Origin of the sequence: Meridianimaribacter sp. CL38, from assembly GCF_004328055.1 — a bacterium.
GTDB classification, from domain to species: Bacteria; Bacteroidota; Bacteroidia; order Flavobacteriales; family Flavobacteriaceae; genus Gaetbulibacter_B; species Gaetbulibacter_B jejuensis.
Genome location: NZ_QKWS01000002.1, coordinates 288,357 through 403,699, shown reverse-complemented (window position 1 = coordinate 403,699; position 115,343 = coordinate 288,357). Strand labels below are relative to the sequence as shown.

Genomic DNA, 115,343 nt, shown 5'->3' with positions numbered 1-115,343 from the left:
GTGTAGCCTTATGTCGTTTATTACTACAAGAACCAGACGTATTACTTCTTGATGAGCCTACCAACCACTTGGATGCAGAATCGGTACATTGGTTGGAGCATCATTTAGCACAGTACAAAGGAACAGTTATCGCTGTAACGCACGATAGATATTTCTTGGATAACGTTGCAGGTTGGATTTTAGAGCTGGATAGAGGTGAAGGTATTCCTTGGAAAGGGAATTACTCTTCATGGTTAGACCAAAAGTCTAAACGTATGGCTCAAGAAGGAAAAGCAGCTTCAAAACGTCAAAAGACATTAGAACGCGAGTTAGAATGGGTACGTCAAGGAGCAAAAGGACGTCAAACCAAGCAAAAAGCGCGTTTAAAGAACTACGATAAATTAATGAGTCAAGACCAAAAGCAACTTGACGAAAAGCTTGAAATTTACATACCAAATGGACCGCGTTTAGGAACCAATGTTATTGAAGCAAAAGGTGTAAGTAAAGGTTATGGCGATAAGTTATTGTATGAAGACTTAAACTTCAACCTACCTCAAGCTGGAATTGTTGGTGTTATTGGACCAAATGGTGCAGGTAAAACCACAATTTTCAGAATGATAATGGGCGAAGAAACACCTGACAAAGGAGAGTTTGTAGTAGGTGATACTTCAAAAATTGCTTATGTAGACCAAAGTCATTCTAATATAGATCCAGAAAAAACCATTTGGCAAAACTTTAGTGATGAGCAAGAATTGGTAATGATGGGAGGAAAGCAAGTCAATTCTCGTGCGTATTTAAGTCGTTTTAATTTCTCTGGAAGTGAACAAAACAAAAAAGTAAAATTACTATCAGGAGGAGAGCGTAACCGTTTGCATTTAGCAATGACACTAAAAGAAGAAGGAAACGTACTACTTTTAGATGAGCCTACAAACGACCTTGATGTAAATACGTTACGTGCGCTAGAAGAAGGTTTAGAAAACTTTGCTGGTTGTGCTGTGGTTATTTCTCACGACCGTTGGTTTTTAGATCGTATTTGTACGCACATATTAGCTTTTGAAGGCGATAGCCAAGTCTATTTCTTTGAAGGTAGTTTTAGTGATTATGAAGAGAACAAGAAAAAACGTTTGGGTGGTGACTTAATGCCGAAACGAATTAAGTATAAAAAATTAGTTAGATAGATAAAAAAAGCCTGCAAAATGCAGGCTTTTTTATTTAAGTGATTTTAATTTATTCATACAAATGGCCATTTGTAAAATCTTTATAGCTCTCCTCAACGTCATTTTTTAAAGATTCCATTTCAGTAAGCTTCTTATTTTCAGCCTTTAACTTTCTCATTTTTATTACTGCAACCACAATAAAAAACATAAATACTGCTGCTGTAATAATGAGTACAACCGTAAGCTGAGTAGTGCTTACAAGTAACTTTGAAATTGAATATAAAGCATTCATAATTAGGTTGATAGTTGGGGTTAATCAAGCCAAATATACAATTTTAATTAAAACCGTAACTATTTCATTATAAATTTGTTAATAAAAAATGGAGTAATCACTATTTGTACCAATCTAATTGAACGACTTCAATAGCATCATTTTTATCATTCACAATGGCTTTAAATTTTTCTACATCGCTAAGTCCACCTTGTCCTCTGTAATGGTATGGATATACTTGCTTTGGTTTAAAATCCAGAACAGCACTTGCAGCACTTTCAACAGTCATGGTGTATGGTAAGTTCATGCATACAAATGCCATATCTATATCTTTTAAGTTGCGCATTTCAGGAATGTCTTCAGTATCACCTGAAATATAAATTCGTTTTCCTCCCATAGTTAAAATGTAACCATTACCACGTCCCTTTTCATGGAATTTTAAAGCCTCTTCTCTTAAGTTGTACATTGGTACAGCTTCAATATTAATTTCAACACCATCAAAAGTGTAGTCTCTATTTTGCGAATTATTAAGAACCAATGTACGATCTCTTAGCGGTTTTGGTAGCAATTCAGCTACAGCACTAGGAGCTATAATCTTAACAGCATTTCCTAATATTCCTGACAAGGTTTCTTCATTAAAATGATCACCATGAATGTCAGTAACCAAAATAATACTAGGTGGTTTTTGTTCAGTAAATTTTTCTGCTCCTCCAACAGGATCAACATACACAACAACATTTTTATACTCCAAGACCATAGTAGCGTGTTCAATAGGAATAATTTTTATTTCAGAAGAAGTATCGGAAGTTGTTGTTTCAACATCAACATTGTTTTCAATAATTGTCTCAGTGGTTGCTGATTCTTTTTTATCTGTGTTACAGCTTATAAAACACAATGCTAAAATAGCGGTAATAAAAATTGAATTTCTCATAATAGAAGTGTTTGAGTACTAAAGATAATGATTGCGTTACATTTTTTAAAGCCTGTAACATTTTTAATTTTTTTACTACTGATATTTTAAGAGCATTAGTTTTGAAAATGATATTTTTTAACGAAATTGCTTATCCAAAAATTGTTCAACTATAAAAACACTACACAATATGTCTGATGATTTTGATTTATTAGAAACCAATTCCAATGAAAAACAGGAAAAAGTAGATGTTAATTGGGGAAAAGCCATTGACACTATGAAATCTAAATTAGCACAGGAAGATGATCCTGAAGTGCGTCAAAAAATACTTAATGCAACATTGGACGATGTAGTGCATATGGCAGAAAAAGATAGAACGTCTTTACTTGATGCCATTAAAGATTTAACTGATTATCAAGACGAAGTTGGGATTATTTTTGAAGATTTCTCTAGCTTAAATGCTGATGAACAAAAAATCATTGATAATGCCATAAAACGTCTAGAACGCGCAAGAGTTGAACTAGAAGATGCCGAAGCTAAACCAGACACTTGGTGGAACAACCTTTGGGGAAGAAAAAGCAAAATCAAAAAAGCGCAAGACGAACTTACTGCTGCCCAAAAATCTCGTGACGAAGCAGATAACAAAGCCAAAGCGATGTTTCAGCAACGTATAGAATCGGCAGATGTACAAACTTTATTAAATGAGTTATCGTTTAAAAGTCAGGCAGCTGTAAAGCGTTTAAAAGATCGTGAAGTAGAAATTAAAGAAGTTGAAGACAAACTTCAAGATGCGATTGTTGAAGCCACAAAAAACCATACAAAAGCTTTAGAGAAGAAGAAAGAAGTAGAAGCAAAGCTTGAAGAAAACTATGCTTTATTAAAACAAGCACGTCAAGAGTTAGAAGAAATTGTTGATAAGCAATCTGCTGAATATGCTGAAGCGGTTGGTAAAGTTACCACTTTAGAACAAAAAGTAGAAGAGCTTGAAGGACTTAAAAACGCCTATACAACACTTGCTGCAAGTAAAGACAGCTTTGTGCATAAGCATAATTTAACCATTAAGGTATTAACCTCTTTACGTAGTAATTTACAAACACATCGTGCAAAATTAAAGAGTGATACTGAAGAGCGTTTAAAATATTACGATGGTTACGTAGTGGCTTTAAAAGCGCGAACTGACCAAGAATTTGCAGCTATTTTAGAGCATTTAGGTGTAAAAACTGACGAACATATTGGAGAAACTCTTGCATCAATGCATACAGCAAGTGCAAGAGCACGTCAAGAAATGATGGATAATATTCCTGTGCATGAAAAAGTAATGCAAGGTGTTTACAGCAGTTATGCTGAAGCGTTACAGGAAATTCGTACCAAAGATTCTGAAATTCAAAAGAATTTTGCTGAGCGTTATGGTATTGATATGAAAGAAATTTTTGAAGACTACTATAAGGCAGATGCTAATAAACCTTCAGGTGAAGGAGAGCCAACTGGCGACAAAAAGCCTGAAAATAATGACGACTTATTATCTTAAAAAGTAATTGGTATTCAGTTTGCAGTTAGCAGTATTTTTATAATTGACTGCAAACCGAATACTGTTCACTGCAAACTCAAAACATGATTGTAACTCCTTTAGATTCCGCTACACTAGACTCCAAAGCGCAATATGTATTCTATCATAAAATGGTAGACTTTGCTCTAAAGGAACTCATTGTAAGTGTTCAAAATCAAGGATTATGTAGCACACAAGAAGTTGTTTATTTTAAGCAGTTTTGTGATTTGTTATTGTATTCAGTCGAGGCTATGCGTATTAAATATATGTACGACGATGAAGACAATATGAAAGTAGATTTAACCGATTCTGGTTTCCCTAACTATTTGGAGTTTAGGTATCTTTTTAATGATTTATCCTTAAAAGAAGACTACATTTCTAAACTCAAAAATGTTAGCCAATTACAAGATGAGTTTTTACATGAGTTACTTCATAAAAAACAACCCATAAAACGAGAAAAACTGTTTCAAGCGGCTTCAATAGTTTATTACACCTCAGTAGAGCAAAAGTATATTTTTAATCGTTTTGTACAAGGTCGCATTATGGAAACACCAAAAGACGTTTCGCCTGAGTTTATGACCAGTTGGAGTTTTTATGATGTAGCACATAATAGGCCATTTATATGCTTCATGTACTTTGATTATAGTGGAGGACGAAATCCGTTAAAAGACAGAGATAAAATTTATGAAGTCTTAAAGACCACTGCGGACAGAGATATGGATTTAGACACTATGGCTTATGGAATAGACAGAAAGCTGCCTGAAGTACATCCAAAACACATTAAACGAATAGATTTAGGCCCTTTTCATAATGTATTTGCAAAAGATGAAAATGAAATTACTCATGCTATATTAGAAAGCATAGCCAAAAAAGAATTAAGTATAGAGTCGTATGCGTTGTCGCTGAGTATTGATGAAGTATTCTCAGGAAGTGAGTTTAAAGAAGGTAGCTTTTTCAATAAGCAAACCTTACAAAAGTGGAGCGAACCGATACATCAAAAATATGTATTTGCACCACATCGTATTATACAAATGCTGTATAACAAAACACCTGAAATTATGAATAGACTAGCTAAACCGCCTATTCAGGTTTCTGAATTAAAAATTAAAAAAACAACGTCATAACGAGGAACAAAGTGACGTGGTTATCTTTTAAACAAGAGATTACTTCATTTCATTTATAAATGACGACAAAATAGAAACATGGAACACAACTCAACATTTCCTATAAAGCAAACAGAACTTGATATGCTTCGTGATGAAGCAACATCGTATTTAAAAAGTGTACAGTGGGAGCAAGGTCAACGTGCAAAAAACAAAGACAAAGATGCTAAAGATGAATCTATTTTACTGTATTTGTCGCGTGCCAATAATGGAAGCAATGTTGAGTTGACTTCAGTTTCAAAAACCATATTAGCTTTAAAAAAACGCTTATTACCAGACTCTGTTGCTATTCCAATTCATTTAAATCAAACCTTATTTGCAGTTCAAGAAGGTATTACTTTGGGTATTTGGATTAAAGATAGTTACTATGATGCTTCAGGATTATCAAGTTTAAACGAGCGAAAATCTGCTTTAGATAGTTCAGGAAAACGAGAGTACGAAAGCAAAATGCAAACAGCAACAGCTTTTATGCTATATGCTACGGCTTACAATATTTTGCATAACCTTAAAACCGTTGCTTCAGATGATTTAAGCGTTATGAAGCAAAAATTTGCAGGTCTGCCAGAAGTATCTTTGTTATCACCATTAAAAGGAATTTCGTGTTGTCTTTATTATTACGACAAGTATTTGTCGCATCCAGATATTATAAAAAGCGATAAAGACGTTACCGATTTTACGGTTGTGTATTTTGAAGCCTTAATAGATGAAATCCAAATGCGTAAAAGCACGTTGGAGTACACCGAAACTATTTTAGATAGAACCTATAAATTAGAAAAATCAGACTTTGCTGTATCTGGTTGGGACAATGTATTTGCAGGAGCTGCCAAAAGTGTAGAGTTTAATAAAATTCAATTTGAACAAATAGTAGGTAACAGAGATGCAAAACACTTTGCACGACGTTTAACCGAGCGTATGTTAAGCTACGATTTTACAGCAAAAAAGAATCCATTTCAGGAACTAGGAGGTTTTATGCCAGTGTTTATGGGTTACGGAATTCCAGGAACAGGAAAAAGTATGCTTATTGCAGCTATTGCAACACGTTTAAAAGAGCATTGTGACAATCTTGATATTCCATTTTTATTCCATCCAATGCCTGATACGTTGATATCAACATTTCAAGGTGGATCTGCCGAAAAAATGGTAGAGTGGATGAAACCATTACAAGATCCTTCAAAACTCATTTTTGCTCCAATTGATGATGCTGAAAATAATCTTCAAGAGCGTACTGCACAAGGTGTTTCGGCAGGTATAAAAGAAGTAATAGGTGTGTTTTTAAGATATACCGAAGGTGCTTATGCTGTTAATTACGGTAATAGCTCAATAGGGTTATTTACCAACCTTCCAGAAATGTTGGATAAAGCAGTAATTTCACGTGTTCAAGGACGTTTTAAAATTGATGGAGCACGTACCGAACACGACTTTTTAGACCAAGATCATTTATGGTGGCGAAAATTACAAGACACTATGCCTGATTTTGTAAATATGCAAGGACCAGAAAATTACAGCTATCTACAAAATCAAGGATTAGCCAAGAGTATGGGCGATATCTTACAAAATATAGATAAACCTACAGAAGTTCGAGTTCATGATATATATGATCAAGTAGAGAAGCATTTTAAAACCAATGAGCATTTATTTTTTGCAAACTTATATAAAGAAATACAAGCTGTTTTTCCGTTTTTCTCGTCTAGAGATGTTCGTAATATACAAAGCGCTATATCTTTAAGGTTAACTGATTTTGATTTAGAAGAAGATTGGTTTAGTAACCCTGATTTTTACTTTAAAAAGGATTATGATACCAAACTCAATATGTTACAAGAATTGATGCGAACCAATATGAGAGGTTTGGATTTTTCTGAAATTCGTCGTCAAGAGGTTGTGCGTTATCTAGACAATGTTGCTACAATTGCAGATACTGATTTTAAACGAAAAGTAGATGCAAGAGTTAATCAGCTTAATATTGAATTGGAAGCAAGAACTCAGTTTGACAAAAAGTAATTTTACTGTCATTCCGCACTTGATGCGGAATCCAAAAGAGAATTAGAATAAAAATAAGATTTCCACTTTTGTGGGAAATAATTATGAATAAACTAAAAGCAGCAAATCTATATCAAAGTGAGCTACTTCCTGTAAGTGGTAAGTTGGTTGAGCGTTATAATGAGTGCTTAAAAACATTAGGGTTTTCGCCAACAGAGCTTACTAGTTTTTCAATTGATGGTATAGGTTGGAGCCCTGAAATTGCTGAAGAAAAAAAGGAATTACTTTACTTAAACCATGGCGAAGCCAATGCACATGCCATTATTATTTCTCCGTTGCAAAAAGGAAAACCTGTCTATTTGCCTACACATACGTTTGACAGAGAGTTAATGAAATTGGTTTTTAAAACCTATGGTAATAAAATAAACGATATAACTAGAGACTCGGCAATTTGTCTCGATTTTGATCAAGGTATCGATGCATTTTATGGACCTATGGATGTTTTAAAATACAAAACTATAAACATTCATTTTAGGTTAATAAACAACCTTAATAAAGCACAAAAAAAACAACACGAACTTATTGAGCAGTTTAAAGAAGGTAATAATTTTATTGATGAAACCTTACACGAAAAATTATTGCAATCGGCAAATACCTATGGAGATTTGCGTAACAGGGATTTAGAATTACCAGAACTTCAATATAGTGTGAGTTCGTTTTATACAAGAGCTTTTGGAGGTGTGTATGTGTTACGCGATTTTATTTCGGATATTATCGTGTTTGAAGATGAAAAATGGTACAAAGAAGCTATTAATGATACTACACACGATGTGTTGATGTACCATATCAATCATGATGAATTAATTGAAAAACTACGAAATCATTTAATTGCCGAATGCGATTTGGATGAAGTGGTTAAAACCCCAAGATACGATCGTGTAAAAAAATATGAACTCTCTCAACAACTTAAAGAGACTCAACACTCTCTAAAAGAAATATTTGAGAGTAAAATTTTATATAAGAGTTATTTAAATAAAATAGATATCAATGCACTTAAAAAAATTAATTGTGTAGAGTTATATTTAGAACGCTTAGAGGTTAGCAACGAGTATAAATTAAAAGATATGGTAGATGTTGATCTATACCATGCATTACACCAACCTCATTCATCTTTAGAGCCAATGCATCAGGATTTAATATGGAAGCTTTTAATAAATGTTTCTCCAAAGGATGTATTGTTTCTGTATTGGTATGATAAAGAGCAGTTTTATAAAACCTATGAGACTTGGGACGACTCGTTTAAAGATTGGGTAATTGACACTATACGTAACAATATTTAAATAAAATAGACTAATTTTATAAAGCATTCACTTAAAAAACAAACACATGGGACTAGATCTTGTAATTTTTATAGCTGCTATACTTTTTGGCATTTTCTTGTATTGGAGAGAGTCTAATGGTAATGGAGCATATCGTTTTGTGAATAAAATTGTAAACAGTAAAGAGTTACAAATGAAGCCTGATAGTAAAAAAGGATTCATTTATAAGCAAACCTTTATACCTAGATTAATTTTTGTTGTAGCCTTATTTTTGGTTGTAGCTGTGGCTGTTCAATTTTTAACTCCGTTTCAAATCTTTGGAAGCTATAATGGTGTTTCAGCTTTTGCTTCAGTTATTGTTGGTACACTTGTAGGAACTTACATTGCAAATTTTGTAATTAAATCAACTAAAATAATTGAAGAGAAAAGTGATTCTTTAGAAGATAAGTTTGATGACGCTGTTGAAAAAGGAAAAGACTTTATTGAAGACTTAAGAACTAAAGACAGCGATGTCAGTTCGAGCGCAGTCGAGAACAAAATCGAACCTGAAGCTGAAGCACCAAAAACTAACGAGAAAAGTGCTCGTGAACGCTTGAAGGATAAAGGATTGATGTAATTCACTAACAACTAAAAACTAAACATGAGACTATTCTGGAAAAACGGAAAGCCTGCAATTTTAACTTACATTTTATTAGTGTTGGCATTATTCTTCTTTAGGGACGATTATCAACCAGTTTTATTATTTCTTAGAAAATACATTTTCATTATCTTGTTAAGTGGTATAGTCTTGTTTTTTGGATTACGAAAGTTTAGAAAAACAGCAAGTACAGGTGGTCGATTAGGTATTTTGGGTATTTTGCTTGTGTTTTTTGGTTTGCTCTATGCAGTAGGATGGCATTTTAAAATGTACGATTACATGAAGACCTACAATGTCTTTAATCATTTAAATAAAGTTGAAATCAACGAGCTTCCTCTAACTCAAAACGAGCGTATACAACCACTTCGTAACATTTTTTCAATGGCAAACGAAAGTGTAGGAGAGACTAAAGACGTGTCGTTACCTCACTTAGTTCGTGTCGATGGTGAAAACAAATGGACTATGGCCATTCAACCTTCAGAAAAATATACATTACAACAAATAAGCGACAATACCGAAGAGGTTTTTTCAGTCTCTAGTACAACACCATTTCCTAGGTTTTCAAGTGAAAATCGTATTCCTGTAGTGTTTTCAATAGGTGAGTCTTTAAAATTTAGTAGAAACACTTACAACGCAGTAGTGCAACGTTTCAACCCTTGGATGTTGTTTAATTATGAACCTGGAGATGTGTTTTATATGAAAAACGATTCCGGAAAATGGGTAGAAGTAGTGAGTTTGATAAAATGGAAAGGGTTCTTGTTTCCTTATCCAACTTTTGGAGGTGTTATGGTTATTGATAATGGAGAACACGATATTAACGATTATTTTGAGCGTGTTTTAATAGGAAAAGGAACCTATATAAGTCCTGATGAAATGAACAACCATCCGTATTTAACACGTCAAAATACATTGTCTGAAAAAGTATCTCGCATACAAGCAGAATCTTTAAAATTCCTTGGAGGGTTTAGTGATCCACTACCTTGGAACATGGAAACAGCAGTGAAGATACCAGATTTACCAGACGATCAAAACGAACAGCCTTTTGTAACTGATTTTGATTTTTCTGACACAGACACCAATGCTTATAGCGGATTGTACCATTGGTTTGGTTTAGAGCCAGTTGGTGATGAGCGCACAAGTTTAACATTTAGTGTTTTTATTCCTGCAGATGGAACTGATAAGCTGTATTATTATGATCATGCAGCTAAAAAACAAGGTTATGCAGGTGTTTCGGCAATGCCTTTAAAAGTGATAGAATCTCGTAAAGAGTTTGACTGGACAGTAAATAAACCTGTTGAATTTAGACCTTATATAAAAGATATTGCAGGAAGAAAACGTATGTTCTTTTTAGGAACTATTTCGGCAATTCGTGAAGGTTCAGACAATTTTGATGGCTCTGCAACACCAGACTTAGCCTTAATTGATGCTGAATATAGAGATGTTATTTGGATTGATGTAAAACACCCAAGTCAATGGGATAAAACAGTTTATGACCAATTAAATGAAGCTTGGAGATCAAGTGAGGGTATTGGGTATTATTTTGTTGAACAGACAAAAGATATTGATATTGTTGAGCAAGCTATAGACTCGGTTTTGGCAATCCCTAGAGTAGATAAAAATGCTGAAGAAATTGAACGCTTACAACGTCAAATAGACTCTTTAAAATCTATTGAGAATTAAGACTGTTAGAATTCAAGATATGATTTAATTTGAAAAAGGAAGAGAAAATTGTTGAAACCTATTTTAAGTCTATTGGCTATAAAAATATAGTATTTGAACCGAAAGGAAACCGAACACCTGACTTTGAAATTGATGGTGAAATAGCAATTGAGGTAAGAAGATTAAATCAGTTGCATAGAGGGAAACCGTTAGAAAAGACAAGATTTAAACTTCTACCGAAAATTATACATCAAATAGAATCTTATGAGAATAACAATCATCTTAAATCTGCTTTTGTTGGAATAAGATACTTAAGGCCTATTAATTTTAGCAAGAGGCTTAGATCGGAAATAAATTCTATTCTTCAAAATCACTCCTCGATTATAGAGTATTCAAGAGAATACAGAGTTAACAATAATCTTGAGTTAAGTATATTTCCATCTCCTGAAAGACTTGACGTAATGTATCATTTTGGGTATTCAGTTGATCTAAATGAAGGAGGTATGGTGTTAGAAAATATACACCAAAGTTTGAAAGCTATAATATCTGAGAAGTCCGAAAAGATAAAAAAATATAAAGATGAATATAAGTTTTGGTGGTTGGCTCTTGTAGATAATATTGGTGGTGGTTTAAGTGATTCGGAATTAAGTAAATTAAAGGATAAAATAGATTTTGATTTAAAATTTGACAAAATATTTATCATTTCTAACATAAATCCACTTAAAGGGTCTTCAATTTAAACCTTTAAAATCATCTTTATATCACTACGTTTATAAGGAGAATTTTCTTCAACAGGAATTTCTATAAAACCATATTTTCGGTATATATAAATAGCGTTTTCCAACTTGGTGTTAGAGTACAACATCAAAGCTTTAAACTGATGTTGTTTTGCGAATTCTATACAATATTGCATAAGTTGCTGCCCAATTTTATAACCACGATGTTTTGGTGAAACCGCCATTTTAGTGAGTTCAAACACATTTTTAGTACTAGTTGGCATTAATGCAACAGTTCCAAGAATAGTTTCATTAAGTTTAGCAAAAAAGATAAAACCGCCTTTATTAATGATGTACCCTTCAGGTTTACTTAAGACTTCTTCATCGTAAGGTTCTACATAAAAATAAGTTTTAAGCCATTCAATATTCAAATCATAAAAATGTTGAGAATATCTACTATCAAAAGGTATGATTTCAGTTTGCATGAGCTTTAATAAAATCGGTAATCAAATAGGTGATTAATTTTCCAACTTGGGTTTCGGTTTCTAGAGTAGGAGCAGCTTCGCAAATATGCAAATATTTTGCACTTTCATGCGTACCAAAAAAGGAGGCAAACTGTCGTGCTTTGTTAGTGCTAAAACCACTTGGTGTCATTGCACTGCTTGGAATATTCAATATAGCATCGCAATCTATTTCAACACCAAAAGCACTACCAGAAACATGCTCTAAAGCACGTTGCATCTCTGCTTTAAACTTAAGCTCTTTTCTAATTTGTATAGCCTCAAAAGTATTATATGCCACAGATTTTACTTTATCTAAAGTTTTAAATGTAGTTGAAGATGTATAGTTTTCGTGCAAGCCAAACACAAAATAGTTTTTCAAAAAGCCTTCAGCGTAAGCATAACTAAATCCATTGCCACTGTGTCGGCCTTCTTCAGCTCTAAAATCACTATGCGCATCAAAATTTACAGCGTTAATTGTTGAGTTTAGCGCTAGCGAAGTTCCTTTAATATTTCCGTAGGCATTATTGTGTCCTCCACCAATAACAATTGGTGTTTTACCTGCTTTAACTATTTGATGGATTAAATGTGAAACTTGTTTGTCGATTTTAGCTACTTTTCGACGTGCTTTAGCAATATCCTTTTTGTTGGTTTTATCTAAGTTTTGAAGTTTTTGTAATGATTTAGAATAGTCTAAATGACCTAGGATAACTACTTTACTAGCATTTAAAAACGCGTTACTTTGTATATTTGTTAAAATTTTTATTGTAGCATCCCATGCTTTTGAAGTGCCTGTATTTCCTAGGTTTCCAAAGACTCCAATGTCTTCAGAAATACCAAAAATTACATAGTCAACATCTAAATTTACTAATTCATCGTATATATTAGTGGAGTTAGGAAGTAAAATAACTTGTTCTCCAAACTTGGTTTCGCCTGAGCGTTTTTTTAAGATGGTTTTTAAAGTATCTTTATCAAAAAGTATAAGGTTGTCCATATTGGAAATGTTATTAAAAAATAATAATTAAAAATACAGTTTTATTTATTTTCAGGCTTAAAATTAAATTTAATTAAAAGATTAAAAACAAGAATTAACGTTTAAATAATTTAAAAAGAAAAAACAATGGAGAATTCAAACAGTAAAAGTACAGGATTAAAAGTTGCTTTAGGTATTTTGTTGGCTCTTTTCTTAGGAACAGGATTTTATACCTCTAAACTTTATAATGACAAGAAAGAAACCGAAGCAGTTTTAACCAAAGAAAAAGAACAGGTAATGGCAGACCTAAATAACATGGCTAAGCAATATGATATTGCTATTGGCGAGAATGAAGTTGCCAATCAAAATTTAGTTGAGGCTAGAGCACGTATTGAAGGCTTAATGGACTCACTAAAAATATCTCAAAATAGTGTTAACAGTTTATGGAGATACAAAAAACAATTTTTAGCATTACAAGAAGAAATGGATGTATTGCTAGCTGAAAATGACAAGCTAAAAGTAGAAAACTCTTTATTAGCAACATCATTAGATAGTACTCAGTTACAATTAGCAGAACGTACAATGTTTACTGATTCATTATTAGTACAAAATACTGAGTTAGCAACAGTAGTTGAAAATGCTGCAGTATTACAAACAGTTGGACTTAAAGCGTACGGAGTTATTGAGAGAACTTCAGGTAAATTAATACCAACAGAGCGTTCTAGAAGAAGTGATAAAATTAGAGTTTGCTATACTGTTGCTAAAAACACTTTAGTAGGTGCAGGTGATAAAGAATTATATGTTCAGGTATTAGATCCTAATGATAATGTACTTGGTGCTAACGAGCAAATACAGTTTGAAGATAAAATATTAAACTATAGCTTGGTGAGTAAATTTAACTACGAAAACAGAAGTTTAAACATTTGCGAATTTGTAGCTCCTAACAACGATGAGTTTGAAGAAGGACGTTATACAGTAAATGTTTTCAATGAAAAAGAATTAATCTCATCAACTGAGTTTACATTGAAATAAGCAAATTAATTGATTGATTGTAAAAAGCCGAATGAAAACACTTTCATTCGGCTTTTTTATTTTAATCTAATCTAATCTAATACCATTAATAATAACTTCATCAATTAAGTTTTCTCCAAACGCATAAGGAATAAACTGGTAATTAGGAATCTCTTTTGTAATGATTATATTCGCTTTTTTACCTCTACAAATACTGCCATACATATTGCTTAATCCCATTGCATAAGCACCATTTATGGTTGCGGCATTTATAGCTTCTTCAGGTGTCATTTTCATTTTTATACATGCAGTACTTACTACAAAATTCATATTTCCACTAGGTGTCGAACCTGGATTATAATCGGTTGCTAATGCTAGTGGTAAGCCTGCGTCGATCATTTGTCTTGCAGGTGTATAAGGAATACTTAAAAAATAGGAGCAAGAGGGTAGAGCAACAGGCATTGTATTACTGTTTTTAAGTGCTTCAATATCTTCTTTATTCATTTCTTCTAAATGATCTACTGAAAGCGCATCATATTTCACTCCTAAAGCTACACCTCCAAAAGCATTAAATTGGTTTACATGTATTTTAGGTTTTAAACCATGAGCGACACCTGCTTTAAGTATTCTTTCTGTATCGTCTAGGTCAAAATAGCCTTTTTCACAAAATACATCAATGTATTCGGCTAGGTGCTCTTCTGTAGCTTTTGGTATAAGTTCGTTTACTACCAAATCTACATAAACACTTTTATTATTACTGTATTCTTTAGGAACAGCATGAGCGCCTAATAGTGTAGGCTTAATAAAAGCAAGCGATTCGCGTTTTAATCGTTTTATCACTCGCAACATTTTAAGTTCTGCATCAACGGTTAAGCCGTAACCCGATTTTATTTCGACAGTACCAGTACCTAGTTTTATGACTTCATTAAGACGTTTTAGTGATTGTTGGTAAAGTTCTTCTTCGGAAGTATTTTGAAGTTTTTCAGCAGAATTTAAAATACCACCACCATTATTGGCAATTTCTTCGTAGGACAAGCCATTAATTCTATCTACAAATTCTCGCACTCTATTTCCTGCGTATACAATGTGTGTATGAGAATCGCACCAAGAAGGCATCACCACTTTTCCTGTGGCATCAATAACTTCATCAGCATCAATATCTTGGTAATCGTCCATTGAGCCATACTCAACTATAGTATCATGCTCAATAAATAAGTAGGCGTTTTTTATTACAGGAAGTGTTTTCATGTCACTGCCTTTTACAATGGTAACATTGGTATCACGAACTTGAATAAGTTCTTTTATGTTGGTTATTAGTATTGACATAGCTAAGGGTAAAATCATAAAATTAACAAAATTACTTCTGTTATCAGGAAATGGCATCGAAAATTTTTCTAAATACGATGTATAAAAAAAGCGCTGACTGTCTGTCAACGCTTTCTATAAGATGTATTTAAAAGTTTATTCTTTAACAAACTTAAAAGTTTTATTATACCTTTCAAATTTGATAATGTAAATTCCATTGTATAGAGATGATACATCTAAAGGGTTATTTGGTGAAATAGTTGAATTAACAACGTTTTTTCCTAAAATATCATAAACTGATACATTGTAATTTTCATTATTAGGAGACTTAACATAAAGCTCATTTTTAACTGGGTTAGGGTAGATGTTAAAAGTGTTTAATATAGAGCTATTTAGACCTAGAGAATATTTAGCATTTTTATACCAATTTAAATCGTTTTCATTAAAGGATACTGCAGCAATATCCATATCAGTGTCATTATCAAGATCGTTTATTGAAAAAGAAAATATTTGACTAGTGCTTGTACTTATGATGTTTTCTGAACTATAGACACCATTGTTTAAGTTTCTAAACCATACAAGGTCAGGTTCGGTTGCATTACTTGCTCCATTAGCAGTAACAACATCTTTTAGTCCATCGTCATCTAAGTCTTCAAAACCAATGAACGAAGGATTGTTAATTGATGTTGTTAAAGTAGTTCTGGTATAAGTTCCGTTCGTTTCTTTTTTATACCAATAAAGGTAACCAGTAACGCCACCATCTCCAATGTCAGTAACTAATATATCGATGTTATTATCATTGTCAACATCAGCAAATTTTGTGTAAAAAACATAATACAAACCACTGTCAACAGTATTGGTGTCTTTGGTATATGTTACAGTTCCATTTTGTATAAAGTTGTTATAATATACTTCGACTGTACCATTTCCATAGGAATATATATTAGTAATTACCATGTCAAGATCAAGATCATTATCAAAATCAATAATATCTATATGTCCTGGATAGCTATTTGCAACAGAAATTAAAGTTTGAGCAGTTGAAAAACTACCTCCTCCAAGGTTTGAATACCAAACTGTTTGACCAGCATAATATAAAAGAACAACTAAATCTCTAGTACCATTATTATCAATATCAGCAAAAACCATACTTACTGGTGAAGATGCATTAGCAATCAATTGTTCTGTGCCGAAATTACCGAAGCCATCATTTTGAAACCATACAATCTTATTACCGTCTAAAGAGCCAGCAACAATATCAATATGATTATCACCATTGACGTCCTCTAAAACTAAAGCATAAACAAAAGAAAGCGTTGTAGATACTTGTGTTTGTTCAGTAAATGTACCGTCTCCATTATTTTTATATAATTGTATTCCAGTACTGGTTTGAGTGGTTACTACAAGTTCTGGATATTGATCATTATCAAGATTAGCAGACTCTATAATATAAGGAGTATTATTAGTTTCAGTATCAATAGGCATTTTTGACGAAAATGTAGTTTGCGCAGTTGAAGTAGCCAATAATAAAGCTCCAAATAGTAAAGTAAGTAATATTCTTTTCATAGATATTGTGTGATTGAATTAGCTGCTAATATATTGATTTATTTCATGTTACCAATCATGTCTTCTGGTTTTACCCATTCGTCATATTCTTCAGCTGTAACATAGCCTAAATTAATTGCTTCTTCTTTTAATGTAGTTCCATTTTTATGAGCTGTATTAGCAATTTCAGCAGCTTTGTAATAGCCTATTTTAGTATTTAATGCTGTTACAAGCATTAAAGAATTGTTTAGTAGCTGCTTTATTACTGAATGATTAGGTTCAATACCACTAGCGCAGTTTTCTTCAAAGCTTACACAAGCATCTCCTATGAGTTGAGCAGATTCTAAAATATTTGCAGCCATCATAGGTTTAAAAACATTTAATTCATAATGTCCTTGAGTGCCACCAACAGTAATAGCAACGTCATTACCCATAACTTGCGCACAAACCATTGTAAGAGCTTCACATTGTGTTGGGTTAACTTTTCCAGGCATAATTGAGCTACCAGGTTCGTTAGCAGGAATTATGATTTCTCCAATACCAGAACGAGGTCCTGAAGCCATCATTCTAATATCATTTGCTATTTTATTTAATGATACCGCAAGTTGCTTTAAAGCACCATGAGTTTCAACAATTGCATCATGAGCAGCTAGAGCTTCAAACTTATTTTCAGCAGATACAAATGGAAGGTTAGTAAATTTAGCAATGTATTGTGCTACCAGTTCGGCATAACCCTCAGGAGTATTAAGACCAGTTCCAACAGCTGTTCCTCCTAAAGCTAACTCAGCAAGGTGAGGTAAAGTGTTTTCAAGTGCTTTTAAACCATGGTCTAATTGTGAAACATAACCTGAAAACTCTTGCCCTAAAGTTAAAGGTGTTGCATCCATAAGGTGTGTTCTACCAATTTTTACACAGTCTTTAAACTCAATAGATTTTGTGTGTAAAGTGTTTCTAAGTTTTATAACTCCTGGAATTGTAGTTTCTACAACTTTTTTATAAGCTGCAATATGCATTCCTGTAGGGAAGGTATCGTTTGATGATTGTGATTTGTTAACATCGTCATTAGGTTGGATGGTTTTATCGCCTTCACCAATAACTTTACCAGCAAGTTGATGTGCTCTATTGGCAATAACCTCATTTACGTTCATGTTGCTTTGTGTTCCTGAGCCTGTTTGCCAGATTACTAACGGAAACTGATCGTCGTGTTTTCCTTCTAAAATTTCATCACAAACTTGAGCAATTAAATCGCGTTTTTCGTCTTCTAAAACACCTAACTCATTATTAGTATAAGCAGCAGCTTTTTTTAAATATGCAAAACCATATACTATTTCTAAAGGCATAGAAGCTGGTGCACCAATTTTAAAATTATTTCTTGAGCGCTCAGTTTGCGCTCCCCAAAGTTTATCTGATGGGACTTTTACTTCTCCCATCGTGTCTTTTTCTATTCTATAAGTCATGATGTTTGTTTTATTAGATGCACAAATTTAACATTTTTCATCGTTCTTTTAGGTTTTAAAAGCATGAAGTTATGTGCTTAAATATTAAAAAAAACTTAAATATTTTTAATTCCTACTAGTTTAGTAGATTAATGAGTATCTTTATACTTTAATTTTTAAAATCATAAACATGGCAACAATTAGATTAGGAGATGTAGCACCAAACTTTACAGCGCAATCTTCAGAAGGACAGATTAATTTTCATGACTGGTTAGGTGATGGTTGGGGAATCTTGTTTTCGCATCCTGCTGATTATACTCCAGTTTGTACTACAGAGCTTGGTACTGTAGCTAAATATAAATCAGAATTTGATAAGCGAAATGTTAAAGTAGTAGCGTTAAGTGTTGATGGAGTAGAGTCTCATAAAGGATGGATTAACGATATTAATGAAACGCAAAACACAACAGTTAACTTTCCAATAATTGCTGATGAAGATCGAAAAGTATCAGAACTTTATGATATGATACATCCTAATGCAGATAGTAAATTAACTGTTCGTTCTGTATTCGTGATTGATCCTGATAAAAAAGTAAAACTTATTATTACTTATCCAGCTTCAACAGGTAGAAATTTTGATGAGTTATTACGAGTTGTCGATTCGTTACAGCTTACAGCTTATCATAAAGTAGCTACACCTGCTAACTGGAATAATGGAGATGACTGTGTTATCGTTCCTGCGGTTGCTGATAAAGATATTCCTGAGCTTTTCCCTAAAGGACACAAAGTTGTAAAGCCTTATTTGCGAACAACTCCACAACCTAATTTAGATTAGGATCAACAATTAAAAAGATTAAAAAACATCATGTAGTCAATTCATGGTGTTTTTTTATATTTATAAATCAAAAATGGTTTATATATGAAGCAAGTTATAGTAGTCCTTTTTTTAGTTTTTACAGTTTCTTTTTCTTTTTCGCAAACCGAAGTTAAATCAAAACCATTAACGATAGGAGAGGTAAAAACAATTCATTCAAAGGTTTTAAATGAAAACCGAACACTGAATGTGTATTTGCCATCAACTTATGATGCAGCTAAAGCATATCCTGTTATATATCTTTTAGATGGCTCAATCAATGAAGATTTTATTCATGTCGTTGGCTTAGTGCAGTTTTTTAATTTACAGTTTAAAATGCCTGATGTTATTGTTGTAGGTATTGCTAATGTAGATAGAAAACGCGATTTCACATTTCATACAAATTTAAAATCTCTAAAAAAAAATTATCCAACAACAGGACACTCTAAATCGTTTATCACTTTTTTAGAAACCGAATTGCAACCTTACATTGAAAAAACCTATAAAACTACTAATGAGAAATATTTAATTGGCCAATCATTAGGAGGTTTGTTAGCCACTGAGGTTTTATTGAAAAAACAGTCATTATTTACGCATTACTTAATTGTTAGTCCTAGTTTATGGTGGGATGATGAAAGTATGCTTAACGAAGCTAATATGTTGTTTAGTCACCAACCAGATGTTGAAACGTATGTGTATGTTTCAGTAGGGAAGGAAGAAGACCCAATTATGCAAAGAGAAGCTAGTGCAATTGCTGAAGTTTTAAAATCCTCAGGTAAAGAACATTTAACAGTTGATTATTTACTAATGGACAATGAAAATCATGCTACTATTTTACATAGAAGTTTGTATGAAGGTTTCTTAAAATTGTTTCCATACAAAGATTAGTGAAAAAGAGTAGTGAATAAGCTGTTAATAAATTTTAGTTTCGTATTGTAAAACAAAACACTTTGTTTTATCTTTGCATCAACAACAAAAAAATAGCACATGTTTGAATTTGATCAATACTTAGGATTTTTAGCATTTTTAACCATTTTAACAATTGGATTTTGGTTAATGATATTTTTATTGACTTTCGTAATCCCTTACTGGATTTTTGGTGCTTCAATTGAAAGACTTAAAGAAATTAGAGCTGAAAAGAAAGCTCAAAGATTACAACAATAATTTTTCTATATATTATAAAAAAAGGACGCAATTGCGTCCTTTTTTAGTTTTATACATTTTAGGTTTACCCTTCAAACTCAAAATCGTCTCCACCACCATTACCATCGCCACCTCTTTGACGTTGGTTGTTTCTGTTTTGTTGGTTAAATCTATAAGTGAACGATAAGTTAAAAGTACGTTGTCTCCATTGAAACTCACTATGACTAATAAACGTATCGGTTGTAGAGTCAGAAATTCTTTTTCTGCTGTTAAATACATCACTCACATTAAAAGCTATTGAAGCATTTTCATTTAAGATATCTTTACTAAAAGCAACATCAGTTGAAAACATTCCCTTTGTTTTATTTTGAGCATCTTCACTTGGTCCTCTATAAAATAAACGTGTTTGCCAATCGATTTTTCCTGGTAAAGTATATTTATTGTTTAATCGAGCAAACCAACTAATGTTTTCAGCTCCAAAATCGGTTCCGTTATAAAAACCTTCGGTTTTAGATTGGAATAAGTTGAAGTTTCCGTTTAAGTTCCATTTTTTTGATGGTCTGTAGGTTACGGTAAACTCAAAACCAAAACGGTCGTTTGTTGCTAAGTTAATAGGAACACGTCTTATTACTGGTACTTCAGTTCCTCCAACAGTAACTGTTTGTCCTGTATCTTCTGTAATGAAAGTAAATACATCTGTAGCATGTTGAAAGTAAATAGAAGAGTTTAAAGTTACTTTTCCAAATTTGTTTAAGTATCCAATGTCAACAGTATTTGAGTAACTTGGGTCAATATCAGGATTTCCTTGAAACAGGTTAGTTGCACTACTTCTTGATGGAAATGGATTTATAAAACGAGAACGTGGTCTTCTAATTCTTCGGTTATAACCAAATGTGATACTTTGGTTTTCAGTAATTTCATACCCTAAATTTACAGTTGGGAAAAAACCAACATAGTTTTTCTTGTCGAAATCACCACTTGTAACTTGGTCAATAGTTATACGTGTAGATTCCATACGTAAACCTAATAAATAAGAAAATTTGTCTTTTATTTTACTACCAAATTGAGAGTATACAGCGTTAATATATTCTCTGTAAACTAAGTTATTACTTACATCAGTGTCTAAAACATAATCATTACCATCATAAAACTCTAACGCATAATCGGTATCTAATTCGTTAAAGTTACCTCTATACCCAAATTCAAATTGACCTTTTTCACCAATAGGCATTACGTAGTCACTTTGTAATAAAATTTGATCTTGTTCTTCAAGAGTTGTTACTCTTTCAGAAGCATCTCCATCTTGCTGAATTAAAGAAAATTCATCCTCGTTACTATTTTCATATTGAAAATCAAACGTAAATCTGTGCTCACTGTTTCCATTAAATTGCTTGTCGAAATTAACAGAGTACTGTAAGTTTCTGTCGTCTTCTTTTTCAAGTTCAAGTCTTGGAGATTCATTAATTAATGCTCCAGTTGCATCAACCTCTCTAATAGTGTTAGTAGTTTCATCATCATCATCACTTTTTCTGTACACAACCGAAGCTGTTAATGAAGCAGTGTCATTAATGTACCATTCAACACCTGTATTAGTTGTAATTCCTTTTCGCTGTCTGTCAAAATCTCTGTATTCGTTTAAGAATGTGTTAGGGTCGTCACCATTAAAATATTCAGTTTCAGTAAGTGAATTACCAGGAGATTCTCTGTAATTATATCCAGTAGTATTGAAAAAATTGAAATCTCCAGTTCTGTAGTTAATATTCCCAGAAATTCCAGCTTGTGTTGGGTGTCCTGCATTTACAGTAACAGCTCCATTTAACCCTTGTAATTTACTACGTCTTAAAATAATGTTTAAAATACCTGCAGTTCCTTCGGCATCATAACGAGCAGAAGGAGAGGTGATTACTTCAACACGCTCAATAGATTCAGCAGGTAGTTGTCGTAAAGCATCGGTTGAATTTAAACCTACCAATCCTGAAGGTTTACCGTTAATTAAAATACGTACGTTGTCTTGACCTCTTAAAGATACATTTCCTTCAACATCAACAGAAACCGAAGGAACGTTGTCTAGTACATCACTTACTGTACCACCACGAACCGTAAGGTCTTTACCAACATTATATATTTTCTTGTCTAGTTTTATTTCAACAGTAGTACGCTCTGCAATAACTTCAACCTCTCCAAGAGCTTCAACATCTAAAGCTAAACCTACAGTGCCAAGATTTATATCGCTAGTTAATGATTTATCATAATAGGTTTTCTTTTCGTAAGAAATGTATTCAACTGATATGTCATAAGTTCCTGCAGGTACATTTATTGAGAATTTACCTTCGCTATCTGTAATGCCTCCAGTAACTATTTTATTCTCTTTTTTACTAAAAAAAGCAACAGTTGCATACTCTAATGGTAAGTTTACCTCACTGTCCATTACTATACCAGAAACGGTTATTTCGTTAGGTGTTTGCGCAACAATTGAGTTGAAGCTTAAAAGTAGAATAAGTGTTTTAAATAGATGTTTCATGAATTGATTTTGGTTGGGTTAATTTTTGTTTTTCTTTTTTCTCTTGTTCTTTTTTTTATGTTCCAAAGGGTTTTTAACTGCTTCTTGAATTTTACTAATAACTTCATCTTTACATATATCTTTTAATTCAGTAAAATGAGTTCTGTCCAATTCATTTAATTTTTCTTCGCGTATATATGAAGGGAAGTTTGCTTGATGAATTTTCTGTTTTTCATCAAAATAGGAGTTTAGTTTTTGCTTGATGATTTCTTTTTGAAAATCGTCAACGCTTAAGCTGCTAACAAGATTTTCTATAAATTCAAGTTTGTCAGCTTCATATTGTTCTTTCATCTCTTGCATTTGCTTCTCATTACTGTTTTGAGAATGAGTAGCTAGAGAATAAAAACTGAAAAAAAGTAAAAAAAAGAATAGTTTTTGCATGCCTAGTTTTTTAGTTAGACAGCAAAAATATGGTAAGGTTTAGTGGGTTTTGGTTAAAGTTGTGTTAAAGAAATAAACCTTATTAAGGCTAAATAATTTCTAAAATTTTGGTAGCAGGTCTACCAATAACAGCCTTTTTACCATTAATAGCTATTGGTCTTTCAATAAGTTTTGGGTTTTCAGTCATAGCTTTTATAATTTGATCGTCAGTAAGGTCTTTACCTTTAAATTCTGATTTCCAAATAGCTTCATTTTTACGCACTAATTCAATAGGTAGAATTCCTAATAAATTAATGATGTCTTTTAATTCTTTTTCAGAAGGAACGTCTTCTAAATATTTAATAACTTTAAATGGTTTTCCATAAGTTTCAAGAACTTCAATACCTTGTCTTGATTTACTACATCTAGGGTTGTGGTAAATTTTAAGCATAATAATTTTTTATAGTGTTTGTTGTGTGTCTTCTTTTTGTCCCATCATCATTAAATAGGCTTTTAAAAATGGCTCAATATCTCCATCCATAACAGCGTCTACATTACCTGTTTCATGACCAGACCTTACATCTTTTACTAGTTTATAAGGGTGCATAACGTAATTACGTATTTGACTTCCCCATTCAATCTTCATTTTTTCGGCTTCAATATCATCTCTTTGAGCCAATTGTTTTTGCAATTCTATTTCGTACAACTGCGATTTAAGCATTTGCATTGCTCTTGCTCTGTTATCATGTTGCGAGCGCGTTTCGGAACAAGAAATTTGAATTCCTGTAGGCTTGTGAGTAAGCTGTACTTTGGTTTCAACTTTATTTACATTTTGTCCACCAGCACCACTTGAACGCGCTGTTGTAATTTCAATATCGGCAGGATTGATTTCTATTTCAATAGTATCATCTACCAAAGGATAAACATATACCGAAACAAAGCTTGTGTGTCGTTTGGCATTACTGTCAAATGGTGAAATACGTACCAAACGATGCACACCATTTTCACCTTTTAGCCACCCAAAAGCAAAATCGCCTTCAATCTCTAAAGTTACTGTTTTTATACCTGCAACATCTCCTTCTTGAAAGTTAAGTTCTTTAACCTTAAAGCCATTTTTTTCAGCATACATAAGGTACATACGCATAAGCATACTTGCCCAATCGCAGCTTTCGGTTCCACCAGCTCCAGCAGTAATTTGAAGTACAGCACTAAGGCTATCTCCTTCATCTGAAAGCATGTTTTTAAACTCTAATTTTTCAATTTGAGTTACAGCTTTTTCAAATCGGTCATCAACATCTTCAGCAGTAGCTTCATCTTCTTTATGAAACTCGTAAATAACTTCTAAGTCTTCTACAAGTGTTTTTGCAGTGTTATAATCTTCAACCCATTTTTTCTTTTCTCTTAGCGACTTCATTATGGCTTCAGCAGCTTTGGAGTCGTTCCAGAAGTTTGGGTCAAATGTTTTTTCTTCTTCGTTAGCTATTTCAATTAATTTGGCATCTACGTCAAAGATATTGTCTAAGCGAACCTAGACGGGAATTAAGATCTTTTATTTGATCTGATGTAGTCATAAAATTGTAAATTTTGACAAATTTAAAATTAAAACCTGCATTGTAAAAGATTTACAAGGATATTTTTAAAGGAATTTGTTTAGTTTTATGCCTTAATACTCAATTATGAAAACGCTTTTTTTACATTCATTTTTACTTTTATGTATTACTACTTCCTTTGCTCAAGGATTAACAGGAAAAGATTTAAAAAATTACGAAGGATATTTTAATTTCTTTTATGAAGAAGCTCAAGATAAAATCTATCTAGAAGTTACTCAGTTAGATGAGGAGTTTTTATATGTAAACTCACTAGCAACAGGAGTTGGTTCTAATGATATTGGTTTAGATAGAGGACAACTTGGAGATAACAGAATTGTAAAATTTGTAAAAGCAGGAAACAAATTACTTTTAGTACAACCTAATCAAAATTACAGAGCAATAACCGATAACGAGTTAGAAAAGAAAAGTATTGAACAAGCTTTTGCAAAATCGGTGTTATTTGGGTTTAAAATAGAAGAGGAGTCCAACGGAAAATACATTATCGATATTACTTCGTTTTTAATGCAAGATGCTCATGGAGTAGCTGATAGACTGCAAAGCCAAAATGAAGGACGCTACAGTTTAGATATGAGTAAAAGTGCATTGTCACTAGAGCGTACAAAGGCTTTCCCAAAAAATGTTGAGTTTGAAGCATTGTTAACTTTTAGTGGAGACCCAAAAGGCCGAAACATAAGAAGTGTAACACCAACAGCTTCTTTAGTGAGTGTTATTCAGCATCATTCATTTGTAGAATTACCGGACGATAATTATAAAAAGCGTGAGTTTGATGTGCGTAGTGGAGCCATTTCCATTTCGTATATGGATTATGCAACTCCTGTACAGGAGCAAATAAAGAAGCATTATATTATTCGTCATCGTTTAGAAAAAAAGAACCCAAACGATTCCATTAGTGAAGCAGTTGAACCTATTATTTATTATTTAGATTCTGGTACTCCTGAACCTATTCGTTCTGCTTTATTAGATGGAGCACGTTGGTGGAATGAAGCCTACGAAGCTATTGGTTTTAAAAATGCTTTTCAAGTTGAAGTGTTGCCTGAAGATGCAGATCCTATGGATTGCAGATACAATGTTATTCAATGGGTACATCGCTCAACAAGAGGTTGGAGCTATGGTGGAAGTGTTATTGACCCAAGAACAGGAGAGATTATTAAAGGACATGTTAGCCTTGGTAGTTTACGTATTAGACAAGATTTTATGATTGCTCAGGCGTTATTAAATAAGCCATTCGCTAATCGTGATGATAATTACCAACCTATGTTACAAATGGCTTTGGCAAGAATACGTCAGTTGAGCGCGCACGAAGTGGGACATACTATTGGTTTTGCTCATAATTTTGCAGCAAGTACTAACAATAGAGCTTCGGTTATGGATTATCCGCATCCAAAAGTAAAACTTACAAATGGCGAAGTTGATTTAAGCGATGCTTATGATGTTGGTATTGGAGATTGGGATAAAGTTACTGTGGCGTATAGTTATTCTCAATTTAAAGACACTGAAAATGAAACAGAAGCATTAAACAATATTTTAAAAGAAGCAACCAATTCTGGTCTTCGATTTATAACCGATAGTGATGCACGAGCGCAAAATGGTGCTCATGCCTATGCTCACCTTTGGGATAACGGTAAAAGTGCTTCTGAGGAGTTAGAAAACGTGCTTAAAGTGAGAGCTAAAGCAATTTCAAATTTTTCAAAAGATAATATTAAGACAGGAGAACCTTATTCAGTTTTAGAAGATGTGTTTGTGCCTTTATATTTCTTTCATCGTTATCAAACCGAAGCAGCTACTAAGCTTGTAGGTGGATTGGATTATAACTATGCGGTAAAAGGCGATGGTCAAATGATTACAAAAGCTATCGATGCTAAAACTCAAAAAGAAGCACTACAAGCTATACTTAAAACCCTTTCTGCAGAGACATTGGCTATTCCACAAGATAAGTTAGAGTTGTTTCCTCCAAGAGCATTTCAGTATTGGCGAACAAGAGAATCATTTCGTGGTAATACAGGAGTCGCTTTTGATCCTTTTGCACCTGTAGAAACGTCAAGCGATATGACTTTGGGATTATTATTAAATCCTGAACGAATGAACAGAGTGTATCAACAAAAGGTTTTAGATAAATCGCAATTAGGTTTAAAAGAATTTTTAGAAATCTTGATAGATGCCACTATAAAAAAGAAAACAGAAAACAGTTACCAAGGCGAAGTACAGCAGATTATCAATCTTTCGGTTTTAAATAATATTATGGCGTTATCAGCTAGCGAAAAATTAATGCCACAAGCTCAGGCTTTAGTAAATTTTGAAGTGATGAAACTAAAAGTGAAATTACAAGAGCGAAGAGTTGACCCAATGGCAATGTTTATGGTGAAAGAGATAGATAAATTTTTAGGAAATCCTAAAGGTTTTAAAGCACCAAGTTCACCAAAAATTCCTGATGGTTCTCCAATAGGAAGTGATGCTTGTTTTTATCATTCAAACTAAACATAACAGAAAAATAGTTTAAAAATTCCCATTTCTTAGAAAATAGATATGATTATAGATTTAAGAAGCGATACAGTTACAAAGCCAACAAAAGACATGTTGGAAGCAATGATGCAAGCGCAAGTTGGCGATGATGTTTTTGATGAAGATGTTACTGTAAAAATGCTAGAGAGCAAACTAGCAGCTCAATTTGGAAAATCACACGCCTTATTTTTTCCTAGCGGAAGTATGGCAAACCAAACTGCTTTAAAACTGCATACGCAACCAGGAGAGCAGGTAATTTGTGATAAAACAGCTCACATCTATAATTACGAAGCTGGTGGAGCGTCGTTTAATAGTGGTATTTCGTGTAAGTTGGTTGATGGTAACAGAGGAATGTTTACAGCACAACAAGTAGAAGAAGCTATTAATCCTGATGCATTTTATTATGCTAAAACAACTTTAGTAGAAGTTGAAAATACAGCAAATAGAGGAGGAGGTTCTTGTTGGGATTTTGAAGAGTTGAAAAAAATACGTCAGGTTTGTGATACACACAAACTAGGGTATCATCTTGATGGTGCTCGATTATGGAATGCGCTTGTTGAAAAGGACGAAACCACAATGCAATATGGGAAACTGTTTGATACTATTTCAGTGTGTTTGAGTAAAGGTTTAGGTTGTCCTATAGGTTCTGTTTTAATTGGTGATGAAGCGCTTATGAAAAACGCAGTGAGAATTAGAAAAGTATTTGGTGGAAATATGCGACAAGTAGGATATTTAGCTGCTGCTGGATTATATGCTTTAGAAAACAATATCAACAGACTAAAAGACGATCACACTAAAGCTAAAGACATTGAAGCGGTTTTAAAAGCATTGCCTTTTATACAATCGGTTGAACCTGTAGAGACCAACATTATCATTTTTGAGCTACAGAAAGGAATTAGCGAATCTGCATTTGTACAAAAGCTAGATGATAATGGTATTAAGATTATTGGTATGGGAAGTGGAAAGCTACGTATTGTAACACATCTTGATTATACCAATGTAATGCACGATAAGTTTTTGAGCGTATTGAGAAAGCTTGAGTTTTAGTTTGAAACTTTTATTAAGTACTACTATTAATAAATACAGCTTGTATAACTCCATTAGCTAACCAAACTAACCCTAAAATTAGATTTAGGGTTAGTTGTTTCTTTTTATAATGAATTTTCATTTTAAGGGATTTACATCAACACGCTAAAAAATCACTTAAACATATCCAAACCAGGAATGTTTGGCATACCGTCTTTGGCAACTGCAGCAATTTCGGTTTCGTTTACAGTTGTAGCACGCTCAATAGCTTTGTTTAGGGTTAAAACAAGGTAATCTTCAAGCATATCTTTGTCTTCAAGCAATGCATCGTCAATAACAATATTTTTTATGGTTCTGTTTGCAGTAATAGTTACTTTAAGTTTATTATCAGTACTGCTTTCATCAATTAAAACAGTGTTTAAACGAGCTTTAGTGTCTTCAACTTTTTTTTGGGTTTCTTTCAATTTATTCATCATACCCATCATATCTCCAAACATAATTTTTTCTTTTTATTAGGTTAAGTCACAAAATTACTAAAATCATTAGTAATGCATTAACAGTTCAATTCTAATTTTAATTCTATTTTTGCATACTTCTTAAACTAATTTTTAATGATAAAAGAAAGGGTTGTACCTCCTGTAGCTAAAAGAGTTCCTAAAACTTTAAGCATTCACAACGATACCAGAATTGACGATTATTTTTGGCTAAACCAAAGAGAAGACCAAGATGTTTTGGATTATTTAAACGCTGAAAATGCTTACTTTGAAGAAATGACAGCGCATACCAAAGCCTTTGAAGACAACTTGTTTAAAGAAATGAAAGCAAGAATTAAGGAAGATGATGAGTCGGTTCCTTATAAGTACAATGGGTATTGGTATATTGTGAAGTACGAAACAGGAAAAGATTATCCAATTTATATAAGAAGAAAAGACACTTTAGATGCTCCTGATGAGTTGATGTTTGATTGTAACGAAATGGCAAAAGGACACGACTATTTTAAACTAGCAGGTATAAGCATAAGCCCTGATAATACCAAAGTAGCGTATGGTTTAGATACAGTAGGAAGGCGTCAGTATACTATTAATTTTAAAAGTTTAGTTGATAATGAACCAATTACTGATACTATAGAAAACACTACAGGTTCAGCGTCTTGGGCTAACGATAGCGCGACTTTATTTTACACTAAAAAAGATGAAGAAACGCTGAGGTCTGATAAAGTGTTTAAACACAAATTAGGGACTAATGAAAGTGAAGATAAATTGGTTTTTCACGAAACCGACGACACATTTGGAGTAGCAGTTTACAAGTCAAAATCTAGAAAATATATCATTATTGCTTGTTACAGTACTTTAACTAATGAGTATCACATTTTAGATGCCAACACACCTAATGCTGATTTTAAGGTGTTTCAAGAGCGTATAAGAGGTTTGGAGTACAGTATTTCGCATTTTGAAGGCCATTTTTATATGGTTACCAATAAAGATGAGGCTACTAACTTTAAGCTAATGAAAACAGATGAAACCAAAACAGAAGTTTCAAATTGGGTTGAGGTTATTCCGCATCGAGAAGATGTGTTACTTGAGGATATTGATATTTTCAAAGAATTTTTAGTTATTAGTGAGCGTAGTAATGGTTTAAACCAAATACGAATTACACGTTGGGATGAAACCGATGATTACTACTTACCTTTTGATAGTGAAACCTATACAGCCTACACAGGTACTAATGTCGATTTTGATACTGAAGTGTTGAGGTATAGTTACAATTCGTTAACCAATCCTGCGTCAACCATTGATTTTAATATGGTAACTAAAACCAAAACCATAAAAAAGGAGCAGCAGGTTTTAGGAGGTACATTTGATAAAAACAATTATCAATCAGAGCGCTTATGGGCAACTGCTGATGATGGTACCAAAATACCAATGTCTGTAGTATATAAAAAAGGTGTTAAAAAGGATGGCAACAGTCCAGTGTTACAATATGCTTATGGCTCTTACGGTTCAACTATAGACCCTTATTTCTCTAGCATACGTTTAAGCTTGTTAGATAGAGGCTTTATTTATGTAATTGCTCATGTAAGAGGCGGAGAGTATTTGGGTAGAAATTGGTATGAGCAAGGTAAACTACTTCAAAAGAAAAACACTTTTACCGATTTTATTGCGTGTTCAAAATTTTTAATAGAAAACAATTACACCTCTCCTAAGCATCTATACGCTTTAGGCGGAAGTGCAGGAGGGCTTTTAATAGGAGCTGTAATTAATATGGCACCACAGTTATATCATGGTGTTATTGCTGCTGTACCTTTTGTAGACGTGGTAACCACAATGTTAGATGATAGTATTCCGCTAACAACAGGAGAATATGACGAATGGGGAAACCCAAATACCTTAGAGTATTATAACTACATGAAATCCTATTCGCCATACGATAATGTAAAAGCGCAAGACTATCCACATATTTTAGTAACTACAGGACTTCATGACTCTCAAGTACAATATTGGGAGCCAGCAAAATGGGTTGCAAAAATGAGATTTCTAAAAACTGACACTAATAAATTGTTTTTAAAAACCAACATGAATGCAGGTCATGGTGGCGCTTCAGGACGTTTTGAAGCTTTAAAAGAAGATGCCGAAGAGTATGCCTTTTTATTAGACTTAGAGAATATTACTAGTTAATTAAAAAAAAACTCTTATTTTTGCGAGGTTTTAGGTTACTTTTTTTAATTTGTGACTGATAAATAGCATTTATGAAAGACAACTTACAAGTGTTTGATAACGTGTTGGATCTTATAGGAAAAACACCTCTAATCAAATTAAATAAGCTAACTGCAAGTTTTGATGGTGATTTCTACGCTAAGGTAGAAGCCTTTAATCCAGGACACTCTTCAAAAGATAGAATAGCACTTCATATTATAGAAGAAGCTGAAAGACAAGGAATTTTAACTCCAGGAGATACAATTATTGAAACCACATCTGGTAATACAGGATTTAGTATTGCTATGGTAAGTATCATTAAAGGATACGAGTGTATTTTGGCTGTGAGCTCAAAGTCGTCAGCTGATAAAATAGATATGCTTAAAGCCATGGGAGCAACTGTGTATGTTTGTCCTGCTCATGTAAGTGCTGATGACCCAAGGTCGTATTATCAAGTTGCAAAACGCTTACATGAAGAACGAAAAGGTTCAATCTATATCAATCAGTATTTTAATCAATTAAATATTGATGCACATTATAACACTACAGGTCCTGAAATTTGGAAACAAACAGAAGGAAAAATTACACATTTAATTGCTTGTAGTGGAACAGGAGGAACAATTTCAGGAACTTCTAAGTTTTTGAAAGAGCAAAATCCAAACGTTAAAATAATAGGAGTAGATGCTTATGGTTCGGTATTAAAAAAATACCACGAAACCAGAGAGTTTGACGAAAACGAAATCTACCCATACAGAATTGAAGGCTTAGGAAAAAACTTAATTCCTACAGCAACAGATTTTGACCTTATTGACAAGTTTGTAAAAGTAACCGACGAAGACAGTGCGCACACTGCAAGGGAAATTTCTAGAACCGAAGGTTTATTTGTTGGTTATACAAGTGGAGCAGCAATGCAAGCCATAAAACAACTTAGTGAAGAAGGAGAATTTAAAAAAGGAGACAAAATTGTTGTGATTTTCCCAGACCATGGTTCAAGATACATGAGTAAAGTGTATAGTGACAAGTGGATGGAAAGTCAAGGTTTCTTTGACAGTAAAAATGTCACTTCCGAAACAATTCAGTACATAAAGTAAATACATTACCTATCCTATTTCACCCTAATAATATGATAGGTTTTTTGTGTCTTATTAGGTTATGAACACAAGTTTATAAATTAATTATGTTGTCATAATATAATTAATTAATTTTGCCTCTCAAACTAGACTAATTTAGCTTAAATGAAAGATTTATTTGAAAAGATATACAAGGATAAAGGTCCTTTAGGAAAATGGGCGTCTCAAGCAGAAGGATATTTTGTGTTTCCTAAACTTGAAGGTCAAATATCCAACAGAATGAAGTTCCAGGGAAAAGATGTAATTACCTGGAGTATTAATGATTATCTTGGTTTAGCTAACCATCCTGAAGTACGAAAAACCGATGCTGAAGCTGGTGCAGCTTATGGATCGGCTTACCCAATGGGAGCTCGTATGATGTCTGGTCACACAGATTTACACGAAAAACTTCAAAATGAGTTGGCTTCATTTGTAAGTAAAGAAGCAGCTTACCTTTTAAACTTTGGTTATCAAGGAATGGTATCTACTATTGATGCTTTGGTATCTAAAGATGATATTATCGTTTACGATGTTGATGCACACGCTTGTATTATAGATGGAGTACGTTTACACATGGGTAAACGTTTTACTTACAAGCACAACGATGTTGAAAGTTTAGAAAAAAACCTTGAGCGTGCTACCAAAATGGCAGAACAAACAGGAGGTGGAATTTTAGTAATTTCAGAAGGTGTGTTTGGAATGCGTGGTGAGCAAGGTCGTTTAAAAGAAATCGTAGCGCTTAAAGAAAAATACAATTTCAGATTTTTAGTTGATGATGCTCACGGTTTTGGAACCTTAGGAAAAACAGGAGCTGGAGCAGGTGAAGAGCAAGGTGTACAAGACGGAATAGATGTGTATTTTGCAACTTTTGCTAAGTCTTTAGCAAGTACAGGTGCTTTTATTGCTGCAGATCAAGAAATTATTGATTATTTAAAATACAATTTACGTTCTCAAATGTTTGCTAAATCATTGCAAATGCAATTGGTTGTTGGTGCGTTAAAACGTTTAGAGATGTTAAAGACAATGCCAGAGCTTAAAGCAAAACTTTGGGAGAATGTAAATGCATTACAAAAAGGTTTAAAAGAACGTGGTTTTGATATTGGTACAACACAAAGTTGTGTAACACCAGTATATTTAAAAGGAAGTATTCCTGAAGCTATGGCTTTAGTAAAAGACTTACGCGAAAACTATGGTATTTTTTGTTCAATAGTAGTGTATCCAGTAATCCCTAAAGGGCTAATATTATTACGTTTAATACCTACTGCTACACACACGCTAGAAGATGTTAATGAAACTTTAGATGCGTTTGATGGTATTAGAAGTAGATTAGAAAACGGAACTTACAAACGTTTATCTGCTGCAGTTGCTGCTGCAATGGGAGAGTAAACGATAGTTAAATATATCAACAAAAAAGCCGATGATTTTTCATCGGCTTTTTTTATTAAAGATCTTTTCTAAGTGTAAAACGCCTTTTGTTGGTTTTAGGATTAAAATGTTTCCATATTTGATGAATAGCTTTATTATCTGCTAATTCAGGTGTTCTAATACAGTTTTGAATGCCTTTTTCCTTAAATACCTTATAGTATTCATCAAATATAATTGCTGTAACTCCTTTGTTTTGATATTCTGGTAAAACACCAATTAAGTAGAATACCACATCCTTACTTTCTTTTTTAGCTTTTAATAACTTAAGAAACCCAAACGGAAATAGTTTTCCTTTTGCTTCCTGTAAAGCTCTAGCAAATGATGGCATTACTATTGAAAACGCAATTAATTCATCGTTTTTATCAACAACAAACTTGATGTATTCAGGGTTTACAAAGCTTATAAACTTCTTTTTAAAGTAAGCCTTTTGAATATCGGTAATCTCAACAAACGATGATAACGACGAATAACTCTTATTGAATAAGTCAAACATTTTATCAGCATAAGGCATTACCTCTTCTGTTTTGGTAAAAGCCAATGAACGTAACTGATATCTTCTTTTTATAAGGTCTTGCACTTTAGCAAAGAACTCAGGTTTTACATTTTTAAAAGGGAAAAAGTTCTCGATGTATTCTTTTTCCTCAGTATACCCATGAGATTTGTAATGGTTGATGTAGTATGGATGGTTATACCATGTAATCATAGTGCTAAGTTGGTCAAAACCTTCGGTAAGCACACCTACTTTGTCTAAATTTGAGAAGCCAACAGGACCTTCGCAATACTCAAGGTTATTTTCTTTACCAATTTCTTCTACTTTTTCAAGAAGCGCTTTAGAAACTTCTAAATCATCAATAAAATCAAACCATCCAAATCGCATTTTCTTTTGGTCTTGCTTTTTTACTTCAAGCCAATTGATAATTGCAGCGACTCTACCTACAATTTCATTATTCTTATATGCTAAAAAGAAACGAGCTTCAGCATCTTTAAATATTGGGTTAACATCTTTGTTAAAGGTTTCTAACTCTTGTTTTATAATAGGAGGAACCCAATACTTGGAGTCTTTATAAATTTTAAACGGAAACTTTACAAATTCCTTAAGCTCATTTTTAGAGCTAATTTCTTTAACTGTAATCATAAAATAGTTGGCTTAGTTGCCATTATCGTCATTAAAATCGGTTTCAGCTCTTCTGCTTTTTTTACCTCTTGATTTTCGTTTAGCTTCTTCATCGGCAGAATTGCCATTGTCAATTTTATCCTTATGGAAATCAAATCTATAAGATGCTCCAAAGTTAACGCTGAATACCGAAGGTGTATCTTTAGTGTTCAAGGTTAAAGCTGTGTCTAACTGTAAGTCTTTGCTTAAGAGGTAAGCACCTCCAAATCTAAATAAATTATCGGCATAAAAGTCACTCTTAATACCATGGGCTTCTCCAAAAATCACCCATTTTGGATTGAAAGAATGCGTTAGTGTGAGGATATATTGAAAATCAGAAAAGTCACTACCAATTCTGTCTTTAATTAAATTCATAACAAGTACCCAACCACCAGCAAAGTTGTTTTGTGTTGCAACCATTACTTTAGGACTAAAACCTTCAACATCTGGAGCAGTGTAAGGGTTATTTTTAGAATCGTAATTTGCACCTAAATATACAGCAACAGCAGGAATTAAGGATTTCCATTTAAAAGCTCTATTGGCATGGTAGCTATAAATGTTTGGTTTGTCTTCTTCTGCATTTTTATAAGGATCGTAAACTAAATACTTAGCACCAAGTGTGAAGTTTTTAAAGTTTGAGCGTTTATCTTCAGTTGAGAATGTTGAGCGATTATCGGTAAACGTATCGTTTTGGTAAGTACCTTCAAGGTTGATTTCCAACTCTTCAAATAGTAGTCCGTAACGCGCAGCAAAATCTACTCCAAAACCAGACACTTCATACATTAAAGGCGTGTGTTTTTCTTTAACAATGTAAGGGCCAACCTCTAATTGAGCTACATTGGTTCCCACAGAAAAAGCACTTCTAGAAACTCCAGGTCTATTGGAATTTATAACTTCGGTATATTGCGAAAATGTATTGAAAGACACTGCAAAACACACCAATAACATATACTGTTTAATAGATTTCATCTGTTTGTGTTTTAGTTTTTTAATTGTCAAACGGAATGCCTTTTTCATTTTATATTCTGATGTAAAAATTAGCTTTGTAGGCATTTCATAGGTGATTTGTTAAATTCAAATATAGAGATTTTATACTTTTTTTAAGTATTTATAACTTATTTTAAAGTATGATAATTGTATTTTTGAAAAAAATATCTTTTTAATGGTACAAACGGCTTCTTTTATTGGTTTTTTAAGAACCATTTTAATCATACTATTAGTGTATTATGGTATAAAGCTACTTATGCGAATTTTTGCTCCATACCTTATGCGCTATATGTCTAAAAAGATGCAAGAACGTTTTGGAGGTCAATTTCAACAATACCAAAATAACCAACAAACACAACAAAGAGAAGGCGAGACTGTAATTGATAAAATGCCTGAGCGTCAGAAGTCTTCAAATAAAACTGTTGGTGAGTACGTGGATTACGAAGAAATTGATTAATTTTCACAATCATTCTTTAAAACATATTCATGCAGTTTTCAATCAAAAGAATTCTTCCTCATCTTTTAATTTTAGTAGGGTTTGTTATTGTTTCATTAGCATATTTTAACCCAGTTTTAAAAGGCAAAAAGATTTTTCAAAGTGATATTAAGCACTACATTGGAATGTCTCAACAGCAAAATGACTTTAGAGCAGCCACTGGAGAGGAAACCTACTGGACCAACAGTGCTTTTGGAGGTATGCCCACGTATCAGTTAGGTGCAAAATACCCTCATAATTATATTAAAAAACTAGACCTTTCACTACGTTTTTTACCACGACCAGCCGATTATTTATTTCTTTACTTTCTAGGGTTTTATGTGCTGTTACTTGTACTAAAAGTAGATTTTAAACTTGCTGCACTTGGTGCATTGGCCTTTGGTTTTTCTACCTATCTCATTATTATATTAGGTGTAGGACATAATAGTAAAGCGCATGCTATTGCCTATATGCCTTTAGTGCTTAGTGGTATTCTACTCACGTTCAGAAAACATTACATAGGTGGTTTTTTACTAACTACAGTGGCTATGGCTTTAGAGATATGTACTAACCATTTTCAAATGACTTATTATTTAATGCTGTTAGTTGTGGTTTTAGGAATAGCTTATTTAATAGACGCTTACCGAAAAAAGGTATTGCCACATTTTTTCAAATCGGTTGGAATGCTAGTTGTTGCAGTACTATTAGCTGTTGGGTTAAATGCCAGCAATATTATGGCGACCAAAGAGTATGTTAATGAAAGTACACGAGGAAAAAGTGAACTTACTATAAATCCTGATGGCTCTCCTAAAGCAGTGACTACTGGATTGGATAAAGATTATATTACAGAATATAGCTATGGTATAGCGGAAAGTCTTAATTTGTTTATTCCGAGGCTTTTTGGTGGTGGAAGTCATGAAGATGTTGGTGTCGACTCTGAAACATTTAAATTTTATAGAAATATTGGAGCGTCGCCTGTTGAAGCCACTCGCGAAGTAAAAACTACACCTACTTATTGGGGAGCACAAACCATTGTTGAAGCACCAGCGTATGTTGGAGCAGTAGTTATTTTCTTGTTTGTATTTGCTTTGTTTTTGGTTAAAGGCAGACTCAAATGGTGGCTAGTTGGCGGTACTGTACTATCATTATTGCTGTCTTACGGAAAGCATTTAGGGTTTTTAACCGATTTCTTTATAGACTTTGTACCTATGTACAACAAGTTTAGAGCAGTAAGTTCTATTCAGGTAATTTTAGAACTCTGCATACCTGTATTGGCTATTTTTGGTTTGGTACGTTTATTCAATGATTTTGAAAGCAAAGATGAAAAGCTAAAAGCGTTAAAATATTCCGCGATAATTACAGGAGGACTTGCAATTTTATTCTTGCTTATAAAATCGTCATTCGATTTTGTTGGTGTAAACGATGGGTATTACAGACAAGCCTATGGCGAGTATGGACAAAGCTTTGTTGATGCACTAAGAGCAGACAGACAAACCTTCTTTACACAAGACACATTAAGAACTTTGCTTTTAGTAGTGCTTGCAGCAGCAACAATTTTTGGATTCTTAAAACAAAAGTTATCAGAAGGAAAAGTGATTATTGTATTTGCTGCTTTAATTTTATTTGATTTGGTTGGTGTAGACAGACGCTACGTTAATAACGATAATTTTGTGTCTGCAATTCAAGTTGAAAAACCTTATAAAGCTAATGCTGCTGATAAAGAGATATTAAAGGACAAGACACATTTTAGAGTTTTAGATTTATCTAGTGAAGGCTCTAGAAATCCAGGGAAAGCTGCTTATTTTCATAACTCATTAAGTGGTTATCATGCTGCAAAACTTGGACGATTTGATGAACTGTATGATTTTCATATTTCAAAAAACAATATGGAAGTCATTAATATGTTGAATACCAAATATTTTATTGGAGAAGACGACAAGGGTAATGTATTTCCTTATAACAATGAAGAAGCCAATGGAAATGCTTGGTTTGTTTCGTCATTACAACAGGTTAGTTCTGCTAATGAAGAAATAGTTGCTTTAGACAGTTTAAATACTAAAACAAAAGCGATTACATCAATGCCATTGGAGTCTAGAACCTATACTTTAGACTCTTTATCTACAATTAAATTAGTAGCACATCAACCAAACTATTTAAAGTACGAATCTAACAACAGTAACGATGGTTTTGCTGTGTTTTCTGAAGTGTATTATGGCCATGGTTGGGTAGCAACAATTGATGGAACCGAAGCACCTATTCAGCGTGTTAATTATGTATTGAGAGGACTTGAAATTCCTAAAGGAAACCATACTATTGAGTTTAAATTTGAGCCTCAAGTAGTAAAAACAGGAAGTACTATTGCATTGTCTAGTTCAATTATACTAGCATTATTGCTTCTAGGAGGCCTATTGTATTCGTTTAAAAAAGACCAAGCTAGTGCGTAAAAAAGCACTTATAATAACATACTATTGGCCACCTGCAGGAGGACCAGGTGTACAGCGTTGGTTGAAATTTGTAAAATACTTACCAGAATTTGGAGTAGACCCTGTTGTTTATTGTCCTGAGAATCCTAGTTATCCAATTACAGACTTGCAGTTGGAAGATGAAGTGTCTAATACTGTAACTGTTTTAAAGCAACCTATAAACGAACCTTATAAGTTTGCTAATTTACTTTCAAAAAAGAGTTCTAAAACGATAAGTTCAGGCATTATTCCGAAGAAAAAAAAGCAATCTCTTATTGAGCGTTTATTATTGTATGTAAGAGGAAATTTCTTTATTCCTGATGCGAGAAAAGGTTGGGTAAAACCTTCGGTAGCTTATCTTTCAGAATATATAAAAAAAGAAAGTATTGAAACGATTATCACTACTGGACCACCACATAGTTTACACCTTATAGGTTTGCAGTTAAAAGCGCAATTGAATGTAAAATGGATAGCCGATTTTAGAGACCCTTGGACAACTATAGGTTACCATAAAGATTTAAAACTCACCAAAAGCTCTAGACAAAAACACGAATTGTTAGAGCAGAATGTTTTACAATCTGCCAACCAAATTATAGTTACGAGCACAGTTACAAAACAAGAGTTTGCGCTTAAAACCCAACAACCTATAACTGTTATTACCAATGGTTACGACACATATGCTATTGAACGACCAGAGAAGGACCAACGTTTTACAATAGCTCATATTGGCTCATTACTTTCTGAACGTAACCCAACTCAATTATGGGACGCATTACGTGAGTTGATAGCTGAAAACGAAGCTTTTAAAACTGCGTTTCAGTTGAACTTGATAGGTGTTGTGAGCGATGATGTGTTACAGACATTATCACATTACCAACTAGATGATTATGTAAATGTTGTTGGTTATGTCAACCATGAGGAAGCGATGCAGTTTCAAATGCAATCGCAAGTGTTGTTGTTAATTGAAATAGACTCACAAGTAAGTAAAGCTATTATTCCTGGGAAGTTGTTTGAATATATGGTTTCCAATACGCCAATACTAGCTATAGGACCACAAGAGTCTGATGTTGAAGACATCATTAAAACTACAAATACAGGACATTATTTTTATTACAATGAAAAGCAGCAGATAAAATCTCAAATTTTATTGTATTTTAATGCCTATAAAACCAATTCGCTGAAAACGCAACCTATAGGATTGCAAAAGTACAGTAGAAGGGAACTAACAAAAACTCTAGCGCAACTTGTATAAATGGGAATTGTAGTTAAACAATCCTTTAAAAACACTATTAGTACCTATTTGGGGTTTGGTATAGGAGCAATTAATACATTGTTTCTATACACTAATTTTATTACAGATGAGTACTATGGTTTAATTGCCTTTGTGCTATCTACAGCAAATATTATGATGCCTCTAATGGCTTTTGGAGTTCATAATACACTTATAAAGTTCTATTCTACATTTAAAACCAAAAATTCACTTAACAGCTTTTTAACCTTAATGCTTATACTACCCATGTTTGTAGTAGTTCCTGTAGCATTGATTGGCTATTTTGGTTATGATGTTATAAGTGATTTGTTATCACAAAGAAATGGTATTGTAAAAGACTATGTGTGGCATATTATTATTGCTGCTATTTCTATGGGTTATTTTGAAGTGTTTTTTGCATGGGCAAAAACCCAAATGCAGACTGTTTTTGGCAACTTTATGAAAGAGGTGTTTCATAGAATTGGGATAATGGTACTGCTGTTTTGTGTGTATTTGGGATATCTTAATGTACACGAGTTTATCAATGCAATTATTATAGTATATGTATTGCGTATGGTTATAATGAAACTCTACGCATTTATTATTCGTTGGCCAGTACTTAAGTTTAATAGAATAGAGAGCTTTAGGGCTATTATTAAATACTCATCGCTTATTATACTTGCTGGTTCGGTAGCGACACTTATTTTAGATATAGATAAGTTTATGCTTGGACAGTATATTGATATAGAGGAAGTCGCTTACTATAGTGTTGCAATTTATATCGCATCGGTAATTTCGGTTCCGCAACGGTCTATGCATCAAATATTAATGCCTATTACTGCTAATTATTTAAATGAAAAAAATAAGGTTGCTTTAAAGGATTTGTATCAACGCTCGTCACTTAGCCTTTTTATTATTAGTGGATTGATATTTTTACTGATTGTGCTTAATATTAATCAGTTGTATTTAATTATCCCTGAAGAATTTAGTTATGGACTAACCGTTGTGTTTTTAATAAGCTTAGCAAAACTCTACGACACGCTTTTAGGAAACAATAATGCTATTTTATTCAATAGCGATTATTATAGAGTGGTACTACTTTTTGGAGTGTTACTTACGGTATTGATAGTTATTTTAAATATGGTATTTATTCCGTTATTAGGAATTGATGGAGCAGCAGTTGCAACTTTTATAGCTATTTTTATTTACAATACAGCTAAAATTTACTTTGTAAACCGAAAGTTTAAAATGCTTCCTTTTACAAAAGATTCATTAAAAGTAGGAGTATTGATTTTAGTAAGTGTTGCTGTGTTTTATTTTTGGGAATTTCCTTTTCATCCTATAGTTAATATAGCATTTAAGTCTTTATTGATAGGGTGTGTGTATGTCTTTGCAGTGTATAAGATGAATGTCTCTAAAGACATTACAGGAATACTAAAAAAGTACTTACCAATTAAATAGTTTTTGCTGTGTTGCTAGCCTAAAACGGGAAAATCCCACAAGGTGCTTTGAGGCATACGACTTGCAGGACTTTCCAACTAACCAACCAAAAAATTATGTATCGTTATATTATCTTCTAGATCTTGTACTGTTTTGTGAACTTCTAGATTTAGTCGCATTTGACGACTTTGTTCTGTTATTTTGAGTTACACGCTGAGTACTTTTGTTTTGTCTTGTATTATATTTACGTATTTGAGACGTATTTGGTTTTCTTACCGTTGAATTTTTTTTAGTGTTCACTTTATTAGACACAGTAGTTCTTGTTTTGGTCACATTTCTTTTGGTAGTAACCGAACTATTTTTAGGCCTATTAGTATTAACTGTAGCTCTAGGCGATGTGTTTGTTCTATTAGTAGAACTTGATACTCTAGGAGTGGTAGTTCTTGTTCTAGTAGGAGCTGTTACAGCACTATTATTACGTCTTGTGGTATTGCTTCTATCTACAGAAGTACTTCTTCTAGGTGTAGCATCTTGTCTATATCTATCACTTATACGTGTTTGTTGTGCGTTTGAACGTCTTCCGTTGTTAGCTACAGTATTACGACGACTGTTTATGTTAACAGGCTGACGGTAATTGTTTCTGTATGGTCTGTAATAGTGATGTCTAATAGGAGTGTAATACTGTCTATAAGGTCTAGTGTTTACAATACAGAAGTTTACTGAAGGTACAGCATAATATCTGTGCCATGGACGGTACACATAGTATCTATTATAAACGTTTATAAACCCTGTGTAGTGAGAAAATACTCTGTTACGATAGTGAATGTATAAACCACCTACACGAGCAACACGTCCAAAACTGTTATAGTGAATGTTTACATTTCCTGCTCTTGTAATTCTTCCGTAGAAGTCATAATAAATAGGTGTGTTTTCTATTTGAACAATAGCACCAAAATCGTCATATTGTACATAAGGGTTGTAATCATAACCAGTGTTAAAGCTTATGGATACATTAGGAGTACTAAAGCCAACATTTACGTTTGGACCATAATTAGGGATGTAAAAGTCAAACTGACCATCAGGAAATACCGAAAATTCAATACCATTCTCTACAAATATGAAAGAGTTGCCATAACCATTAGCATAAGTGTTAAAAGTATTTACTGAATTTGTGCTGGTGGTTGTTGCGTTTACAGATACGCTTCCTAAGAGTATTGCTGTAAAAAAATAAATAATTCGTTTCATAATTGTAAGGGTTTTAATTATACAACTAATAGTAAACAAACAGCGTGCCAAAAAACCGAAACAATATTTAATGTATTGATTTTGAGTAGTTTGTATTTATTTGGATTTTTTGTAGGAAAAACCGCGTTTTACATGGACTATCCATGGACTAGCTATGGAGTAGCTATGACCTAGGTATAGAGAAGCCATTTGTGAGTGGTTTTTAAGGAAAATATAACTACAATTTACTATCTTTCAATTGTAACAAGTATATCAAAAGTTGATATTTGATTAAGTTTTATAAGCATGAAATATAGAAGATTATCTAAATACTGTTTATTTTATCTTTTATTTATAGTACAAACATTAGCAGTATCACAAACCAATCCTTTTACTGATTTAGTTTATGATACTGTTGTTGCTTATGAATTTAAAGGTGATGGAGAAACTTTGATAGATTATTGTCTTAAAAATGCTAAAGAGAGAATAAACAAAGAATCCGTTTTAAGCTCCGAACAAGTGAAAGATTTTGAGACTATTATAACCAGTAAAACAGCTTATGGTAGTACAACAGCCTTTTGTTTTGATCCTCATTTTGCAGTTGTTTATTTTTTAAAAGGAAAACCTGTTGAGACAATTGATGTTTGTCTTAGTTGTAATTACTTAGTGTCAAGGACTGAAATACCTTCAACAACATTAAAGTATATAAAAATATCAGATGATTATTCTTATCCAGCTAATGGTTTTAGTTCAGCTGCTAGAAAACAAATTTATCAGTTTATAAAGGATTTAGGATTTACAAAATATTTACAACCTTTGAACTCAATATATGATAATCAACCATGATTCATATCTTTAAGTTAATGTAAGTGCAATTTACTATCTTTCCATACCAAAATTAACACATTCAGTACTATGAGTATTACCACACCAGAACACGATGAACGTATTGCAAAAATGACTTTTGCATCGGTATATCCACATTATGTTACTAAAGTTGAGAAAAAGAATCGTACCAAAGCCGAGTTACACCAAGTTATAGAGTGGTTAACAGGATTTGACGACAATAAGTTGCAACAACTTATAGACGATAAGGTAACTTTTAAAACGTTTTTTGAGCAAGCAACCATTCACCCAAATGCACACTTAATTAAGGGTGTAATATGTGGTTACAGGATAGAAGATATTACTACCACGTTAACCCAACAGACTAGATATTTAGATAAGTTGGTTGATGAGTTAGCAAAAGGTAGAAAAATGGAAAAGATACTTAGAGAAGGATAAGCTTTTTATAGTTAGTATTGATGCTCTATAAAAAAGACAATCCCGAAGTACTTGGGGATGTACAACGGGATTATCAATTAACTAACCAATCAAAAAAATCTATTTATACTTTTATTTTAATCTTTTTTTGTTTTTTCACTTCACTTCCTTGTCTGTAGTAATAGTAATCATCAGCATCATCAAAATCACTATAGTAACCATATCCAAAATCACCTGAAGTGTTGTTACTGTATACATAACCTGAATTGCTATGGTTTACTACGCCAGAAGCATGAACAATTTCTCCCCAAGCGTTGTAGTTTACACGTAAACCACCAACTTGTTTTAATCTTCCATTACCTCTTTGGTAACTCATATATACAGTTCCAGCTCTTTTAATTCTGCCTTGTCTGTCATAATTTAAGTACACATTACCAATTCTTCTAATTTTACCATCACTATCATGTTGAATAAATACGCCTTGATTAGATCTTGGAGTAGAATAGTGTACTCTACTAACAGTACCAGGGGCTCCATAAGTAACGTTTACCGAGCTTCTATGAGTAGTTGTTGATCTGTAGTACACATTACCTGTTTGGTAGGTGTTTTCAATATTAGTATTGAAATCGAAACTTCCGTCAGGAAAAATCATAAACTCTACACCACGCTCTACAAACATTATTGGTTGTGCATAACGATAGCGTGTATTGTTTAAACCTTCACCTTGTGCTGTTGCTGTTGCAGATGTTAAACCTAGTAACATCGATGCTAATATGAATACAAATTTTTTCATAATAATAGGGTTTTAGATTATGCCTACTCATTTAGCTTTTCGGCTTACGCTATTTGTTATGTTAGTTTTCAATTTGCGTGCCAAAAATGTAAGTATTTCATTATTAATGCGTTATTAGTTGTTAAGAACGTTTGTGAAAAACACTTTACATGAGCGTTCAATTTTTTTTATACTTTTATATAGCCAATCAATTATTATGGGAAAAACTCAGGTTAACTGTCCAAATTGCGAAAAGCAATTTGAAGAAGGGTTTCAATTTTGTCCGCACTGTGGGCAAAAAGCAAAAGACGACCTTACTCTTGGTGTGTTGTTTTACAACACTATTAGCAACTACTTTTCTTTTGATGCTCGTTTTTTTAAGAGCTTTATTCCCTTAATGATACAACCAGGTTATTTGGCTAGACGTTTTGTAGAAGGAAAACGCTTGTTGTATTTGCATCCAGCTCAGATGTATCTGTTTATATCGGTAGTATTTTTCTTTTTATTCTCTTTTATTGCAAGACAAACTACGCAAAGCGTTGATGAGGCTATGAAACGCGAACTAGAGCGTTCAAAAACGGTTATAGACTCTTTGAGAAATAAACCTTTAGATTCGGCTCAAATAGCTCAAATAATGCAGCCTCTTGAGGCAAATAAAGAGAAACTAGGATTAAAAGATAAAGAGTTTAAAGAGCTTGATTCTATTATAAAACAAGAAGCTACTAAGGAATCTAAAATGAATACTAATTTTAGTTTTAGCCGAAGTGAGATTGATTCTTTAATTGATGCAGGAGCAAGTGAGGATGAGATCTATAAGGCTATGGGAATGGATGACGATGATGGCTATTTTACCAGAAGACTATACGCACAAGCCTTAAAGTTTTTTAAGAATAGGAGTGGAGGTTCAATATTGCAAGCGTTTTATGATAATATCCCAATAGCAATGTTTATACTCTTGCCAATATTTGCATTTATTTTAAAGTTGTTATACTATAGAAAAGGACGTTTTGCACATCATTTGGTGTTTAGCTTTTATTTCTTTTCGTTTTTGTTTACAGTTTTTAGCGTGCTTATGTTGTGTAATTTTATTTGGGATAATTTTCCAGGTTGGATTATGACATTGGTTATGCTATCAACTTTCTTTTACCTCTTTATAGCTGTAAAACGATTTTATGGACAAGGTTGGTTTTTAAGCTTCTTTAAAAGTAGTGTGGCAACCTTTGTGTTTTTAATGTTTGTAATACCATTTGCTGCTGGTATTATGGCACTTATGGCGTTGTTGACTTATTGAGCATTGTGTGTTTTTGCATGCCATATTGGGATGTTTAAAAAATCACTTAAGATATGTGCATCGTTGATTATGGATTTTAGATTTCCGTGATCCACTACATTTTTTCTAGAATAGTCATTTAATACTAGATTAAGCTCAAAACTTCCATAAGAACCATCATCACTAGTTATGCGTTCTCCAATGATTTGAATAGCTATAATTGATTTTAAAGGAATTTGTTTTTTTGAAGTGTTTTTATCTCTATTAAAATCAACTTTATAAGCTTTATAGTAAAGACCAAGTTGTTTATCGAAAACCCTAGGCATATAAGACCAATACGTTAGTATTACTCCAGCTGCAGCAAAGATAGTTCCTATTAATAGCATAAACCAACTTACTGGTTTTACCGTTGAAAAAACACCAATAATATTAAGTAGGCAAGCTATTGTAATTATAAGTCCAATACTGAGAAACAAAATAGGAAATGCAGCTCCACCTACTGAAGGTTGATAGGCATATTTTGAAGACGATTTTTTTACTAAAGAGTGTGTTTTAAAATTCGCACCTCCAGGTTTTAAAGGTGTGACAGCTATATTAACGTTTTTTGGAGTATTTGTAGAAAAATCAATAGACTCAATAGAATGAAGTTCATCCTTATTGTTGTCTATGTTTTCTGAGAGCTTCACAACTATAGTTTTTCCTTTAAGTAGCTACCAGTAACCGAGTTTTTATCAGCTACAATGTCTTCGGGAGTACCATGCGCTACAAGATGACCTCCTTGTTCGCCACCATCTGGACCTAAATCAATAATGTAATCGGCACATTTGATAAGCTCTAAATTATGTTCAATAACAATTATAGAATGTCCTTTGGCAATTAAAGCTTGAAAAGAGGTTAGTAGTTTTTGAATATCATGAAAATGTAAACCTGTTGTAGGTTCATCAAAAATAAATAGTGCATTATCACTTTTACTTCCTTTGCCTAAAAACGATGCTAGTTTAATACGTTGAGCTTCACCACCAGATAAGGTTGAAGAACTTTGACCTAAAGTAACGTACCCTAAACCAACATCTTGAAGCGGTTGTAACTTGCCTTGAATTTTAGATTGGTCATGCTTGCTAAAAAACGCAATAGCATCATCAATAGTAAGGTTTAAGATGTCATCAATAGTCTTATCTTCAAAGGTAACTTCAAGTACTTCTTTTTTAAAGCGTTTACCATTACAAGTTTCGCAAGTAAGATGAACATCTGCCATAAACTGCATTTCTATGGTTACTTCACCTTCGCCTTTACAAGTTTCGCAACGTCCACCATCCACATTAAACGAAAAATGTTTTGCTTGGTAGTTTCTTATTTTGCTCAGCTTTTGATTAGCAAATAAAGCTCTTATGTCGTCATAAGCTTTAATATAAGTTACAGGGTTTGAGCGCGAAGAACGACCTATTGGATTTTGGTCAACAAACTCAACATGCTTTATATTACTAAAGTTGCCTTTTATTTCAGTAAACTGTCCAGGTTTATCGCCAAAATCAGTTAGTTTTTTCTGTATGGCAGGAAACAGTATTTTTTTAACCAAAGTACTCTTTCCACTTCCAGATACTCCAGTAATAACGGTTAACATTTCCAAAGGAAACGTAACGTCAATGTTTTTTAAGTTGTTTTCGCGAGCTCCAATAACATCAATATGATATTTTGAAGTGCGCCTTTTTTTAGGAACTTCAATAGATAGATTTCCATTAAGGTATTTAGCAGTTAACGAATCTGAAGCTAAAATAGTGTCATAGCTACCAGTTGCTACAACATGTCCTCCAAAAGTACCAGCTTCAGGACCAATATCTATAATTTCATCAGCAGCTTGCATAATGTCTTCGTCATGCTCAACAACAATTACTGTATTGCCTAAATCGCGTAAGGCTTCTAAAACTTTAATTAGTTTTTGAGTGTCTTTAGGATGTAAGCCAATACTAGGTTCATCTAAAATATACATTGAGCCTACTAAACTGCTTCCTAGTGAAGTCGCTAGGTTAATACGTTGACTTTCACCACCAGATAAGGTGTTTGAACGACGGTTAAGCGTTAAATAATCTAAGCCAACATTTGATAAAAACGACAAACGATTATTGATTTCTTTTAATAGTCTGCTAGCGATTTGAGTGTCATAATCATTTAACTCTAGCTCTTTAAAAAACTGAGTGAGTTTTTTAAGAGGCATTTCAACCAAATCAGTTATTGTGGTTTGTCCAACTTTTACATAGTTAGCTTCAGGACGTAAGCGTTTTCCTTTACAAGCACTACATTTTGTTTTTCCTCTGTAACGCGAAAGCATTACTCGATTTTGAATTTTATAAGCTTTAGCTTCAAGTTCCTCAAAGAAACTGTTTAATCCTTCAAAATACTCGTTACCATCCCAAATGAGTTGTTTTTGCTCATTAGACAGTTCAAAATAGGGTTTGTGTATTGGGAAATCGAATTTATGCGAATTATTGACCAGCATATCTCTATACCAACTCATGCTTTCTCCACGCCAAGCGAAAATTGCATTTTCGTAAACCGACAAACTAGTATTTGGGATGACTAAGTCTTCATCAATTCCTATAATATCTCCATAACCCTCACATTTAGGACAAGCTCCATACGGATTGTTAAAACTAAAAAGATGAACATTAGGCTCTAAAAAAGACATGCCATCTAGTTCGAACTTATTATTGAAAGCATGTAGTTTTTTTGTTGAAAGCGATTCAATAATACAAGCGCCTTTTCCTTCAAAAAAAGCAGTTTCGATGGCATCAGCAAGTCGGTTGTAAAAATCCTCTTCGTGTTTAACCACAATTCTATCCACCACTAAAAAGACGTCTTTGGCTAGTTTTTTATCGATAGCATCATCTATACGCAATACATCATCACCAGATTTTATTCTAGCATACCCTTGTTGAAGTAGCACTTTAAGTTTATCTGCCATAGTACGTCCTTCTTCTAAAATAATAGGAGCAAGGAGTAATAGTTTTTCTTTCTCTTCAAATTGTTTTACCAACTCTAGTACATCTTTAGTGGTGTGTTTTTTTACCAATTCACCAGAAATAGGAGAGTAGGTTTTACCAATTCGCGCAAAAAGAAGTTTTAAGTAGTCGTAAATTTCGGTAGTTGTACCTACAGTAGAGCGTGGGTTTGTTGAGTTTACTTTTTGCTCAATAGCAATAGCAGGAGCAATACCTTTAATGAAATCTACTTTTGGTTTATTTAATCGTCCTAAAAACTGACGCGCGTAACTAGATAAGCTTTCAACGTAACGACGCTGACCTTCAGCATAAAGCGTGTCGAATGCTAAACTTGATTTACCAGAACCTGATAAACCAGTTATAACCACAAGCTTGTTTCTTGGTATAACAACATCAATATTTTTTAAATTATGAAGTTTAGCACCTTTTATGATGATATTTTGCTTTTGATTAACTTCAGAAATATTAACGCTCATATTGAAAATTATGCTTTAGAATTCGCAAAGATACTACAACTATCTCAGCCTTGAAAATGGATTTTTGCTGATTAAAATGTTAAATTTTAGTCTGTTTTTTTGGAATTTCGGAATGATTGTTGTTATATTTGAGACATAAACAGTTAAAAACCATTTGCCTATAGCGTAACATTACTTTAGAAATTAACCCCAAGCTAAGAAGTAAATTCTTTGCCCTTAAAGTAATGATTATGAAACACGAACTTATCACTGACGCTGTTTTAGTAAAAAACTACATTCAAGGAGACGAAAGCGCTCTTTCGGTTTTAATCCACAGACACAAACAAAAGATTTACAGTTTTATCTATTCAAAAGTATTTGATAAAGATATTACTGAAGATATTTTCCAAGACACTTTTATTAAGGTTATTAAAACGCTTAAGCTTGGAAAATACAATGAAGAAGGTAAATTTTTACCTTGGGTTATGCGTATTGCGCATAATTTAGTTATTGATCATTTTAGAAAAAGCAACAGAATGCCAAAGTTTGATAACTCTGGTGAGTTCAGTATTTTTTCGGTATTAGGAGATTCTGCCTTAAATGCTGAAAAACAGCTTATCAAAGAACAGGTAGAATGTGATTTAAGACGACTTATTGAAGAGTTGCCAGACGACCAAAAAGACGTTTTAGTAATGCGTATGTATAAGGATATGAGTTTTAAAGAAATAAGTGATAGTACTGGTGTTAGCATCAATACAGCTTTGGGTAGAATGCGTTATGCATTGATTAATTTGAGGAAGGTAATCGAAAAAAATAATATAGTTTTAACAAATTGATATAATAAATAGAGTTTTACTGCGTTATTGAAATTGTACTAACTTAAAATTCCGATAATGGCAAAACTTTACTCTAATTATCCTCAAACAAAAAACAACCTGAACCCTAAAAAAGAAACTGTAGATTTTCTTTTAAATTACTCTAAGGCTTTAAGTGTTATACATTGTAATAAATTGAAGTTTGAAGCACTTCTAAATTAAATTTTGAAAAGTCCTGATCGGTTAGTCGTCAGGACTTTTTTGATTTGTAATAGTCTTTTATTACAGATGCCCTACCAATAGTTTTGGTGATGATGTCTTTTTCTAAATTCCAACCTCTAGCAGGAGAGTATTCTCTACCATACCAAATGATTTGCAAATGAAGATCATTCCATAATTCTTCAGGAAATAATCGTTTTGCATCTTTTTCGGTTTGTACAACATTTTTACCATTACTAAAACCCCAACGATACATTAATCGATGTATGTGTGTATCTACAGGAAAAGCAGGAATACCAAACGCTTGCGATAATACAACTGCTGCAGTTTTATGTCCAACAGCAGGGAGTTTTTCTAGGTCTTCGTAGGTTTGAGGAACTTCTCCGTTGTGTTCCTCAATAAGTATTTTTGAAAGCCCATGTATACCTTTACTTTTCATAGGTGATAGTCCAACAGGCTTAATAATTTCACGAATTTCTTCAACCGTAAGTTTTATCATGTCATAAGGGTTATCAGCTTTTTCAAAAAGTAAAGGTGTAATTTGATTTACCCTAACATCTGTACTTTGTGCAGACATAAGTACAGCTATTAACAATGTATAAGGGTCTTTATGGTCTAAAGGAATAGGAATGGTTGGATAAATAGATTTTAAGGTATTTATAACAAAATCTACCTTTTCTTGCTTAGTCATTAATTGTATTTTTACATAAAATTCAAAGTTAATAAATATGACTAAATTAAAAGCAGGAGATAAAGCTCCAGATTTTACAGCAAAAGACGAACAAGGAAACACAGTATCGCTTTCAGACTATAAAGGAAAAAAGCTTGTAATTTTCTTTTATCCTAAAGCCAATACACCTACTTGTACTGTAGAAGCTTGTAATTTAAGAGATAATTACAGTGAGCTTACTGATAAAGGCTACGAAATTTTAGGTGTGAGTGCTGATACTGAAAAACGACAAACTAACTTTAAAAATAAGTTTAGTTTTCCTTATCCATTATTAGCAGACGTTGATAAAGAAGTAATTAATGCGTTTGGTGTTTGGGGACCAAAAAAGTTCATGGGACGAACATTTGATGGTATCCATAGAGCAACTTTTGTTATTAATGAAGATGGTATCATCGAAAAAGTTATAGATAAGGTTAAGGCTAAAATACATTCAGAGCAAATATTGGAATAGCAATATTTTTCACAAAAAATACATAGGTTATTTAAGAAAATGTTAAAAATTAGATCAAAAAGTTTATTTTAGCTGTATAACTAACTAATACTTTAGATTATGATAAAGAACTTTTTAACAATTATTTTTTTAGTAACATGTTGTTTAGGAGCATATGCTCAAGAAGAACAACCAGAAGAAGAAACTGTAGATCCTTATGAATTTAGAGCTGCATTTAGTGTAGGAGGTACTGTAGGCGGAGACTATGCTAATGAAGTTTTCTCAACCAATGCAGCGTTTGACGTTACGTATTTGTACAATTTAACTAAGGATTTAAAAGTAGGAGGAACGCTTGGAGCAATGTATGCATTTCAAAACAACTCTAGCAACACTCTTATAAAAGAAGGTGACGGGAAGTTTGTATCGTTTGCAGGAACGTTTAGATTTCATACTGATAATGATAAGTTTCACATAGGTGGAGACGCAGGTTATGCTTATGGATTAGATGAAGGCGGTTTCTTATATAGACTTAGGCTTGGTATGCAAGTTTCAAAATGTTCAGGTATTGTAGCTTCATACACAGAAGTTATGGATACCTACAGTTATTCTGCAGTTAATATAGGATATGAGTTTACATTTTAAGTAAAGCTTACCCTCTTAACCATAAATAAAAAAAGCGACCATTTGGTCGCTTTTTTTATTCTTTATGAAATATTTCTTCCGATTCACATCCGAAGAGGCTTTTTTCTTTAATTAATTTAGAAACACCTTCAGGTAGCATAGTTTCCCATCCATCTTCCCCTTTGGCAATCATTTTAAGTACTTTTCTTGAGAAAATAGCTAAAGTAGAAGGGTCAAAATCGGTAATGTCTACTACTTTTCCGTTGTATTTGAAGAACTTGTAAAGTTCTTTCATTCTAGGATGTACTTTAAGATTTTCACTATTAGTTAGTGTACCATCTTCATTTTGCATTGGATATAAGTAAACTCTTAAATCTTTAAAGAATAACTTACCAAAAGCTTCTAGAATACCTCCACTTAAGTGTCTGTAGTACTTTTCATCAAAAATATCTACTAAGTTGTTGACACCCATTGATAAGCCCATTCTGTTTTTAGAGTATTGAGAAAAATATTCAACAAGTTTATAATACTCCTGAAAGTTTGAGATAAGAACTGTTTGCCCTAAAGAACATAATAGTTTTGCTCTATCCATGAAATCTTGCTCATCAATTTCACCTTCAGCACGAAGGTTGGATAAGGTAATTTCAAAGATGACTTGAGTTTTATCGACATCAACTTTATTTTCTTTAATGAACATGTCATAAGACTTTTGAAACATGTCCATATTTACTTTGGTTACAGGTCTAAAACTACCACGTAACGCTAGTATATTCTTTTTATATAAAACCCTTGCTGGTAATACGTTGTTTCCGTCAGGAGCAAACATTACGGCATCAGTCATACCGTTTTTAACTAGTTGTAAGCTCATTAAACGGTTATCAATGTCTTTAAACACAGGTCCAGAGAAGTTAATCGTATCGATTTCTAACTGGTCTTTATCTAAATGGTCGTATAAGTAACGCAATAATTTTTTAGGTTCATTGTACTTATAAAACGCACCATAAATTAAATTTGTACCTAAAACCCCAAGAGTTTCTTGTTGTAAACGCGCATCAGTTTCTTTAAACCTAATATGAATAATGATGTCGTTATACTCTTGGTCTGGTTCTATTTGGTATTTAATACCTACCCAACCATGTCCTTTATAGTTTTTAGCAAAATCTATTGTAGCAACAGTATTTGCATAAGAGAAAAACAATTTATTAGGATGTTTGTCTCTAGGTAGTCTTTTTTCAATTAAGTTAACCTCATGATTTAGCATTTTTCTTAAACGCGCTTCAGTAACATAACGTTTGTCATCTTCTATACCATAAATAGCGTCGCTAAAATCCTTGTCATAAGCAGACATTGCTTTTGCAATTGTACCCGAAGCACCACCAGCTCTAAAAAACTGACGTACAGTTTCTTGTCCAGCTCCAATTTCGGCAAAAGTACCGTAGATATTTTCATTAAGGTTAATTCGAAGTGCCTTAGTTTTTAACGAAGGTACGTCATCAAATTCTCTGTCTCCCTTTAAGGTTATTTCCATCTTTTAAATCCGGGTTTTAGTATTGCACAAAGGTATTAAAATAGCATGGTAAACAAAAAAATAACATTATTTTTGTTTCAAACTTCTAGAATTGAAAATAACATTTTTGGGTACAGGCACATCGCAAGGAATTCCAGTTATAGGAAGCACACACCCAGTATGTTTAAGTGATAATCCAAAAGATAAGCGACTTAGAGTTTCTGTGTTAATTGAATGGGACAATTATGCTTACGTTATTGATTGTGGTCCTGATTTTAGACAGCAAATGCTTACTACTAATTGTAATAAAATTGATGGTATTTTATTTACTCATGAACATGCAGATCATACAGCAGGATTGGACGATATTAGACCTTTTAATTTTAGGCAAGGTGACATGCCTATTTATGCTCATAAAAGAGTTGTAAAAGCTTTGCAACAGCGATTTGCGTATGTTTTTGAAACTAAAAATAAATATCCAGGAGCTCCTGGAGTTGATATACGCGAGATTGAGAATACACCTTTTAAATTAGGAGATACTACTGTAGTACCAATAAACCTAATGCATGGTAACTTGCAGGTGTTTGGGTTTAGAGTTAATGATTTTGCTTATTTAACAGACATGAAAACCATTGAAGAAGCGGAAATGGAAAAATTAAAGCATTTAAAAGTTTTGGTTATAAATGCCTTAAGAGAAGAATCTCACCACTCACATTTAAATTTAGAGGAAGCCTTAGCATTTATTGACAAAGTAAAACCTGAAAAAGCATACCTTACTCACATTAGTCATTTATTAGGTTTTCATGATGAAGTTGAACAAAAATTGCCAAAACATGTATTTTTGGCTTATGATAATCTACAAATAACACTTTAAAATTATGAAGAGCAGAATATTTATGTACTTGTTTATTTTTTCAGTACTACTAATCATTTTTCAGTATGTAAACTCAAAGAATATACTTGATGTTTATGAAAAGGATATAAATATCTTGAAGGAAAAGGTTGATAAATACGAAGCTGAAATATCAAGCTTAACAGAAAAAAATTCTGAACTCATGCATTTTAATATCGACAACGATGATGATGCACTTACCTATTTTGAAGATAGAGGTTATGATACTGAAACCTTAATTCCGTTTATAAAAGATGAATTGTATAAGTTAAACGTTTATGAAGGTGATGACCATCCAATTGTACCTTATGCATCAATGACAGACTCTAAAATGTCAATAAACACAGTAAAAGTGCTTAACCATAAATGGATTTTAGCCGATTTTACTGATGGAAAACATTGGGGACAAATGTTCTTAACCTATGAAATTGTCGGTCAGGAAGAACTTAAGTTTAAGCTAGTAGAATATTTTTTATACAGACCTAGTTACTAAAGCTTGTCGTTTAACCAAGTTCTAAACTCATAAAAATTTTGTGGTGCAACACCATGGCCTACAGGAAATTCAGAGTACTTGTGTTTAATGTTTAAAGCCTCTAAAAACTTAGGTGTTTTTCTTGCCCATTCAACAGGAATAACTTGATCTACACTACCATGAGAGCAGTAAAAATCTAGTTTGGTGTAATCATTAGGGTTTAAGTTTTCAGGCAAAATATCTTCACTTACATAACCGCTAAGTGCTATAATATTATTTACCTTGTTAGGGTAGGTAAGTGCAACAGCGTAGCTTAAAATACTTCCTTGACTAAAACCTAATAATGTAACACTGTCCTTGTTTACAGGGTAAGTATCGCAAGCCTCATCAATGAACTGAGCAATTAAATCTCTTGATGCAGTAGCTTGTTCATTGTCGTTCCATTTGTTGTGTTCAGCATCAAAATTAATAGCATACCAAGCATTGCCAAAAGGTTGCATTGGGTATGGAGCTCTCAAGGAAATGATAAACAATTCTTCAGGAAGTTCAGATGCAAATGAAAACAAATCGTTTTCGTCACTACCATAACCATGAAGCATGATTAATAGTGGAGCATTTTCTTTTATAGAAGAAGGTCTTGTGATGTGGTGTATACTTAATTCAGCCATTAGTTGTTAGTTAATTTTTCTAAACCAATCTTGAAACAATTCACCAACTACAGGAATTGGCTTTTTTTCTCCTGTAAAGGCATTGTATAAACCATATAGCCAGCAAACAAAAGTGATAATCCATAAAACCGTACCAAACCAGCTATTTATATATTTTTCTGAAACGTTAGAAACCAATAGCATTATAATGAGTCCTAACATTTGCCTTATATGGAAAAACGTAAACGGATTGCGTTTTTCTAAATTCATAATAATGGCTATAATTAAACCTATAAAGGTCATGTAGCTTACTATAGCTAAGGTTTTTCCTTCTTTTATAATATTTTCTGTCATTATTTTAAAACAAGTTGGTTGTTAGCGTAAATACCGTAAACAATTCCTTTTAAGTCATGGTTTTCAAAGCAACTGTTTTTGGAGCTTGAAACTATATTATCTTTTGTAAACGTATAACTTTGGTTTGGGTTAAAAAGTGTGATGTTTGCTTTTTCGCCTTGTTGTATTGAGCTGGATTGCAGATCAAAACGTTCTTTTCCTTTTGTAAGTAAGTCTATAGTTTTCTTAAGTGTGAAAATAGTTTGTAACGCACCAAAAGCACTTTCTAAACCTATTGTACCATACATTGCGTGGTCAAACTCAACTTTTTTGTGTTCAATATCAATAGGGTTATGGTCACTAGTAACCATATCAATTGTACCATCTTTTACGCCTTCTATTAATGCATCTATATCAGATTGCGAACGTAATGGAGGTAACACTTTATAATTGGTGTTGAAATTCACCAAATCTTTATCTGTTAGTATCAGGTTGTGTATAGCTACACTACAGGTAACATTAAGCTTTTTCTGTTTTGCAGCTCGTATAAGCTCAACAGATTTTGCTGTTGAAATTGTTGGAATATGAAGTTTTCCTTCGGTGTATTCTAAGATAAACAAATCTCTTGCTATTTGCAGTTCTTCAGCTAAGGAAGGGTTTCCTTTAAGTCCTAAAGACGTACTTGTGACATGTTCGTGCATGACACCAAGACCAGAAATTTTTGATTCTTGTGGAAAAGACATCACTAAACCATCAAAATTGCTAGTATACTGAAGCGCAATCTTTATAAGGTTAGGATTGCTTATGGGTTTTTGGTAGTCATAAAAGGCTACAGCTCCAGCGCTTTTCATGTCAAACAGTTCAGCTAAATCAACACCTTTACTTTCTTTGGTTAAAGCACCTAAAGGATGTAAGTCTACAGCATTTCCATTGGCTTTTGCTTTTAAAAACGAAACATCAGCATTAGTATCAATTACTGGATGTGTATTAGAATTTAATACAACAGATGTAAATCCTGATAATGCAGCAGTTTTTAAGCCGTTTTCAATGGTTTCGCGTTCTTCATAACCTGGTTCTCCAAAACTCACACTACTATCAAACCAACCTTTTGAAACATGAAGATTGTCTAGCTTAATTTCTTTGTAGTTTTTTGGATTGCTAATACGTTTTGAAATCTGCGAAATGACTCCTTTTTCAATTAAAATATCAACAGTTTGATTGTGAAAATCGCTTTTTGGGTCAACTATTGTCGCAGATTTTAGGAGTACGTTCATTTAAAATATTTTAAGATGAGCATTTCAATGATTAAAAAAGCTAATGCAAAAATAACAAACCATTTCCATAGCTCATTAACATTTGTAGCACTTTTTATGTCGTTAATTGCCGAAGCGACACTTTTAGTTACGTTTAAACCTTCAATGGTTTCTAAATCATGATAGTATAAATCACTTTCAGTTCTATTGTAATTAAAACTTAATTGTTTTAATACTTCATTCTTGTTCATTACAGGGATAATACCAGCTTTTTCAGGATATTCATTAGTAATTAACTCCACTTTATTGGTAAAGGTTTGTTGTAAAGGAATACTAGCGTTGTTTTCGTTTCCTAGTTTTAATATATCGTCTTGTTGTAGCTTGGTGTTTATGTCTATTTTATTTTCCTTTCCAATAGTGTAGTATAATTGAGACAGTTTAAGACTTTGCTTCCCAATATTATATAACACAGGAACAATTAAAGGCGAATTTTTGAAGTTTGAATTGTCTTCATTTAAAGCCGCTGTAAAAGTGTATAGATTTTCGTTTTGGCTTAAAAAAGGAGTATTGTCTTCAAAGTTTAAAACCGAAGCACCACTAGGTCCTGAAAACACATATCTTTTATTAGTTTTTGGATATTGAAAATTGCTGATTTTTTTATCAAAAACATTAGTCAATAAAGGATGTGAAAACTGAATAGAAGTTATCTTTTTCTCCTCAGGAGTTGTAGCATTGAATGTTGAAATGTTGTAATTTATAAATAATTGATTATAAGAACTTAATTCAGAATTGCCTGAAGGAATAATTAATAGTGCTCCACCATCATCAGTAAATGCTTTTAAAGCAGTTGTTAGCGAATTTGGAATGTTTTTTATCTCGTTTAAAACAATTAAATTTTGAGATGAAATGGTATTGTAATCTAGCTCGTTTAGCTTGTATGATGTGTAGCTAAATTCATCATCAGTATATATCTTTTTTAAGAAGGTGTCATCAGCTTCATTTATGGATAATACCTTTATAGTTTCACTTTTATCTAAGTTAAAAAACAAGGTGTTGTCATAAGTTAAACCAGCATCTTCAATACTTAGTTTACCATTAAACATTTGATTAAAAGGAAGTGTGAAAACCACAGAGCTATTTTCAGTACTACTTACTGAACTTTTAGCTACTAAATTGTCGTCATTGTATAATGATACAGGTAAGTTATCAATAGGATTGCCAGAGTTTTTTATGGTAACGCTCAACTCAATGTTTTCAGCATTAGCTTTTGAAATATAAGCACTATCAATAGCTACATTGTAGTTGTTAACAGGTTTTAGCTGTACTAATTTTAACTGTATAGAAGAATCGGTAACTGTGTTGAATGCGTTATTGTGCTGTTGAAAATCGGAAATCAGCACCAAATTTTTAAGCGTACTTTTATCTTTAGAAAAGGCATTTTTTCCTTTTAATAGTGCAGCATCATAAGTAATTTGATTTGGCGAATTTGATAGTTGAATCAATTCGTTCTTTATAGCTTTAACGGTTGTGTTGGGTTTGTAACTGTTATTAGTAAAAAACGTAATCTTTTCGTTTTCGTCAATATGTTCAATAATATCTTGTATAGCACTGTTTAAAAGCGTTCCGTTACTTCCTTTGGCTTGCATGCTAAACGAATTGTCTAAGTAAATTACCGTTTCGCTTTTGGTTTTATAACTACTAGATTTAGAAATGTAAGGTTGTGCAAATGCAATTATAGCACAAGCTAAAAGTAGTAAACGAGTAAGTAGTGTTAACCACTTTTTTAGTTGGGAACTTTTACGAGTTTGTAAAGTGATGTTTTTTAAAAACTGAACATTTGTAAATTCAACCTTTTTAAATCTACGTAGCTGAAATAAATGAACAATTATAGGAATGATAAGCAGGAGTAAGGCGTAAAGAAGTTCTGGGTGTTTAAACTGCATTCCTATTGATTAATTGTACTAGCTTTCAAATATAGAAAATGATGAGCGATTATTGCGGTTGGGTTTTGAGAAATTTAACGTTTTGTCTGGTAATTGAAATCTAACAAAAGAAAAAATAATCAATCATTGGTTCCATTTGTTGTTGTTTAAAATATGCGGTAATCTCTTGTTGTGCTTGCTCATTAGCAACTGTAACAATACTTTGTGGTTGGTGTAACTGTTTTAAATGTACAAAGTTATGCAGTTTAACACCATAAATGCTTTTGCCTATTTTTTTAGGGTTGTCGCAAATCCAAACAAAAGGTATTTGTTTAGCTTTAAGTTGTTTGGCAATGCTTTTTCCTTTGGCACCAGCTCCCCAAACTGTAAGTGTTCTATTAGAATTGTAATCTAGCTCTAAAAAATAATGAAGTTTTAATTCTAAAAATGTGTTTTCGGCATAATGCTCGTGGGTTCGTGAGCTGCGATAACTGTAATCTCTCCAATGATGCAATACTGTATCACAAGGAATACACTTGTAATTATGCTTGTAAAACCTAAAGGTTAAATCGTAGTCTTCAGGATATCTATTTGGGTTAAAAGCATCACAAGCAATAAAATCTTCTCTGTGAATTAACCAACAAGGTGAAGGAATGACACATTCTTTATAGATTTCAGAATAGTTACTGCCAGTTTCTGTAAGGTTATTCAGCCAAGTTTCATAACGTGCATAACCATCGCTAATTCCAACATCACTAAAATACTTTACCTTGCCAACAGCTACATGTTTTTTACCATAATCCAATAAGCTATTGAGCATGAGTTGTAATCGGTCTACATGCATAATATCGTCACTATCCATCCTAGTTACATAACTCCCTTTACTTTCTTTAAAAGCTAGTTGTAGTGCATCAATAATACCACTTCCAGAATTTGTAAATAGTTTTATTCTAGGGTCTTGCTGCGAAAAAGCGTTAACAATTTCAAAGCTATTATCTGTTGAGTGGTCGTCAATTATCAAGAGTTCCCAGTGTGTATAACTTTGATTAATAATAGAGTTTATGCAGTCTGGTAAAAAGGCTGCTGTGTTTTTAAAAGGCGTAAAAATACTTATCAAAGGTTTAGGCATGCTGCTAAGATAGTGATTCATCATTTTAACAAAATATTGGCTCGTAAAAATGTAACATAATCCTAAATTTGTTGTCCCTTAAAATAAAATAATAGCATGAAGAATATACTTGCCCTAATTGGGATTAGCGTCCTTATAACTTCTTGTGGTTCTGTATCTAAGTCAGCTGATGATTTAGCTGTAAGCAACCCAATTAATACCTCTATCGATATTACAGCTGTTGATAACGATAAATTGCCTGTTACAATAAATCCTGGTCGTTTTACTCAAGATTCAGTGATTTATAGATTACCAAGAGTGGTACAAGGAACTTATGATGTAAGTAATTTTGGAGCTTTTATTGATGATTTTGTAGCTAAAGATTACAATGGTAATGTATTGCCTTCTAAAAAGATAGATGAAAATTCTTGGGTTATTACCAACGCACAACAATTGGATCTTATTACATATTGGGTGAATGATAGTTATGATGTAGAAAGTGACCCTGATTACCCTAGTTTGTTTTCACCGCAAGGAACAAATATTGAACCAGAAAACTATGTCCTGAATTTACATGGTTTCATTGGATATTTTGATAACCTAAAAAATGCACAATACAATTTAGATGTTACTGCACCTGCAACTTTTGAGCGTACTTCGGCATTACAAAATGTAGGAATAAAATCTAGTAGCGATGGCACTAAAATAACGACAAGCTATTTTGCTCCACGATATTTTGATATTACTGATAACCCAATGATGTATGGGAAACTTGATGTAGAGGAGTTTATGGTAGGTGATATTAAAATTGTACTTAGCGTTTATTCTCCAAACAAAAAACACACTGCTGCAAGTTTAAAAGAAACGATGTTTACTATGATGGAAGCCCAAAAGAACTACTTGGGAGACATTAACAGTACAGCACGTTATGATATTTATTTATACCTATCTGATGGTTCAGATAAAGCACCTAAAGGGTTTGGAGCTCTAGAGCATCATACTTCAACAGTTGTGGTTTTACGCGAATGGGCTTCAGCAGAATATTTAGCAAAGTCTATGGTTGATGTGGTGTCTCATGAGTTTTTTCATATTGTAACACCGCTTTCAGTACATTCTGAAGATGTGCATTATTTTGATTATAATGACCCAACATTTTCAAAACATTTATGGATGTACGAAGGTGTAACAGAGTTTTTTGCACAACACTTTCAAGTGTATGAAGGATTAGTAACACCTAAAGAATACTACAGAACAATTCAAAATCAAATAACAAGATCAAAATATTATGACGATAGCATGAGTTTCACTGAAATGAGTGAGAATGTTATTGAAGACCCTTATGCTAAAAACTATACTAACGTTTATCAAAAAGGCGCTTTAATAGGGATGTGTATTGATATTTTAATGCGAGAAGAAAGTAATGGAAACAGAAGTATGTTGTCTTTAATGAAAGAACTTTCGGCTAAATATGGAGTGCATAAACCGTTTGATGACGATACTATTATTGAAGAAATTACTAAAATGACCTATCCATCAATTGGGGAATTTTTACAAACACATGTGGTTGAAGGTGTGCCAATTGACTATGGTGCGTTTTTTGAAAAAGTAGGTTTAATGTATGAGTTAACACAAACAGAAACCAATTATGTACAATCAGGAATGGGCTTTGTTTTTGACGCAAATGAAGAAGAAGATTACGTGTTCTTTTCAAGTAACGTTTCAGAAAACACTTTTTGGGAATCACAAGGTGTAAGAGAAAACGACATTATTACTTCGGTTAATGGAACAGATGTTAAACTTAACAATCTTAGAACGGTTATGGGACAAATGTTTAGATGGAAAGCAGGTGACGATGTTGAAGTAAAATTGTTAAGAGATGGAGAAGAAAAAGTTATTAAAACTAAGTTAACTCCAGCATTTACAAAAATTAAAACAATAGTAGAAAACTTAGAGGCTACCAAGTTTCAGGTAAAACTAAGAAATGCTTGGTTAAACCAAAGTGATACTTTGTAATTAATTACATATAAAAAATAGAAAAGCGAATTAAAATTTTTTAATTCGCTTTTTTGTTTTCTGTTGTGTCTTCAATGAACTCAGTAAACTTTTTAATAGTTTTAAAAAAGTCTTTTTTATCTCTTTCAGGATTAAGTTCTAATTGAAAACTTACTGAAGTATTGATAAAATTGTAACTACAGTCTATCGGATTAAGATAACTGTCAAGGTCGTTAAAAACTAAAATGTTTGTGATTGCATTCTCAACATCAGACTTATTTTCAATAGAAACCGATTTTATATCCAATTTCTCAAAAAAAACAGTCTTTATTTGAGATTTTTTCAATCTAAAAGAGTGCTTCATTTTTTGGTTAGTTAAATTAGGGTAATATGGAGCAAATATATAAAATTAAAAGCTTTCAAATACACCAAGCCCAAAAAGTGCAAAATCGTATTTTACAGGGTCTTTAGGGTCTAATTTCCTTAAGTTAGTATCAAGTTCAAACAATGCTTTTGTATCATTTTGTTTACGTGTTAAAAGCCCTAATTTTCTAGCTACATTTCCTGAGTGTACGTCTAAAGGGCAGGAGAGTTGACTAGGTGAAATGTTATTCCAAATTCCAAAATCTACTCCAGTATTATCATTTCTAACCATCCAACGTAAATACATGTTGATTCGTTTTGCTGCTGAATTTTTTAAAGGATCACTAACGTGTTTTTGAGTTCTTGCTAAATGTTCAATTTCAAAAAAGTGAGTTTTAAATTGACTTATTGCTGTTTGAAGGGATTCGTTTTTTGCTGTTTTACTAAACACCGTTTCTAATCCTCCATGATTGTTATAAATGTGTTTTAGAGCTTTTACAAAAGTGATTAAATCGGTTCCATTAAATGTTCGATGTACAAAATGCAATAAAGATTCTAGGTCTTTTTCCTTATGGTTTAGTACAAAATCATAAGGTGAGTTGTCTAGTAAGTCCATCATTTTAGATGCATTGTTGATAATGCTTTTTCGGTTTCCCCAAGCAATAGTAGCCGTTAAAAATGCTGCAATTTCAATGTCTTCTTTTTTTGAAAACCGATGCGGTATTTGTATTGGGTCGCTTTCAATAAACTTAGGGTGGTTGTATTGTTCAACTTTATTGTCTAAAAACTCTTTAAGTGCTTCTGTTTTGATTTCTTTTATAAATAAATATTAGTAACTACTTGAGTTGCAAAAATAGTAAACAAACTCAGTTTAAATAACAATGCTATCATCAAAGTATTAAAACAACTAAGCAAATAGTATACAACAATTGGCAATTTGCATACACTTACAGAAATTAGTTGCTCTAATTTTGCTTCATCATTAAAAACGAAACACATGAGCAACATAGCATTAATAACAGGAGCATCTTCAGGAATGGGGAAATCAACAGCCAAAATATTACAAAACCAAGGCTATAAAGTTTACGGAGCAGCAAGACGATTAGAACAAATGCAAGATTTAAAAGATCTAGGTATTGCTATAATTTCATTAGATTTAACCAAAGACGAATCTATTGTAAATTGCGTAAATACTATAATAGCAAAAGAAGGACGTATAGATATTCTTATTAACAATGCTGGTTATGGGGCTTATGGCGCTGTAGAAGATGTGCCAATTGCTGAAGCCAAACGACAATTTGAAGTAAATATGTTCGGTCTAGCACGTATTACGCAGCTAGTGTTACCAAGTATGAGAGCAAATAACTTTGGTCGTATAGTAAATATTTCTTCAATAGGCGGAAAAATTTATACACCATTAGGAGCTTGGTATCACGCTACAAAACATGCTGTTGAAGGTTGGAGCGATTGTTTACGACTAGAAGTAAAGCCTTTTGGTATTGACGTGGTTGTTGTAGAACCAGGTGGTATAAAAACACCTTGGGGAACAATTGCTGCAGATAATTTAAAAAAAACATCTGGTAACGGAGCTTATGCTACTTTTGCAAATAAAATTGCAAATGGCATGCAAAAAATGTACAGCAACAATAGCCTGACCAATGTTGACGTTCTAGGGACTGTTATTGCTCAAGCAGCAACCCATAAAAAACCAAAAACCAGATACGTAAAAGGGTATATGGCAAAACCCGCTATAGCTATTCGTAAATGGTTTGGAGACCGAGTTTTTGAGAACATGATAATGCGTGAGTTTAAATAACATGATAAAAAAAATTATAAAAAGAACAATGATTACATTAGTATCTATTATGGCTCTTTTGGTAATAACCTACCTTTTGTTTACTAGCTTCTACCCAAGTTTTGGAGGCGCAATTTCAAAAGAGCAAAAATTGATTTATCAAAATTCAAAACAATATAACGACGGTAAATTCCGAAATACGAATCCTGTACCTAAAGACTTAAGTTTTTCAGAAACCATGTCGCTAGCCTATAAGTTTTTTACAACCAAAGTGCCTAATGCAAGACCAAAATCTGATTTAATAGCAAACAAATTAGATAGTACCAGTATTGCCAACTACAAAGGAGAAGCGCGTATGTTTTGGTTCGGTCACTCTTCATTTTTACTGCAAATAGATGGAAAAACAATTTTGCTAGACCCTATGTTTGGTAAGGTTGCAGCGCCACATCCATTGTTGGGAGCTAACCGATTTAATAAAGAATTTCCTTTGCAAATAGAGCAATTACCTAAAATTGATGCGGTTATATACTCGCATGATCATTACGATCATTTAGATTATGAAACGGTTTTAAAAATTAAAGCAAAAACCAAGCATTTCTATACACCACTTGGTGTAGGAGAACATCTTAAAGCTTGGGGAGTTTCAAACGAAAATATTACAGAGTTAGATTGGTGGGAAACAACCAAAATAGACCACCTTAATTTGGTCTGCACACCAGCGCAACATTTTTCAGGAAGAAAATTAAACACCAATCAAAGTACATTATGGTCTTCTTGGGTTATACAATCTGATACCGAAAACATCTACTTTAGTGGTGATAGTGGCTATGCAGAGCATTTTAAGGAAATAGGTGAAAAATACGGACCTTTTGATTTGGCTTTGTTAGAATGCGGACAATACAACGAAATGTGGTCTGATATCCATATGATGCCTGAAGAAACTGCTCAAGCTGGACTAGACATCAATGCAAAAAGAATAATGCCTATTCATTGGGGAGGCTTTAAACTAGCTTTGCATTCATGGACAGACCCTATAGATCGTGTACAAGCCAAAGCTAGAACTTTGGGCGTAGATATCATAACACCACAGCTAGGACAAGAGATTTTAATTAAGCACGATACGTTAAGCAACTATAACAATTGGTGGCAAAAAGAAACGTATAATTAGCAAGCCATGAAAGACATTATTAAAATAGGAAGCATTGCTGAAGTTCATCAGTTTTTAGGATTAGCAAAGCCAAAGCATCCATTAATTTCAGTAATACGCGTTGCAGATATTATAAAAGATCTAGACGTTGATAATTTAAGGTATTCATTAGGTTTGTATCAAATAAGCTTAAAAGATAATTGCCCTTTTACCATTGTAAATTACGGCAGAAACTCTTATGATTATCAAGAAGGTACTATGGTTTTTACAGCACCCAATCAGGTATTAGAGTTTAAGAAAAATCAAATTGCAGAAGAAGACAAAGGTTGGTCGTTAGCATTTCATCCTGATTTAATCCGAAAATCTGAATTAGGCAATACCATTGATAACTATTCCTTTTTTTCCTATGCATCAAACGAAGCGCTTCACCTGTCTGATGAAGAGCGAAAAACAGTCACTGAAATTGTTGAAAAAATAGAGAAGGAGTTCAGTACAAATATTGATGCGCATAGTCAAACCTTGATTATTTCAAATTTAGAATTATTGCTGAATTATTGTGTTAGGTTTTACGATAGGCAGTTTTATACCAGAACCAATCTCAACCAGGATTTAGCAAGTCAGTTTGAGCAAATTTTAAAAGATTATTACCAACAAGATAAACAACTTGAGTTAGGAATTCCAACAGTACAATACTGCGGTGAAGCCATGAATATGTCACCAAAATATTTAAGTGACTTACTGCGAAAAGAAACCGGACAAAGCACACAAGACCACATACATCAATACATCATTGAAAAAGCAAAAAACAGGCTATTAAACTCTACCGAAAGTGCAAGTGAGATAGCGTATGCGTTAGGGTTTGAATATCCGCAATACTTCAGTAAAATTTTTAAAAAGAAAACAACTATGAGTCCCAATGAGTTTAGGCAAAGCCTGAATTAAAACACAAAAAGAATAGTTTAAGATTTAACCTATAATCTTCCCATCAACCATAGTAAGTTTGCGGTCAGCCATATTAGCGAGTTCCTCGTTGTGCGTAACAATTACAAAGGTTTGACCAAACTCATCTCTTAGTTTAAAAAATAGGTTGTGAAGGTTTTCAGCACTTTCGCTATCAAGGTTTCCTGAAGGTTCGTCGGCAAAGATTAATCCAGGATTATTTATCAAAGCTCTAGCTACTGCAACACGTTGTTGCTCACCACCTGAAAGTTCGTTAGGTTTATGATTGTAGCGTTCTTTAAGGCCTAAAAAATCCAGTAATTCTTTTGCGCGTTTTTCGGCTTCAGCTTTAGGAGTATTTTTTATAAAAGCTGGTAGGCACACATTTTCTAAAGCTGTAAATTCAGGTAGCAATTGATGAAATTGAAAGATAAACCCAATATGCTCATTTCTAAATTTAGCTAAAGCCTTATCTTTTAATTGCAATACATCAACGTCGTTAATCAATAACTGACTTTCATTGTTGCTACTGGCTTTGTCTAAAGTACCAAGAATTTGCAGTAAAGTGGTTTTTCCTGCACCAGAAGCACCAACTATAGAGACTACTTCACCTTTAGAAATAGTAATATCAACACCTTTTAAAACGTGTAAATCGTTATAGTATTTATGAATATTTTTGGCTTTAATCATGCTTTAGAAAATAATAACGTAAACATACTATTTTAAGCTGTGATGCACAATTTAAGAGTTAGTTTTGTTTTTCTTCTTAAAGACATTTTTTAAGTCGCTGTAATTTAAAAAGTATTGTAATCGTAATGAAAATGTATGCTGAATAGGTTGGTCAAAGAGTCTGTCCAGGCTTTGTCTGTAAGTCTCAGTAGCTGCAGTGTCAGAGTTAAATAATTGATTTCTGTATAACGCAGTTAGAAAACTTCCAGGAGCAAATTGCCACGAGTAATTTAAATCCAAATTCCATGTGCTGAAATTGATATTTGGGTTGTTTTCTAAATCACCAACCGTAAAACCTGAGTCTTTTGTAAGTCTGCCATTATCTCTTAACGTGAATAATTCATCTTGATAAATAACGGTTGACCAATAGTTTCTAAACGTTAAACCTAAAGAGTGGAAGGAGTTAAAGTTATAAGTCCCAGAAATACTGTTTACCAATATTTTTCGGTCTCTTTCTCCAAAAATGATATTATCATCTGAAAGCGTTGTAAATCCTCTATCCTTGAAAATTTTATTGTAGTCAAAAGAATACACGACTAAAAACTTATCATTAAATCGTACTCTTGGGTTTAACCCAAACCAATACTCGTTGGTATCTCTATTATCTTCAAAATAAGTTGCTCCACCAAGATTAGCATCTATAGCAAAGGTGTTGTTGTAATTTGAAGAAATCCAAACGTTTGAGTTTATTCGGTTTTCATAGATAAAATAACGTCCTTCAACACGTGGTTCAAAGTAATCAAACTGTTTACCAACTTGGAAATTTATGTTTCCACCAAAGTTGTGAAGGGTTTTAGTTACTGCGTCAAAGTTTACGCCAAAGCTGCTTCCTGTGTACTCTCCAGGATTAGCTAATCTTGTATAATTAACATAAGTGCCAATATAGTAGTTGTTAAGCTTTTTGGTAGGTTCAAAAATTCGATAGGTAAGGTCCACACCAAAGTTGTTGTAATTGTTTCTTGAGATAAATCCTAAATCGTTAATGTCATACTTGGTGTCAGCATAACTATGGTCAAAACTATATCTTAATTTTCCATGTGATTTTCCTGCAAAAAAGAAAGTGCTGTAACCTGTTTGGTTTCCGTCAGCTAAGTTTAGATTACTCATTTTAGCTTCACCATAGAGGTTATAGGTATTTCGTTTGTTTGAAATATCAAACAGTAAACCAGTAACATTGGCATCTCTAAAATTTCCATCTCTAGTTACGTTGGTGTTAATTAAACTTACTGATGAGTTTTGATTAAATTGTTGGTCAAGTACCAAAATGTTATAGTTAGCAAGAGGTTCAACAACTTCTTCTCTTACTTCACCAGTTTCATTATCTCTAATTTTAGCTTTGGTTTTTTCGGTAATAGCATTAAAAACACCAATTCCTAATCCTTTTTTAGTTCGACCAGAAACTTTAGCTGCATTAAGTACTTTAACTGTGTTAGGACGATCAATAATTTCCTCGTTTTCATTGAGCTCTACATTACCTGTTGGTCTACTACCTACACGTCTTGAAAAAAATAAATTACCTTTATTAAATAAGTCTACACCTTCAGTGAAAAACTGGCGTTGTTCAGAAAAGGTTTGCTCAAAAGGTCCAAGGTTTAGTACCAAATTATCAAATCCTGCTTGACTAAAATCAGGTATTAAAGTCATGTCTAACGTAAAGTTTTCGGTAATTCCGTATTTGATGTCTAAGCCTAAGTTAAAATCAGTATCGGTTTCACCATCATAAGTGTTTAAAAGCCCTGAAGTAAAAGGGTAGAAGCTAAGCCTTACAGGAGGCTCAATATTTTCAATGCCTTTTAATTCACCATGATACAATCCTATGTTACCTTTGGTTCGGTCTATTGGATTCCATGAATATTGAGATCTAGTAGTTCTAAAATGTCTATGGAATTGTAATCCCCAAGTTTGAACATCTTGGTTTGAAAATCGTAAATTAAAGTATGGGATTTTCATTTCAACTATCCAACCATCATCTACAATTTTTACAGCGCTTTCCCAAACAGCATTCCATCCAAAATCTTCACCAATACTTGGAGAAGCAATAGCATCTGCTTGATTTCCTGACGGAAAAATAAAAAATTCAGTATCGTTTTGAGCGTCGTTGTTAGGGTTGAAGATAACGCCAAAAAAATCTTGTTGACCAAAATTATCTCTGCTGTTAAACTGCTTCATGATTTCCTCTGGCTTATCATAGAGGTATGCACCAACATATATAGCATCGTCGTCATAAGTAATTTTCACAACCGTTTTTTGATAATCGGTTTCAGGAACACCCATTTCAGGTCTAAATTGAGTAAAGTCTTTTGCTTCATCAGCATTTTGCCAAACAGCATCGTTTAATACTCCGTCAATTTTAGGAGGTGTCGTCGTTCTGGTAATAGTTAAGGTTTTTTTATCCTGAGCTTGAATTGTAGAAAAACAAAAAAGCACAGAGAGAAAGATGGTTAAGCGGAAAAACATTTTAATGATTGATGATTTAATTAATTTCTAAAAGAAAGACATTAATTAATTTAATTTGTTACAGTTAGTGATACAAATCTATTAGTTGAAACCGTTTTTTCTCTTAAATAAAAGTTAAATGAGCTTTTTGTGCTACTAGGGTTTCAATTGAATTTTACGTATTTTTATGTATCAAAAAAAAATTGAATATGCCTTATAACAAATTTGAAGAGTATAATATTAATATCACAGACGACACTAAAAATCGCTTTAAAGACATAATTAAAGATATAGGTGAAGATGTGGAAAGAGAAGGTTTGCTCAAAACGCCTGAGCGCGCTTCAAAAGCAATGAAATTTTTAACACAAGGCTATCATCAAGATGCAGCGGAGATTCTTAAAAGTGCAATGTTTAAAGAGTCTTACAACGAAATGGTAATCGTAAAAGACATTGAGCTATACTCCTTATGCGAACACCACATGTTGCCATTTTTTGGAAAAGCGCATATTGCCTATATACCAAACGGACAAATTGTAGGGCTTAGCAAAATACCAAGAATTGTAGATGTTTTTGCACGACGATTGCAAGTACAAGAGCGCTTAACAGAGCAAATATTAGACTGTATTAACGATACTTTAAAGCCACAAGGAGTGGCTGTTGTAATTGAAGCCTCTCATATGTGTATGATGATGCGTGGTGTGCAAAAGCAAAACTCTGTAACAACAACATCAGGGTTTAGAGGTCAATTTGAAAAAATTGAAACGCGAAATGAGTTTTTAAAGCTCATAAGCGAAAAATTGTCATAATACTATTTTGGTATGTTTCTTGTTATAATATAAAGTATAACAACACATTATAAATTATGAATTTAGAAGGATTAAGCAAATACAAAAAACTAGCATTAAGTATTCTTTTTGATGCTATTGGTTTTATTACCATTATAGATATTATTTGGGCACCACTTTCAGGGGTTTTGATGGCTAAAATGTATAGTGGAAACAAAGGTAAGGTTGCTGGTGTTATATCTTTTATAGAAGAGATTATACCAGGACTAGATATTATACCAACTTTTACAATTATGTGGTTTTATACCTATGTATTCAGTAAAGAGAAAGAAACAGTTATAGAAATTAAATAAAAAAAGCGTTCATTTAGAACGCTTTTTTTATAACTGTATTACAAGGCTTAATTTATTGAACTGTTATAGGGAAAGTAACCTCTACATCAGTACTTCCTCCAGCAGCAGCAGCTGTTCCATCGTTAGGTTTTGTTGGCTCATGCTTTAAGATGATAGTTAAAGATCCTGTACCAGCAGCTCCTGTAGTTAATGTAGACTCAATTCCAATTGGATTACCATCTACATCCATGTCATCTTTAGTAATAGTGATGTCATTAATTGTTGATGAAAAGAAAAACTCGTGTTCATCGCCTTCTTCTTCAACTTCTGAAGTAATGTTATCAGCAGGACTTTCAGTTTCATTTAAAAGTTGTAATGTACCTGTGTAAGTTGTGCTTGCTGCTAAAGGACCAGAAACAGTAGTAGTTCCGTCTTCACCACCTTCACCATCTAAATCTTGAAAAGTTAATGTAACTACGTTTGTACCATCACTTAAAGTGTAAGTTACAGTAGTGATTAATTCTTCCTCGTGGTCGTGGTCATCGTGATCGCCATCATCGTCACTTGAACAGCTTACAAGTGCTAAACTTGAAACAAAGAATAAAGCTAAGAGTTTTATTGTTTTAATAGATTTTAAATTTTTCATGATTTTTGTTGTTTTAGTAATTTATTTTAATTTTTAAATTGAAGTTCCTACCCAATTCATCAGCAAAATATCTTAGTCTGTTAAGATGTTCTCTGTAAGATGTGTTAAATAGGTTTTCTATATTAAATTCTAGTTTTAAGTTCCCTTTTTTAAACGCCTTAAAATTCATTGAACTGTTAAAGCCAAATAGGGAATAGGCAGATGGCGTAGAGCTAATGTCTACATATACATCTTCTTGCGAAATAGGGTTGAAGGTGTAAAAATTGTAATCAGGATATCTGTTTTGTTGTAATACAGTTTTGTGACTTAAACCTATAGTTAACTGGTTTAGGTCTTCGTTATAGTAAGATATTCTGTTTGAAAAATTAGTAGCAGGCATAAGTATTAAAGGAATGTCATCGGATTTGTTGTCACCTTTTAATAGGCTTATGCTTCCGTTATAATTAAATGAGTTGCTAATTTTTTTATTTACATCTATATCAACACCAAATATTTGCGCGTTAATTTGATTATATTCCCAAACAGGAAAAGCACCTCTTATTGTGGTGGTAATTCCAACAGGAATGAGTTGTATATAATCATTTATATACTTGTAATACGGACTAATTGAAAATCCGAAATTTTCATTATTACGTTCAAAAGAAGCCACAAATTTATGGGCAACTTCTTTATTTAGTGTTAACAAACCTGTTTCTATTCTTGCTGCACTATGGTGTAAACCGTCGCTAAACAATTCTGACGGATTAGGAACTCTTGTTGCTAATCCGTAATTAAGATATATTGACATATCGTTATTAAATTGTTTTGAATACCCAAGATTAGCAGATATGTTATGATATGAAAACTCAGGATAAGTCAATATTTGAGAATTATCAGTTGTGTTTGATTCAAACTGAGGGAATAACTCATCGTAGTTATTGTCTTCCCAGTCAGAAATATTATACCATTTTGTGGCTTCTATCCTCGAGTAATCATAACGTATTCCTGCACTTAATTCAGCAGTATCACTTAAGTCATAGTTTCCTATAGCATAAATACTTGCATCGTATTTGTCAAAATCGGGAATTAAAGGACTTGCTCCAGTACCAGAGATAGCATCGTTTTGCTGATAACGCACCATGATACCTGTGTCAATTTTAAGGTCATCTATATAATCAATATGTAAATTAGATTGTAAAGCGTTTGTAAATAATCTAAGATCAATAACTGGTGTGTTAGCTAAATCACCTCTTCTTAAATCAAACTCTTTACGTCTATTAATTTGTAAATCATATTGAACAGACAGTTTCCCTAAACCCTTAAAACGTTTGTAAGCTTCAATTTTTCCTAAATGATGTAAAATTTCTTGCTTTGGATAATCTATATCATAAGAAAAATCTTCAATAACTCTAGGCTCTTTACTGTTAATAGCTGTAACCAAATCGTTTACATTACCAATGTGTGACGATTGTAGAATAGCTATTTCATTGCTTACTACACTGTAATAAGCATCAAAACCTTTTTCAAAGCTATTGTAACCAGCTGTTAAAGAAGCGTTGAAATTTTTAAGTCCACTATTTGTTAAATAGTAATCAGGTGCTTTAAAATCTCCAAACTGCTTATAACTAGATTGTAGCTTAGCATAATAACCCGATTTAAACGTTTTTACGAGTTCGGTATTGATATTACCTCCACGACCATTTGAGTTTAATGATAGCATTGTGCTTCCAAATAAACTATCTACAGGAGAATATTTTTTAGGCTTTACTAAAATTAATCCACCAACGGCATCACTACCATATTTTAAGGTGTTTGCGCCTTTAACAACTTCTATTTTGTTGCTGGAGTTAATATCAATATTTGGTGCATGTTCGTCTCCCCATTCTTGGTCAAATAAACGTACATTATTATTGATAATTAGTAGTCTGCTACTGTGTAAACCATGAATCATTGGTTTTACAATAGTGTTTCCAGTATTTAAAGACGAAACTCCACTTAAAGAGTTTAGTGCATCACCAAGAGATTTGTCGGTGTAATTTTCAATGATTTCTTTATTAAGAGATTGCTCTATGCTAGTGTTTTCTGTTTTAAGATTAGAATTCACAACAACTTCAGTTAACTCTTCTAAATGGTGTTCTAAATAAATTTCTTTAAACACATCATTATTAACTTGATATGAAACTGTTTTTGTTTCACAACCTATATGAGAAATAGTTAATGTTATTGTACCAGAGCATAGGTTTTCTATTTTAAACTTTCCATCAAAATCTGAAACTATATACTTGTCTTGTTCGTTTATATAGATAGTTGCAGAAGGGATGGAAGATTTATCATGGAAATCCTTAACTTCTCCTAAAAAAGTGTAATTGCAATCTTGACCATATGTATAGCAACTTAAAGCTATAAATAAGCCAAAAAATATTTTTTTCATTGTAATTGTTTTGTTTGTAATAATAGAAAATGAAGTTCTAAACAAACAAAGGAGGCCCTCTTAAGGAAAAATGTAAGCGTTGATAATCACTTAAAAAGAAGTATTGAGATACTATTATTTCGTGGTTGTCTCTTATTTCTGGGATTTCGAAATTAAACTCAGGAAGAGTGTAAGAATTATTAAGCTTAAATTTATAAAAACTACAATCTACATCTAGTGTATGAAGGTGAGTTTCACTTTCTCCATGACAAACTTCATGCTTATGATGATTGAATGCGTGTGCAAACTTTTCAGCTTCAGGTGCAAACAACCCAAGCACTAATAAAAGTGCTGATAATTTTATAAAAATATGTCGTTTTGTTTGCTGCATCAATCAATAAACCGTTTTAAACCAAACCTACGAAGCATCTTTTTTTCAAATTCCCAAAAGAAATTGAACTGACCAAAGAGCCATCCAAAAAACACCAAAAGCAGTTGGTAAAAAATGAGCCCAATAATAATAAATAAAACCCAATAAACTATAGGGTTTAAGTTTTCTTTAGTAATTCCAAGCAATGAAAAAATAGGCTTGCCTATATATGCCGAAGTTGATCCAGTTATAGCAAATACAATAAAAACCCTAATCATTTCCCACTTGTATTGTAATATCCATTTCTTTTCCAGTTTTTTAAAAAGAAATAAAAAGAACTTAAGCAAGGCATAAAAAACAGGGACACTCACTAATACTATTAACCAAACTGTATCTATAAACAAAGATGAAAGTTTATAGGAAGAGTAGAGTAAAGCAACTATAGCTATAATTGGAAAGAGTAGTTGCCAATTATGTTGTATTTCCCAGTTTTCTTTAAATTTTTTCATAGCAATTTTTGCTATGCAAATATAGTTTAAATTCTAGGAACAAAGCCTGCTAATTTTTGTTTGTAAGTGAGTTGAAAATAGATAAAGTAGTTGTACAGTTTATAATTTACCTCATAGCCATAATCAATTCCATTTTGATAGTCAATTTGCATAGCGTAAAGATCTGGATTGAATTGTTGAGGCTGCATAACACGTTGGTTCCAAGCTATAACGTATTGTAAGTTTCTGTTTTCTAAAAAATCTTGAGAGTAGTAGCCTTCAGGTCTAGCAACACTTTGTAACCAAGTATTAAAACCTGGTTCAATAATAATGATTTCATACTCTAGTTCATCATTAGTTATTCTAACTGTATCTTCTTCTGAAATTGTTTTAGGAGTAGAATTTTCAGTAACAGTTTTTGTGCTATTGCAACTAAAGACAAAAAGGGCTAACAGTATTGTGTAAACAAAGGCTTTCATAGCTAAACGTTTCTGTTAAAGATACAAAAATTATGCCTTAAATTATTGGTTTTTAACTCATTTAACACTACAAAAAAAGCCAAACATTTCGTTTGGCTTTTAGTATTTATGATTTAGAAAAATTTATTTGTTTACAAATAAACCTCCTAGAAGTCCTCCTAATCCACTTTTCTTTTTGCTTCCTCCAAGAACCATTCCTGCAACATCATCAATTACACTTCCGTCGCCATCAGCATCAAGTATCGATTCTAAAAAGCTTTGTTCTTGTTGTGGAGAGTTTCCTTTAATTAAACCTCCTAAAAGTCCTTCAAGTCCTGATTGACTAGATACATTACTTTGTCTACTTTCTTTACCTAAAACACCCATTAAAATAGGAGCAGCTACTTTAAGTATTTGTGCTACAGAAGCAGCATCCATACCAGATTTAGCTCCTAAGGTATTAGTTACATTTTGTTGCTTGTTTCCAAGTACATGTCCTAAAATTTTGCTTCCATCGTCTAGCACACTAGAGTCAACACCACCACTAAATAATCCACCAAGATTATCTAAGATACTTCCATCGTGTTTAGAGTTGTTTAATGCACCTAATAATCCTTCAGCTCCTTGAGGAGTAGAAGCATTACGTTTCATAGCTTGCATCAAAACAGGCAAAGCCATTGTTAATACACTGCTTGTTTTGTCTTCTGGTTGATTGGTTTGCCCAGAAACTCCACTAATGATAGTTTTTCCTAGGTCGCTGTTTAATAAGTCTAGTATACCTGACATGATTTTTAATTGTTATTTGGTTAATAAAATGACTATACAATTTACAAAAAAAGTCCTAATTGTATTAATTAGGACTCACTTTTAATGATTTGGTCACATTATTATTTTAGCAACTCTATAATTTGAGTGGCTAATTCGGTTCCAATTCTATCTTGCGCTTCGTTTGTTGCAGCTCCTGTATGAGGTGTAAGCGATAACGAAGGATTCATTAATAATTGAATTTCTGGTTTAGGTTCTTTTTCAAAAACGTCTAACGCAGCACTTGCAACTTTACCTGATGTAATGGCTTCTACCAAAGCTACTTCATTAATAACACCACCACGAGCAGCATTAGCTAAAATTACACCATCTTTCATAGTGTCAAACTCGGCTTTGTCAATAACGTAGTCTTTTTGAGCAGGTACATGAAGTGTGATAAAATCTGATTGTTTTAAAACGTCTTCTTTTGAAATGGTTTTAATTTCAAAACTTAATTTTTGACCGTCAAAAAACTCTAACTCTAAATCGGTTTTCTCAATGAAAGGATCAAAAGCAAGTACTTTCATGCCAAGTCCTAAAGCTACTTTTGCTGTAGCTTGACCAATTCGTCCAAAACCAATTACACCTATTGTTTTTCCTTTTAATTCAGTTCCTTTAGAATAGTTTTTCTTAAGACCTTTAAAATTACTATCACCTTCTAATGGCATATCTCTATTAGATTGATGTAAAAATCTTGAAAGACCCAATAGGTGAGCAAAAACAAGTTCAGCAACCGAATGTGAAGAAGCTGCTGGTGTGTTTATAACGTGAATGCCTTTGCTGCGAGCATAGTCAACATCAATATTATCCATACCAACACCACCACGACCAATGATTTTTAAATTTGGACAATTATCGATAATGTCTTTTCTAACTTTAGTTGCACTACGCACTAAAAGCACATCTATTTGATTGTCGTTTAAATAATTTGCCAATTGCTCTTGAGCAACTGTTGTAGTGTTTACTTCAAAACCTGCATTTTCTAAAGCATCAATACCACTTTGAGAAACACCATCGTTTGCTAATACTTTCATTATTTAAGTTAAAAGTTAAAAGTTATAGACTAAAAGTTGCGAAACAATTAGCTTAAACTTTTAGGGTTAATTATTTTTTAAAATTTGAGTAAAACTAACAGCATACTGCAATTGGTTTACTGATTTTTGAATTATGCTTTTCGTTCTAATTCGCTCATAACTTCAACAAGTACAGCAACACTTTCTAATGGAAGTGCATTATACATTGAAGCTCTGTAGCCACCAACACTTCTATGACCATTTAAACCATTAATCCCTGCATCTTTTACCATAGTATCAAATGTTTCTTTAAGGTCTTCGTTTTCAAGAGTAAACGTAGCATTCATGTTTGAACGGTCTGCTTTTGTAGCGAATCCTTTAAAGAGTGGGTTTAGGTCAATTTCAGAATAAATTAGCTGTGCTTTTTTCTCGTTTTCTTTTTCAATAGCTTCAATACCTCCTAGGTTTTTTAACCATTCTAGAGTAAGCATTGATGTGTATACTGCAAAAACAGGAGGTGTATTAAACATGCTGCTTTTATCAATATGTACTTTATAATCCATCATTGAAGGGATTTTACGAGATACTTTTCCTAGTACATCTTCTTTAACAACAACTAGAGTAGTACCTGCTGGACCCATATTTTTTTGAGCTCCTGCATATATAATGTCGAACTTTGAAAAATCTAGTTGACGAGAAAAAATATCACTACTCATGTCACATACCATAGGAATAGGACAATCAGGAAATTCTTTTATCTGCGTTCCAAAAATAGTGTTGTTTGATGTACAGTGAAAATAATCGTAATCAGTTGGGATATCATATCCTTTCGGAATATAGTTATAGTTAGCATCTTTAGAAGACGCTACTTCGTAAATGTCGTCATAAATTTGAGCTTCTTTAATGGCTTTAGCACTCCAAGTACCTGTATTAAGGTAACCAGCTCTTTTTTCTAACATGTTAAGCGCAACCATTAAAAACTGAGTACTTGCCCCACCTTGAAGAAATAATGCTTTGTAACCTTTACCTTCTAGACCTAAAAGTTCAAGAGCTAATGCTCTGGCGTTTTCCATAACGTCTACAAACGCTTTACTACGATGGGATATTTCTATTAGCGATAAACCGTTGTCGTAATCTAAAACTGCTTGAGCAGATTTTTCAATAACTTCTCTTGGTAATACGCAAGGTCCTGCGCTAAAATTGTGTCTTTTCATTCTTGTAAATGTTTAAATGTAGTCTTGACAAAGGTGGTAAATTCTATTAAAAAACTCGTTAAATAATCTATAATTTATCAACTATATTTTTAACAAAAATTCAATGGTATCTACATTATCTGCATAATCCCAAAGATTTGGTTTTTGAGTGTTGCCAAAAGCAATTTCAGATGCAAAAATACCATCGGAAACTATACATTGAATTTTGTCGTAATCTTCAGTTAGCATTTCTTTAAGCGTATCAATACCATCATAATACTCATAAAATACAGTTGCTATTGGTGAAGCGTAGCTTTTATCTTCTTTAATCATTAAAAACCCGTTCTCAAGCATATCAAATTCGCTCATTAAATACACTGCTTTGTTGTAGTCGTAATTGTTAGCGTATTTAGCTTGATTAATAATAGGATTCCATTTATACATTGCCTTAAAGAACTTAGTAAAATCATAACCTTTTGGTACAAATAACTTAGAAACACTCCTACAGCCTAAGCCATAGTATCTAAAAATATCTTCAGATAAACTATCTAGTTGTTCTTCGGTTTCATTTCCTGTAAGTATAGCAACCGAATTTCTGTTTTTTCTAATTATAGAAGGTTTGTTTTTAAAGTAATATTCAAAATAGCGTGCAGTATTATCACTTCCTGTAGCTATTACAGCGTCAAAATTGTTTAGTTTTTCTTCTGTAAAACTAATTTTTTCTTTAAAACCTGGTTCAACATACTCTATATATTTAGCTAAAAAAGGAAGTAAACTCTTATCGTTTGATGATTGCTTAACCAACACATCATGACCAGATATTAGGACAGATAAAAAATCATGAAAGCCAACTAAAGGAATATTTCCTGCCATTATAATGGCTATTTTTTTAGGGTTTACTGTATTAAAGTTATAGTTCTTAATCCATTCTTTAATGTTTTCTATTTCAAGTGATTTGCTCCAGCCTTCTAAAGCAAATAAAACATTACTTTCAGTAAACCAACCATTTTGCTCTTCGGAAATTTTAATTTGATGTTTAAAGCCATCAAAAAATAATTCGTTGTGAGGAATGGTGTCTTTTTTTGAGTAACCTTCTGTAGTAAATTGACTTAAAAACTTGCCTAATTTTACGAATGCATTAATTCTTTGTTCTAAATTCATTCTTAGTTTGGTTATGAATTGTTTTGGCTTTATTTTTGTTGTGCAAAGTTAGAAAAATGAAAGTGAACCTGAGTTTTATTTTATGGATTAAATAAAATTCAAAAAACCAAGAACAACCTATGGCAATAATTATAACAGACGAATGCATAAACTGTGGTGCTTGCGAGCCAGAATGCCCAAATACAGCAATTTATGAAGGTGCTGACGATTGGAGATATAATGATGGAACTAGTTTATCTGGTTCGGTAGTGTTACCAAACGGAAAGCAAGTAGATGCTGATGAGGCGCAAGAACCTATTAGTGATGAAATTTATTATATAGTTCCTGATAAATGTACTGAGTGTAAAGGGTTTCATGAAGAGCCTCAATGCGCAGCAGTATGTCCTGTGGATTGTTGTGTGCCTGATGACGACCATGTTGAAACAGATGAAGAGTTATTAGGAAAACAAGCGTTTATGCATCCTGAGGATTAAAAAAACATTTTTAAGTATTAAAATTTAAAAAACCTCAAGTTTAACTTGGGGTTTTTTGTTAGCTATATCTTATTTTAGTAAAAAAAATATAATGCGTTATATAAGTGTAATTTGTGTTTTGGCTCTTTTTCTGTTTTCGTGTAATGAAACAAAAAATAATGTAGATGACTTGCCTCAGTCGGTAAATTGGAACGAAAGAAAAGCAATAGCGGTAAATGATTCTTTATTAAAAGATAGTGGAAGCACTTACTTATCAGTTTATTCGCAAATTTATAGTTTAACCGAACATAGAACACATAATCTTACGGCTACAATAAGTATGCGAAATGTGAGTAGAACAGATACTATTTATCTTAAAACGGCAGATTTGTATGATACTCATGGTGATTTAGTAAAAAAACATATTGATTTTCCTGTGTTTTTAAAACCGTTGGAAACATTGGAGATTGTAATAAAAGAATCTGATAGAAGTGGAGGTACAGGAGGTAATTTTGTTTTTGATTGGGTAACGCCAAACAATGCTCCTGAACCCTTATTTGAAGCTATAATGATTTCTACTATGGGACAACAAGGCTTGTCGTTTAGTACACAAGGTAAGCGTATTCGTTAAAAATTTTATGGAGTATTGAATTAAAACTAGTGCTTGTAAATTGATTTAACTTCCTTTTTATTTAGTGTTATTATTTTGTTGTTGGTTTTGTCTATTTATCTACCTTTGCACATGCTAAACCAAACACTTGGTTTTATATATTAAATTTAATTGCCAAATAAACTATGAAAGCAGGAATTGTAGGATTGCCAAACGTAGGTAAATCAACGTTGTTCAATTGTTTGTCTAATGCTAAAGCGCAAAGTGCAAACTTTCCGTTTTGTACTATCGAGCCTAACGTAGGAGTGGTAAATGTACCAGACCCAAGACTCGAAAAACTTGAAGAATTAGTAAAACCTGAGCGTGTTATTCCTGCAACTGTTGAGATTGTTGATATTGCAGGTTTAGTTAAAGGAGCAAGTAAAGGTGAAGGTTTAGGAAATCAATTTTTAGCAAACATTAGAGAAACTGATGCAATTCTACATGTGTTACGTTGCTTTGATAATGATAATATTGTACATGTTGATGGAAATGTAAACCCTATAAGGGATAAGGAAACCATTGATATGGAACTTCAGCTAAAAGATTTAGAAACCGTTGAAAAGAAACTTGACAAGGTTAAGCGTGCTGCAAAAACAGGAAACAAAGAAGCACAAAAAGAAGAAGAAGTTTTAAGTAAGATAAAAGCAGGCTTAGAGTCTGGAGTTTCTGTGAGAGCTGTTGAAGTGTCTGAAGATGATTATCTAGAATTCGTTAAGCCACTACAATTTATAACAGATAAACCAGTAATGTATGTTTGTAATGTTGATGAAGGTTCTGCTGTTTCAGGTAATGCTTATGTTGAACAAGTAAGAGAAGCTGTAAAAGATGAAAATGCCGAAGTATTGGTATTAGCTGTAGGTACTGAGGCAGATATTAATGAGCTAGATGATTATGAAGAACGCCAAATGTTTTTACAAGACATAGGTCTAGAAGAACCTGGTTCATCAAAATTAATTAGAGCTGCTTATAAGCTATTGAGTCTTCAAACGTATTTTACTGCTGGTGTTAAAGAGGTTAGAGCATGGACAGTAAATATTGGAGCAACTGCACCACAAGCTGCAGGAGTAATTCATACCGATTTTGAAAAAGGTTTCATTCGTGCTGAAGTAATCGCTTACAGTGATTACACAAGCTATGGTAGCGAAGCAAAAGTTAAAGAAGCAGGAAAGATGCGAGTTGAAGGTAAAAACTACATTGTAAAAGATGGCGATGTTATGCATTTCCTATTTAATGTATAATGTTACTTTTTTATGTGACTTTGTTAATATGTTGTGTCTAAACTTTAAAAGCAAAGACTAAGTCTTGTGATCTAATAAGTTAGCTAAACATATGCCCTCTATAAAAACAGAAACTTTAATCAATGCGAATATAAAATTGTGCTTTGATTTAGCTCGAGATGTAGCTATTCATGAACAATCCCTAGACAGAGCCTCATTGAGAGCTGTATCTGGTAAAACTTCAGGAATATTAGAATTAGGTGAATGGGTGAGTTGGGAAGAAGAGCATTTTGGGTTTCTTCAACATTTAACATTGAAAATTTCAGAACTTGAAGCACCTAATTATTTTGTAGAAGAAATGGTTGAAGGTATTTTTGAGTCCTTTCGTAATGAATTTCACTTTAAAGCTTACGGAGAAAAAACGTTACTTGTAAATGTTCTTAGTTTTGAATTGCCTTATGGGTTTTTAGGAAAAATGACTAAGAAGGTAATTATGAGAAATTATGCCAAAAGTTTACTTAAAAGTAGGGTTGAATATTTAAAATCAGCTATTGAAGATTCAGCTAAAAAATAGATTTGCTCCTCATTAGCAAATTTTTAACCTCTTAGCCTACGTTATCAACGACATAGGCTTTTTTATTGTTAATTACTTTATGGGTTGTGTATTTCATTTTTTAAAGTGATATATTATATTAGCATCCTATCACTAAATTCACTCAATTCTATGTCAGAACAAACCAATTATACCGAAGATAATATACGCTCACTCGACTGGAAAGAACATATTAGAATGCGTCCTGGAATGTATATTGGTAAACTTGGTGATGGCTCATCTCCAGACGATGGTATTTACATTCTTTTAAAAGAAGTATTAGATAACTCTATTGACGAGTATGTCATGGGAGCAGGAAAAACCATTGAAATTTCCATACAAGGAAACAAGGTTATAGTTCGAGATTATGGACGTGGTATTCCGCTTGGTAAAGTTGTAGATGTTGTGTCTAAAATGAATACAGGTGGTAAGTACGATTCTAGAGCGTTTAAAAAATCGGTAGGACTTAATGGTGTTGGTACAAAAGCTGTAAATGCATTATCAAACTATTTTAGAGTAGAATCTACACGTGATGGAAAATCAGCTTCAGCAGAGTTTGAACAAGGAAATCTTACAAACCAAGAAACTTTAGACGATACATCAAGACGAAAAGGAACCAAAGTATCGTTTGTTCCTGACGAAACCATATTTAAAAACTATAAGTACAGAAATGAGTATGTAGAAAAAATGCTCAAAAACTATGTGTACTTAAATCCTGGTTTAACCATTGTCTTTAATGGAGAAAAGTATTATAGTGAAAATGGTCTTAAGGATTTACTGTCTGAAAACATTAGTGAGACTGATGTGCTATATCCAATTGTGCATCTAAAAGGAGATGATATTGAAATAGCTTTAACTCACAGTAAAACGCAGTATAGCGAGCAATATCATTCTTTTGTTAACGGACAAAATACCACTCAAGGAGGTACGCACTTAGCGGCTTTTAGAGAAGCTTTGGTGAAGACCATCCGTGAATTTTACGGTAAAAACTATGAAGCTTCAGATGTTAGAAAATCTATAGTTGCTGCTATTTCAATAAAAGTAATGGAGCCTGTTTTTGAAAGTCAAACGAAAACAAAATTAGGTTCAACTGATATGGGAGGCGATTTGCCCACTGTAAGAACTTATGTAAATGACTTTATAAAAACATACTTAGACAACTTTTTACATAAAAATCCTGATACTGCTGAGAAAATTCAACGTAAAATTTTACAGGCTGAACGTGAGCGTAAAGAATTGTCAGGAATTAGAAAACTAGCAAAGGACAGAGCTAAAAAGGCAAGTCTTCATAATAAAAAATTAAGAGACTGTCGTGTTCATTTTGGTGATACCAAAAACGAAAGAAACTTAGAAACTACCTTATTTATTACTGAGGGAGATTCTGCATCAGGAAGTATTACAAAGTCTAGAGACGTGAATACTCAAGCGGTTTTCAGCTTAAAAGGAAAACCTTTAAACTGCTATGGACTAAGTAAGAAAATTGTATACGAAAACGAAGAGTTCAACCTATTACAAGCTGCTTTAAATATTGAAGAGTCCTTAGAAGACTTACGTTATAACAATGTGGTTATCGCTACTGATGCCGATGTTGATGGTATGCATATTAGATTGTTGTTGATTACGTTTTTCCTGCAGTTTTTCCCAGAAGTTATAAAAGAAGGTCATTTATATATATTACAAACACCTTTATTTAGGGTTCGTAATAAGAAAAAAACCATTTATTGCTATACAGACGAAGAACGTCTAAATGCTATAGAAGAATTAAAGCCAAAACCAGAAATCACACGATTTAAAGGTCTTGGTGAGATTTCACCAGATGAGTTTAAACACTTTATTGGCGAAGATATTCGTTTAGATCCTGTAATGTTAGACAAAGACATGTCTATTGAAGAATTACTGTCGTTTTATATGGGTAAAAACACACCAGACAGACAAGAATTTATCATTAATAACCTTAAAGTTGAGTTAGATATCGTTGAGGAGAGTGTATGAGAACCAACAACTCAAAAGTTAGAAATGTGATAATATCGGTATATTTTATACTGATAGTGCTTGCCATATTTTTTGCAACCGTTTTTAGCGCATTTAAGGATTTAACTAGCAATCCGTTACTTACGTTTGTCATTATAGCCTTAAGTTTTGCGTTTTTGTTCTTTGTGGTGCATAGTATTTCTAAATATTTTGAGTATGATAGTGATGGACTTAAAGTAGTAGTGTCTAATAAAGGTTTATTGCTTTCAGATCATTTTAACTATCGTGAGCATACTGTAGAGTTTGAAAAAGAAAATCTCACAGGATATAAGTTTGTGAATTTTATAATTTATAAAGGCTTAATACTTTATATTAAAGATAGAAGAGGACACACAAAAAAAGAACGTTTTAATGTAACTTTGGTTTCTAAAAAAAAGCGCAAGTATATAAGACAGTCATTGAGTAAAATGATTAAATTAAACCGAAAACAACACTAATTAATGAGCGAAGAAAAAGACGATTTGTTGAATGAACATGATGATAACCAGGAAACAATTACCAGAGTTACTGGTATGTATAAAGACTGGTTTTTGGATTACGCATCGTATGTAATTCTAGAACGTGCTGTACCAGCAATTGAAGATGGTTTTAAACCAGTTCAACGACGTATTATGCACTCTATGAAAGACTTAGATGATGGTCGTTATAACAAAGTAGCTAATATAGTTGGTCATACTATGCAGTACCATCCTCATGGAGATGCAAGTATTGCTGATGCCATGGTACAAATTGGTCAAAAAGATTTACTCATTGATACCCAAGGAAACTGGGGAAATATTCTTACAGGAGATAGTGCTGCAGCATCGCGTTATATTGAAGCACGCTTGTCTAAATTTGCTTTAGATGTGGTGTATAACCCAAAAATTACTGAGTGGCAAGCTAGTTATGACGGTCGTCGTAAAGAGCCTGTAAACCTTCCTGTGATGTTTCCGTTATTATTAGCTCAAGGTGGAGAAGGTATTGCAGTTGGACTGTCAACTAAAATTTTACCACACAACTTTATTGAGTTAATCGATGCTTCTGTTAAACACTTAAAAGGAAAACGCTTTACTATATATCCAGATTTTCCTACTGCAGGAATCGCTGATTTCACCAACTATAATGATGGAAACAGAGGAGGTAAAGTTCGTGTTAGAGCAAAAATTTCTCAGTTAGATAAAAATACTTTAGTAATTACCGAAATTCCTTTTGGTACTAACACCTCTTCATTAATTGATTCTATCCTTAAGGCGAATGAAAAAGGAAAAATCAAGATTAAAAAGATTGAAGACAATACTGCAGCAGAAGTAGAAATACTTGTGCATTTACCTAACGGAATTTCGCCTGATAAAACCATTGATGCACTTTATGCGTTTACCAATTGCGAGACCTCAATTTCGCCATTAGGTTGTGTTATTGAAGATAACAAACCCTTATTTATTGGTGTCTCTGAAATGTTACGTCGTTCTACAGACAATACTGTTCAGCTTTTAAAAAGTGAATTAGAAATAAAGCTAGGAGAGTTTGAAGAGCAGTGGCATTTTGCATCTTTAGAGCGTATTTTCATTGAAAACAGAATTTATCGTGATATTGAAGAAGAAGAAACTTGGGAAGGTGTTATAAAAGCTATAGATAAAGGACTTCAGCCACATATTAAACATCTAAAACGCGCAATTACTGAAGACGATATTGTTAGATTAACTGAAATACGAATTAAGCGTATTTCAAAATTTGATATTGAAAAAGCACAACAAAAAATAGATGCTCTTGAAGAACAAATCGCCGAAGTAAAACACCATTTAGATAACCTTATCGACTATGCTATTGCTTATTTTGAGCGATTGAAAAAAGACTATGGCGAAGGTAAGGAGCGAATGACCGAAATTCGTGTGTTTGATGATGTTGATGCTACAAAAGTTGTAATTAGAAACACAAAACTTTATGTGAATAGAGAGGAAGGTTTTGTAGGTACTTCGCTTAAAAGAGATGAGTATGTGTGCGATTGTAGTGATATTGATGACATTATAGTATTTACACGAGAAGGCAAAATGATGGTTACCAAAGTGGATTCAAAAACATTTATTGGTAAAGACATTATTCACGTAGCTGTATTTAAGAAAAAGGACAAGCGTACCATCTATAATATGATTTATAGAGATGGAAAAGGAGGTCCAACGTATGTAAAACGTTTTGCCGTAACTTCAATAACTCGAGATAGAGAGTACGATTTAACTAATGGCTCGAAGAGTTCTTTAGTGTATTATTTCTCTGCTAATCCTAATGGCGAAGCAGAGGTGGTAACCGTTTTGTTACGTCAAGTAGGAAGTATCAAAAAACTAAAATGGGATTTGGATTTTGCCGATGTACTTATAAAAGGTCGAGCTTCTAAAGGAAATTTGGTTACTAAATACTCTGTAAAACGCATTGAGCTTAAAGAAAAAGGAGTTTCGACTTTAAAACCAAGAAAAATTTGGTTTGATGATACAGTACAACGATTAAATGTTGATGGTAGAGGAGAGCTGGTTGGTGAGTTTAGAGGAGAAGATCGTATTTTAATCATAACTCAATCTGGTATAGTAAAGACTATTATTCCTGAAATTACCACGCATTTTGATGACGATATGATTGTCATGGAAAAATGGGTGCCTAAAAAGCCTATTTCAGCTATATATTATAATGGCGAAAAAGAGTTGTACTATGTCAAGCGTTTTTTAATTGAGAATGAAGGAAAGGAAGAAGTTTTTATCTCGGAACATCCTGAGTCTCGTTTAGAAATTGTTTCAACCGATTGGAAGCCTGTTGCTGAAATTGAATTTACCAAAGAAAGAGGTAAAGACCGTAAACCTAATTTAGAAATCAATCTTGAAGAGTTTATTGCTATAAAAGGAATTACAGCTCTAGGAAATCAACTAACAAAAGACAAAGTAAACCAAGTAAGCTTACTTGAGCCATTGCCTTATGAAGCTCCAGAGGAAGTGCCTGCTGATGATATAGAAGTTGTTGACGAAACTGAAGTTAGTAATGATGACAATGCTCCTAAAGCATCAAGCGACAATAAGCAAGAGTCGAACTCATCAAACAGTTCAACTAATAATGACGACAACAATTTTGAAACTGATGAAGAAGGACAAATTACACTGTTTTAAGCTTTAATTAGCTAAGAACAAAATTTATTTGTTCTTGTTTTTTGTAACTCTGTAATTTAAAAATTCTACAAATAGTGAAAATGCTATAGCAAAGTACAAATATCCTTTTGGTATAGCTCCAACAGTTTGTCCAAAAACAGAAGTGTGAGATAAATGCGCAGCTTCAGTAATAAGCATAAAGCCAATAAGTATTAGAAACGCTAACCCTAATATTTGCATACTTGGATGTGTGTCTATAAATTTTCTAATTGGGTTTGCAAAACCTATCATGATTATTATTGAAATAACTACAGCAATAATCATAAGTACTAAAGCGTAATTATGGTTTGGGTGTAAACCATTGGTCATTCCTACAGCAGTTAAAATAGAGTCTACCGAAAAGATAAAGTCAATAATCAAAATTTGAGTAATGGCTTGCGATAACGAGGTAATCTTTTTGTGTTTTACATTATTTTCGTCATGGCTTGGAGTTTCAACTTTTTCTCTAATTTCAGAAGTACTTTTATAGATAAGAAAAAGTCCACCAGCAAATAAAATAATAGCTTGCCAACTAATACCAACATGTAGCCAAGAGTTATCTATCGTATAAAAAGGTTCTTTAAGTCCAATTAAAAAGGAAACGAAAAACAACAAAATAATACGTTGTAACATAGCTAGTAGTAAACCAATGTTTGTGGCTTTGCTACGTTGGTGTTCAGGCAGCTTGTTGGCAGCAATAGATATGAAAACGATATTGTCTATTCCTAAGATGATTTCAAGGAATGTCAATGTTAACAATGCCATTATAGCATCTGGTGTAAGTAAAAACTCTAACATTTTTTAATCGATTTTAGTGGCAACTCCTTTTTCAACACGGTTAGATCTATTTTGCTCTTTTACAGCATAGGTGTATTCAAACGTATATGAATTGTCAGTTGTATTTAGAATTTTCATATGGATAGCTTTTGCTTCTTGTGTAGACTTAGGGTGTAGTTTTTTTAAAATAAACTCGCAGTCATTTATCCATCGTACAGAAGACGAATCAGCTTTTCCTTCAATAAAATCAATACTATAATCTTCCGTTCTGGTAAATTTTGCAGTTTTATCAACACCATTGTCGAGATAAGAAAATTCAAAAGTTCCTGTTTTGTAATCACTACAATTACGTTCAGTTTGAAAACAGCTCGAAAACAAGGCTAAAAAGCAAATACAAATAAGTAGTCTCATAAAAGTTAATTGTAATACAAAATTACGAAAAGAAACCTACCAATTTATTTGTTGCTATTATAAAAAGAATGTGAGTAAAACTATTTAACAAAATCTTCAAAAGTACCATCGTCATAAAATATCACAATTCTATTTATTTTCTTTTCAGATGGATTTGAAGTAGGAGAAGGTGATTGGGTTATTGTTTCAATAGTTTTAATTTCGGGTTGAACAATTTTTTGATTTTCGGTAGCAGGAAATTCTCCCTTACCATTCATTAACCAATACAATTCAACTTCGGGATAGGAGTGTAGCACTTTCAAAACAAAATCTAAACTAGGCTTATTTCGTCCTGAAAGCATATGCGAAATACTAGAGCGTTGCACACCAATTTTTTCTGCAAAAGACGATGCACTTTCACCATAAAAATCGATGACTTTTTGTAGTCGGATAATGAATTCTTCGTTGTTTATCATTGTAAACATACAAATTTAAGATTTGGTGTTACAAATGTAACAAATAATATGATATGTAGATTATTATTGTTTCATATTTAATAATTTTATATATATTTTTACTTCAAGTAAAATATATTAAATACCTGATAAATAATATTTTAAATAAATAAACACGCAATTGTTAAAAATTGGATATTTAAATGAAGTGTTCCCAGTTTAAAAATTAAATTTTCTGTTTACAAGTGTATTTATTCCATCAATTTTTTGTGTTTACAATTGTAAATTTACAATTGTATACCTTTGTAGCATTAAAGAAAATCTATGGATATTGAATTGATTAAAAACGCCTATAGTTTTAGTAAGGAAAAGTCATTGTATCATCGATATATTTGTAATGATCATATTGTTTCTTTGCTTAATAATTTACCATCAAATTTTAGTGTTGATGTCATTGGAGAATCGGTTAATGGAGAAGATATTTTTTCTGTTACTGTTGGTAAAGGTGAAAAACGTTTATTGTTATGGTCGCAAATGCACGGTAATGAAAGCACAACTACCAAAGCGCTTTTTGATGTGTTTAACTTCCTTACATCTAATAATAGTTACGCTAAGGCTATTTTAAATAACTGTACTTTAAAAATCATTCCTATACTTAATCCTGATGGTGCTAGAGCATATACACGAGTTAATGCAAATGAGGTTGACCTAAATAGAGATGCTCAAAACCTTACTCAGCCAGAAAGTTTAGTTCTTAAAACGTGTTTTGAAGGCTTTAAACCAGACTATTGCTATAATTTACATGGGCAGCGTACAATTTTTAGTGCAGGAAAGTCCAATAACTCAGCCATAGTATCTTTTTTGTCTCCAGCGCAAGATGAAGCTCGCAGTCTTTCTAAAAATAGAAGAATAGCTATGGAAGTGATTTCGGTTATGAATAATGCATTGCAACAAGTTATACCTAATAAGGTTGGTATTTATGATGATGCGTTTAATATAAATTGTGTAGGAGACACGTTTCAACATAAAGGTGTGCCTACTATTTTGTTTGAAGCTGGACATTTCCCAAATGATTATGCTAGAGAAGAAACCAGAGCGCTTATTTTTAATTCGCTATTAACATCTTTCAATTATATTTCAAGTAATAATGTTGAAGGAGAAGGTTATGAGTCTTATTTTGATATTCCAGCAAATGAGAAGCTGTTTTTTGATATTATTATCAGAAATGCAGATGTAAATGGTGAAATTTTGGACATTGCGATTCAATATGAAGAGCGATTGAAAGAAAATTCCATCATTTTTGTGCCGAAAATTCAAAAAATTTCAAAATTAGAAAACTTTTATGCTCACAGGGAAATAAACGCCAACAATAGCAAGGTTTTAGATGCTAAAAATGGTACTCTAAAAGTGGAAAGCGAAAACGATTTCGTTTTGATAAATAATCAAAAAACTTCATTATATCTTTAAAAAAATCACTTTTCCTTGTATTATCTTCAATAAAAATCTACTATTTTTGCTTTAAATTTAAAGAAAATTAAAAATGGCAAAATTCAAATTAGACGATATAGATCACCAAATTCTAGATATGTTGATCGATAATACAAGAGTTCCTTTTACAGATATTGCAAAAAAATTAGTTATTTCTGCAGGTACTGTACATGTGAGAGTGAAAAAAATGGAGGAAGCTGGTATTATACAAGGTTCGTCTTTGACACTCGACTATAAAAAGTTGGGATATTCTTTTATAGCTTATGTTGGTATATTTTTACAAAACACCTCTCAGACTAAGTTTGTTTTAGAGCGTATTAATGAAATACCTTTTGTTACTGTAGCTCATATTACTACAGGGAAATTCAATATTTTCTGTAAAATTAGAGCAAGAAATACTGACCATGCTAAGGATGTCATTTTTAAACTAGACGATATTGAAGGTGTTTATAGAACAGAAACTATGATTTCTCTTGAGGAAAGCATTAACGATAAAAAACGTTTAATGCACACTATTTTTAATGATATGTAACCATCACTAACTAATAAACATAACAAGAAGCCCTTTGCTCTAGAGTAAAGGGTTTATTTTTTGTAGTATTCAAAGGCTTCAATTATAAGCTCGTTGTCCACTAAACAATCAATTTTTGGTGTTCCTATGGCTTCTAGTAGCACAAAATTGATGTTTCCGTGTTCGTTTTTCTTATCGTGTTTTAGGAGTTCAATTATCTCAGGGTAATCACTATCATCAAAATCTACTTGAGTAAATACATTTAAAATCACTTTTTTCACTTCTTCTAAATCTGCTTCAGGGAAATTGAATAGTCTTGACGAGATATAAGTTTCTAAAATCATACCAATAGCTATAGCTTCACCATGAAGTAAATCAGTTTTATTCGGATTACTTAAAAAGTAAGACTCTATAGCATGACCAAGTGTGTGACCATAATTAAGTGTTTTTCTAACGCTATTTTCAAAAGGATCTTTAGTAACAATAGTATTTTTTATAATAACAGATTCGTGGATAAGTGCATCTAAATCGTCAAGGTTGAGTTTTGATAAGTCGGTCATTTTATCCCAATAATTTCTATCGTAGATTAAACCATGCTTTAGCATTTCAGCTAACCCTGATTTTAAATGACTTTGTGGTAAAGTAGAAAGGAAGTTAGTGTCAATTAACACCATATCTCCAGAGTCAATAACTCCTATTTGATTTTTTAAGCTCCCTAAGTCAACTCCAGTTTTTCCTCCCACAGAGGCATCTACCATAGCTAAAAGAGAAGTAGGAATGTTTATGTATTTAATTCCACGTTTAAAGGTACAAGCAACAAATCCGCCTAAATCGGTTACGACACCTCCACCAAGGTTAAGTATTAAGCTTTTTCGGTCTCCACCAAGCTCAGAAAGCGCATTCCAAACACCAACGCAAGTCTCAATGGTTTTATGAGTTTCTCCTGGTTCAATTTCAATAATTTCAATAGCAACATCAGTTTCTAGACGCGATAAAAACTCAGGTAAGCAATTTGTATTCGTGTTAGAATCGGTAATTATAAAAATTTTAGAAAACCTTTTAGAAGCCAAATACTCATTAATGGCAGTGTAACAGTTTGAATTAAAATGAATTGTGCTGTCTTTGGTTGTAATGGAGTTCATAAAATGCATCTGTACTTTAAATAGGGTATGAAAATAAGTAGATTTTGATTAAAAATAGAAGATGAATAAATATATTTGCTATTATTTTGTTCAGATAATGATAGATAAAAATTTATTTGAAAACACTGAGGTTGCTTTTCAGTTAAAAAGTGACTCAGAGTTAGAGCGTGCTTATTTTTTGTTTAAAATGATTTCTCACGAGCCTTTAGTGAGAATAGGAACTGCGGCTACAAACTTTGCGCTAAAAGCACATTTACCTGTTGAAGGTTTAATTAGGTCAACTGTTTTTGATCACTTTTGTGGTGGTGTAAGTGAAGATGATTGTCTTAATGTGATTGATAAGATGTATGAAAAGGGAGTGTGTTCGGTTTTAGATTATTCGGTAGAAGGAAAAGAAGTTGAATCACATTTTGATGATGCTATGGAGAAAACCTTGAAGATTATAAGGTTTTCAGATGAAAAGGATGCGATGCCTATTGCTGTATTTAAGCCTACTGGTTTTGGTAGATTTCACTTATATCAAAAAAAAGGCGAAGGAAAAGCGTTTACTAGTGAGGAGCAAGATGAGTGGAATAGAGTAGTAGAACGATTTCATGCTGTATGTAAATTGGCAAAAGAACGCGATGTTGAATTGCTTGTTGATGCTGAAGAGAGTTGGATGCAAGATGCAGCTGATGATCTAATTGAAGAAATGATGTCTATTTACAATAAAGAAAAACCTATTGTTTACAATACACTGCAAACGTATCGTTGGGATAGATTAGATTATTTAAAGAATTTACACACTAGAGCTAAAGAAAAGGGCTTTACAATAGGTGTGAAAATTGTTAGAGGTGCATATATGGAGAAGGAACGTGAGCGTGCTGAAAAGAAAGGTTACGAATCTCCTATCTGTGAAAACAAGCTAGCTACTGACAATTGTTTTAATGATACGCTTACTTATGCTTTAGAGCATTTAAAGGATATTTCGGTTTTTATAGGTACTCATAATGAATACAGTTGTTATCTAGCTATGGACTTGATGGAGCAGCTTAAAATAGAGAAAGAAGATAACAGAGTGTGGTTTGGTCAACTTTATGGAATGAGTGATCATATCAGTTTTAATCTAGCTGATAATGGCTATAATGTTGCTAAATATGTTCCATTTGGACCAGTTAAAGATGTAATGCCATATTTGATAAGAAGAGCAGAAGAGAACACATCTGTTGCAGGACAAACGAGTAGAGAGCTTAGTTTATTAAAAACTGAAAAGAAAAGAAGAAAACTATAAAAAAAACTCCAATCGATTGATTGGAGTTTTTTGTTTATTTAAACTGATACCATTTTTTCTTTCTGTTTGGGTTGTTGCCATAACCGTATCCATAACCTCTTTTGTGTAATGTGCCATTAAGTAAAACAGCCATATTAGGTAAACGCTTTTCAGTGTACATGGTTTGAGCAATGTGTAATTGACGTTTGTCAATGTTATTTGCACTAACAACATAAATAAACATATCTGCAAACTTGCTAATCAATAAAGTATCAGTGACTAAACCTACTGCAGCTGTGTCTACAATAATATAATCATATTTTTTCTTTACGGTATCAAATAAGTGCTTTAGTCTGTCGCTCATTAATAATTCAGCAGGATTTGGAGGGATAGCTCCAGAAGGAATGACATCAAGAAAAGGGTTGTCTTTTACTTTTATAGTAACATCTTCAACTTTGAGTGACTTGTCGGAAATATAATTGGTTAATCCTACGTCGCCTTTAATGTTTAAATAGTCATTAACTCTAGGTACTCTAATGTCAGTTTCAACAATTAGGGTTTTCTTTTCTGAAAAAGAAAAAGACGAAGCTAAGTTTATTGAAGTATGTGATTTCCCTTCTTGACTAGTGGTTGATGTTACAAAAATAGTCTTACACTCAGTTTCAATATCCTGAAGTAAAAAATGAGCATTTGTTCTTATTATTCTAAATGCTTCAGCTTTAGGAGAGTAATCTATTTTTTTGATTAGTTTTGATTTAGTGTTTGATTTTGGAATATCACCAATAAAAGGAGCACTTACTGCTTTTAAAACATCATCTTTATCTTGTATCGTATTGTTAAGTAGATCTCTAGTGTAGATTACAGAAAAAGGAACTAGAAGACCTAATAAGATAGCTGCTAGATAAATTACTTTTGGTTTTGGAGATATTGGACTATCAAGAGTATATGCATAATCTATAATTTTAGCATTAGGTGAAGACATGCCAAGAGTAATAGCTGTTTCTTCACGTTTTTCTAGCAAGTATAGGTATAACGACTCTTTAATGTCTTGCTGGCGTTTAATATCTCTAAATTGTCGTTCTTTACCTGGAGCAGAGTATATTTGCCCACGTATTCTTGAATCCTCTTGATTAAGGTTATCTAAAGTTATCTTATTGGCAGACCTGATGTTGCTCAAGCTTTGTTGAAGATTAGCTTTAAGTGCCATAATCTCATTGTTTAAGTTGATAACAACAGGGTTTTTTTCACTTGAATTTTTTAGAATTCTATTTCTCTTCAATACAAGCTCATTGTGAATTTTTGTTATTTGAGAAACATCACTATCAGCAATTCCTACATCAGGAGGTAGTAAATCAGAATTGCTATTGTTTTCTGATAGGTGATCGCTCATGTAATCAATAAGCTGTATTTGGTTTGAAGTGTTGATTATTTTTTCTTCATTAATTTTTTCACTTTCCAGAAAGATATTTGCTTGAGAGGATAAAGCTGTTAGCCTATTGTTTTTTTGAAGGTTTTCAGCAGTGAAATCTACTTGTTCGAGTTCGTTGGATACTACGTTTAGTCTGTTGTTAATGAAGTCAGAAGTTGCTTTTACAATTTGTTCTTTATCATTGATAACATCTTCATTGTATTTTTCGATAAGCTTGTTAAGGATTAATCGAGCTTTTTCTTTGTTTGCTTCTGTTAAAGATAGTTTTACAACATTAGAGGTTGGGTCAGAAGCAAGTTTGATTTTTCCAAGATAAGATTCAACAACGCTATGTACTGGTCTTATATGTATTTCAACTAAAGAACCAGGAGTAGAGCCATAGGTGTTTGTATTGGGTGTTAGAATAAAATCACCAAAACTACTGGTTACTTTTTCTCCAAAGTTGTGGCTAGTAGTAACACCACTATCAAACTCTAAAACTTTCATAGTGTTAGTGGTTGACATTTCAAATTTTTCTGAAGAAATTATCTTTATGTAAAGATTTGTGTTTATGTGGTTTATAATAGAGTCTTCAACAAAAAAATTAATATTTACAGGAGGGTTTAGGTAGACTTCCTCTTCTTTGACTTTACCACTTACATAATAACTTATGTTTAGGTTTAAATCTTGTACTACTTGAGAAATAATAGATCTAGATTTAATAATTTCAATTTCGTCTGTAACATTAGTAAAGTTGTTTGAAAACAAACCATAATTTTGAAGACTTGAAATTTCTGATAATTTTTGAGAATTCTCATCTTCCTTTATTTTTATAGTAGCATTTGCTTGGTATTCAAACGTACTGTATCTAACTTTTACGTAAGCAATACCAATTGCTATAATTAAGCAAAGTAAAATAAACTTCCACTTAGATAAATATAGCTCAACTGCTTTTATTATGCTTTCTTTTGTGTTTTGAGTGTTTTGTGGCATTTTTGAAAGGTTAGTTCTAACGAATTAATATAGCAGCTATGGTTGCTAAGGTTGAAATTGCTGAGATAATTACAGCTGTGTTTGGGTTGTAAGTAGATGATTTTACTTTGGCATCATTAGGTTCAACATATATCACATCGTTTTGAGCAAGGTAGTATAAAGGAGAGCTAGTTATGCTAATTGATGTTAAATCTAGTTTCGCAAAACGTTTTTCACCATTTACTTCTCGTATTAAAAAAATGTTATTCCTTTTTCCTGTATTAGTTAAATCACCTGCTAAACCAAGAGCTTCAGGGATAGATACTCTCTCATCTTGTATTGTATATGTTCCAGGTCTGTTAACATCTCCTATAACAGTTATTGTAAAATTCACCAACCTAATGTTTACTATTGGGTCTTTAACATATTCAGAGAGTTTCTCTTTCATCATTTCTGTTGCTTGCTCTCTAGTTAGTCCGCCAATTTTTATTGTTCCTAAAGTAGGAAATTGAATGTTGCCACTATTGTCAACTAGGTATGTTCTCATTGTGAGTGTACCTTGAACTGTTAATGCGCTTTCACTGTAGCTAACTGCAGGTAGGTTAAATGGTTTTACAACTTCTGGATCTAATGCTGCTACATCTATTGTTAATAAATCGTTTGGTTGATAAGTTATATCAACAATGTTGCTTAAAGTGGAAGATTCAATAGCTGGTTCGTCTTGAAAATATACATACTCTTTTCTTGAAGCACAAGAAGATAGTGTTATTAATATTAAGACAGCTAGTTTAAAGAGTATTTTGTTATTCATGATAAATTTATTTGTTAGGGATTTTATTTTTTCGAGTCTAAAACTTCAAATTTTGAATTGTTAGAAATGTACTCAGGGATAATTTCTTTTATTAAAGACACTATTTCTAGTGTTTGTGTTTTTGAGTTTATATTGCAAAGATTGAGTATTCTGGATTCTGTATCTTCAGCTATATTTACTTGTTTTGTTTTTGCAATCATTATCTTTTCATGATAGGTTGGTATTGTGTTTTCACCATCAGCGAGCAGTTCTTCAAATATTTTCTCACCAGGTCTAAGTCCGGTTATTTTTATATCAACATCCTCAGGGTACTGTAGGCCTGAAAGAATAATCATGTTTTTTGCAAGGTCAAATATTTTGATTGATTTACCCATATCAAACACAAAAATTTCACCTCCATTTCCCATTGTAGCTGCCTCCAAGACTAATTGGCAAGCCTCTGAGATGGTCATAAAATAACGAGTGATTTCTTTATGGGTAACTGTAAGAGGTCCTCCAGCTTCAATTTGTCTTTTAAATAAAGGAATTACTGATCCATTTGAGCCTAAAACGTTGCCAAAACGAGTAGTTATAAATTTTGTTTGACCTTTTCCTTTAAGACAGTTAACATAAAGCTCTGCAATGCGTTTTGATGCACCCATTACATTGGTTGGGTTAACTGCTTTATCGGTTGAAATTAGTACAAATTTTGCTATGCTGTGCCTAACAGCTAAACTAGCAATGTTTTTTGTGCCTCTAATATTTACACTTACAGCTTCGTATGGATTGTTTTCCATTAGAGGAACATGTTTATATGCTGCAGCATGGAAAACAATTTTTGGTTTGTAAACATTAAATAAATATTCCATTCTACCATAATCTCTAACATCAGCCACTATTGCTATGAAGTTTTTGATTCCATTCTGGATAAACTCTTGCTGTAAATCGTACAATGCAGACTCAGCGGAATCTATTAAGATGAGCTTTTTGTAACTGTAATTATTGATTTTCCTAGCAATTTCACTTCCAATAGAGCCAGCAGCTCCTGTTATTAAGATAACTTGATTTTCATATTCGTTATTAAGGCTAGGGTTAATGATGTTTATAGGTTCTCTACCTAATAAATCTTCAATTTTAACGTCTTTTATTTGTCCAACACTCAAGTCTCCATCAATCCATTGTTGAACAGGAGGGACAATTTTAACTTTAAGACCTAATTCGAATAATTGAGCTGTAATTTGTAATAAGCGAGTAGAATCAACACTTTGAATGGAGATGATAACTTCTTCAATGTTGTTTTTTTCTATGAAATTTTTGGTTATTTTATCTAGACCATAAACAATTAGTAAGTTTATTTTCTTTCCTATTTTACTAGGATTGTCATCAATAAACCCAACAACTTCATATCCTCTTTTAGGGTCGTTAGAAATAGCATCATATGTTATTAGTCCTGAGTTTCCAGCTCCATAAATAAGTACATTGGTAAAAGTTTTGTAGTCTTGCTGTAAGTTGTTGTAAATGGACTTAATTACTAATTTAGAGCCTACTAGCAATAATATATTAAGTAGTAGGTGTATATATATAATTGTTCCAGAAATGTTGAAAGTACTATCAAAATTAAATTTTCTACTGAAAAAAGTAGATATAATTAATATAGTAGCTAATATGTTAACACCAATTATTATATTGATAACATCTTTATATCCTGTAAATCTAACTACTCCTTTGTGGGACCCAACAGCCAAAAAACTAATTAAAGCAGCTAATACAACAAAAGGCAGTTGTTTAAGCATTAATGTGAGGTTAAAAACAAGGCTGAAATTAAATCTAATTAAATATGCAATGAAAAAAGTGAAAACTACAATACATAAATCAAAGATGAGCACCAACCATTTTGATGCATATCTGTTTGAAATTTTATGTAAAAGTTCCATTAACATATTCAAAAATAGGCTTTTATTGTTGAAATTACTCTATTTAGTTCATTGTCAGTTAAATTTGAACCACTTGGTAAGCATAAACCACGTTCAAATAATCCATCAGAAATCCCGTTAAGATATTTAGGAGTATCTTTAAATACAGGTTGCTGGTGCATTGGTTTCCATAATGGACGCGTTTCAATGTTTTCTTTTTCTAGCTTAAGCCTGATGTTTTCTCTTGTTTTAAAATCGGGTGTTAATATGCAACTTAACCATCTATTTGAAAAACAATCTCCAGGTTCATCTAAAAACTCAATAGCATCAATTTTATTTAATTGGTTGTAGTAAAACTCAAAGTTTTGTCTTCTTTTAATTACATACTGGTCTAAAACAGTCATTTGACCACGACCAATACCTGCTAAAACATTAGACATTCTGTAATTATATCCTATGTTTGAATGTAGATATGAAGGGTCTTTATCACGAGCTTGGGTAGCTAAAAAAACAGCTTTATCTTTTATGTTATTATCTTTTGTTACAAGAGCTCCACCTCCAGAAGTGGTAATTATCTTATTTCCGTTAAAGGATAGAATAGAGATATTAGCTAAAGTTCCACATTTTTTGTTTTTGTAAACACTGCCTAAAGCTTCTGCGCTGTCTTCAATTACTGGTATATTGTAAGTATTAGCAATACTGTTTATTTGGTCAGCTTTATAAGGCATTCCGTATAGGTGTACAGCAATAATGGCTTTTGGTTTTTTTCCTTTCTTAATTCTGTCTTTTATAGCAATTTCAAGTAATTCAGGACACATGTTCCAAGTGTCTTTCTCACTGTCAATAAAAATTGGTTGAGCGCCTTGATAAATTATTGGGTTTGCAGATGCAGCAAAAGTAAAACTTTGGCATATAACTTCATCACCAGAGGAAACTCCTAGTAAAACAAGAGCTAAGTGTATTGCGGCAGTTCCAGAGCTTAATGCAGCTACGTAACTATTGCTTTTAAGGTAACTTTCTAAATCAGATTCAAAACCCGATACATTAGGACCTAAAGGAGCAATCCAATTTGATGCAAAGGCTTCACTGATAAAAGATTGCTCTTTACCAGACATATGAGGAGAAGAAAGCCAAATTTTAGGATTCATAGGTTAATGTTTGAGTATTAAAACTAATGCTAAAAATATTTTTTTTAGGGCTCGAGTTAAAAATAGCTTAATTATATCTAACTAATTATTGTATTTCTTGTTAAATATCATTCAAATAGAGAGGACTAAACAAATAAACACGATAAAAAACAATTTTTTACGTTGATAAAAGGTAATTGTTGAGTAAAGTGTTTAGTTTGTTGTGTTAATCATTGATAATCAGTTTTATTGTTAGGATTTAGTAATTCTTTTAAAGATGAAGGAAGGCTAAAGATGGTTAATACATCATCATCTTTTTTTTTATTGCAAAAAGCGACAGATGCAATGTAGCTTTTATTTAATGCAAAGCTTAATACTTTTAAACTTTTAAACTTATTTAAAGAGTTAAGGTTTGTAATGTGTCTTCCATCAATTGAAGGGATTTGACTTAAGTTGTCATTAATTCCTTGTCCAGAAAATTTTGCAATAGCCTCTTTTCTTGTCCAGTATTTGAAAAATGTATCTATTTGATTTTTAGAGTTTAAAACATGTTTTGTTTCAGCTTCACTATAAGAGTGGTTTGTTATTTCAAGAACATCGAATTCATTATTTTTATACTCTAAATCAACTCCAACATTAGAATTGCTTATAGCTATAATAGCACTGTCTTCACTGTGGGAAAGGTTGAAATTTATAGAGTTATTAGAAACTAAATAAGGTTTTTGGTTAGTATCTTTTTTAAGTTTTATATCCAAAATATCTTGTTCTGTGTACTGAGCTAGTATAATTTTTAATATGCTTCGGCAAATTATAAACCTGTTTTTGTCTTTTTCGAAATGATAACGTTCAGCTCTGCTTGTTTCGGTTTCGTCTAGAATCGCTTTAAGAGTTGTGATGTCTTTATAATAGTTGGGTATATCAATATGAAATAAAAATAAACCGGATTTATCAATTGGTTTAACTTTATAACTTTGATTCAATACTTTAACAGTTTCACAATGCACATTAGTCATAATGCTCTAAGTTATAGTTGTCTAAAACATTTTGGAGTTTATTGGCAAAGTCCTTAACGTGTGGTTTTTCAAACATATCTACATGATTACCTGTGACCATTTGTTTTCTAATACCCTTGAGAGCCATTTTTTTCCAGCCCAAATATTTATGATCATGTACTAAATTGACTTCTTCAGAAGCTCTAAAAAGATCTATAACAATATTTTGTGGTGAAATTGTATACTTGCTAGTTGCTTTATTGTGGTAGTCAAGGAGTTTTATAGGTACATTAAACTGCATTTCATATTGTTTGGCTCTTCCATGTCGTAATCTAAGATAATAGCCTTTAAATAACAGCTTGAGTAACTCATAACGCCTTACAAAATTCTTCTTGCTGCTAAACATGTTAAGTATTAAATATCCTATTTTTCCTATAACATAAAGTATGGAGATTGCTTTTTTTATTATAGGGCTTTTATAGTAATATTGAGGAAACACATAGGTGTCAAACTGAGCAAGAATAGTAACTTTTTTTCCTTGGGCTCTTAATTGCCTTGCCATTTCATAGGCAACTATCCCACCATAAGAAAAGCCTGCTAGTGCATAGGGACCTTTTGGGTTTGATGCTACAATTTCTTTAATATAATCAGCAGCCATTTGATCAATAGAATCATGAGGTTCATCAACACCATTTAAACCTCTTGATTGAAGCCCATAAACAGGTTGGTCTTTATCCATAAATTGCGCTAATGCATCAAAAATTAATACTTGGTGGTTTGCTCCATGTACAATGTATAATGGAGGTTTTGTTCCGGTTGGTTTTAATGCAACTAAAGAGTCCCAAGTAAAGAATTCTGTATCCATATAGGCTGAAAAAGTCCTGATTGTTGGATTTTTGAGTAAACCTACCAAAGGAATACGTTTACCTGTTTCTTTTTCAAGTTTAGCCATTACCTTTACACCAATTATTGAATGTCCACCAATTTCAAAGAAATCGCTATCTATATCAATATTATCTAGCCCAAGTACTTCTTCCCAAATTCCGGCAACGATTTTTTCAGAAGTTGTTGAAGCAGTTGTGTGGTTTTTGGTGACTGATTTGCTTGGTAGTTGTTCCAACAAAGCTTTTCGATCAATTTTCCCATTTAGTGTTTTGGGGAATTCTTTAACTAGATTAAAACGTTGCGGAATCATGTGTTTTGGAAGATATTCCTTTAGTGCATTTTTCCATTCGGAAATTTGATGCTTATCCTCATTAGTATAGTTTGATGTGATTAAATTAGCAATTAATTGATCGTCATTTAAAATCACAACAGAGGATTGGACGCTATTTAAACTATCTAGAGCTTGCTCAATTTCTCCTAATTCAATACGTTGCCCTCTAATCTTTACCTGATGATCTAATCGACCTAAACACTGTACTCTTCCATCAGGAAGCAAGCGTGCTAAATCACCTGTTTTATAAAGTTTTGAACCCGAATCGTTACTAAATGGGTTAGGTATAAATTTTTCAGAAGTCAATTCTGGTCGTTTCCAATATCCTTTAGTGACACCGTCGCCAGCAATACATAGTTCGCCTGTATTTCCTGGCGGAACAATTTTTCCGTTTTCGTTAACTATATACAGTTGGGTGTTATTCATAGGAAAACCAATAGTAATCAAATCATCAGACTCTTTAATTTCGGTAAAAGCTGACCAAATAGTTGTTTCTGTTGGCCCATATAAGTTCCAGAGTTCATCAACTAAAGGAAGCATCTTTTTAGCAAGAGCTATAGGTAAAGCTTCTCCAGTACTTATAATTCGCATTGGTAAATGCTCATTCCACCCAGAGTCTAATAACATCTGCCAAGTTGCAGGTGTAGCTTGCATAATGGAGATATTCTCGTTCTTCATTACATCTAGCAACATTCTTGTATCTTTAGCTGTTTCTTCACTAGTCAATATTAGTGTAGAGCCTTTTAAAAGAGGAGCAAATATCTCTGCCATGGCGATATCAAATGATATGGTTGTAATGGAAAGAAATTTATCAGACTCTTTTAATCCAGGTTGCTTTAAGAAACTATATAAAAGATTGACTAAGTTTTTATGTGTTACCTCAACACCTTTAGGTTTTCCTGTTGATCCTGAGGTATATAGTGTGTAAGCTGTTGTAGAGTTGTCAATTTTTAGGTTTAAAGGCGTTTGAGGGAAATTGTAACTATTTGTAAATAAATGGTTTAAAAACAATAGCTTCGAGTTTGTGTTTAAAGTTGAAGCTAATGTTTCAGTAGTAATAACATATTTTGCTTCAGCATCTTCAAGCATAAACTCAATTCTTTTTTTAGGGTAACTTGGGTCTAAGGGTAGGTAAGTGGCACCACATTCCATAATTCCCATTAAAATTGAAATCAGTTTTATGGATCTTGGCATTAAAACAGCGATACGATCATTATGTTCAATACCTATGCTTTGAAGATAATGGGCTAATTGATGGGCTTGTTTTTCTAAGTCTTTGTATGAAATTTGATCATTCTCAAATTTCAAAGCTACTTTATTTGGTGAAATTTTAGCTTGTTTAGCTAATAATTCATGTAATGGTAAATTAGGATAAGTTGAAGCTGTATCATTCAACATGCTATAGGCTGATTGATCAAACTCAATAATATTCCCTAATTGAATGTTTGGGTTTTCAATTATTTTTTTTAGAATTTTTTCAAAAGTGAGCATCATGCCTTCAATAGTTGATGCTTTAAATAATGTTGTATTATATGACCATTCTAAAACAAAACTATCTTCTGATCCACTTGCATTCAGAAAAATTTCAAACGTTTCAAAAGCTCTTGGGTTGCTTAGCAATTTAAAGGTTAAGCCTTCAAAATTAACATTACTATCCATACCCATATCAATATTGAAAACAACAGGAATTAAAGGTATTCTCGAAGGGTCTCTTTGAATTTTCAACTCTTGAAGTAATTCTCCAAAGCTTAATTGTTGATGATCATATGCATCAAAAACAGCTAGTTTGCGCGCCTTTAAATAATCACTGAAAGACTGTTCAGCGTTTATTTGACTTCTTAAAGGAAGTAAATTTACACAATGTCCTATTAAATGTTGTTGACCTGTGGCTGCTTGTCCTGCAGAGGGTAACCCAATAACAATATCGTCTTGTCCTGTTTGTACGTAGAGTAGTACTTCAAAAGCTGCCATTAACGCAGTTACAAAACTACAACCAGATTTAACACCAACTTTCTTAAAATTAGCAACTAATTCCCTGTTCATGTGAAAGTCAAGACGTGCACTGTTGTGAGTTCTTAGTTCTGGTCTTGGATAATCAATAGGTAAGTTTAACTGCGGAACAGATTGTTTGTATTGATCTAACCAAAATTGTACTGTTTTCTTGTGTTCAATACTGTCAGTATACGATGTTAACTCATCGGCAAAAACACTAAAACTATCAGCTTCAGGAAGTGCATGTGCTGTTTTATTGATTTGAGCAGAATATAATATACCTAATTCATATAAAATAGTACCTAATGACCAACCATCACAAATAATGTGGTGTCCAGTTATGACAAGATGATGCTCAGTAGCCTTTGTTTTTAGTAATCCCATTTTTAGTAATGGACCGTTAACCAAATCAAAAACATAGTTGGCTTCAGCTTTGAGGTAATTTGATATTGATGATTTTTGTTCTAACTCAGTTTGATTTGAAATATCTAAATACTCTAGTTTGAACGGTTCATATTCTAGAATACTCATAAAACGACCATTAGCACTAAATATAGATCTAATTGCTTCATGTCGTTGTACCAATTGTTGAATAGCAGTATCTAAAGCTTTATAATGCAATTGACCATTAAAAACTAGAGAGATAGACTCATTATAAGCTCTATTGGCGTCGTCACCACCAAGAGAGCAAGAAATCCAGATTTCAGCTTGTGGCTGAGTAATAGGTACTACCTTTTCAATTTGAGGTCCTTTAAATGGATTAAAACTGATTATGTTTTTTGAAGAGTTCATCAAATTAATTCGAAAAATAAGATGAATATAATAATTTAAAAAGTTAGAATGGTTTAGTTATCAGTGATACTGGTTTTTATTTAATTATAGGCTTTACAACAGAGAGATATACACTAACCATTTTAGCTAGTGTTTTATTTCTTTTAGAAACTTTTGTTACAACTTCATTTTTAAATCTTTTCCAATTAGAATTGTTTAAAGAATCTAAAGCCACTGAAAGTGTAATGCTTAATGAGTGTGCTGTATGCCACCAACCATTAGGGATAAACAAGGTTTCTCCAGGACCAACAGTAAAGGTGACAGGTGTAATGTTTTTACATAGAGGAAATTTATCTAAATCTATGTTTTTAATGTCTGGTACTTCAGAAACCCATGGGTCATTGGGTTTAGGGTAAACATATTCAGTTTGTTCAGGAGGGATTACCGTAAATTCTTTTACACCATATAGTTGAGTGATAAAAGCGTGTAATCCCATATAATCATAATGTACATATGGGAATTGACCTCCAGGACTTCCAAGAAAAACCTCATAAGTATCAGCGCTACCAAGAAGAGGTTCTATAAGTTTGTTGTGACACCAATCTGGTTCTGAAAATTTAAACCTAGGGGAAATATCTGGTAAAAGCTCTGGGTAGTCTCTGTCTAGTTGTAGCTTGCATGGATAAGGTGCTGGGTTTTCAATTGAAGACTTTTCCATTAAATCAATAAAATCTTTCAAAAGATAGTCTTTACCTTCAACTGTAACCTTTCGGTCTCCGTATTCAGATTTAAAGAAATCTGGTGTAAATTTATCTTTTGCTTTCCAGTCTTTACAGGCATCACCTATTACAACAGGCTTACACGCAAAAAGATGGTCTTTGGCAAATTCTTCGTAGGTCATGCCATATTTCTTCTCTACTACAAGATTTTCATTGTTTACTAACTCAATAACTTTTGTCGCCATAATTTTTTGTTATAAATCTATTTGTAAATATTCTCCAACATTATCTTTGTCAGCAACAAACCAAGCTGGATTGCCTTCTCTGTCAATCCCTAAACGTGCTCCAGAAACTGGAGGTTGATTTAAGTCTTTTGTTGTAGTCTTATTACTATTGTTTGAATTCGTTGAAGAAATTGTTTTAGGTTGAAGAATGCCAACTTCAGAAAGGATTTCTACACACTCAATAGAAGTGTTAATTAAGCGTGTGATATCATCTTCTGTGTATGCTGTTGTAACATAACAAGGAAAACCATCCCAAACATGAATACAACGTTCTCTCATTAACACAAAGAATAATTCAGCGTAAGGTACATCTTCAAGCATTACTAGTTTCCAAAGCGAACGATAGTATACAATTTCCATTGGAAGTTTGTGTGATTTTAAATAATTATTTACTTCGGTAGCAAAGCGTTCTGTTTTTCTAGCTAATTCATCTTGAAGCGCAACACCTTGTTCTTTCATGTGTAAAAGAGAAGCTTTACAAGTAGCTAAGGCTAGTGGATGGCGTACAAAAGTTCCTGCAAAATAGGTAACACCTGCTTCAGGAATAGAGTCATCTCCAAAGGACCAGAAACCACCATCAAGTGCGTCCATACATCTTTTACTCCCAACAATTGCACCAATAGAGATACCGCCACCTATAACTTTTCCATAGGTTCCTAAATCGGCTTTTACACCAAATAGAGCTTGGGTGCCACCAGGATGCATCCTAAATCCAGTAATGATTTCATCAAATATTAGTACAGATTCTGATGCTTCGGTTATTTTTCTAACTTCCTTAAGGAATTCTATTGGTCTAAAGTTTGGTCTTCTACTTTGTACTGGTTCTACTAATACCGCTGCAATTTCATCAGCACGTTCTCTAATGATGTTTAAACTCTCTTCAGTGCCATAATCTAATATGAGCATATTTTTCACGGCTTCAGGTAAAATACCTGAGGCAGCAGGGAATGATTTTAATTTTTTAGATCCTCTAACAATAACCTCATCATTAATACCATGGTATGATCTTGAAAAGGCTACAATTAATGAGCGTCCAGTTACTGTTCTTGCAATACGCATAGCGCCTAAAACAGCTTCAGATCCTGTGTTGCATAACGCAGCACGATCTTGATTGGTAAACTCACATAATAATTCACAAACTTCTCCTGCTAATGGATGTTGAGGACCTACTTCAAAACCACGTTCTACTTGGTCATTAATAGCTTTTTTAATGAAGTCTGGTTGATGACCAAATAAACAAGCTCCAAAACTGTTTAGCACATCTAGGTATTCATTGCCATCAATGTCCCAAAGACGACTACCAGAGGATTTATCTACCACAAGAGGGTACACTAACTCCTTGGTTTCAGGTTTAAAACCTGTAACCACTCTTGGGTCTGACATATGAGCTCTGTGTTTTTGCGTATAGGCTTTACTGCTAGCAGTTTTTTTATTGTAACTAGCAATTAAGTCGTTTAAAAATGCTTGTTGTTCTTTATTTAGCCCTGTAGATTGCTTTTGAATTTTTGGAGATGCACCAAACGGTTTTTCATGCTCTTTCTTTTCGTCTTCATCTAAATCATCATTTGATGTGGTGCTTATATTGTTGGCTAAAGGCGTTGGTGTAGTTTGAGGAGTAGTATGATTAATAGAAGGAGAAGCAATAGGTTGGCTTGTGCCTTGCATTAATTGTATTTGTTGACCTAACAATTGGATTTGCTGTGCAATAAGACTTAATGCTGTATTAGGGTCTCCAGTGCCAATATTGGCCATGGGTTGCGACAATGGAATTTGTTGGTTTGAGCTATTGTTAGTTGAAATGGTATGACTAGCTTGGGCTATTGGAGCAGGAGCTAGCTCTTCTTTAGGTAGTATCTTATCAATGTGGGTTGCTAATAAGTCGGGTGAACCTAATTCACCATTTAATTGTCTAAAAGTTATTGGTGTATTAAATTCATTTTTCAGATTGATTGCCATTTGAGTAAGTACTAACGAATCTAACCCAAGTTCTAAAAAGCTCAGATTATACTCGCTTGCTTCTATTTCGATTCCAGAATTATCTTCTACAATTTCAGCTATTTTATCAAGAATTATGGGTTTTCTCATAATTTGAGTGTTTTGGTTTGGTATAGGTTCTACAGATTGTTCTTGTGGTATTGCTGTAGTAATATTATTATTAGGTGTTGAATTTATAGTTGTTAATTGATTTGTAGGTGGGTTGATCCAACATGGTTTACGATCAAAAACATATGATGGTAACCAAACACGTTGTTGGCTTTGATCTTTGTAAAACGCATTCCAGTTTATGTCAACTCCATTTAACCAAAGTTCACCAAGAGCAGACAAAACAGTATGGTATGCGGTTTCATCTTCATCAGGAATAGTTAAACTAGAAATCGATGCAAGTGCTTTTAATCCTTTTTTCTGCTTGGATAAGGTTGTTAAAGCTCGACCTGGTCCAATTTCTAAAAGTATAGTGTCCTCAAGGTTTAAAACTGTTTCCATAGCTCCAGAAAAATTCACTGTAGCTCTTAAATGGTTAGCCCAATATTTTGGGTCTATAGCTTCTTCGTCCTTTATCCAATCGCCAGTAACTGTTGATACTAATGGAAGACGAGGAACATTTAATATTACTTTTTTAACCTCTGCTTCAAAAGTATCTAAAACAGGATCCATCATGGTGGAATGAAATGCATGACTTGTAAACAATAATCGGTTTGCAATACCTTTATCATCTAGCTGTTTTGCAAAGTCAGCTATAGGTTTATCTGGTCCAGAAACCACAATTAGTTGATCAGAATTAATCGCAGCAATAGAAAGATGTTCAGGAATTAAGTGTTTGACATCTTCTAAATTTTTTCGAATCGACAACATACTTCCTTTAGGGAGTTCGCTAACTAGTTTTCCGCGTCGCGTAATTAAGTGTAAAGCATCTTCTAAAGAAAATATACCAGCCAAATGCGCAGCAACAAATTCGCCAATACTGTGACCGCATACTAAAGTGGGTTTAATTCCCCAACTCATCCAAAGTTGAGCAAGTGCGTATTCAATAACAAATAGAGCAGGTTGAGTGTATTGTGTGTCTTTTAGTTGTTCTTCAGCTTTTTCAGAATGTTCTTTTGGATAAATAATATCTCTAATGTCTAGTTTTAATTCTGATTTTAAGAGTTTAGCACAAGTGTCCACAGCAGTTTTAAATACGGTTTCATGTTCATAAAGTGCTTTACCCATTTGAAGATATTGCGACCCTTGACCTGGAAATAAAAATGCTAATTCATCTGGTTCAGATGATAAGATCTTAGATTTGATTGTATTGGTTTCTAATGTTGCTAATTGCTGCTTAGCTTGTAATGTTGAGCTAGCTATTAAAAAGCGTCGTTCTGCAAAAGTAGCTCTTGTAGTATTTAAACTATATGATACATCAGCTAGTTCAATAGACTTAGAAGTGTTTAAATAACTGTTTAATGCGTGTTGGTAACCATTTAAACTGTTTTTTGTCTTTGCAGACCAAGTTAATAGTTGTAAAGGTCGACTAGGGTTTGATGTGTTGGTTTTTTGTTCATATTCTTCAAGAATGATATGTACGTTTGTGCCTCCAACACCAAAGGAACTCACACCTGCTTTACGTTTGTTTTTAGCATTCCATGGAGTTAAAGTACTATTGACATAAAACGGGCTATTATCAAAATCGATTGATGGGTTAGGTTGTTCGTAACCTAAAGATGCTGGAATCTCACGATGTTTTAATGCTAATATCGTTTTGATAACACCAGCAACTCCAGCAGCACCAGTAAGGTGCCCCATATTACTCTTTATAGAGCCAATAGCACAAAATCCTTTTTGTTCTTGTTCTCCAAAAGCAATTTTAAGGCCTTCAATTTCTATTGGGTCACCAACCGGAGTTGCGGTTCCATGGGTTTCTATATAGCTTATTTCAGAAGGGTTGGTGTTGGCATCTTGAAGTGCCCTAACAATAGCATTGGCTTGCCCTTCAGTGCTAGGAGCTGTAAAACTTCCTTTATTTCCGCCATCATTATTAACTCCAATGCCTTTTATTACAGCATGAATAGTATCTCCATCACGTTCGGCATCTTCCAGTCGTTTTAATAAAACAACTGCAGCACCATCACTAAAAATAGTTCCTTTGGCATTTGCATCAAATGGTCGGCAACTACCATCAGGACTCATAATTGACCCTTCTTGGTATAAATGACCAGTATGAATTGGAGCAGTTACACTTGAGCCACCAGCTATAGCAGCGTCACATTGTCCGCTTTTAATAGCTTCAACAGCTTGAGCAATAGCTAACGATGAAGTGGAGCAAGCAGATTGTACACTTACTGCTGGTCCTTTTAAATTAAGTTGATATGCTGTTCGAGACGCGATGTAATCTTTTTCATTAAACGTATCGGCAAGGAAACTTCCTATTCTATCCATTACTGTTGTATTGGGAAGAATATTGTTTTTGTAATAGGTATTCATTCCAGTTCCTGCATAAACTCCAATGGTGCCATTGTAATGCTCTGGTAAATGACCTGATTGTTCTAAAACTTCCCAAGCAATTTCTAAAAAGATACGCTGTTGCGGATCCATAGCTTCTGCTACTTTTGGATTGAGTCCGAAAAAAGCAGCATCAAATTCTTTAGCAGAAGGAACAATGCCACGAGCAGGAACATATAGAGGATCGTTTTTAATTGCATCAGGAATTGAAGGATCTAATTCTTCTGGAGAGAAGAATGTAATCGTGTCTTTGCCTTCTCTTAATACATTCCACAATTCTTGAATTGTATTAGCTCCAGGAAAACGACATGCCATTCCAATTACTGCAACACTTGAAGTGTCTTGATTTCGTTTTTTGCTTTTTTTATACTGAATTCCAGTATTTTTTTTAGGCTCTAAGAAATTTGCTAACTCAGCAATGGTTGGGTGTTGATATAATTTTATAATAGGTACTTCATATTGATAATTAAGACGTAAAGCAGAAACCGTTTTTTGGGCTAGAAGAGAAGTTCCTCCCATTTCAAAAAAGTTATCTGCAATACCAATTTTTGGAATACGAAGAATATCAGACCAAATTTTTGCAATATGCTTTTGTACTTCAGTTTTTGGTTTCTTGTAGATAGGTGCATTATTTGGACGCTTATATTCAGGAACAGGTAGAGCTTTTTTGTTAACTTTTCCGCTAGATGTTTTTGGAAATTCATTGACCCAAACATAATAGTTAGGAAGCATGTATTCAGGCAAAACAGAACTTACTTTTTCTCTAAAACTAGTATCGTTTTTTAAAGTAATATTATCGGTCTGTATATAGGCGATTAACTGTGGTTGCGAAGAAAAATGTGTGCTTGCAACAACTACTGCCTGCTTTATATGAGGTAGTTTGCTAATAGCAATTTCGACTTCGCCTAATTCAATACGATGTCCACTAATTTTTACCTGTTCGTCTTCACGACCTAAAAATTCAATATTACCATCAGGTAAAAACTTTGCGACATCACCTGTACGATACATTCTAGTTTTTGTTCCATCTGGAAGTGTTAATGTTTTAAAGCGTTCATTGGTTAATGTCTCATTGCCTAAATACCCTTCAGCAAGACAATCTCCTGTGATGCATAATTCTCCAACTTCACCGTTAGGAAGGATGTTTTGGTTTTTATCTAAAATATAGATAGTTGTATTATCTATAGCTTTTCCAATATTGGGTAACCCAGGCCATTCTTTAGGCTGTCCTTCAAGCTTCAATTCAGTAACTACATGACACTCAGTAGGACCATATTGATTGTAAAGCGTGCAGTGGTTTAGTTTTGTGAAAAATGTTCTTAATTCTTTAGTGATTTTAAGCTGCTCACCTGCGGTCATAATTTCATTTAGACTATCAGGATATTTGTCTAAGCTTACAGCTGTTTCTGCAAGTGCTTGTAATGCAACAAACGGAAGGAATAACCGATTGACTTGATGTTTGTTTATTCTTTCTAACAACTGCACCACATCCAATCTTTGTTCTTCGTTAATTAGAACAAGACATCCACCATTTGTAAGTGTTGTCATTATTTCTTGAAAAGACACATCGAAACTTAAAGGAGCAAATTGAATAGTTCTAGTTCCTTGAGTTGCTTTAGAGTTTTTATGCTGCCAGTTAATTAGATTAACTGCTGCGGTATTTCCCATACAAACTCCTTTTGGTTCTCCTGTTGACCCTGAAGTATATAAAATATAAGTGCTATTATCAGCCATAGAAGACTGTTGTAATAGTTGTTTTAGGGCTTTAAAATTATCATTAGATAATACAGATAAGCCCATTTCTTCAGCAAGTGTGGATTCCTTAAGGTTGGTTAAACAGAAATTGAGATTTGAGTTCTTTATGATTTTAAGAATTCGGTCTTTAGGGTACTTAAAATCTATTGGTAAATATGCTTTTTTAGCTTTTAAAATAGCAAGCATAAACACAATTTGATCTATGCCTCGTGTTGTTGATAATCCTATTATTTTTTCATCATTGGCATGTTCAATAATTAAATTGAATACACTTAGTATTTTATCGTTTAATTGATTGTAGGTTATAGCTTTGTCTCCTTCGATTAAACAATCATCATTAGGATATAATTTTACTGCTTTTTCAAATAGTGAATATGTTGCAGTTGAAACCATAATTTAAATTATTATAAGATATTTTAAATCTAAATATTTTATTTCATTAAGCTATTAATCAAAATTAAAGGGATATAAAGAAATTTTAAAGGGTAATTAAAAGTAAACTCAAAATAATTTTTACTAAAAAAAAATAGTTATACAGCACTTTAATTCGTTTTAGCACAAACCTTAAAGATTTATTAGTCTAGTTTTTTAGCTCCAATAAAAGTTTGTTTACTTTCTCCTTCTAGTTGTATCTGTGAAAAATGCCATAAAGTAAAACCTGCATTTTTAAATAGTTTCGGGTAATTGTGTGAAAATGAAGGTTCATCACCATAAAGCTGAGTATTTGGGTCTTTATCAAAATCGTGACTAGCTCCATTGGGCTCTATGGATACAAAAAAAATGTTTTTTAACTTATTTATTTCTATTAAAAGCTCTTGTAATTGCTGTTCTAAAAAGTATTCTAAAACACCATTGTAAGTAACAAAAACAGTATTCTTTTTACCATTTTTTTTAATCCAATCATAGGCGTCACTTGTTACGAACTCAAGTTTAGTGTTTTGTTTATATTTTTTTTTGTTTATCTCAATTTGATTGGCGCTTAAATCAATTCCGATAAGCTTTTTAAAATTTGGAAACTCATTGCTTAAGTGATTAAGAATGCTACCGTTTCCAGTACCTATTTCTACCAGTGTGTCAATTTCTTGATTTTGATTTGAAATTTCTTGTTTTAACAAATCAAAAATAAAAGTACAATGCGGAATGAAAAACGTATTAATTGAATCTTTAGTTTCGGTAAACAACTCTGTAGCGCTTTCATTTATCCAAAAAGTTTTGTTTTGTTCGGCTATTTTATTGTGATCGTCTAATGTTTCTAGGTTTTGTACTAGGGCAAAACGCATTAAACGTTCTTGAAAGCTTAAATTATTTTTGTTTTTATGAACTAGTGTAATTCTGTTTTCTGAAAGTTCTTGAGCTTTTTTAGGTCTTAAAAATACAAGTATATTACCAATATGTTTTGCAATAGTTCGTGTGAACTTTGATTTCATGTTATCGAACATAATAATTTTTAGGCAGTTGAATAACGTAAAGTTATGTTTTATTGCTAATTATTAAATGAAAAACACTAAATATTAGTTTATTATACAGTTTTATACTTTGAAATGAAGTTTAGTTGTTAAATTCTAGTTGAGTATTGCTTCTTTAGCATTAAATATTTTACCCATGATAACTTTATAGACTTTAACCAATGATGCTAGTTTTGGATAATTTTTTTTAGCTGAAAGGTAGTATTCATCCATAAAAAAGTTCCAGTTAAAAGAGTTTACATGGTCTATGGCATAGGTTAAATTAAAATTATGAATATATGTTGTGTGCCACCAACCAGCTGGTATAAATAAGGTTTCTCCAGGTTTTAGTGTGGTTTTTATAGCTACTGCGTTTTTGAACAACGGATATTTTTCTAAATCAGGTTCAAAAATATTTACTGGACTTTGGTTTCTTCTTATTTTATCAGGATAAAAACATGCTGACTGATCAGGAGAGTATAAATAAAAGTCTTTATCTCCAATTATTTGTGTTAATTGCGTGTGAACACCAAGGTAATCTATATGTAGCGTTGGAAATGAACAGTCTTTTCCTCCAAAAAATAATTCTCTTTTGTTGGTGTACTTAGCAATAAATCTTGGAAGCATTTTGCTTTGTAGTCTATTTGATTTTCCATACAATAACTCTGGTATTTCATTAAGTAATTCGGGAAAATCTCTTTTGACATCATAAATGTTAGGGTAGGGAGCTTTATTTTCTTTTGTAGATTTCTTACAAAGTTCTATAATTTCAGATAAAGAATAACTTTTACCGTTAACAGTTCGTGTTAAATGATTATAGTGTGATTTTAGGTAGTCAGTTGAAAACTTGTCAGACGAAACCCATTCACCTTTATCGGTCAATACAACTGGTAAAGATTTTTTTACGTAAGAATTGTAAAATTCTTTTTTAGACAGTCCTTCTCGTCTGTCTATTTCAAGAGTATGAGCATAATGTTCCATTCTATTCTGATTTACTTATGCTACTAATAAGGAGATGAACTTATTTAAGTCTCTTAAATTTAACTAATTAAGTGTAAACTGTCTTGGTAGTTTGGTTAAAATCGGTAAAATATACTCTTTAAACGATTATTTGCCTGTAAAACGTTGATAATTAATTTGTTGTAGTGTTTTTCTTGTTAAAAAAGATTTGATAAAGCCAATAAAATCTATTTTGAACGATAAGCAGGAAAGTAATTGGTGTTTGTTACTTCGTTTTTAGATGATAATTTATTGTAAGCATCTACATTAACAATATATTTCCATAGACTAAATGTTTTTAGTTCTTTTGAAAAAGATTTCTTAAAGCGTAATAATGAGTCTTCTTTACTACCAAGACCACCACCAAGGTTTAAGTATTTATAACCTTTGTTTGTAGCCAATATTCTCATTTCGTCAATCAGCATTTTTACAGGCATAATATTAAGGAAGTCTGTTTTAGTTCCAGATAAGTGATATTGCACAATTTGGTTTGTTTTAACGAACATTACACCTGATATGTATTGATTGGTTTCATTATTAATAGCTAATAACAGGTCAGTTTTAAAATCATTACATTTTAGAAACTTGAAGAAATAATCTTTGTCAAAATAATAAGAATCTTCGGCATCTACACGATTCATGTTTTCATAATAAATGTCAATAAATGCTTCAATTTCTTCTTGTGTTTGGGCTTTTTTAATAGTACACAATCGCCTCGATTTATTGATGTGTGATTTGATTCTACGTTGATATCCTTGACGCTGTGCTTCAATATCATTAGTGAGATCGATAAACACAACAGAACTTAAGTCTTCACAGTCTCCTAAATTTTTTAAAATCTCTTTTTGATGATTGATAAATGGGTTTAATCTACTAAATACAGAAACAATCTTTTTATTAAAGAGATATTCATTAAATTCAGTTATAAATTGTGTGTTGTTAAAACTGTAAGATATGTTTTTAGAAACAGGCCCAGAATAACCGTAAACAGAAGTGATATCGAAATAATCAGTCCCTTTAATTGGTCTTATAATTAAAGGTATGGCTATTAGGTAATTGTCTTTTTCAAATTGTAAGAGCACACATTCTTCATCTTCTTGTTTGGATATTGTATGATAGTCATAAGTGTGATAAAAGTCGTAAGTATCAACTTTACTGAGAACATTATCCCATTCTTGCTTTGAAGTTATTTCTTTTATCATTTTCTAAAATCGATTAAGACTTTTTTAAATAGTTTTTATACTGATTTAGTTGTTGTATAGTGTTTA

The 115,343-nt window shown here is 32.8% G+C and carries 100 protein-coding genes (2 of these 100 cut by a window edge); 46 read left to right on the top strand and 54 right to left on the bottom strand.

Annotated features, from left to right (window positions below; all coding sequences use genetic code 11):
• Positions 1-1,157: the 3' portion of an energy-dependent translational throttle protein EttA gene (gene ettA / locus DMZ43_RS06935; RefSeq protein ID WP_131506903.1), read on the top strand. Its footprint begins 535 nt before the window's first position; 1,157 of the gene's 1,692 nt are visible here — the last part of the coding sequence; the start codon falls outside the window, past its left edge; its stop codon occupies positions 1,155-1,157.
• Positions 1,158-1,206: 49 nt separating this feature from the next.
• On the opposite strand, the gene DMZ43_RS06930 is transcribed toward ettA, so the two are convergent.
• On the bottom strand, positions 1,207-1,428 hold the full coding sequence (locus DMZ43_RS06930; protein ID WP_131506901.1) for a hypothetical protein: 222 nt from the start codon (positions 1,426-1,428) through the stop codon (positions 1,207-1,209).
• Between the two features lie 100 nt (positions 1,429-1,528).
• The gene (locus DMZ43_RS06925) at positions 1,529-2,338 is read right to left on the bottom strand and encodes an MBL fold metallo-hydrolase (RefSeq protein ID WP_131506899.1); all 810 of its coding nucleotides are present in this window, start codon (positions 2,336-2,338) and stop codon (positions 1,529-1,531) included.
• A gap of 169 nt (positions 2,339-2,507) precedes the next feature.
• Between DMZ43_RS06925 and DMZ43_RS06920 the strand changes: the two genes are divergently transcribed.
• The 7 genes from DMZ43_RS06920 (at position 2,508) to DMZ43_RS06890 (ending at position 11,358) form a co-directional block, all read left to right on the top strand.
• Entirely contained in the window at positions 2,508-3,845 is a 1,338-nt protein-coding gene (locus DMZ43_RS06920; protein ID WP_131506897.1) for a microtubule-binding protein, read from the top strand.
• An 83-nt stretch (positions 3,846-3,928) separates the two neighbouring features.
• A complete protein-coding gene (locus DMZ43_RS06915) occupies positions 3,929-4,987 on the top strand; it encodes a hypothetical protein (RefSeq protein ID WP_131506895.1) in 1,059 nt (352 codons plus the stop codon).
• Between the two features lie 78 nt (positions 4,988-5,065).
• Positions 5,066-7,024, top strand: coding sequence for an AAA family ATPase (locus DMZ43_RS06910; RefSeq protein WP_131506893.1), 1,959 nt, complete (start codon positions 5,066-5,068; stop codon positions 7,022-7,024).
• 83 nt (positions 7,025-7,107) lie between these two features.
• Entirely contained in the window at positions 7,108-8,343 is a 1,236-nt protein-coding gene (locus tag DMZ43_RS06905; protein WP_131506891.1) for a DUF6638 family protein, read from the top strand.
• A gap of 46 nt (positions 8,344-8,389) precedes the next feature.
• A complete protein-coding gene (locus DMZ43_RS06900) occupies positions 8,390-8,938 on the top strand; it encodes a hypothetical protein (RefSeq protein ID WP_131506890.1) in 549 nt (182 codons plus the stop codon).
• A gap of 24 nt (positions 8,939-8,962) precedes the next feature.
• A complete protein-coding gene (locus tag DMZ43_RS06895; RefSeq protein WP_131506888.1) occupies positions 8,963-10,639 on the top strand; it encodes a DUF4199 domain-containing protein in 1,677 nt (558 codons plus the stop codon).
• Positions 10,640-10,668: 29 nt separating this feature from the next.
• Positions 10,669-11,358: a hypothetical protein gene (locus tag DMZ43_RS06890; protein ID WP_131506886.1), complete on the top strand. Its 690-nt coding sequence runs from the start codon at positions 10,669-10,671 to the stop codon at positions 11,356-11,358.
• Here DMZ43_RS06890 and DMZ43_RS06885 read toward each other — a convergent pair.
• Positions 11,355-11,819, bottom strand: a complete 465-nt coding sequence (locus DMZ43_RS06885; RefSeq protein WP_131506884.1) for a GNAT family N-acetyltransferase — start codon at positions 11,817-11,819, stop codon at positions 11,355-11,357. The two genes, DMZ43_RS06890 and DMZ43_RS06885, sit on opposite strands and share 4 nt — an antisense overlap.
• On the bottom strand, positions 11,809-12,828 hold the full coding sequence (locus tag DMZ43_RS06880) for a formimidoylglutamase (protein WP_131506882.1): 1,020 nt from the start codon (positions 12,826-12,828) through the stop codon (positions 11,809-11,811). Before DMZ43_RS06880 ends, DMZ43_RS06885 begins: the two co-directional genes overlap by 11 nt.
• Positions 12,829-12,954: 126 nt before the next feature.
• Between DMZ43_RS06880 and DMZ43_RS06875 the strand changes: the two genes are divergently transcribed.
• A complete protein-coding gene (locus tag DMZ43_RS06875; protein WP_129760198.1) occupies positions 12,955-13,839 on the top strand; it encodes a chromosome partitioning protein ParA in 885 nt (294 codons plus the stop codon).
• Between the two features lie 66 nt (positions 13,840-13,905).
• Here DMZ43_RS06875 and hutI read toward each other — a convergent pair whose 3' ends face one another.
• From hutI to fumC, 3 genes are all read right to left on the bottom strand, one after another.
• Positions 13,906-15,144, bottom strand: a complete 1,239-nt coding sequence (hutI, locus tag DMZ43_RS06870) for an imidazolonepropionase (RefSeq protein ID WP_131506880.1) — start codon at positions 15,142-15,144, stop codon at positions 13,906-13,908.
• Between the two features lie 135 nt (positions 15,145-15,279).
• Positions 15,280-16,689 (bottom strand): T9SS type A sorting domain-containing protein, encoded by a 1,410-nt coding sequence (locus DMZ43_RS06865; RefSeq protein WP_131506879.1) that lies wholly within the window; start codon positions 16,687-16,689, stop codon positions 15,280-15,282.
• 38 nt (positions 16,690-16,727) lie between these two features.
• Positions 16,728-18,125 (bottom strand): class II fumarate hydratase, encoded by a 1,398-nt coding sequence (gene fumC, locus DMZ43_RS06860; RefSeq protein WP_129760195.1) that lies wholly within the window; start codon positions 18,123-18,125, stop codon positions 16,728-16,730.
• Positions 18,126-18,294: 169 nt separating this feature from the next.
• Here fumC and DMZ43_RS06855 point away from each other — a divergent pair, with 169 nt between their 5' ends.
• The 3 genes from DMZ43_RS06855 (at position 18,295) to DMZ43_RS14945 (ending at position 20,118) form a co-directional block, all read left to right on the top strand.
• Complete coding sequence (locus tag DMZ43_RS06855) at positions 18,295-18,936, top strand: peroxiredoxin (RefSeq protein WP_131506877.1); 642 nt, start codon at positions 18,295-18,297, stop codon at positions 18,934-18,936.
• An 84-nt stretch (positions 18,937-19,020) separates the two neighbouring features.
• Positions 19,021-19,842 (top strand): alpha/beta hydrolase, encoded by an 822-nt coding sequence (locus DMZ43_RS06850; protein ID WP_131506875.1) that lies wholly within the window; start codon positions 19,021-19,023, stop codon positions 19,840-19,842.
• A 99-nt stretch (positions 19,843-19,941) separates the two neighbouring features.
• A complete protein-coding gene (locus tag DMZ43_RS14945; RefSeq protein WP_165353684.1) occupies positions 19,942-20,118 on the top strand; it encodes a hypothetical protein in 177 nt (58 codons plus the stop codon).
• Positions 20,119-20,182: 64 nt separating this feature from the next.
• Here DMZ43_RS14945 and DMZ43_RS06845 read toward each other — a convergent pair whose 3' ends face one another.
• The 4 genes from DMZ43_RS06845 to prfB all read right to left on the bottom strand — a co-directional run bounded on the left by DMZ43_RS06845 (position 20,183) and on the right by prfB (position 24,588).
• Complete coding sequence (locus DMZ43_RS06845) at positions 20,183-22,618, bottom strand: TonB-dependent receptor domain-containing protein (protein WP_131506873.1); 2,436 nt, start codon at positions 22,616-22,618, stop codon at positions 20,183-20,185.
• 18 nt (positions 22,619-22,636) lie between these two features.
• Positions 22,637-23,038 (bottom strand): hypothetical protein, encoded by a 402-nt coding sequence (locus DMZ43_RS06840; RefSeq protein ID WP_131506871.1) that lies wholly within the window; start codon positions 23,036-23,038, stop codon positions 22,637-22,639.
• Between the two features lie 88 nt (positions 23,039-23,126).
• Complete coding sequence (gene arsC / locus DMZ43_RS06835; RefSeq protein WP_131506869.1) at positions 23,127-23,468, bottom strand: arsenate reductase (glutaredoxin); 342 nt, start codon at positions 23,466-23,468, stop codon at positions 23,127-23,129.
• Positions 23,469-23,477: 9 nt separating this feature from the next.
• Positions 23,478-24,588 (bottom strand): peptide chain release factor 2 gene (gene prfB / locus DMZ43_RS06830; RefSeq protein ID WP_131506867.1). Its coding sequence is split into 2 segments (ribosomal slippage): positions 23,478-24,524 and positions 24,526-24,588, totalling 1,110 coding nucleotides; the frame shifts between segments, so codons are not numbered across the junction.
• A gap of 105 nt (positions 24,589-24,693) precedes the next feature.
• Between prfB and DMZ43_RS06825 the strand changes: the two genes are divergently transcribed.
• Positions 24,694-27,102, top strand: a complete 2,409-nt coding sequence (locus DMZ43_RS06825; protein ID WP_131506865.1) for a zinc-dependent metalloprotease — start codon at positions 24,694-24,696, stop codon at positions 27,100-27,102.
• Positions 27,103-27,150: 48 nt separating this feature from the next.
• Positions 27,151-28,173 (top strand): low specificity L-threonine aldolase, encoded by a 1,023-nt coding sequence (locus DMZ43_RS06820; protein ID WP_131506863.1) that lies wholly within the window; start codon positions 27,151-27,153, stop codon positions 28,171-28,173.
• 152 nt (positions 28,174-28,325) lie between these two features.
• On the opposite strand, the gene DMZ43_RS06815 is transcribed toward DMZ43_RS06820, so the two are convergent.
• Positions 28,326-28,649 (bottom strand): YbaB/EbfC family nucleoid-associated protein, encoded by a 324-nt coding sequence (locus DMZ43_RS06815; RefSeq protein WP_131506861.1) that lies wholly within the window; start codon positions 28,647-28,649, stop codon positions 28,326-28,328.
• A 114-nt stretch (positions 28,650-28,763) separates the two neighbouring features.
• Here DMZ43_RS06815 and DMZ43_RS06810 point away from each other — a divergent pair, with 114 nt between their 5' ends.
• The 3 genes from DMZ43_RS06810 to DMZ43_RS06800 all read left to right on the top strand — a co-directional run bounded on the left by DMZ43_RS06810 (position 28,764) and on the right by DMZ43_RS06800 (position 33,340).
• Complete coding sequence (locus tag DMZ43_RS06810) at positions 28,764-30,827, top strand: S9 family peptidase (RefSeq protein ID WP_131506859.1); 2,064 nt, start codon at positions 28,764-28,766, stop codon at positions 30,825-30,827.
• Positions 30,828-30,898: 71 nt separating this feature from the next.
• A complete protein-coding gene (locus DMZ43_RS06805) occupies positions 30,899-31,936 on the top strand; it encodes a PLP-dependent cysteine synthase family protein (protein ID WP_131506858.1) in 1,038 nt (345 codons plus the stop codon).
• Between the two features lie 144 nt (positions 31,937-32,080).
• Positions 32,081-33,340 carry an aminotransferase class I/II-fold pyridoxal phosphate-dependent enzyme gene (locus DMZ43_RS06800; protein WP_129760181.1) on the top strand — a complete coding sequence of 420 codons (1,260 nt, stop codon included), beginning with the start codon at positions 32,081-32,083 and terminating at the stop codon, positions 33,338-33,340.
• Positions 33,341-33,395: 55 nt separating this feature from the next.
• Here the strand turns inward: DMZ43_RS06800 and DMZ43_RS06795 are convergent, their stop codons facing one another.
• The gene (locus DMZ43_RS06795; protein ID WP_131506856.1) at positions 33,396-34,514 is read right to left on the bottom strand and encodes a GNAT family N-acetyltransferase; all 1,119 of its coding nucleotides are present in this window, start codon (positions 34,512-34,514) and stop codon (positions 33,396-33,398) included.
• A gap of 12 nt (positions 34,515-34,526) precedes the next feature.
• On the bottom strand, positions 34,527-35,501 hold the full coding sequence (locus DMZ43_RS06790) for a transporter (RefSeq protein ID WP_131506854.1): 975 nt from the start codon (positions 35,499-35,501) through the stop codon (positions 34,527-34,529).
• A gap of 193 nt (positions 35,502-35,694) precedes the next feature.
• On the opposite strand from DMZ43_RS06790, the gene DMZ43_RS06785 reads away from it, so the two are divergent.
• From DMZ43_RS06785 to DMZ43_RS06770, 4 genes are read left to right on the top strand one after another with little or no spacing between them, the layout of a single operon-like run.
• Positions 35,695-35,976 carry a DUF4834 family protein gene (locus DMZ43_RS06785; RefSeq protein ID WP_129760178.1) on the top strand — a complete coding sequence of 94 codons (282 nt, stop codon included), beginning with the start codon at positions 35,695-35,697 and terminating at the stop codon, positions 35,974-35,976.
• 29 nt (positions 35,977-36,005) lie between these two features.
• Positions 36,006-38,438 carry a YfhO family protein gene (locus DMZ43_RS06780; RefSeq protein WP_131506852.1) on the top strand — a complete coding sequence of 811 codons (2,433 nt, stop codon included), beginning with the start codon at positions 36,006-36,008 and terminating at the stop codon, positions 38,436-38,438.
• Positions 38,431-39,708, top strand: a complete 1,278-nt coding sequence (locus DMZ43_RS06775; RefSeq protein ID WP_238155789.1) for a glycosyl transferase family 1 — start codon at positions 38,431-38,433, stop codon at positions 39,706-39,708. Before DMZ43_RS06780 ends, DMZ43_RS06775 begins: the two co-directional genes overlap by 8 nt.
• On the top strand, positions 39,709-41,166 hold the full coding sequence (locus DMZ43_RS06770; RefSeq protein WP_131506848.1) for an oligosaccharide flippase family protein: 1,458 nt from the start codon (positions 39,709-39,711) through the stop codon (positions 41,164-41,166). It abuts the gene before it with no gap.
• Between the two features lie 108 nt (positions 41,167-41,274).
• On the opposite strand, the gene DMZ43_RS06765 is transcribed toward DMZ43_RS06770, so the two are convergent.
• The gene (locus DMZ43_RS06765; protein WP_131506846.1) at positions 41,275-42,390 is read right to left on the bottom strand and encodes a hypothetical protein; all 1,116 of its coding nucleotides are present in this window, start codon (positions 42,388-42,390) and stop codon (positions 41,275-41,277) included.
• Between the two features lie 285 nt (positions 42,391-42,675).
• Between DMZ43_RS06765 and DMZ43_RS06760 the strand changes: the two genes are divergently transcribed.
• Entirely contained in the window at positions 42,676-43,215 is a 540-nt protein-coding gene (locus DMZ43_RS06760) for a hypothetical protein (protein WP_131506844.1), read from the top strand.
• A 69-nt stretch (positions 43,216-43,284) separates the two neighbouring features.
• Entirely contained in the window at positions 43,285-43,653 is a 369-nt protein-coding gene (locus DMZ43_RS06755) for a DUF2200 domain-containing protein (protein ID WP_129760171.1), read from the top strand.
• A 103-nt stretch (positions 43,654-43,756) separates the two neighbouring features.
• On the opposite strand, the gene DMZ43_RS06750 is transcribed toward DMZ43_RS06755, so the two are convergent.
• A complete protein-coding gene (locus DMZ43_RS06750) occupies positions 43,757-44,425 on the bottom strand; it encodes a hypothetical protein (RefSeq protein WP_131506842.1) in 669 nt (222 codons plus the stop codon).
• Positions 44,426-44,621: 196 nt separating this feature from the next.
• Here DMZ43_RS06750 and DMZ43_RS06745 point away from each other — a divergent pair, with 196 nt between their 5' ends.
• Positions 44,622-45,695 (top strand): DUF3667 domain-containing protein, encoded by a 1,074-nt coding sequence (locus DMZ43_RS06745; RefSeq protein WP_131506840.1) that lies wholly within the window; start codon positions 44,622-44,624, stop codon positions 45,693-45,695.
• Here DMZ43_RS06745 and DMZ43_RS06740 read toward each other — a convergent pair.
• Together DMZ43_RS06740 and uvrA are read right to left on the bottom strand one after the other, a co-directional pair.
• Positions 45,689-46,360 (bottom strand): hypothetical protein, encoded by a 672-nt coding sequence (locus tag DMZ43_RS06740; RefSeq protein ID WP_131506839.1) that lies wholly within the window; start codon positions 46,358-46,360, stop codon positions 45,689-45,691. The genes DMZ43_RS06745 and DMZ43_RS06740 overlap by 7 nt on opposite strands.
• A 2-nt stretch (positions 46,361-46,362) precedes the next feature.
• Complete coding sequence (gene uvrA / locus DMZ43_RS06735; protein WP_131506837.1) at positions 46,363-49,146, bottom strand: excinuclease ABC subunit UvrA; 2,784 nt, start codon at positions 49,144-49,146, stop codon at positions 46,363-46,365.
• Between the two features lie 230 nt (positions 49,147-49,376).
• On the opposite strand from uvrA, the gene DMZ43_RS06730 reads away from it, so the two are divergent.
• Positions 49,377-49,961 carry an RNA polymerase sigma factor gene (locus DMZ43_RS06730; protein ID WP_129760166.1) on the top strand — a complete coding sequence of 195 codons (585 nt, stop codon included), beginning with the start codon at positions 49,377-49,379 and terminating at the stop codon, positions 49,959-49,961.
• Between the two features lie 57 nt (positions 49,962-50,018).
• Positions 50,019-50,162 (top strand): hypothetical protein, encoded by a 144-nt coding sequence (locus DMZ43_RS14940; RefSeq protein ID WP_165353683.1) that lies wholly within the window; start codon positions 50,019-50,021, stop codon positions 50,160-50,162.
• Positions 50,163-50,190: 28 nt separating this feature from the next.
• Here DMZ43_RS14940 and nth read toward each other — a convergent pair whose 3' ends face one another.
• Entirely contained in the window at positions 50,191-50,850 is a 660-nt protein-coding gene (gene nth / locus DMZ43_RS06725; protein WP_129760165.1) for an endonuclease III, read from the bottom strand.
• 37 nt (positions 50,851-50,887) lie between these two features.
• On the opposite strand from nth, the gene bcp reads away from it, so the two are divergent.
• A complete protein-coding gene (gene bcp, locus DMZ43_RS06720; RefSeq protein WP_131506834.1) occupies positions 50,888-51,340 on the top strand; it encodes a thioredoxin-dependent thiol peroxidase in 453 nt (150 codons plus the stop codon).
• Between the two features lie 99 nt (positions 51,341-51,439).
• Positions 51,440-51,961, top strand: coding sequence for a hypothetical protein (locus DMZ43_RS06715; protein WP_131506833.1), 522 nt, complete (start codon positions 51,440-51,442; stop codon positions 51,959-51,961).
• A gap of 55 nt (positions 51,962-52,016) precedes the next feature.
• Here DMZ43_RS06715 and DMZ43_RS06710 read toward each other — a convergent pair whose 3' ends face one another.
• Positions 52,017-53,468 (bottom strand): TonB-dependent receptor, encoded by a 1,452-nt coding sequence (locus tag DMZ43_RS06710; protein ID WP_129760162.1) that lies wholly within the window; start codon positions 53,466-53,468, stop codon positions 52,017-52,019.
• A 91-nt stretch (positions 53,469-53,559) separates the two neighbouring features.
• Here DMZ43_RS06710 and DMZ43_RS06705 point away from each other — a divergent pair, with 91 nt between their 5' ends.
• Entirely contained in the window at positions 53,560-54,321 is a 762-nt protein-coding gene (locus DMZ43_RS06705; protein WP_131506831.1) for an MBL fold metallo-hydrolase, read from the top strand.
• Positions 54,322-54,325: 4 nt separating this feature from the next.
• Complete coding sequence (locus DMZ43_RS06700; protein ID WP_238155788.1) at positions 54,326-54,832, top strand: hydrolase; 507 nt, start codon at positions 54,326-54,328, stop codon at positions 54,830-54,832.
• On the opposite strand, the gene DMZ43_RS06695 is transcribed toward DMZ43_RS06700, so the two are convergent.
• The 5 genes from DMZ43_RS06695 to DMZ43_RS06675 all read right to left on the bottom strand — a co-directional run bounded on the left by DMZ43_RS06695 (position 54,829) and on the right by DMZ43_RS06675 (position 60,095).
• Positions 54,829-55,479, bottom strand: a complete 651-nt coding sequence (locus tag DMZ43_RS06695) for an alpha/beta hydrolase (RefSeq protein WP_131506830.1) — start codon at positions 55,477-55,479, stop codon at positions 54,829-54,831. The two genes, DMZ43_RS06700 and DMZ43_RS06695, sit on opposite strands and share 4 nt — an antisense overlap.
• A 6-nt stretch (positions 55,480-55,485) precedes the next feature.
• Positions 55,486-55,812, bottom strand: coding sequence for a DUF4870 domain-containing protein (locus DMZ43_RS06690; RefSeq protein ID WP_129760159.1), 327 nt, complete (start codon positions 55,810-55,812; stop codon positions 55,486-55,488).
• Positions 55,812-57,065 carry a dihydroorotase family protein gene (locus tag DMZ43_RS06685; RefSeq protein ID WP_131506828.1) on the bottom strand — a complete coding sequence of 418 codons (1,254 nt, stop codon included), beginning with the start codon at positions 57,063-57,065 and terminating at the stop codon, positions 55,812-55,814. Before DMZ43_RS06685 ends, DMZ43_RS06690 begins: the two co-directional genes overlap by 1 nt.
• Positions 57,062-58,987, bottom strand: a complete 1,926-nt coding sequence (locus tag DMZ43_RS06680) for a BatA and WFA domain-containing protein (RefSeq protein ID WP_131506826.1) — start codon at positions 58,985-58,987, stop codon at positions 57,062-57,064. Before DMZ43_RS06680 ends, DMZ43_RS06685 begins: the two co-directional genes overlap by 4 nt.
• Positions 58,988-59,087: 100 nt before the next feature.
• Complete coding sequence (locus DMZ43_RS06675; RefSeq protein WP_131507217.1) at positions 59,088-60,095, bottom strand: glycosyltransferase family 2 protein; 1,008 nt, start codon at positions 60,093-60,095, stop codon at positions 59,088-59,090.
• Between the two features lie 96 nt (positions 60,096-60,191).
• Here DMZ43_RS06675 and DMZ43_RS06670 point away from each other — a divergent pair, with 96 nt between their 5' ends.
• Complete coding sequence (locus DMZ43_RS06670) at positions 60,192-62,087, top strand: PDZ domain-containing protein (protein ID WP_131506824.1); 1,896 nt, start codon at positions 60,192-60,194, stop codon at positions 62,085-62,087.
• 40 nt (positions 62,088-62,127) lie between these two features.
• Here the strand turns inward: DMZ43_RS06670 and DMZ43_RS06665 are convergent, their stop codons facing one another.
• Both DMZ43_RS06665 and DMZ43_RS06660 read right to left on the bottom strand, forming a co-directional pair.
• Positions 62,128-62,430, bottom strand: a complete 303-nt coding sequence (locus tag DMZ43_RS06665) for a hypothetical protein (RefSeq protein WP_131506822.1) — start codon at positions 62,428-62,430, stop codon at positions 62,128-62,130.
• A 45-nt stretch (positions 62,431-62,475) separates the two neighbouring features.
• Positions 62,476-63,240, bottom strand: coding sequence for a TIGR02757 family protein (locus DMZ43_RS06660; protein ID WP_131506820.1), 765 nt, complete (start codon positions 63,238-63,240; stop codon positions 62,476-62,478).
• A gap of 186 nt (positions 63,241-63,426) precedes the next feature.
• On the opposite strand from DMZ43_RS06660, the gene DMZ43_RS06655 reads away from it, so the two are divergent.
• Genes DMZ43_RS06655 through DMZ43_RS06645 form a run of 3 tightly spaced genes read left to right on the top strand, consistent with a single transcriptional unit; the run spans position 63,427 to position 66,313 of the window.
• Positions 63,427-64,245 (top strand): oxidoreductase, encoded by an 819-nt coding sequence (locus DMZ43_RS06655; RefSeq protein WP_131506818.1) that lies wholly within the window; start codon positions 63,427-63,429, stop codon positions 64,243-64,245.
• 28 nt (positions 64,246-64,273) lie between these two features.
• A complete protein-coding gene (locus DMZ43_RS06650) occupies positions 64,274-65,392 on the top strand; it encodes an MBL fold metallo-hydrolase (RefSeq protein ID WP_131506816.1) in 1,119 nt (372 codons plus the stop codon).
• 6 nt (positions 65,393-65,398) lie between these two features.
• Complete coding sequence (locus tag DMZ43_RS06645) at positions 65,399-66,313, top strand: AraC family transcriptional regulator (protein ID WP_131506814.1); 915 nt, start codon at positions 65,399-65,401, stop codon at positions 66,311-66,313.
• A 24-nt stretch (positions 66,314-66,337) separates the two neighbouring features.
• Here DMZ43_RS06645 and DMZ43_RS06640 read toward each other — a convergent pair whose 3' ends face one another.
• Together DMZ43_RS06640 and DMZ43_RS06635 are read right to left on the bottom strand one after the other, a co-directional pair.
• Entirely contained in the window at positions 66,338-67,000 is a 663-nt protein-coding gene (locus DMZ43_RS06640; protein ID WP_131506813.1) for an ABC transporter ATP-binding protein, read from the bottom strand.
• Positions 67,001-67,051: 51 nt separating this feature from the next.
• Entirely contained in the window at positions 67,052-69,496 is a 2,445-nt protein-coding gene (locus DMZ43_RS06635) for a DUF5916 domain-containing protein (protein WP_131506812.1), read from the bottom strand.
• 188 nt (positions 69,497-69,684) lie between these two features.
• Here DMZ43_RS06635 and folE point away from each other — a divergent pair, with 188 nt between their 5' ends.
• Together folE and DMZ43_RS06625 are read left to right on the top strand one after the other, a co-directional pair.
• The gene (folE, locus tag DMZ43_RS06630; RefSeq protein ID WP_131506811.1) at positions 69,685-70,281 is read left to right on the top strand and encodes a GTP cyclohydrolase I FolE; all 597 of its coding nucleotides are present in this window, start codon (positions 69,685-69,687) and stop codon (positions 70,279-70,281) included.
• Positions 70,282-70,337: 56 nt separating this feature from the next.
• Entirely contained in the window at positions 70,338-70,613 is a 276-nt protein-coding gene (locus tag DMZ43_RS06625) for a hypothetical protein (protein WP_129760150.1), read from the top strand.
• A 52-nt stretch (positions 70,614-70,665) separates the two neighbouring features.
• On the opposite strand, the gene DMZ43_RS06620 is transcribed toward DMZ43_RS06625, so the two are convergent.
• The 9 genes from DMZ43_RS06620 to DMZ43_RS06580 all read right to left on the bottom strand — a co-directional run bounded on the left by DMZ43_RS06620 (position 70,666) and on the right by DMZ43_RS06580 (position 79,114).
• Complete coding sequence (locus DMZ43_RS06620; RefSeq protein ID WP_131506810.1) at positions 70,666-71,238, bottom strand: type 1 periplasmic binding fold superfamily protein; 573 nt, start codon at positions 71,236-71,238, stop codon at positions 70,666-70,668.
• Positions 71,239-71,251: 13 nt separating this feature from the next.
• Complete coding sequence (locus tag DMZ43_RS06615; RefSeq protein WP_131506809.1) at positions 71,252-73,648, bottom strand: TonB-dependent receptor; 2,397 nt, start codon at positions 73,646-73,648, stop codon at positions 71,252-71,254.
• Between the two features lie 37 nt (positions 73,649-73,685).
• Positions 73,686-74,018, bottom strand: coding sequence for a hypothetical protein (locus DMZ43_RS06610; RefSeq protein ID WP_131506807.1), 333 nt, complete (start codon positions 74,016-74,018; stop codon positions 73,686-73,688).
• Entirely contained in the window at positions 74,018-74,506 is a 489-nt protein-coding gene (locus DMZ43_RS06605; protein ID WP_131506806.1) for a DUF6787 family protein, read from the bottom strand. The genes DMZ43_RS06610 and DMZ43_RS06605 overlap by 1 nt, the downstream gene beginning before the upstream one ends.
• A gap of 26 nt (positions 74,507-74,532) precedes the next feature.
• Positions 74,533-74,964: a DUF6146 family protein gene (locus DMZ43_RS06600; RefSeq protein WP_131506804.1), complete on the bottom strand. Its 432-nt coding sequence runs from the start codon at positions 74,962-74,964 to the stop codon at positions 74,533-74,535.
• Between the two features lie 123 nt (positions 74,965-75,087).
• A complete protein-coding gene (locus DMZ43_RS06595) occupies positions 75,088-75,729 on the bottom strand; it encodes a DUF937 domain-containing protein (protein ID WP_131506802.1) in 642 nt (213 codons plus the stop codon).
• A 101-nt stretch (positions 75,730-75,830) separates the two neighbouring features.
• Positions 75,831-76,781 (bottom strand): D-2-hydroxyacid dehydrogenase, encoded by a 951-nt coding sequence (locus DMZ43_RS06590; RefSeq protein ID WP_129760144.1) that lies wholly within the window; start codon positions 76,779-76,781, stop codon positions 75,831-75,833.
• Between the two features lie 131 nt (positions 76,782-76,912).
• Positions 76,913-77,974: a 3-phosphoserine/phosphohydroxythreonine transaminase gene (gene serC, locus DMZ43_RS06585; protein WP_129760143.1), complete on the bottom strand. Its 1,062-nt coding sequence runs from the start codon at positions 77,972-77,974 to the stop codon at positions 76,913-76,915.
• Positions 77,975-78,055: 81 nt separating this feature from the next.
• The gene (locus DMZ43_RS06580) at positions 78,056-79,114 is read right to left on the bottom strand and encodes an acyl-CoA reductase (RefSeq protein WP_131506800.1); all 1,059 of its coding nucleotides are present in this window, start codon (positions 79,112-79,114) and stop codon (positions 78,056-78,058) included.
• Positions 79,115-79,233: 119 nt separating this feature from the next.
• On the opposite strand from DMZ43_RS06580, the gene DMZ43_RS06575 reads away from it, so the two are divergent.
• The 7 genes from DMZ43_RS06575 (at position 79,234) to DMZ43_RS06545 (ending at position 87,183) form a co-directional block, all read left to right on the top strand.
• Entirely contained in the window at positions 79,234-79,587 is a 354-nt protein-coding gene (locus DMZ43_RS06575; RefSeq protein ID WP_129760141.1) for a 4Fe-4S dicluster domain-containing protein, read from the top strand.
• A 91-nt stretch (positions 79,588-79,678) separates the two neighbouring features.
• Positions 79,679-80,197: a DUF3124 domain-containing protein gene (locus tag DMZ43_RS06570; protein WP_131506798.1), complete on the top strand. Its 519-nt coding sequence runs from the start codon at positions 79,679-79,681 to the stop codon at positions 80,195-80,197.
• A 164-nt stretch (positions 80,198-80,361) separates the two neighbouring features.
• Positions 80,362-81,456, top strand: a complete 1,095-nt coding sequence (gene ychF, locus DMZ43_RS06565) for a redox-regulated ATPase YchF (protein WP_131506796.1) — start codon at positions 80,362-80,364, stop codon at positions 81,454-81,456.
• Between the two features lie 91 nt (positions 81,457-81,547).
• Positions 81,548-82,009, top strand: a complete 462-nt coding sequence (locus DMZ43_RS06560) for an SRPBCC family protein (RefSeq protein WP_131506794.1) — start codon at positions 81,548-81,550, stop codon at positions 82,007-82,009.
• Between the two features lie 150 nt (positions 82,010-82,159).
• Positions 82,160-84,019, top strand: coding sequence for a DNA topoisomerase IV subunit B (locus DMZ43_RS06555; RefSeq protein ID WP_131506792.1), 1,860 nt, complete (start codon positions 82,160-82,162; stop codon positions 84,017-84,019).
• A 26-nt stretch (positions 84,020-84,045) separates the two neighbouring features.
• Positions 84,046-84,495, top strand: a complete 450-nt coding sequence (locus DMZ43_RS06550; RefSeq protein ID WP_238155786.1) for a hypothetical protein — start codon at positions 84,046-84,048, stop codon at positions 84,493-84,495.
• 3 nt (positions 84,496-84,498) lie between these two features.
• Positions 84,499-87,183 carry a DNA gyrase/topoisomerase IV subunit A gene (locus tag DMZ43_RS06545; RefSeq protein ID WP_131506788.1) on the top strand — a complete coding sequence of 895 codons (2,685 nt, stop codon included), beginning with the start codon at positions 84,499-84,501 and terminating at the stop codon, positions 87,181-87,183.
• A 24-nt stretch (positions 87,184-87,207) separates the two neighbouring features.
• On the opposite strand, the gene DMZ43_RS06540 is transcribed toward DMZ43_RS06545, so the two are convergent.
• The 3 genes from DMZ43_RS06540 to DMZ43_RS06530 form a co-directional block, all read right to left on the bottom strand.
• On the bottom strand, positions 87,208-87,999 hold the full coding sequence (locus tag DMZ43_RS06540) for a TerC family protein (protein WP_129760133.1): 792 nt from the start codon (positions 87,997-87,999) through the stop codon (positions 87,208-87,210).
• Positions 88,000-88,002: 3 nt separating this feature from the next.
• A complete protein-coding gene (locus DMZ43_RS06535) occupies positions 88,003-88,389 on the bottom strand; it encodes a hypothetical protein (protein ID WP_131506786.1) in 387 nt (128 codons plus the stop codon).
• A gap of 80 nt (positions 88,390-88,469) precedes the next feature.
• The gene (locus DMZ43_RS06530) at positions 88,470-88,844 is read right to left on the bottom strand and encodes a helix-turn-helix transcriptional regulator (protein WP_131506784.1); all 375 of its coding nucleotides are present in this window, start codon (positions 88,842-88,844) and stop codon (positions 88,470-88,472) included.
• A 303-nt stretch (positions 88,845-89,147) separates the two neighbouring features.
• Here DMZ43_RS06530 and DMZ43_RS06525 point away from each other — a divergent pair, with 303 nt between their 5' ends.
• A complete protein-coding gene (locus DMZ43_RS06525) occupies positions 89,148-90,290 on the top strand; it encodes a M14 family zinc carboxypeptidase (RefSeq protein ID WP_131506782.1) in 1,143 nt (380 codons plus the stop codon).
• A 73-nt stretch (positions 90,291-90,363) separates the two neighbouring features.
• Positions 90,364-90,843, top strand: a complete 480-nt coding sequence (locus DMZ43_RS06520) for an Lrp/AsnC family transcriptional regulator (protein ID WP_131506780.1) — start codon at positions 90,364-90,366, stop codon at positions 90,841-90,843.
• Between the two features lie 53 nt (positions 90,844-90,896).
• Here the strand turns inward: DMZ43_RS06520 and aroB are convergent, their stop codons facing one another.
• Positions 90,897-91,964, bottom strand: coding sequence for a 3-dehydroquinate synthase (aroB, locus tag DMZ43_RS06515; protein ID WP_131506778.1), 1,068 nt, complete (start codon positions 91,962-91,964; stop codon positions 90,897-90,899).
• Positions 91,965-92,025: 61 nt separating this feature from the next.
• Here aroB and DMZ43_RS06510 point away from each other — a divergent pair, with 61 nt between their 5' ends.
• Positions 92,026-93,234 carry a proline dehydrogenase family protein gene (locus DMZ43_RS06510; protein WP_370450269.1) on the top strand — a complete coding sequence of 403 codons (1,209 nt, stop codon included), beginning with the start codon at positions 92,026-92,028 and terminating at the stop codon, positions 93,232-93,234.
• A 34-nt stretch (positions 93,235-93,268) separates the two neighbouring features.
• On the opposite strand, the gene DMZ43_RS06505 is transcribed toward DMZ43_RS06510, so the two are convergent.
• The 12 genes from DMZ43_RS06505 to DMZ43_RS06450 all read right to left on the bottom strand — a co-directional run.
• The gene (locus DMZ43_RS06505; protein ID WP_131506776.1) at positions 93,269-95,614 is read right to left on the bottom strand and encodes a polysaccharide biosynthesis tyrosine autokinase; all 2,346 of its coding nucleotides are present in this window, start codon (positions 95,612-95,614) and stop codon (positions 93,269-93,271) included.
• Positions 95,615-95,630: 16 nt separating this feature from the next.
• Positions 95,631-96,404 (bottom strand): polysaccharide biosynthesis/export family protein, encoded by a 774-nt coding sequence (locus DMZ43_RS06500; RefSeq protein ID WP_131506774.1) that lies wholly within the window; start codon positions 96,402-96,404, stop codon positions 95,631-95,633.
• Between the two features lie 23 nt (positions 96,405-96,427).
• On the bottom strand, positions 96,428-98,176 hold the full coding sequence (locus DMZ43_RS06495; protein WP_343798133.1) for a nucleoside-diphosphate sugar epimerase/dehydratase: 1,749 nt from the start codon (positions 98,174-98,176) through the stop codon (positions 96,428-96,430).
• Positions 98,177-98,325: 149 nt separating this feature from the next.
• Positions 98,326-99,444 (bottom strand): DegT/DnrJ/EryC1/StrS aminotransferase family protein, encoded by a 1,119-nt coding sequence (locus tag DMZ43_RS06490; RefSeq protein WP_131506770.1) that lies wholly within the window; start codon positions 99,442-99,444, stop codon positions 98,326-98,328.
• 209 nt (positions 99,445-99,653) lie between these two features.
• Positions 99,654-100,436 carry a 4'-phosphopantetheinyl transferase superfamily protein gene (locus DMZ43_RS06485; RefSeq protein WP_131506768.1) on the bottom strand — a complete coding sequence of 261 codons (783 nt, stop codon included), beginning with the start codon at positions 100,434-100,436 and terminating at the stop codon, positions 99,654-99,656.
• The gene (locus tag DMZ43_RS06480; RefSeq protein WP_131506766.1) at positions 100,429-104,415 is read right to left on the bottom strand and encodes a non-ribosomal peptide synthetase; all 3,987 of its coding nucleotides are present in this window, start codon (positions 104,413-104,415) and stop codon (positions 100,429-100,431) included. Before DMZ43_RS06480 ends, DMZ43_RS06485 begins: the two co-directional genes overlap by 8 nt.
• A 76-nt stretch (positions 104,416-104,491) precedes the next feature.
• The gene (locus tag DMZ43_RS06475) at positions 104,492-105,358 is read right to left on the bottom strand and encodes a cupin-like domain-containing protein (RefSeq protein ID WP_131506764.1); all 867 of its coding nucleotides are present in this window, start codon (positions 105,356-105,358) and stop codon (positions 104,492-104,494) included.
• Positions 105,359-105,367: 9 nt separating this feature from the next.
• Entirely contained in the window at positions 105,368-112,024 is a 6,657-nt protein-coding gene (locus tag DMZ43_RS06470) for a polyketide synthase (RefSeq protein WP_131506762.1), read from the bottom strand.
• A 182-nt stretch (positions 112,025-112,206) separates the two neighbouring features.
• Positions 112,207-113,058: a class I SAM-dependent methyltransferase gene (locus tag DMZ43_RS06465; RefSeq protein ID WP_161566738.1), complete on the bottom strand. Its 852-nt coding sequence runs from the start codon at positions 113,056-113,058 to the stop codon at positions 112,207-112,209.
• Positions 113,059-113,193: 135 nt separating this feature from the next.
• Complete coding sequence (locus tag DMZ43_RS06460) at positions 113,194-114,057, bottom strand: cupin-like domain-containing protein (RefSeq protein WP_131506758.1); 864 nt, start codon at positions 114,055-114,057, stop codon at positions 113,194-113,196.
• 206 nt (positions 114,058-114,263) lie between these two features.
• Positions 114,264-115,277: a peptidoglycan bridge formation glycyltransferase FemA/FemB family protein gene (locus DMZ43_RS06455; RefSeq protein WP_131506757.1), complete on the bottom strand. Its 1,014-nt coding sequence runs from the start codon at positions 115,275-115,277 to the stop codon at positions 114,264-114,266.
• Positions 115,278-115,290: 13 nt separating this feature from the next.
• Positions 115,291-115,343 carry the end of an aldo/keto reductase gene (locus DMZ43_RS06450; RefSeq protein WP_131506755.1) on the bottom strand. Its footprint extends 697 nt past the window's final position, so only the last 53 of its 750 coding nucleotides appear in the window; the start codon falls outside the window, past its right edge; it ends in the stop codon at positions 115,291-115,293.

Coding starts and splice junctions, on each gene's coding strand:
- DMZ43_RS06930 (WP_131506901.1), bottom strand. CDS start 1,428: ATGAATGCTTTATATTCAATTTCAAAGTTACTTGTAAGCACTACTCAG.
- DMZ43_RS06925 (WP_131506899.1), bottom strand. CDS start 2,338: ATGAGAAATTCAATTTTTATTACCGCTATTTTAGCATTGTGTTTTATA.
- DMZ43_RS06920 (WP_131506897.1), top strand. CDS start 2,508: ATGTCTGATGATTTTGATTTATTAGAAACCAATTCCAATGAAAAACAG.
- DMZ43_RS06915 (WP_131506895.1), top strand. CDS start 3,929: ATGATTGTAACTCCTTTAGATTCCGCTACACTAGACTCCAAAGCGCAA.
- DMZ43_RS06910 (WP_131506893.1), top strand. CDS start 5,066: ATGGAACACAACTCAACATTTCCTATAAAGCAAACAGAACTTGATATG.
- DMZ43_RS06905 (WP_131506891.1), top strand. CDS start 7,108: ATGAATAAACTAAAAGCAGCAAATCTATATCAAAGTGAGCTACTTCCT.
- DMZ43_RS06900 (WP_131506890.1), top strand. CDS start 8,390: ATGGGACTAGATCTTGTAATTTTTATAGCTGCTATACTTTTTGGCATT.
- DMZ43_RS06895 (WP_131506888.1), top strand. CDS start 8,963: ATGAGACTATTCTGGAAAAACGGAAAGCCTGCAATTTTAACTTACATT.
- DMZ43_RS06885 (WP_131506884.1), bottom strand. CDS start 11,819: ATGCAAACTGAAATCATACCTTTTGATAGTAGATATTCTCAACATTTT.
- DMZ43_RS06880 (WP_131506882.1), bottom strand. CDS start 12,828: ATGGACAACCTTATACTTTTTGATAAAGATACTTTAAAAACCATCTTA.
- DMZ43_RS06875 (WP_129760198.1), top strand. CDS start 12,955: ATGGAGAATTCAAACAGTAAAAGTACAGGATTAAAAGTTGCTTTAGGT.
- hutI (WP_131506880.1), bottom strand. CDS start 15,144: ATGTCAATACTAATAACCAACATAAAAGAACTTATTCAAGTTCGTGAT.
- DMZ43_RS06865 (WP_131506879.1), bottom strand. CDS start 16,689: ATGAAAAGAATATTACTTACTTTACTATTTGGAGCTTTATTATTGGCT.
- fumC (WP_129760195.1), bottom strand. CDS start 18,125: ATGACTTATAGAATAGAAAAAGACACGATGGGAGAAGTAAAAGTCCCA.
- DMZ43_RS06855 (WP_131506877.1), top strand. CDS start 18,295: ATGGCAACAATTAGATTAGGAGATGTAGCACCAAACTTTACAGCGCAA.
- DMZ43_RS06850 (WP_131506875.1), top strand. CDS start 19,021: ATGAAGCAAGTTATAGTAGTCCTTTTTTTAGTTTTTACAGTTTCTTTT.
- DMZ43_RS14945 (WP_165353684.1), top strand. CDS start 19,942: ATGTTTGAATTTGATCAATACTTAGGATTTTTAGCATTTTTAACCATT.
- DMZ43_RS06845 (WP_131506873.1), bottom strand. CDS start 22,618: ATGAAACATCTATTTAAAACACTTATTCTACTTTTAAGCTTCAACTCA.
- DMZ43_RS06840 (WP_131506871.1), bottom strand. CDS start 23,038: ATGCAAAAACTATTCTTTTTTTTACTTTTTTTCAGTTTTTATTCTCTA.
- arsC (WP_131506869.1), bottom strand. CDS start 23,468: ATGCTTAAAATTTACCACAACCCTAGATGTAGTAAATCAAGACAAGGT.
- DMZ43_RS06825 (WP_131506865.1), top strand. CDS start 24,694: ATGAAAACGCTTTTTTTACATTCATTTTTACTTTTATGTATTACTACT.
- DMZ43_RS06820 (WP_131506863.1), top strand. CDS start 27,151: ATGATTATAGATTTAAGAAGCGATACAGTTACAAAGCCAACAAAAGAC.
- DMZ43_RS06815 (WP_131506861.1), bottom strand. CDS start 28,649: ATGTTTGGAGATATGATGGGTATGATGAATAAATTGAAAGAAACCCAA.
- DMZ43_RS06810 (WP_131506859.1), top strand. CDS start 28,764: ATGATAAAAGAAAGGGTTGTACCTCCTGTAGCTAAAAGAGTTCCTAAA.
- DMZ43_RS06805 (WP_131506858.1), top strand. CDS start 30,899: ATGAAAGACAACTTACAAGTGTTTGATAACGTGTTGGATCTTATAGGA.
- DMZ43_RS06800 (WP_129760181.1), top strand. CDS start 32,081: ATGAAAGATTTATTTGAAAAGATATACAAGGATAAAGGTCCTTTAGGA.
- DMZ43_RS06795 (WP_131506856.1), bottom strand. CDS start 34,514: ATGATTACAGTTAAAGAAATTAGCTCTAAAAATGAGCTTAAGGAATTT.
- DMZ43_RS06790 (WP_131506854.1), bottom strand. CDS start 35,501: ATGAAATCTATTAAACAGTATATGTTATTGGTGTGTTTTGCAGTGTCT.
- DMZ43_RS06785 (WP_129760178.1), top strand. CDS start 35,695: ATGGTACAAACGGCTTCTTTTATTGGTTTTTTAAGAACCATTTTAATC.
- DMZ43_RS06780 (WP_131506852.1), top strand. CDS start 36,006: ATGCAGTTTTCAATCAAAAGAATTCTTCCTCATCTTTTAATTTTAGTA.
- DMZ43_RS06770 (WP_131506848.1), top strand. CDS start 39,709: ATGGGAATTGTAGTTAAACAATCCTTTAAAAACACTATTAGTACCTAT.
- DMZ43_RS06765 (WP_131506846.1), bottom strand. CDS start 42,390: ATGAAACGAATTATTTATTTTTTTACAGCAATACTCTTAGGAAGCGTA.
- DMZ43_RS06760 (WP_131506844.1), top strand. CDS start 42,676: ATGAAATATAGAAGATTATCTAAATACTGTTTATTTTATCTTTTATTT.
- DMZ43_RS06755 (WP_129760171.1), top strand. CDS start 43,285: ATGAGTATTACCACACCAGAACACGATGAACGTATTGCAAAAATGACT.
- DMZ43_RS06750 (WP_131506842.1), bottom strand. CDS start 44,425: ATGAAAAAATTTGTATTCATATTAGCATCGATGTTACTAGGTTTAACA.
- DMZ43_RS06745 (WP_131506840.1), top strand. CDS start 44,622: ATGGGAAAAACTCAGGTTAACTGTCCAAATTGCGAAAAGCAATTTGAA.
- uvrA (WP_131506837.1), bottom strand. CDS start 49,146: ATGAGCGTTAATATTTCTGAAGTTAATCAAAAGCAAAATATCATCATA.
- DMZ43_RS06730 (WP_129760166.1), top strand. CDS start 49,377: ATGAAACACGAACTTATCACTGACGCTGTTTTAGTAAAAAACTACATT.
- DMZ43_RS14940 (WP_165353683.1), top strand. CDS start 50,019: ATGGCAAAACTTTACTCTAATTATCCTCAAACAAAAAACAACCTGAAC.
- nth (WP_129760165.1), bottom strand. CDS start 50,850: ATGACTAAGCAAGAAAAGGTAGATTTTGTTATAAATACCTTAAAATCT.
- bcp (WP_131506834.1), top strand. CDS start 50,888: ATGACTAAATTAAAAGCAGGAGATAAAGCTCCAGATTTTACAGCAAAA.
- DMZ43_RS06715 (WP_131506833.1), top strand. CDS start 51,440: ATGATAAAGAACTTTTTAACAATTATTTTTTTAGTAACATGTTGTTTA.
- DMZ43_RS06710 (WP_129760162.1), bottom strand. CDS start 53,468: ATGGAAATAACCTTAAAGGGAGACAGAGAATTTGATGACGTACCTTCG.
- DMZ43_RS06700 (WP_238155788.1), top strand. CDS start 54,326: ATGAAGAGCAGAATATTTATGTACTTGTTTATTTTTTCAGTACTACTA.
- DMZ43_RS06695 (WP_131506830.1), bottom strand. CDS start 55,479: ATGGCTGAATTAAGTATACACCACATCACAAGACCTTCTTCTATAAAA.
- DMZ43_RS06690 (WP_129760159.1), bottom strand. CDS start 55,812: ATGACAGAAAATATTATAAAAGAAGGAAAAACCTTAGCTATAGTAAGC.
- DMZ43_RS06685 (WP_131506828.1), bottom strand. CDS start 57,065: ATGAACGTACTCCTAAAATCTGCGACAATAGTTGACCCAAAAAGCGAT.
- DMZ43_RS06680 (WP_131506826.1), bottom strand. CDS start 58,987: ATGCAGTTTAAACACCCAGAACTTCTTTACGCCTTACTCCTGCTTATC.
- DMZ43_RS06675 (WP_131507217.1), bottom strand. CDS start 60,095: ATGCCTAAACCTTTGATAAGTATTTTTACGCCTTTTAAAAACACAGCA.
- DMZ43_RS06670 (WP_131506824.1), top strand. CDS start 60,192: ATGAAGAATATACTTGCCCTAATTGGGATTAGCGTCCTTATAACTTCT.
- DMZ43_RS06665 (WP_131506822.1), bottom strand. CDS start 62,430: ATGAAGCACTCTTTTAGATTGAAAAAATCTCAAATAAAGACTGTTTTT.
- DMZ43_RS06655 (WP_131506818.1), top strand. CDS start 63,427: ATGAGCAACATAGCATTAATAACAGGAGCATCTTCAGGAATGGGGAAA.
- DMZ43_RS06650 (WP_131506816.1), top strand. CDS start 64,274: ATGATTACATTAGTATCTATTATGGCTCTTTTGGTAATAACCTACCTT.
- DMZ43_RS06645 (WP_131506814.1), top strand. CDS start 65,399: ATGAAAGACATTATTAAAATAGGAAGCATTGCTGAAGTTCATCAGTTT.
- DMZ43_RS06640 (WP_131506813.1), bottom strand. CDS start 67,000: ATGATTAAAGCCAAAAATATTCATAAATACTATAACGATTTACACGTT.
- DMZ43_RS06635 (WP_131506812.1), bottom strand. CDS start 69,496: ATGTTTTTCCGCTTAACCATCTTTCTCTCTGTGCTTTTTTGTTTTTCT.
- folE (WP_131506811.1), top strand. CDS start 69,685: ATGCCTTATAACAAATTTGAAGAGTATAATATTAATATCACAGACGAC.
- DMZ43_RS06625 (WP_129760150.1), top strand. CDS start 70,338: ATGAATTTAGAAGGATTAAGCAAATACAAAAAACTAGCATTAAGTATT.
- DMZ43_RS06620 (WP_131506810.1), bottom strand. CDS start 71,238: ATGAAAAATTTAAAATCTATTAAAACAATAAAACTCTTAGCTTTATTC.
- DMZ43_RS06615 (WP_131506809.1), bottom strand. CDS start 73,648: ATGAAAAAAATATTTTTTGGCTTATTTATAGCTTTAAGTTGCTATACA.
- DMZ43_RS06610 (WP_131506807.1), bottom strand. CDS start 74,018: ATGCAGCAAACAAAACGACATATTTTTATAAAATTATCAGCACTTTTA.
- DMZ43_RS06605 (WP_131506806.1), bottom strand. CDS start 74,506: ATGAAAAAATTTAAAGAAAACTGGGAAATACAACATAATTGGCAACTA.
- DMZ43_RS06600 (WP_131506804.1), bottom strand. CDS start 74,964: ATGAAAGCCTTTGTTTACACAATACTGTTAGCCCTTTTTGTCTTTAGT.
- DMZ43_RS06595 (WP_131506802.1), bottom strand. CDS start 75,729: ATGTCAGGTATACTAGACTTATTAAACAGCGACCTAGGAAAAACTATC.
- DMZ43_RS06590 (WP_129760144.1), bottom strand. CDS start 76,781: ATGAAAGTATTAGCAAACGATGGTGTTTCTCAAAGTGGTATTGATGCT.
- serC (WP_129760143.1), bottom strand. CDS start 77,974: ATGAAAAGACACAATTTTAGCGCAGGACCTTGCGTATTACCAAGAGAA.
- DMZ43_RS06580 (WP_131506800.1), bottom strand. CDS start 79,114: ATGAATTTAGAACAAAGAATTAATGCATTCGTAAAATTAGGCAAGTTT.
- DMZ43_RS06575 (WP_129760141.1), top strand. CDS start 79,234: ATGGCAATAATTATAACAGACGAATGCATAAACTGTGGTGCTTGCGAG.
- DMZ43_RS06570 (WP_131506798.1), top strand. CDS start 79,679: ATGCGTTATATAAGTGTAATTTGTGTTTTGGCTCTTTTTCTGTTTTCG.
- ychF (WP_131506796.1), top strand. CDS start 80,362: ATGAAAGCAGGAATTGTAGGATTGCCAAACGTAGGTAAATCAACGTTG.
- DMZ43_RS06560 (WP_131506794.1), top strand. CDS start 81,548: ATGCCCTCTATAAAAACAGAAACTTTAATCAATGCGAATATAAAATTG.
- DMZ43_RS06555 (WP_131506792.1), top strand. CDS start 82,160: ATGTCAGAACAAACCAATTATACCGAAGATAATATACGCTCACTCGAC.
- DMZ43_RS06545 (WP_131506788.1), top strand. CDS start 84,499: ATGAGCGAAGAAAAAGACGATTTGTTGAATGAACATGATGATAACCAG.
- DMZ43_RS06540 (WP_129760133.1), bottom strand. CDS start 87,999: ATGTTAGAGTTTTTACTTACACCAGATGCTATAATGGCATTGTTAACA.
- DMZ43_RS06535 (WP_131506786.1), bottom strand. CDS start 88,389: ATGAGACTACTTATTTGTATTTGCTTTTTAGCCTTGTTTTCGAGCTGT.
- DMZ43_RS06530 (WP_131506784.1), bottom strand. CDS start 88,844: ATGATAAACAACGAAGAATTCATTATCCGACTACAAAAAGTCATCGAT.
- DMZ43_RS06525 (WP_131506782.1), top strand. CDS start 89,148: ATGGATATTGAATTGATTAAAAACGCCTATAGTTTTAGTAAGGAAAAG.
- DMZ43_RS06520 (WP_131506780.1), top strand. CDS start 90,364: ATGGCAAAATTCAAATTAGACGATATAGATCACCAAATTCTAGATATG.
- aroB (WP_131506778.1), bottom strand. CDS start 91,964: ATGAACTCCATTACAACCAAAGACAGCACAATTCATTTTAATTCAAAC.
- DMZ43_RS06510 (WP_370450269.1), top strand. CDS start 92,026: ATGAATAAATATATTTGCTATTATTTTGTTCAGATAATGATAGATAAA.
- DMZ43_RS06505 (WP_131506776.1), bottom strand. CDS start 95,614: ATGCCACAAAACACTCAAAACACAAAAGAAAGCATAATAAAAGCAGTT.
- DMZ43_RS06500 (WP_131506774.1), bottom strand. CDS start 96,404: ATGAATAACAAAATACTCTTTAAACTAGCTGTCTTAATATTAATAACA.
- DMZ43_RS06495 (WP_343798133.1), bottom strand. CDS start 98,176: ATGCTTAAACAACTGCCTTTTGTTGTATTAGCTGCTTTAATTAGTTTT.
- DMZ43_RS06490 (WP_131506770.1), bottom strand. CDS start 99,444: ATGAATCCTAAAATTTGGCTTTCTTCTCCTCATATGTCTGGTAAAGAG.
- DMZ43_RS06485 (WP_131506768.1), bottom strand. CDS start 100,436: ATGACTAATGTGCATTGTGAAACTGTTAAAGTATTGAATCAAAGTTAT.
- DMZ43_RS06480 (WP_131506766.1), bottom strand. CDS start 104,415: ATGAACTCTTCAAAAAACATAATCAGTTTTAATCCATTTAAAGGACCT.
- DMZ43_RS06475 (WP_131506764.1), bottom strand. CDS start 105,358: ATGGCGACAAAAGTTATTGAGTTAGTAAACAATGAAAATCTTGTAGTA.
- DMZ43_RS06470 (WP_131506762.1), bottom strand. CDS start 112,024: ATGGTTTCAACTGCAACATATTCACTATTTGAAAAAGCAGTAAAATTA.
- DMZ43_RS06465 (WP_161566738.1), bottom strand. CDS start 113,058: ATGAAATCAAAGTTCACACGAACTATTGCAAAACATATTGGTAATATA.
- DMZ43_RS06460 (WP_131506758.1), bottom strand. CDS start 114,057: ATGGAACATTATGCTCATACTCTTGAAATAGACAGACGAGAAGGACTG.
- DMZ43_RS06455 (WP_131506757.1), bottom strand. CDS start 115,277: ATGATAAAAGAAATAACTTCAAAGCAAGAATGGGATAATGTTCTCAGT.